Below are 115,343 nucleotides of genomic sequence, written 5' to 3'. Positions count from 1 at the left end.
CATACGCCATTGATTTAAAAGACGGCCCTTTGTTCACCAAAGAATTCACCAACTTAAAAGCCTACGCTACTGTAATTTACAATGTAATTAACAATAAACTTTTTGACCTAGAAAAACACTTTTTTAAGTTTAATAAAGAAAATTTTACCGATTTAGATTTGGCTATTGAATGGGTTAAAAGCTGTGTGAATGAAAACAAGTGTTTACTTATTTAATAAGTAAACACCATCTGTTTTAATATCTATTTGGCGTTGTTTATATAAAGTTCCAATAGCTTTTTTAAAGCTTTTTTTACTCATTTGCAATACGTCTTTAATTGTTTCTGGGTCAGATTTATCGGTTAAATTTAAAAAGCCGCTATTATCTTCTAGCATTTCTAAAACACGCTTAGCATTAGGCTCTATATTTCTATATCCTATTTGGCCTAAAACAATGTCTAATTTATTACCAGGTCGTATTTTTTTAACAATAGCTTTAAACTTATCACCTACGTTTACATCGGTAAATATGGTATCTTTAAAAATTAAGCCTGTGTGTTGCTTATTTACAATAACATTCCAACCAATATCAGACGGATGCGAAACTATAATATCTACTTCATCAAATTGGTTTACTGTTAATGTTTTATTACTTAAAAAATGGTTTGTTTTACTTGAAGCTACAAGTCTTTCGGTTTTTTCATCTAAATAGCAATGTACCAAATACCAACCGCCTGGTTTCATTTTAAAGGCCTGTTCTTTAAATGGGCAAAAGAGTTCTTTTACCAAACCCCAATCTAAAAACGCACCAAAATCATTTACCTGGCTACAGCGCAGTAAAGCAAAATCGCCCAGAGTTATGTAAGGCACATCGGTGGTGGCTACAAGTCTTTCTTCATTATCTAAATACACAAAAACATCAATTTTATCCCAAATTTTAAATGTACTTGGCACATAACGGTTTGGTAATAAAACTTCGTTATTTTCTTCATCTACTAAATAGACGCCGTGGTCTGTTTCGCGTAGTATTTCTAAGGTATTTATTTTTCCTAATTGCATCATGTGGCAAAGGTAGTAATATAAACTAACAAATTGTGTTTTGCGTTAAGGATTGAAGCAAGTTACCGTGTAACGTGGAAAGCCTGACCCCGATTTTTCATCGGGGTAACGCCCAAATATATTTTTAAGTTTACCGCATAAAAAAAGCGCTACTATGTGCAGCGCTTAATATTTTTTTTATAAGAATATCTATTTATGAGTAAATAGCTTCTTTACCAAAATGTTTGGCTAATAAGTAGTATACAACAGCTCTGTATTTTGTTCTGTTTGATTTACCGTATTGCTCAATTACGCTGGCAATTGCACCGTCTAAATCATCAGATTCACTTAAACCTAATTTTTTAATTAAGAAGTTGTTTTTTACGGTGTCTAATTCTTTTTGGTCTGAACCAGATACGGTTGAAGCATCTGCATTATAAATAGATGGCCCACAACCAATTGTTACTTTGGTTAAAAAATCCATGTCTGCATCAACTCCACATTTCTCTTTTAAATCTGCTGCGTATTTTGCAATAAGTTCGTCACGTTTACTCATGATTAATTTAGTGTTTAAGTGTTAGTAAAATATTTTAATTGATAACTTTTTTAAAGATACAATTTTTAGACACAGCTGTAAAAAATAAGTCACATTTTTACTTTATAAATTTAAAATAATTTAAAAGGATTTCATCATTAGTATTTTTTGGGGTAAATATTTCTAATAATTTTGGAGTATCGTCTTCATTAAAAAATGTTTTTAAAACGCTTTTTAATGATGTATCATCATGTGCTTTTTCATAGTTAAACCCATACATGGCGCATAAATGTTTTGCTGTTAAGTGGTGTGTGGTTTCAAAATAGGTGTCAAAATTTTCGGTGTTTTTGTGGCCGGGTAAAATCCTGAAAATACCACCTCCTTGATTGTTTATTACTATAATTCTAAAATTTAAAGGAATATGGTTGTTCCAAAGAGCATTGCTATCGTAAAAAAAGCTTAAATCGCCTGTAATGAGCGTTGTTTGTTTGTTTGAAACTGATGCAAACCCAATAGCTGTAGCTGTACTACCATCTATACCACTTGTACCACGGTTACAATACACCTCTAAAGTATTATTTAATGTAAACAACTGCGCATAACGTATGGTTGAACTGTTGCTTAGTTGTAAAACCGTATGGTTTGGTATGGCTTGTAATAGTGTGTTAAAAGCCTTGAAATCTGAAAATGGAATGGTTTTTAAGTACGCACTATGTTTAGAAACTCTATGCTTTTTTACGTTTTCCCAATACGTTTGATAGTTACTTTTTACGGCATTTATTTTAGGTAAAAATACGTTGAAAAATGTATTTGGTGTGGTTTCTATAATTTTATTTAAACTGAAAAACGTGTTGTTAGCTTTAGTATTACCAATATGCCAATGCTGTTTAGGTTGGTAATGGCGTAAAAATGCTTTTATTTTTTTTGATACTACTAATCCGCCAAAGGTGAGTAATATTTCTGGTTGAAGCTTATTGAAGTCATCTCCATTTAATGGCGCAATTATTTGATCTATACTTGGAAAAAAAGCATTGTTGTGAATGTTTGAAGTCGTTTCTGTAAAAACAATAACGCTTTTATCATTAGCTAATGCATCAAGCCAATGCTGCTCAATGTCGTTGGGTTGATTTACGCCTACTAAAATCATTTTACGTTTTGCGTTATTCCAATCTGCAACACAAGTATTTAAAACATCATCATTAACCGTATCATCTTTTATTTTAGGTAATTGAACTTCTGGCTGTACAGATAAATGTTCAACACGTTCGTATAATGGTTCATTAAAAGGCACATTTAAATGTACAGGTCCTTTTTTTTCTATTGAAACATTAATGGCTTTGTTAATTTCAGTTTCATTATAAGTTTGAATAGATTGTTTTAAACCTAATAATGTTTCAATTTTATTTTCTAAATTTTGAAAAATAGGCACATCTTCGGTTTGATTATCTGCTTCATTTTCATTTAAATCTTGCTTCAAATTGGCCGAATAATGAATGTGATTTTCAAAAACATTGGGCTGATTAATGGTTTGCCCATCACCAATACCAATTAAATGCTTAGGTCTATCTGCCGAAATAACTACTAACGGAATATGGCTGTAAAAGGCCTCGGCAACTGCCGGATAATAATTTAATAGCGCACTACCCGATGTACAAACCACAGCTGTTGGTTCTTGTAATTTTTGTGCAATACCAAGTGCAAAAAATGCCGCACAACGCTCATCTACAACGCTATAGCATTTAAAATAATTGTTATTTGAAAACCCAATGGTTAATGGTGCATTACGGCTACCAGGAGATAAAACTATATGTTTAATACCTTTAGCTTTACAAAGTTGAATAACGGTTTGGGCTAACGGAATTTTAGGATACATCATAGAACTAAAAAATGTAATACAAAATTACAAAATAGTGCTTTAAATATATGCCAAAACCACTGTTAATACTTTTATAAAACCGATTTTATTATTAAAGATTTTGAAACGGTTTCCTCCCACTCTTTTTCGGCATTAGATCCTTTTGTAATACCGCCACCTATATACACTAACGCTTGGTTATTTTTAAGTTGCATGCAACGCAAGTTAACATACAATTGTGTGCTTTTTTTAGTGGTGCTGTATGCCCTATTTTCTATGTTGCGTTTGCTAGATCGTGGTTTTAAAGTAGTTTCATAGTTTAATTCTCCTAAAAAACCTGTATAAAACTCACGATTATAAGGCTCGTGTTTTAAAATAAATTGTTTAGCTTTTTCTTTGGGCACACCACAAACAGCTGGTGTTGGGTGCATGGTTTTTATAACATCGTTTAAATTGGCAGTAGTTTTTAACTGTGCAGATATTATGGTTTTTAAATGTAGTAAACTACCTGCTTTAACTGTGTTTGTTTTTGAAACCTGAATACTTTGGGCGGCAGATTTTAAATTTTTAACTACATAATCTGTTACGTATTGTTGTTCTTGCAATTCTTTATTTTGCCAAACCACATCTAAACTGCCATTATACACTTGTGTACCGGCCAAGGCCATTATAGAAAATCTGCTACCTTCAATTTTCACTAAAGTTTCTGGGGTAGCGCCTAACCACAACCCTACTTTTGGGTGATACCAGCAATACACAAATGCCTTTTGATAGTTTTGAAGTAAGCGTTTGAATATTAAAAACGGATTATCGGTGTTTATTTCTATACTTTCAACCCGTGATAATACTACTTTTTTTAAAGTGTCTTCTTTTAAAACTTCAACAGCTTTTTCAACTAATGCTATATGCTGTTTTTTTGAAACGTCATCAAATTTGGCATTTGTATTACTTGAAAAATTGCTAGTTTCAGTGTAATCATTTAATGCTATGGTTTCACAAGCTTTAAAAGGAAATAAAACTGTTTTTTGAGAATCATCAAAAGGAGAAAACACAAAGCCTTGTTCTGTAAAATTTGATGTTGTATGCAATTCATCAGTTTTTTGTAATAAACCGCTAACTTTTGTTTTATTTGGCTTACGGTATACTACAAATGGTAACTGCTGTTTGTATTGGGTTTCAATATGGTTGAAAAACACTTCCGAAGTCATTATTTATCTATTTTTTGGAAGCGAAATGGTAGTTAATTTACAAACTGATATTAAGTTTTCATCATCATCAGTAATTTTAATATCAATAAGTTGTGTGGTACGGCCTTTATGTAAAAACGTAGCCTTGGCATACACAAAACCAGATTTTACGCTTTTTAAATGGTTTGCAGTAATTTCTAAACCACGCACAAACATGTTTTCTGTATCAATAAAAATATGCGATGCAAAACTACCTACGGTTTCAGCTAAAGCTGCTGTAGCGCCACCGTGTAAAACACCATCGGGTTGATGTACTTTGGGTGTAACAGGCATGCGGGCTATTAAAAAATTGTCACCAAAATCAATCATTTTAATATCTAAGGTTTCCATTAAAGTATTTTTGGTAGCGTTATTTGCTTGTTCTAATACCATTTCTTTAGATAGTTGCATGCTGAATAGTTTTATAATTTTTAGTTTGCAAAAATACAAAACTTAAAGCATTAGTATTTATTTTGTTTTTGTTGGTTTATATTTTTTTGAGTTTACAAACTGCACTATTTTATGTTTTTATCTATTAAAATTCACTTTTAAACTATTATAAACTTTAATATAAAAAAAAGGTTTTAAAATTGAATAATTAAAAGTAAATCAACCAATTATGAAATCTTTTTTGCTATTATTAACATGTATGTTTTGTGCCGTCTCTCATGCACAATATCCTTCAGAAGATGATAAATTGCATATTATTGCAGGTGCAGTTATTTCAACAAGTATTTATACCGTAGTTTATATTAAAACAAAAGATAAGAAAAAAGCCTTTTGGTATAGCTTTGGTATGGCTACAGCCGCTGGTATTACTAAAGAACTTTTAGATAGCGGAAAACCCAATAACAAATTTGATACTGTTGAAGCTGCTAGTAGCGCACTTGGTGGACTAGCCGCTAGTTTTACCTTAAGTATTTTTACAGGCAAAAATAAGGCTAAAAAGCAAAAAAAAGCTTTACAATTAACTAACTAAACCTTTTACAATAGCTTTAACGGGTAAAATAGCTTTGGTGTGCTCTATACTTGGGCCAGCAACCCAAACTGTTTTGTAGGTAGCTTTTGTAGCCGCATTTTTAGTGGCATTCATGCCTATTGAAAAACGTATCATTTTCACCCACTTTTTAAGTTTTCGGTTTTTATTTAATATGTTTTCAATCCACGTAGATTTTGTGCCTATTTTTTTTACATAAGGTGTATTTATAACAGTACACGGTGTACCAGAAATACGTTCTGTCATTACAATATCATCTGCACCATAATCTACACAAGCTTGTTTGTACTCATTGGTTACACCAGCTTCTACAGATGCTATAAACGGACTGCCAACTGATACGCCTGAAGCGCCGTAGCTTAACATTTTATCAACATCTGCCTTACAACCAACACCACCTGCCGAAATAACAGGAATATTACAATTTGCTACCAATTCTGTAATTAAATCTTTTGGTGAAATATTGCCTCGGTGGCCACCTGCTTCATTATTTACAGCAATAATAGCATCGGCACCTAAAGCTTCAACTTTTTTTGCAAATTTTAAATCGGTTACATCGCAAAATACTTTTATACCTGCTTTGTGAGCTTGTTTTATGGTTTCCTCTGGACTACCTAATGAGGTTATAATAAAATCACAACCTTCGTTACACAAAACTTCTAACTGCGCTTTGTATTTTACATTCGATTTATTTACAATTAAATTAAACCCAAATGAACCACCTTCAACTTTTGCCTTTTTAAGAGCTTGTATAGCCTCACGTAATTCTACTAACGTACGGTAATTTAATGCTGGTATACAACCTGCTATACCACTTTTCATAGCCTCGGTTACCATAGCAACGTTAGATACCAAAAACATAGGTGCTTGTATTATAGGGTGTTTTATATTTAAAATATTGGTGATACTTACAGACATACTATTTCAATTTAAACAAATATAATAAATATTATGCATGCATAACAAATTTATATTTAATCTGAACTTAAATTTCTGACAACATGATATTTATCATAAATTTATTATGCGCGCATAGTTAATTTTATAGTTGAAATAAAACAACAATATCATGAAAACTCTCGTTACTAGTATTTTAACCCTATTTGCATTAGGCTTCACTACCGCCCAAACCATTACGTTACCTAACACAGTAATAACTGTTAACACAGATTATACTTCTACTTTTGAAGAAGATAATGCATTGTGCATAAAAAAGTTACAAGAAATAGTTTCTAATTTTGATAATGAAACTATAGCAGAATTGTATGATAGAAAAGATGATGTATATAGCGTAAATTTTAGTACAGAACATGGTGACATTGTAGCGTATTTTACAAAAGAAGGAACTATTGTACGTGCTTATGAAACATTTAATAACGTACGTTTACCTTTAGAAGTTTCGCAAGCCATTTGTAAAAAATATCCAAACTGCTGCTTTGTTGAAGATGTTTACAAACTTAAATACATAGCTAAAAAAGGATTGGCAGTAAAAGAATATCACGTAATATTAAAATATAATAATGACATTATTGAAGTAAAAACAAATGAAAAGGGCCAATTTATTTAATTACTAAACCTGTAATAACCACATTTTAAATAGGCGCCTTCTGGAAATGCCACAGGATGATCTATATCGTGGTATGTGTTTAATATGTTTTTAAAAGGTCTTGTTTGGGCTGTTAATACTTGCAAATTAATGTCAAAAAAAGCTTGTGCTAACACACGCGATGAACATGACGCTAACACTAACAAACCATTTTTAGCGGTTAGTTTTACACCTAATTTAGCTAATTGTGCATATTTTTTTTTAGCCAATACAATTTCAGATTGTTGTTTGGCAAAACTAGGCGGATCAATTACCACCACATCAAAAGTTTTACCATTTTTTATAAGCGTATTTAAAGTTTCAAAAGCGTCTCCAGCCATGGTTAAATGTTTGCCAGTGTAGTTATTTAATTTACCATTTTCAACGGCAATATTTAGCGCTTGTTTACTAATATCTAAACTGGTAACCTCTTTTGCGCCATTGGCTAAGGCATGCACCGAAAAACCGCCAGCATAACTAAATACATCTAAAACAGTTTTATTTTTGCTCAACTGCCCTACTTGTTTTCGGTTGGCTCTATGATCTAAAAAATAGCCCGTTTTATGTCCTTTTATAACGTTAGCTGAAAAGTTTACGTTATGCTCCACGAAATTAACTACCTCATTTTCTAAAGTACCAAACACAACATCGCCATCATTTAAATGATGACTATTAGCTTGTTGCAAACTTCTGCTTAACCGTATTACAATGGTGTTTGCCTGCGTTACAGTTTGCAAACTTTCTAAAACAGTTTCTAAATAAGGTAACCAAATTTCAGAATATAATTTTACAACCAAAACAGACGCATATACATCAGCAATTAAACCCGGAAACCCATCATTTTCACCAAACAGCAATCTGTAACTATTGGTATTAGTTTTTAATAATGGTAAGCGTTTTGAATAGGCTGTTTTTATTTTTTTTAAAAAGAAAGATGCATTGATGGTTTCTGCTGAAAAATGCATCATTTTAATTCTTATGGGTGAATTAGCATCAAATAAACCCAAGCCAATGGGTTTGTTGCTATTTTTACTGAAAACTATAGCTAAATCGCCTGTTTTAGCATTATTATTAATTTTTATTATGCTATTTGAAAACACCCATGGGTGCTGTTTTAAAACAGATTGCTCGCCTTTTGCACTAAGTTTTACCGCTAAACGTTTCGGTTTGTATAAAGATTGTATTTGTTGTGAAAACACTAAAACTAATTTTTTACTGTATCAATTTTAAAGTATTTTCTCTGTGTATTTTACCTGAAAGTGTTTCGGCAAAATTAGGTAAATAATATACCTTTTTAGGTACTTGATATTTATCTAAACCATTAAAAACAGAAGGATCTACACAATTTTCTTCACCTTCAACAATTAAAATTAATTTATCTCCTAAAGTATCATCGGGCATTGAAGTAACAAAAAATTGTTCTTTTATTTTACTTTGCAGTTTTTCTTCAATTTGTTCAGGATATAATTTTATCCCACCAGAATTTATCACATTATCAAAACGCCCTAACCATTCAAACTCGTTTTCAGAATGAATTTTCACAATATCATTGGTAACTACCGTATCATCTGATATGTGAGGTGCTTCAATTACTAAACAATTTCTTTCATCTGTTGAAATTTTAATATCGGGTAGTGTTGTGAAACATATTTTAGAATCTTCATCTGTAAAATGGTTAAGTTTTCTAACGGCAATATGCGTAACAGTTTCTGTCATGCCATAGGTTTCATACACCTGCGTTGGTTTATCTTGAATTAAAGCTTTTATGGGTTCAGATACGCGACCGCCGCCAACTATAGCTGTTTTTAAAGATTTTAGGTGTTTTGCAAAGTTTTTAAGTTGCATGGGTGTAAAAGCACAAAAATCATAGTGCTTTTTTAAATCTATTCTTGGTGAAACAGATGGTTCAACCATATCTAATTCTAAACCTAAAATTATGGCTCTAACAATCATCATTTTACCAGCAATAAAGTTTGATGGCAAACAGTTTAACACCTTTTTTCCTGGAGTTAAACTAAAAAAGTTACCTGTAGCAATGGCAGAATTTACCATAGCCTGTTTTTTTATTTTTAGTTTTTTGGGTTTGCCAGTAGACCCTGAGGTTTGTACTTCTATATAATCTTTATTATCTAACCAATCTAACAGAAATAACCCTAACTCACGCTGGTACGGTATACCTTCTTTGGTAAAACTGTAGGCTACTTCCATGAGGTCTTCAAATGAATAATGATAGTTATTTAACTTAAACCTTAAGTGTACGTTTGTGTAAGTAGGAATCATTGTGTTGTGTATTTATGGTTGAAAATCTATATCTTCTAAAACTTTGTAATCTTCTTTAGGTGGTTCTGTAACTGTGCCTACTAATTTATCTTTCCAGTTGGTCCATTTATATTTTTTTGAAAGTATAAACAGTAGTATTGGAAAAATTACAAAAACAGGCAAAATAAGCTCCGTAAACCCAATTTGCTCGGGGTCTGAAATATCTTTTAAAATAGAGTGCGTTTGAAACGCTGTCCAGTCTGCTGTAAGCAATAAAGCAGCAAATAAATTATTGGCTGCGTGAAAGCCCAAAGCTAATTCCATACCTTCATCCATGAGCGTTATAATACCTAAAAATAAACCAGTACCAATGTAGTAAACCATTATAAGATAGCCTAATTTTTCTACCTCCGGATTTGCAATATGTAGCAAGCCGAAAACTACAGATGTAATTAATAGTGGTAGCCATTTATTTTTAGCAATAACTCCAATACCTTGCATTAAATAACCTCTAAATAAGTACTCTTCAAAACTGGTTTGCAGTGGTACCATTATTATGGCAATTACGCATAAAATTAAAAATGGTACTAACTTAAAATTTAGTTGGTAATTTTCTGGTGCAGCAAAATATTCAACCGCTATTAAAGCACTAGAAATAACGCCCCAAATCACAAAAATAAACCAAAAACGTTTCCAATCTATTCTTTTTCTGCTGGTGGTTAAATGCGTAAATGATTGCTTATGCAAGTATTTTGATACTAAAATAACTACTAATAAACCTGCCGCGAATGATAATAACATTAAAAACAGACTTAAATTAGGCTCTAATAATCCAAGCATTTTAGTTTGGTCTAAATTAGCCATATCTTCACCACTACTAAATGCTTTTGCTATAACGGCTGCTGTAAATGGCAACTGCCCAACTATAACACCAAATACAACTATTACCACGCCAATTACATACCGCCACCAATCATGCAAAACATTAAATGCTTGTGCTATATACATACTATTATTTATTTGTTAAAAATTCTAAATTCCACGTTTTGTTTTTATTGTATTGCAATGTACCATTTTTTACTTGCAATGGACTACTAAAATTGTTTGTAAATAAACTGCCTGTGCCTAATCCTTGAGGCATAATACTTTGTTTATTAAAGGTATATTGTGCAATGGCATTAAGGCCTACATTACTTTCTAAAGCACTGGTAATCCACCAACCAACATTATGATTTTCAGCAATTTGTATCCAAGTATCACTTCCGCTAAAACCACCAATTAAACTGGGTTTTAGTATAATGTATTGCGGTTGTATGGTTTGTATTAAAGTTTCTTTATTTGTTACAGAAAATACACCAATTAATTCTTCATCTAAAGCTATTGGTAACGGCGTTACATCACAAAGTTGTGCCATGTCTTCTATTTGGCCTTGTTTTATGGGTTGTTCAATGGAGTGTAAATTGAAATCTGATAATATTTTTAATTTCTCTAAAGCTTCACCGGGTGAAAAAGCGCCATTGGCATCAACACGTAATTCAATATCATTTGCTGAAAATGATGTTCTTATAGATTTTAGTAGTTTACATTCGGCATCAAAATCTATAGCTCCAATTTTCATTTTTATGCATGTAAAACCTTCCTTAATTTTAGCCTCTATTTGCTGTTTCATATAGGCTTCAGACCCCATCCAAATTAAACCATTAATTGGTATTGGCGCTTCGTTTTTTGTAAATTGTGAAGGAAACAAGGTAAAAGTATCACTTGCTTGTAAAGATTTAAAAGCCATTTCTAAACCAAATTGAATGCTGGGAAATTCGGTTAAAGCTTCTAATAGTTTGGGCAACCCCAAATGTATGTTATTGCAAACCCATTGTAGTTTTTCTTCATAATCTGGCCTATCATCAATAGATAAACCTCTAAATAAACCACATTCGCCAATGCCTTGTTTTCCTTCCGAAGTTAAAAAAATAAACCACGTTTCTTTGGTTTTTAAAATACCTCGTGAAGTTCCGCTGGGGTGTTTAAAATTTAAAATGTATTGTTGGTAACTGGCTTTAATCATTTACAATTCAATAGATTCTCCTATATTCAACAACATTAAATCTTTATCATTATCAAAGAATTTTTTCTTTGCGGCAGCATGATCAATTTCAATATAACCAAAGGTATCATAATGATAGCCTAAAACTTTATTACATTCTAAAAAATTACTTGCAATAATGGCATCATCAACACCCATTGTAAAGTTATCGCCAATTGGTAAAATGGCTAAATCTAAATTGGTTTGCATGGGTATTAATTTCATATCAAAAGTTAAAGCGGTATCACCGGCTATGTAAATATTTTTATGTTCGCCTTCAATTATAAAACCTCCGGGTTGCCCGCCGTAACTACCATCAGGAAAAGATGATGTGTGTATGGCATTTACATATTTTACTTTGCCAAACTCAAAATCCCATGAACCGCCATGATTCATTGGGTGTCCTTCTAGATTTAAAGCGCTATAATGATTCACAATTTCATAATTAGAAATTATTGTGGCCCCTGTATGTCTTGCAATAGCTTCAACATCTAAAATATGATCTTGGTGCGCATGTGTTACTAAAATATAGTTGGCATTTAAGTTTTCTATTTTTATGTGTGACGCTTTAGGGTTTCCTGTAATAAACGGATCGACTAAAATATCAATATCGCCAATTTGAATGGCTAAACTGGCGTGACCCAAAAATGTAATTTTCATGATGTTTGTATTAAAAAATTAACTAGCTAAAATTACAAAAAGTTATGCTTACAATAAATGCCCTACGCCTAAAAGAATGGCTAACAAAACGGTTGTTAATGCTAGTTTTTTTAATTCAGGGTCTAAAATCTTGGGTTCTTTGTTATTTTTAACGGTTTTTAAATGAAGTAATAAAGGCACATAAGCCACCATAAAAATAAGATTTAAAGGTGATGTATAATAAAGCACACCGAATATAGCCGATAATATTATTGCAAATACAACAAGTGTATAATGGTATATTTTTGCTTTTTTTCTTCCTAATTTTACTGCTAAGGTTATTTTATTAGATTTTTCATCAGATATGATGTCGCGCATATTATTTAAATTAAGAACACCCGCACTTAATAACCCCACTGCACATGCTGGCAAAAAAACTACAGCATGTAAAGCTTTGGCGTATAACACATAACAACCACATACACTTACCAAGCCAAAAAATATAAACACAAACACATCACCCAACCCACGGTAACCATAAGCGCTACCACCAACAGTATATTTTATGGCAGCTACAATACTGGCTAAACCTAGAATAAAAAACGTAAGTAATAATAAAACATTTTGTGTACCAAAAGCTGTAAAAATGAGTGTTAAAGCAAGTGCAATGGCTATAAACACGTTTATTTTAATGGCTTTTAGCATTTCTTTAGGTGTTAATTTACCCGATTGAATAGCGCGCTCAGGCCCTATTCTATCATCATTATCTGTGCCTTTTACACCATCACCATAATCATTTGCCAAATTAGATAAAATTTGCAAACTCAACGTGGTTAAAATAGCGAGTGTAAAAATACCCCAACTAAATACACCTTTTTTTGCTGCTAAACACGATGCTATTATAATACCAGAAATTGAAAGCGGTAGCGTACGCAACCGCATTGAAGACACCCAAATAGAAAATTTACTCATATTTTAAGGAATCCATTTTTTCTCAAAATTAGGCGCTCGTTTTTCTAAAAATGCATTACGCCCTTCTTTAGCTTCATCGGTCATGTAAGCTAACCTTGTAGCTTCACCTGCAAATACTTGTTGGCCAACCATACCATCATCAGTTAAATTCATGGCAAACTTTAGCATTTTTATAGATGTGGGCGATTTTGCTAAAATTTCTTGTGCCCATTCATAGGCTGTATCTTCTAGTTCATCATGCGGAATAACGGCATTTACCATACCCATTTCATAAGCCTCTTGTGCCGAATAATTTCTACCTAAAAAGAATATTTCTCTGGCTTTTTTTTGCCCTACCATTTTAGCTAAATACGCTGAGCCATAACCACCATCAAAACTAGTAACATCGGCATCTGTTTGCTTAAAAATAGCGTGTTCTTTACTTGCTAGTGTTAAATCGCACACCACATGCAAACTATGGCCACCACCAACAGCCCATCCTGGTACTACGGCTATAACCGCTTTTGGCATAAAACGTATTAAACGTTGTACTTCTAAAATATTTAATCTGTGGTATCCATCTTCACCAACGTAGCCTTGATGCCCTCTCGCTTTTTGGTCGCCACCACTACAAAACGAATACACGCCATCTTTGGTTGAAGGTCCTTCGGCCGATAGTAAAACGGCACCTATATTAACGTCTTCATTAGCATCATAAAAGGCATCATAAAGCTCACTTGTTGTTTTTGGCCTAAAGGCATTTCTAACATTTGGTCTGTTAAATGCAATACGTGCTACACCGTTACATTTTTTATATGTTATATCTTGATATTCTTTAGCTGTTACCCAATTTGCTTTCTTCATAATTCATATTTTTCTCAAAAATAATTTTTTTAAACAAATAGTGCATCTAGAATTAGATAATTTTCTTGTTAATAAATTAACATATTACATATTATGTTAGAGGTATTTTAAACATTTGTTAATTATAATAGATTAGTATAAGCACGTATTGTTTTGTAGTACTTTATGTATTATGTTTGCAGTATAATTGTAAATTTAATAGTAATTTATGCTTTTTATCAACCAAAAAGCGTATTTTACCGTAAACTTAAAACTCAGTCGCCTATGCTATTAACAATTACCCTAACCATTGCTTCTTTAGTTTTAATTAACTTTTTATTGCTAATTTTTAGTGTTAATAAAGTTAATAAAAGCAATAAAGACAAAAGAATTGTTGTACTAAACGCTAGTAAAGCACATACAACTACAGGCAACCAAGTTTTAGCACCTACAGGAAGCTAAAAACTACCAATTAACAGGTGCTTTATGCACCTTTTTTAATATGCTATTGGTTTTACTAAAATGTGAATTATTAAACCAATACCCTCTATTTGCACTTAATGGCGAAGGATGCCCTGAAGTTAACACATGGTGTTTCTTTACATCTATTAACTTAGCCTTTTTCTTAGCAAAGCCACCCCATAATAAAAACACCACATCATTTGTGTGAGTACTAACGGTTTTTATAACAGCATCAGTAAAGGTTTCCCAACCTTGCTTTTGGTGACTTCCTGCCTCGTGAGCTCTTACTGTAAGTGTTGCATTTAAAAGCAAAACCCCTTGTTGCGCCCAACGCAATAAATTACCACTTTTAGGATACGCCACACCTAAATCAGTTTCTATTTCTTTAAAAATATTTATTAATGATGGAGGATGTGCTACACTGTCATTAACCGAAAAACATAATCCGTTAGCTTGGTTTGGTCCGTGGTAGGGGTCTTGACCAATGATAACGACTTTAACATCATTAAAATGGCAGTAATTAAAAGCATTAAAAATGGCATTCCCTGGCGGATAACACGTGTGTTGCTCATACTCTTGTTTTACAAAGGCTACCAACTCAGAAAAATATGGTTTATTAAATTCGGGTTCTAAAAAAGGTTTCCAACTATGGTGAATATCAACGTTCATTCAAAATAATAGTATGTTAATTTAAAATACCTGCAAGTAATTCTTTTAATAAATCGCCTTGCGGAACAGCATTAGCACCTACCCCTTTTCCTTTTACATCAAACGTTCTTAACAGTGCCACAATAGCACTAACTTTTCGCATAGGATAGTTTTTTGCTGCTGTAATATATTCATTTACAAAATACGGATTGATTTTAAGTGCAGCCGCTACATTTCTGGGTGATTTATCGGTCATGCCATGAAACTGTAATAACTGCGAAAAAAAATTAAACAACAGCGCAACGGTAACCACCATAGGGTTGTCTTTAGGGTTTTCGGCAAAGTAATTTACTATTTTATAAGCTTTAACCGCATTTTTTTCACCAATGGCTTTGCGTAACTCAAAATTATTAAAATCTTTACTTATACCTATGTTTTCTTCAATATGCTCTGGTGTGATTTGGGTGTTTTCAGGTAAAATAATTTGAAGTTTTTCAAGCTCGTTATTAATTTTACTTAAATCAGTTCCTAAAAACTCCACCAACATTTGCGCTGCTTTTGGAGCTATTTGATAGCCTTTTGGCGAAAGCACGCGCCTAATCCAATCAGCTACTTGATTTTCATAAAGTTTTTTGCTTTCATAAATAACCCCTGTTTTTTTTAGGCTTTTGTAAAGGGTTTTGCGCTTATCAATTTTTTTGTATTTATAATTTACAACTAATATGGTGGTTGGCTGCGGATTTTGTGCATAAGCCGCCAATTTTTCAATGGTTCTAGAGAGGTCTTGGGCTTCTTTCACAATAACAACCTGGTATTCGGCCATCATTGGAAATCGTTTGGCATTACTTACAATATCTTCAACACTTACATCTCTACCATACAATACCATTTGGTTAAACCCGCGCTCTTCTTCGGTTAAAACAGTACTTTCAATAAAATCTGATATTTTATCAATGTAATACGGTTCTTCTCCCATTAAAAAGAAAATGGGTTTTAATTGCTTATTTTTTATGGCTGTTACCAGTTGTTTAACCTCGTCCAAAAGTGTAATTATTTTTATTGTATATGTTGCCTTGCTAATATTTAAGCACTATTTATGGTATTATTTTCAAAACTATTTTCTATTAAAAATAATTTAAAGTGCCATTATATAGTTATAAATTTGCAGCGTGCAACAACTTAATTTCCCTTCATATACGTTTCGTTTCAAAAGTAACGAAAATAAAATTTCTATATTCGATAGTATTCGTAAAAAGTTTGTGGTTTTACAGCCCGAAGAATGGGTACGCCAGCATTGTGTGCAGTATTTAATGTTGGAAAAAAAATACCCTAAATCGCTTATAAATGTTGAAAAAGAACTGACTGTAAACGGATTAAAAAAACGCTACGACATTGTAGTTTTTAACCCCAACGGTTCAATTTTTTTAATTGTTGAATGCAAAGCGCCTAAAATTACTATTAATCAAACTACTTTTGATCAAGTTGCACAATACAACCTAGCGCTTAACGCTACCTATTTAATGGTTACAAACGGATTAAATCATTATTATTGCCAAATGGATTTTGATAATGAGCGTTATAATTTTTTAAAAGACATTCCTAATTACAAAGTATGAAAATAGCCGTTGTTATATTAAACTGGAATGGAAAACAATTACTAGAGCAATTTTTACCATCGGTAACAAAACACTCGCCCCAAGCCAGTATTTATTTGGCAGATAATGCCTCAACAGATGCTTCGGTAGCTTATGTAAAGGCACATTTTCCTGCAGTAAAAATTATTCAAAACACAGAAAATGGCGGCTACGCCAAAGGTTATAATGATGCTTTAAAACATGTTGAAGAACCCATTTTTTGCCTTTTAAATAGTGATGTTGAAGTAACAAAACATTGGTTAGAACCCATTATTACTGCTTTTAAAACAGATGCTAACACGGCTATTATTCAGCCCAAAATATTAGATTACAAGCAAAAAGACCATTTTGAATATGCTGGTGCTGCCGGTGGTTTTATTGATGCCTTTGCTTACCCCTATTGCCGTGGTAGAATTTTTAATACCATTGAAAAAGATGTTGGGCAATACAATGATACCGCTTCAATTTTTTGGGCATCGGGGGCCTGTTTATTTATACGCAAAACAGTATTCAACACCTTAAACGGCTTTGATGCTTCCTTTTTTGCGCACATGGAAGAAATTGACTTATGCTGGCGTGCTATAAACTTGGGCTACCAAGTAAAATACGTAGGCGCATCAACCGTGTATCATGTTGGTGGTGCTACGCTAAAAAACACAAACCCCAAAAAAACGTACTTAAATTTTAGAAATAGCTTATTTACACTCACAAAAAACACACATGGCATACTTTTTGGTGTAATTTTGGCTAGGTTATTGCTAGATGGTGTTGCTGCTGTTAAGTTTTTATGCGAATTAAAACCCCAACACACTTTAGCCATACTTAAAGCGCATTTACATTATTATGCGCAATTAAACCAATTATTAAAAAAACGAACAACCATGACACCAAAAAAAACGTATAACCATGTAAAGTCTATAGTATTTCAATATTTTGTTTTAAGAAAAAACACGTATAACCAATTATAAAAAGCACTTAGTAAAAGTTTTGTTAACTAACAACTTTGAACAGTTTTTTTTACATACTTTTGCAACACAACTAGATAAATTAATCCTTATAAATTACTTAATAACTTATGAAAAAATTCTTATTATTTAGCTTATCTTCAGTATTATTGTTAAGCTCATGTGTATCTAAAAAAGAGTACACGGCATTACAAGAAAAACAAAAAGAAACTCAAGATTTGCTTAACTCTGCTACCGTTAAATTAAACTCATGTTTAGAAGAAAAAGCATCGGCATCGGCAAGATCACAAGCCTTAGAAGAGCAAGTAGCAGATTTACGTAAGTATAATGATAACCTTCAAATATTATCTGCTAAAGGTGCTAGCAATGTTGAAAAAACATTAGAAAGCATTAAAGAAAAAGATTTAAAAATTACACGCTTACAAGATGCCCTTACTAAAAAAGACAGTGTAACATTGGCTTTAGTAACTAGCTTAAAACGCGAAGTTGGTATTAACGACCCAGACATTGAAGTAAATGTTGAAAAAGGTGTGGTATTTATTTCTATTGCCGATAAATTATTATTTAAAAGCGGTAGCTACATTGTAACATCAAAAGCTAAAGATGTATTAGCTAAAGTAGCTAAAGTAGTAAATAGCAAGCCTGATTTTGAGTGTATGGTTGAAGGACATACTGATAACGTACCTTACAGAAAAGAGCCATTGTTAGACAACTGGGATTTAAGTGTTAAACGTTCTACATCTATTATTAGAGTATTAGAAGATTTAGGTGTTAACCCAAGCCAGTTAATTGCAGCAGGACGTAGCCACTATGTTCCGTTAGTTGATAACAATACTGCTGAAAACAGAGCAAAAAACAGACGTACGCGTATTGTTGTATTACCTAAAATTGATCAGTTTTACGACATGATTGAAAAAGAAATGAAAAACTTATCTGCTACTAACTAGTAGATAAACAATACATATATTTTAAAAGCCCAACATTGTTGGGCTTTTTTGTTTAAGACATTTTGGTGATACTGCTTTGGTGATGGTAAAATAATTATTTAAAAATTAATGTTAACCTTTTTTAAAAATGGTCATAAATACATAAAACCATAATTAAAAATTATTATCATGAAACAATTACAATTAAAAATGACTTACCTATGCACCCTTTTACTTTTAACACTTACAATAGCTTGCTCCCCTGAAGACGGTGCTGATGGTGAACAAGGCCCTCAAGGTGCTCCTGGTAATGCCAATGTTATAATGAAAACGGTAAACAACGTTAGTTGGACAGAAGGATTCTATTTAGGCGCTCCTGCAAACGTTTTTGAAATAAATGACCCTGATTTAAATGAAGAAACTATTAATAATGTGCTAATACATATGTACTTTAAGCTAAGTTTTGATGATGCTTGGTACCCAATAACCTATTCTTTTCCATATAGTTCTGGAGGGCAACAAGTTATTGCTTTTACCTATAAACCCAATGTAATTACAGTATACGCATTAAAAAATGGTGATGTTGTAAATGCAAGCATATCAGAAATAAGATACTTTATTATAGAAGCATCAAACACGCTTACTTCAAAACAAGACCTTAAGCAATTATCATACAAGCAAGCGTATGCATTGGCAAAAAAATAATTATTTATGGCCTAATAAAAAAGACAAGCTATTTAGGCTTGTCTTTTTTATTATTTAATTATTTATTTTGAAAACATTTCAGCTAAAGCTTCACCTTGGGCTAACACTTTGTCTGCTTCCATTTTTGCTATATCTGGTGGGTAACCATAGCGCATTAGTATTTTCTTTACGGTTAATCTTAATTTTGCTCTTACATCATCTCGTTTACTCCAATCGACTGTGGCATTTTTTCTAATAACATCAACAATGGTGTGAATCAACTCCTTCATTTTATCATCTTCTAAAAAGTTGGTTGATTCGTTTTGTTTTAAGACACTGTAAAATGCATATTCTTCTGGTGTTAAGCCTAAATCTTCTGATTTGGAATCTTCTAATCGCATTTCTTTTGCAATTTCAGATAGTTCTGCTAGTACTTGAGCTGAATCTATTTGATTGTTATGATAGCGTTTTACAACCGATTCTAACATTTCAGAAAACTTCTTTCCTTGTGCTAGATTCTTTGTTTTTCTTATTCTTACCTCATCACTCAATAATTTTTTAAGCAATTCAAAAGCAATATTTTTTTGTTGCATATTTTTTACTTCCAACAAAAACTCATCTGAAAGAATACTTACAGATGGTGTGGCAACTCCTGCTGCTTCAAAAACATCAATCACACCATCACTTGACAACGCATCATCAACAATTTGTTTAATAGCTGTTTCTACCTCATAATCCGACTTTACACCACTTCCTGTAAACTTATTTAATCGTGCTTTTACGGCTTGAAAAAACGCCACTCCGTCTTTCAATACTTCTGCTTCTGGACTTGGAATTGACATTGCAAATAACTTTGATAACAAAGTCACTTCTTTTAAAAATCGGTCTTTTAATTTTTGGTCTGCTAAAATGAAATTTTGAGCACCCAATAACACTTGTAATTTTTGTGCTGTATCAACTTTAAAATATTGCTTAAAATCAAAACCGTTGAACATTTGTTCTACGATTTCAAACTTCTCTTTCATACCTGCAATCGCTTCTTTTATATCTACAACAGGCGAACCTTCGCCACCACTTTGTAAATAGGTAGCCATTGCTTTACGTAAGTCTTGACCAATCCCTATATAATCTACAACTAAACCGCCAGGTTTATCTTTATATACTCTATTTACTCGTGCAATAGCTTGCATTAAATTTGCACCTTGCATTTTTTTATCTACATACAACGTATGCATACTAGGAGCATCAAATCCAGTTAACCACATATCACGAACAATCACCAATTTAAGTTCATCATTGGTGTCTTTCATTCTTGTGGCTAAATCCTTTCTTTGATTTTTAGTGGTGTGGTGCGGTTGAAAATGTTCTGGGTCGTCTGTAGCACTTGCCATAATGACTTTAATGGTTCCTTTGTCTAAATCGTCATTGTGCCATTCTGGTTTTAAAGCAATTATTTCATTGTACAATCGAACACAGATATTTCGTGTCATTCCAACAATCATTGCTTTTCCATCTAGTCCCTTATCTCTTTCTGTAAAATGAAAAACAATATCTTTCGCCACATCTTTTAAACGGTCTGGATGCCCAACTACAGAATCTATAGTTGCCGTTTTCTTTTTCGCTTTTTCTAGTTGTTCCTCAGTAGCGTCTGAAATGTTATTGATTTCATCATCTAATTTTTGGGTTGTTTTTTCATCTAATTTAATTTTTATTAAACGAGATTCGTAACTGATAGGAACGGTTGCACCATCATCTACAGCTTGTTTTATATCGTAAACATCAATATAATTTCCAAAAACCTGTGGTGTTGATTTATCTTCTTTTTCAATTGGTGTTCCTGTAAACCCAATATAAGAGGCGTTCGGTAAGGCATCACGTAAGTACTTGGCATTACCGTATCTTATTTCTGAACCATCATCTGTTTCTACCACACGACCTGAAAAACCATATTGACTACGGTGTGCTTCATCTGCTACTACAACAATATTCGTTCGGTCTGATAAGGTTTCGTATACATTACCTTCTGCTGGTGCAAATTTTTGAATGGTGGTAAATATTACGCCACCACCAGAAACTTTTAATAATTCTTTTATATGCTCTCTACTATCGGCTTGTACTGGTGTTTGCCTTAATAATCCCACGCAATTACCAAACGTACCAAACAACTGGTCGTCTAAATCATTACGGTCTGTTAGTATGACAATAGTTGGGTTTTCCATTTGCGAATGCGTAATAATTTGCCCGCTATAAAACACCATTGATAAGGACTTACCAGAACCTTGTGTATGCCAAACTACACCAACTTTTCTATCTCCACTTCGACTACGCTCAGTGCAGGCATCTAATGTACCAGTAGCTCTTAAAGTTTGAGCAACTGCTTTTTGTACTGCATAATACTGATGATATGCACCAACTTTTTTGATGTTTACTTGAGATATAATTCCTGTTTTCTCGTCTTTCTTTTCTTCTTTTTCAAAAACGGTGCAATATCGAATAAGCTCAACCAATGTTTTCTTGTTGAGCATATATTCGGTTAGTATCTGCAATTCTGTTCTTACTTCATTAGCTACTTCTTTTGGTGCTTTCCAAGATAAGTAACGCGAAAATGGTGCGGATACACTTGATGTGCCAGCATCTATACCGTCTGAAATCACACAAATGGCATTGTAATAAAAAATGCTTGGTACTGCTTTTTTGTAATTTTTTATTTGCTCGTAGGCTTTACGTAAGGTAGCTTTTTCACTTGTGGCACTTTTAAGCTCTATAAACACTAAAGGCAAACCGTTGATATAGATAACAACATCAAAACGTTTTTCGTTGTTGTTTTCTTTAACTACCAATTGATTAACTACCCAAAAGTTGTTGTTGTCTGGATGTTCAACATCTAGCAATTTTAGATTAATCCCTTTGGTTCGGCCTTCTTTAGTGTACTCTACAGTTACACCATTGGTAAGAAGGGTATGGAAACGTTCGTTGTTTTCCATGATATCTTCTGTACCTAAATTGATCACCTTTTGGTAGGCTTCTAAAAGAGCAGATTCTGGTAGTGTAGGGTTTAATTTTTTTAGTGAATCTTTAAAATGATTTTCTAACAATACCGAACTAAAACTCTCCCGTTGTGGACTTGAACCAATAGGTGAAATATCAGTACCATTAAAATACGTGTAACCTTGATTGACTAATTGATCAATCAAAGAGAGTTCTACGGTGTTTTCGTTCAGTTTAGCCATTTTTATAAAATTTATCTTTTTCCCATTTTAGGGGATTGTTGATAATGTAATTTTCTATGTTATTAAAAGCCCTATCGTTCCTTATGATATGTTCGTAATAATTGCGTTGCCATATGGATTTGGATAAATCGATATCTGTTGGGGCGAATCCTTTATCTGTTGGGGCGATTCTCTTATCCGTTGGGGCGAATCCTTTATTCGTTGGGGCGAATCCTTTATTCGTTGGGGCGAATCTCTTATTCGTTGGGGCGAATTGCAATTCGCCCGTACTTGATCGGATAATTTCTTTAATCTTTTTTGTTGTAGCCCCTTTATAGCCTCTTATAATTGCTCCAATTGTTTGAGATGGAGATTTGAAATCGCTCTTATTTTCGGATTGCTTTATGGCATAATCAATAGAAATAATAGCGTGCATATGATTGGGCATAATAATATAAGCGCCTAATGTGCAGTTTTTTCTAATTTCTGCTGTATGTATCCATTCTTGCTGTGCTATTTTTCCCATTGGATTAAGCTGAACTTCTCCATTTATGATTTCTCCAAATAAATGCTTTCTATCTTGTGTGCAAATAGTTATAAAATACAATCCTGCCTGTGCGTAATCGTATCCTTTTAATCGGATAGATTTTCGTTTGTGTATTTTGGGATTGTATTTGTTCATTTTTTTATTGTTTGAGTGAATTCTTCTTCTGTTGAGGCGAATCCTTCATCTGTTAGGGTGAATCCTTCATCCGTTGGGGTGTATCCTTCATCTGTTAGGGCGAATTGCAATTCGCCGTTACGATACTAGATCCGTAAGCCTACCCTTAGGTTATATGTTTACCCGCAATTGCCCACTCATTAATTTTGGTAATACCGTGTCTCTGGTTTGTTTGAGGGTTTGGATTTCTTCTTTATTTAGTGATATTTTATCTGTAGTTGAATTAGCTATCCTTGAAAACTGTTTGACCAAGTCAAAATTAGAAGGTAATGGAATTTCATAATCTGGGATTGCCTTTTTAGATAAATGCAAAACTGTTGTTCCATTAGAATATCCAACGCAATGACCTTTAAAACGTCTATCTTTCATCAAATAATAAAGAAATGAGGAAGAAATGTCCTTATGTATTGAATTTACTTTCACTAAATCCATTGTGATATACATCTTGTTAAAACCACCATTATCGAATATAAAGGCAGGATTCCCTAATACTTCTGCATCTTGTGTCAAATCCGTATGAGCAACTACTAAATCACCAATCTCTACTTCTTGTGATTCCTTTGGTTTTCCTTTGAAAGGTTTAAAACCTCTTGTTTGAAATCCACCATTTCTATCAAAGCTTTTTAAAGTAACTAGTGCTTCATTACTTTCTTGTACTAACTCTTTTCCCTTATAAGAATATCCATTTACTGTTTCAACTAATCCATTCATTCCAAATATTTCCCACCCATCAGGCAATTCATCCCCCACTTGGTATTTACCAAACCATGCTGCAAAAATAGTTTGTGCGGTTTGCTCTAGGGTTTTGTTTTGAGCTTGTAGGTTTTCTATTTTATCATCAAAAGCCGTAAGGATGTTGGCTATGGCTTTTTGTTCTGGTAATGGTGGAAGGTTAATGTTAATTACACCAAAAGTCTTTGTAGTAATCGTATCGAAAACAGCACCATAAGTGTTTCTGTTAATTTGCTTTAAACTATGTTTAGTCAAATAGAATAAAAAATCTTTATCAGAAACATTCTTAATTTCTCTTATGCCATAGCAAGATTGATTGAATGCCATTTCTTTTTTAAGTTGAGCCATTGCTCCAACTGTACCTCTTGCAGAAATAATAATATCTCCAACATTTAATAGCTTTGTAGAACTTTTTTTTAGACCTAACTCTGTGATTGATTTTTCTGTATCAGAAACCCACCTGTTATCGTTGTTAAAATCAACTACTGAAAGCCAAGGTATTTCTCCATCCCAATATTCAGAAACAGTTGTTTTGGGTGTTCCTCCACCAATAATTTTTATAACTTCTCCCAAAGTAGTTTCTTCCCATTCGTTTGGAATAATTTCATTTAGACTACTCATAAATTCATCCCAATTTTAGTCAGTTGTGTAGCAATTTCTTTATTTAACTCTTGCTCCTTATCCATTTGTTCTTTTAACAAAGCAGTCAATGACTGCATTTTTTCTTCAAACGGGATGCCGTCATCTTCTTCATCGGGTATGCCCACATAACGCCCAGGTGTGAGTACGTAACTGTGTTTTTGTATAGCTTTTAGGGTTGCAGATTTGCAGAAACCTTTTATGTCTTTATATAATTGGCTGTCGGCCTCCGACCTCCAGTTGAGATAAGTGTCTCGTATTTTAGCAATATCCTCTTCTGTAAAATCTCTATGCACACGAGATTTCATAAAGCCCATTTCAGAAGCATCAATAAATAAGACTTCTTTACTTGTATTACTTTTTTCTCTACGTAAAAACCAAATACAGGCTGGAATACCTGTGTTGTAAAACAGTTGTTTTGGTAATGCCACAATACACTCTACCAAATCATTATCTACTAAATTTTTACGGATGTCACCTTCGCCAGAAGTATTAGAACTTAAAGAACCGTTAGACAACACCGTTGCCATTACACCATTGGGTGCTAAATGGTACAGCATATGTTGCATCCAACCATAATTGGCATTTCCGTTGGGTGGTGTGCCGTATTTCCAACGGGCATCTTCTTGTAAAATATCAACTCCCCATTCTTTTTGGTTAAATGGTGGGTTGGCAAGTATAAAATCGGCTTTTAAATCTGGATGAGCATTCTTCAAAAATGTACCTTCTGTATTCCAAGCTACAAACTTGCTGTTAATGTTACGTATGGCAAGGTTCATTTTAGAAAGTTTCCAAGTGGTTTGGTTGCTTTCTTGCCCGTAAACGGTAATGTCTTTATTGTTTCCTTTTTTAGATTTTAGAAACTTATCACTCATTACAAACATTCCACCAGAACCACTTGCAGGGTCGTACACACGCCCTTTGTAGGGTTCTATCATTTCTACCATTAATTTTACTATGGCTTTTGGTGTGTAGAATTGTCCGCCTTTTTTACCTTCGGCATTGGCAAATTCGCCCAAGAAATACTCATACACACGACCAAAAAGGTCTTTAGAGTTTTCGTTTTCGGCTTGTAGTTCGGTGTTAGAAATTAAGTCAATCAGTTCACCCAAAGAAGTCTTATCTAAATTGGCTTTTCCATAAACTTGAGGCAATACATTTTTAAGTTCCTTGTTTTCTTTTTCTACTGCTTCCATTGCTTCATCAATGGTTTGTCCAATAGAAGGCAATTTAGCTTGTGCGTGAATATGACTCCAACGCGCTAGTTTAGGAACAAAAAAGGTATTTTCGGCAATGTATTCGTCTCTATCTTCTGGGTCAGACCACTCGTCAGCTTCTAATTTGTGGTACAATTCTGTAAAAGATTCTGAAATGTATTTTAAAAAAATCAAGCCCAATACTACGTGCTTGTATTCGGCAGCATCAATGTTTTTACGCAGTTTATCGGCAGCTTTAAATAGTTTCTTCTCGAAACTGGTGTCTGTTTTTGGCATTTATGATTGGTGTATAATTTAATTTTTAAATGTATAAATATTTTAGCTTTTCTCTGTAAGTAAAACCATAAAAAAAGCCTAAAAAAAAGCACCATCCAAACGAGTGTAAAAATTCATGCGTACGAATCATTTTATTCGTACGCATGAATGCGCAAAACGGTACTGACGAATCAATTTATTCATCAGTACCGTTCTTAGCCCCTTATTTTACTGGGCTTTACAAGGCATTTTTTTGCCTTTAACATAAAAATAAAACTTTTAATAAAAACACTAAAAATAGCAGTTAAAAGCTAAACATTTTTTTACTAACAGTATTATTTTTGTACTTGATAATTTCCTGCTGGAAACTTAAATGTTCTAACTAACCTTGTCCAAGTATTTATTTGAGACACAGCAAACGTTAAGTTACAAATTTCTTCTGTGTTAAAATATTTGGTTAAAGCATTGAAAATATCATCCGATATATCTTTTTCACTTAACTCTGTTAAGGCTTCTGTAAATTTAAGGACTACTCTTTCTTTTTCAGTAAAGAAAGAGGTATGATTCCAAACACTAATAGTTGACAAACGTAATTCCGTCTCCCCTTTATGCCTTAACTCTTTATAATGCATATCAATGCAGTAAGTACACTTGTTAATTTGTGCCACCCTTAAACGCATTAACTCTAAAAGTTGAAAATCTAATGTTGATTCTTTAAGATATTTTTCTATTCCCATTAATGTCTCTACCATTTCTTTGGGAATTTGATTAAATTTAATTCGTTCCATAATTTTTATTATTTTTTGAATGAAGTCTATATATTCTCTTTACCTAATTTGTAAATTTAATTTTCTTTTTTAGTATAATTTTTTGAAGTAATAATGGCAATTGGAAGCCCAACTAAAACCATATGCCAAATTATTCCAACAATTGCTAAATTTATATCAAAAGGACTTTTAGGTATATTTGATTGAGGTAATACAATCAAATTCATCACTAGCCAAATAGCTAAGCCAAATAGCAACCCCATTAATGCTACGTTTTTTCTTAAAAATGAAAGTTTAGGAAATAAGAAAAAATAGACAATAGCACATACGTATGCTATTATAAAATGATAAATAGTACCTGCTAATATCATTAGAAAACCACTATTGATTGCTTCTGGACCGTGTATTCCTGATGCTATAAATTGTAATACTTGCAACGGATTTAAACCAAAGAATATATAATAGACAATTACGCCTGCTATTGCATCTAATATTCCAGCTACTAAACCAGACCAAAGTATGGTTTTTGTAGCGCTAGATGATTTTGTAAAGTCAAAAATCGATGTTGTTTTATTTGCTTTCATTTTTTTTAAATTTTTGGGACTTCAGGGAAGTCGATTTTAATTTGAGTGATATTGTGAAGATAATTTGTGATTGTTTTTTCACCTATTTGTAGGATAACATCAATTAAGTGACCTTGATTATAGCCTTCATTAAAAAATAGCTCCAAATATTTTTGGTTTATTTTTCCACGAGTATTTACAATGTCCTGACTTAATTTTATCAGAGCGTTTAGCTTTCTATCAAAAGAAGCTTGTCCGCTTCTAATTTCTATAGCTTCAGAATCTGTAAAACCATTCATTTTCCCAATTGCAGTATGAGCTGCTCTACAATAGTTACAATCATTTACTTCGCTTACAATAAGATTGATAACTTCTTTTTCCTTATTGGTTAAAGATGAATTGGCATTTTGGAATGAAATATATCTATTCAAGCCATTATCAGACAAGCCAAGAGTTGCAAACAAGTTGGGCATAAAGCCTACAGATTTTACAATAGCATCGTAAACAGGTGCATTGGTTTTAGACATTTGTTCCCGTATAGGAACTTCAAATTTGATTTTAGAATTTGTATTCATAATTCTTTGTGTTTTTATTTATGACACAAAGATTAGAACATAAAGATTATTGTGAATTCAGATATCTGAAGAAATAATGTTCATATAGCTGAACATTTAATTATTTAGTTAATTGATTACGTATTTCACTTAAATATTGCTTAGAAACACCCAAATATGAGGCAACCATATATTGTGGAATTCTTTGTTCAAATTCTGGATATTCCTCTGTGAATAATAGATATTTTTCTTTAGCAGAAAAGCTCAAATTAGTAATTATACGTTTTTCTAAAGTTATTGAAACATTTTGAAAAAGAACACGAAAAAAATGTTCTAACTCAGAAATCTCTAGGTATAGTTTTTCTAAATTTTCACGAGAAATTTGAATAACCATAGTGTCCTTTAAACATTGAATGTTAGTATTTGAAACCTCTTTATTCATAAAACTAGGCAAATCTGCAGCCCACCAGTTTTCTATAGCAAATCTAAATATGTGCTCATTTCCATCGTCATCAATATGGAAAGTTTTAGTTGTTCCTGAAATAATAAAATTTATAAAATTGCACGAATCTCCTTGTTGTAATATGTATTGACCTTTTAAATACTTTCTCGTACTGACTTTAGATAAAACAATTGCTTCTTCTTGTTTTGAAAGGGTAATTGATTTTTCTAAATAGTTAATAAAATATGAAGCAGAATTATTCATTTATATAATATTACTACCAAAAGTTTGTGTAAAGTTTATTTTTTGCTTAAGCGCTAAAGTTAGAAATAAATCACAAATAGAACGTATTTGGATATGGTAAAACAATGTTTTTTCAGGGGTTTTTAGCCTATAAAAAGTTCTTAAAGTGCTACGCGTAATTATTCAAAAAGGCTTCGTATTTCATCAATGGTTTCTGGCACTAAAGGTTTATTAATAAACTTTTTAACCGTACCTAACTTTTCGGCTTTGTCTTTATCATCACCATTAACTGATGATGTTAGCATAACAACAACTATGGTTGCTTTTCTGTTGGCATCTAAAGCCTCATAATGCTCTAAAAACTGCCACCCATTCATTATGGGCATATTAATGTCTAACAAAATTAAATCTACTTTATCATTGCCGTGTTTTAAATATTCTAAAGCTTCTTGTGCGCTTTCAAAAATAACAATGTGGTTTGATAGTTTTTTTTGTTCTAATACAATTTTGTTGTAATAGTTGGTGTTGGGGTCATCATCAACCAACATAATACGCTCTAAAGTTTTCATTTGTTATGTTTTAGCTATTGTAAAATAAAATGTACTGCCTTTTCCTACTTGGGATGTTAACCACATATCACCACCGTGTAATTCTACAACTTTTTTACAGTGCGATAGCCCTATGCCTGTACCCGAGTATTTGTCTCGTGCATGTAATCTTTGGAATACTTCAAATACTTTATCAAATTGGTTTTCTGGAATGCCTATACCATTATCGGTTACCGAGAATTTATACACTTTGGTGTCTTCTTCTACATTTATAACAATAAATGGTTGCTTATTTTCTTTGGTGTACTTTATACCATTTACTACTAAATTTTGAAATACTTTTATTAAATCATGTTCAAAAGCACTTATTTTTAAAGGCTTACCTACATAATTTACACTTGCTTGTTTGCATTTAATTAAATCGTGCAAGTCTATTTTTAGGTTATTAATAATGGTTTCAATATCAACTATTGTTTTTTCTTTCTGTTTTCCTATTCTGGAATATTCAAGCAAAGACACAATAAAATCTTTCATTCTGTATGCCGAACTTTTAATAACTTCAATACTCTTAATACCAACTTCGCCCATGTTGGCTTTTTCGTTTTCTAATAAATTTGAGAATGAAATTATGGAATTAAGAGGCTCTTGCAAATCATGTGAGGTAATGTATGAGAACTGCTCAAGCTCGTTATTTTTACTAGCAAGAAGTTTATTGGTGTCTGCTAATTTTTGGTTTACTTGTTTTTCTAAATTATAGTTTATAGCCGATGTGATGTTGTTATGAGCGCCTAACATTCTTAGGGGTTTTCCGTTATCATCACGAATTACTAAGCCCCGGCAACGTATATACACTATAGAACCATTTTTATGAGCGTATCTCACAATTTGATCATATGGGTGTGACGAGTCTGCACAGTGTTTATTAAAATTATTTATGGCTACAGCTAAATCGTCTTGGTTTATAATCTCTTGCCATGCAGAGGCTTTATGGGGCATGTCTTCAGGATTGTACCCAAGCTCAGTCCAAAATTTTTCGCTCATCCATTCATTTTCAGGATGTTCTAAATCCCAATACCAAATACCATCAAGCGATCCTTTTTCAATAAAATTGAATATGTTACTATCCGTTTTTATTAAATCATAAAGTTCTTGTTTTAAATAATGCTCCATATTCCACAATTATACATTAGAAATTAAAGCACACGCTTAATTACATGAAACGTTGCTTTTTGTTGTGAGAGCACGTTGCCTTATGAATATTAGAAGCTAGCAATAAACAACCTTCAAAAGACATATTAAAAATACGTAATATTTTTTATACAACACTGATTTTTAGTGCTTTTTTATAAGATAAATAGTTGTTTTAAAAACGTTTTATATTCAGAAGAAATTATATGTTAATTGAAACCATTCATAATGCTGATTTTCAAATTAAGAACAGCATTTTTATTTATTAAGTTTGGTTGAAAAGGTTAAAAAATTGATAAATCGCCTTTGCCTTCTCGTACTACTTCGGGCGTATCTTTTGATACATCAATAATGGTTGATGGTACGTTATCACCATAACCACCATCTATAACCAAATCTACTGTAGTATTCCATTTTTCGTGAATAAGTTCAGGGTCTGTGGTATATTCAATAACTTCATCTTCATCATAAATAGAGGTTGAAATTATAGGGTTACCTAATTGCTTTACCAGCTCTAAAGTTATGGCATTATTGGGCACACGTATACCTACGGTTTTACGTTTTTTAAACGGATTGGGTAATGATTTTGCTCCTGGCAACACAAAGGTATATGGCCCTGGTAACGCACGTTTTAGTATTTTAAAAACAGACGTATCTATTTGCTTAACATAATCGCTTAAATTACTTAAATCATGACACACAAATGAAAAGTTAGCCTTTTCTAATTTCACGCCTTTTATTTGTGCAACACGTTCTAAGGCTTTAATATTAGTAATATCGCACCCTAAACTATATACGGTATCGGTTGGGTAAATTATTAAACCACCGCGTTTTAAAACAGCTACTGCTTTTTCAATGTCTTTAGCATTGGGGTTTTCTTCATATATTCTTAATAATACTGCCATAACACCTCATTTTTTTTGTAATTAATAACAATTTAAAACAATTTCTTGTAACATATACATTGTACAGGCGTCTTTTATAGTATATGCAAAAGCTTTTATACATTATTACGTTTATTTTAATAGGCAATAACGCTCTTGCAAATACTGGTATAGTGCCACCTATAAGGTTTTCAAAAGCCGAAAATGTTAACAAATATACTACCAGAATTCCGTTTAAACTAGTAGACCATTTAATGGTGGTTGAAGCTGAACTGCTTAATAAAAAAGGCAATTTTATTATTGATACTGGTTCTGAAAGCCTAATTTTAAACAAAGTACATTTTAAAAACGTATATGCTTTTAATAAAAAACAAAGCAACACTAGTGGCGTATTACACAATATTGAAAACTTACACCAAAAACAAATTAAAAAATTAGCGCTACAAGGCTTTACTTTAGAAAATAAAACATCGGATGTTATTGATTTATCGCATATTGAAAAAACCAAAAAAACCCAAATTTTAGGCATTATTGGCTATAACATACTTAAAGATTATGAAGTGTTTATTGATATGTACTTAAACCAAATAACACTTACAAAAACAGACCACGCAGGTAATACCTTAAACAAACACGTATACCTAGAAAAGATTACTGATAGCCTTAACTTTACTCTTAAAAAACACAGTATTGTTGTTAATGGTTTTATAAATAACCACTTTGTAAAACTTGGTATAGATAGTGCTGCCGAGTTTAACCAAATTAATAAACGCATTAACAAAAAGGCTTTACAATATTTTATTCCTAAAAAAAGACTTATATTAACCGGAGCTAGTAAACACAGGCGCATTGAAGTATTGGCAGGCAAATTACACCGTGTAAAACTAAGTGAGCGCATTTATTTTGGCCCCATGCTTACTATTTTAACAAATTTAAATAACATGAATGCTGCTTTTGGCACAGATTTAGACGGTATTTTAGGGTACGCCTTTTTTGCCCAAAAACGTACTATTATTAATTACAAAAAAGAAATGTTATATTTCATAGATTTTCCGTTACCCCAACATTGAAACTAGTAGTTACACATATTATATTTATTTATATTACCACCTTTTCTTTAGCCATGTTTGCCCAAAAAAACACCTTTAAAGGCTATAAAATTGAAGGTGATACGGTGGTGTTTACTTTTGATGTGCGAGATTACCAAAAATTTACACAAGAACATACAGGACAAATTTTAGAGTTTCAAGATTTTGATATTGAAAATGTGGTGGTTGCTGGCGACTTCAATTTATGGTCTAGAAACCATTGGAAAATGGCAAAAGTTGACCAATACGTGTATCAACTTAAAAAAAGTATTTTAGATTTTTCTGATAATTTTACTTACGAGTTTAAGTTTGTAATAAACAACAACTATTGGGCAGAACCTACAAAACAAGACCCAAATATAGCAAAAGCCCGCAAGCACCATATAAAATTAAAAGGTATTTACAACCTAAAAATGTACACCGCCTACCCAGACGATAATGGTAACGTACATTTTAAATTAGATGGTTATAAAAATGCGAAGCGTGTTATTTTAGCAGGTTCTTTTAATAAATGGCATGAAAGTTTATTTAAAATGAAACCCACACCAACCGGTTGGGAACTTACATTACAAATGAAACCCGATGTGTATCAATACCGCTTTATTGTTGATGGCCACTGGATAGAAGACCCGCACAACCCTAATAAAACACCCAATGAGTATGGTGAATTCAACTCGGTTATAGATATAAAAGCCTACACCGCTTTTAAACTTAGAGGCCATACCAATGCTAAAAAAGTGATACTTTCAGGCTCTTTTAATAACTGGAATACGTATTTATATGAAATGCGCAAAACTGATTATGGTTGGAAATACGTAGTGCCGCTTTCTGGCGGTAAACACCATTACAAATTTATTGTTGATGGGCAATGGATTACAGACCCCAATAACAGCGTTAAAGAATATGATGATTCTGGTAATGTAAATTCTGTTTGTATGGTGAAATAACAGCATTTAAAAACGCGGCCTACCCATACTACCTAACCCTTGTATACTCAAATTTAATACAGTGAGAAATACTACCCTACTACTTCTAACTTAGCAAACCTTAGCAATAGTTTTTTAACACCAACACCAGTAAATTTAATTTCTGCTTTGGTATCTGCTCCAACGCCTTCAATTTTTAAAACTTCGCCTGTTCCAAAACGCTCGTGCTTAACCATATTACCTGCTACTAATTTACCATCAAATAAATTGGTGCTTCCGGCATTACTTGTGGCGCTAGATACGCGTTTTAAATTTTTAGGCGTAGGTGCTTGGTATTTTTCTGGTGCTTGTTTGGTTTGTCCCTTTTTTAAAGTTGGTTGTTTTGCGGGTTTAAAACGTACTTTGTTATACTCTGTTTTGTGTCCGTTAGCATCAACATCACCAAAAATATCGGCACTAAGCATAGGGTTAATACGCTGTTCTTCTATAGGTGTTTGTATATCTAAATACTGCTCGTCTATTTCTTGAATAAATCTACTTGGTTCAGAATCTACTAATTTTCCCCAACGGTAACGTGATAAGGCATAGGTTAAATAGGCTTGCTTTTCGGCTCTGGTTAAAGCTACATAAAACAAACGGCGCTCTTCTTCTAACTCGCTACGGGTATTCATGCTCATTGCACTTGGAAACAAATCTTCCTCTAAACCAACAATATACACATACGGAAACTCTAAACCTTTGGCTAAGTGAATGGTCATAAGTGCTACTTTATTGCCATCATCTTTATCATTATCCATATCGGTAGCTAAGGCAACATCTTCTAAAAACTCTGCTAAAGATCCTCTGGCATCGGCAATTTCTTTTTGGCCTTCCACAAAATCTTTCATACCATTTAAAAGCTCTTCAATATTTTCCATTCTGGTAACACCTTCGGGCGTACCATCTTTATTAAATTCTTTTATTAAACCGCTGCTTTTGGTAACATGTTCAGCTAACTCAAAAACATCGGCAGTTTGGTTTAATACTTGGTAACTTTCTATTAGGGTTACAAAATCTAGCAGCTTATTTTTGGTGCCTGAATTTACTTTAACATTGGTTTTATCAATGTTCTTCATAACCTCAAAGATAGAGCGGTTGTACCCATTGGCTGCCACCATTAATTTATCAATAGTAGTTTGCCCAATACCGCGTGGTGGAAAGTTTATAACACGCTTTAAAGCCTCTTCGTCTTTAGGGTTTATAACAAGCCTTAAGTATGATAGTACATCTTTAATTTCTTTACGCTGATAGAACGACAAGCCACCGTAAATTCTATAAGGAATTTCGCGTTTGCGTAACGCATCTTCAATGGAGCGCGATTGGGCATTGGTTCTATACAAAATAGCAAAATCACTATTAGGTAATTGATTATTCATTTTAGTATCAAAAATAGTACTAGCCACGTAACGCCCTTCATCGGCATCGGTTAAAGAGCGGTGTACTACAATTTTACCACCCTCGTCATTGGCTGTCCAAACTACTTTATCTAGTTTGGTTTGGTTTTTATCAATAACAGAATTAGCGGCATTTACAATGTTTTTGGTAGAGCGGTAATTTTGTTCTAACCTAAACACTTTTACATCATCATAATCTTTTTGAAAATTTAAAATATTATTAATGTTTGCGCCACGGAAGGCATAAATACTTTGCGCATCATCACCCACAACACATATATTTTGAAACTTATCTGATAAGGCTCTAACTATTAAATATTGTGAATGGTTGGTATCTTGGTACTCATCTACCAAAATATATTTAAAACGGTTTTGGTATTTAGCTAACACCTCTGGGAAACGCGTTAAAAGTTCGTTGGTTTTAAGCAATAAATCATCAAAATCCATAGCACCAGCTTTAAAACAGCGCTCTACATAGGTTTTGTAAATATCGCCCATGCGGGGTCTGCGCGCCATGGTATCGGCTTCAATAAGTTCCGGGTTTTGAAAATAAGCACGTACCGTAATTAAACTGTTTTTGTATGATGAAATTCTAGAGCGTATTTGTTTGTATTTATAAATATCTTTATCTAGCTGTAATTCTTTAATTATATCGCGTATTAACCTATCTGAATCTTGCGTATCATAAATAGTAAAATTACTTGGGTAGCCTAACTTATCGGCCTCACTACGTAAAATTCTAGCAAATACCGAGTGAAATGTACCCATCCATAAATTTTTGGCTTCGGTAGTTCCCACAATACTAGCAATACGCTCTTTCATTTCGCGCGCTGCTTTATTGGTAAATGTTAAGGCTAAAATATTAAAGGCATCAATACCTTTACTCATCATATATGCAATTCTATACGTAAGCACTCTGGTTTTACCAGAACCTGCTCCTGCAATAACAATCATAGGCCCATCAACTTGTATGGTAGGCTCTAATTGTGCGTCATTTAGTTGGCTTAAATACTTTTCCAAATCATCATCATTTTTAATCATGTGAAAATAACTATTGTTTCGGTTTTAATTATAGCTATTTATTAATAATTATAAACAATATTATTAAAACCTCAGCATTTCATAAAAGCAATACTTAAGGTTGTGTTAACATTATAAGTTTTAAATTTTAAATATCTTTAACTTTACAAAATACTTATCAATTTAATTTACATGGATACTGTTTTTAATACCCTCTCAAATATACCTTGGTGGTTATGGATTTTTATTGTTTTAGCCTTAGTGGCAATTCGTGATATTTTTATACAAAAAAAACACACTATAAGCCACAACTACCCTATTGTTGGGCATTTACGCTATTGGCTAGAAAGTATAGGCCCCGAAATGCGCCAATATTTTGTGGCCAATAACCGCGAAGAATTACCATTTAACCGTATTGAACGTGGTTGGATTTACGCCTCGGCTAAAAACGAAAATAACTACGAAGGTTTTGGTACAGATAGAGATATTTTTGAACATCAGCATATTTTTATAAATAATGCTATGATGCCTTATAAAATTGATAAAAACCACCCTAATAGCATTGATAAAAGTTTTTTACCATGCGCCAAAGTTATGGGTGCTTACAACAAACGCAAAAAACCTTACAGACCAGCGTCTATAATTAATGTTTCTGCTATGAGTTTTGGCTCATTATCTGCCAAAGCTGTAGAGTCTTTAAACAAAGGTGTTAAAATTGCCAATGCTTACCATAATACAGGCGAAGGTGGCCTATCGCCCTACCACAGAAACGGTGGCGATGTTATTTTTCATTTTGGTACGGGTTATTTTGGTGTGCGTGATAATGATGGTAATTTTTCTATGGAAAAAATGAAGCAACTGGTTAAAGATAATCCGTTTATTAAAGCCATAGAAATTAAACTTTCACAGGGTGCAAAACCAGGAAAAGGTGGTGTATTACCAGGCGCAAAAATAACCAAACAAATTGCAGATATTCGTGGTGTTGAAATTGGTAAAGACGTATTATCACCACCAAATCATTCGGCGTTTTCTAATGTTAAAGAGATGGTAGATTTTATTGAAGCCATTGCCGAAGCAACCGGCTTACCTGTTGGTATTAAAGCCGCTATTGGTAAATTAAATCAATGGCAAGAATTAGCCGACATTATGCTTAAAACAGGAAAAGGCCCCGATTTTATTGCTGTTGACGGTGGCGAAGGCGGTACAGGAGCTGCACCTCCTAGTTTTGCAGACCACGTATCATTACCTTGGGTATATGGTTTTAGTGATTTATACAAACTTTTTAAAAATAAAGGCTTAACAGACCGTATTGTGTTTATTGGTAGTGGAAAATTAGGTTTTCCTGCCAAAGCTGCTATGGCCTTTGCTATGGGGGCAGATTGTATTAATGTAGCCCGTGAAGCTATGATGAGTATTGGCTGCATACAAGCGCAAGTTTGCCATACAAACCGTTGTCCTGCTGGTATAGCTACCCAAAATAAATGGCTACAAAATGGTATTAATATTCCTTTAAAATCTGAACGTTTAGCACAGTATTTTAAAACCTTTAAAAAAGAATTAATTGAAATAACACATGCTGCCGGTTATGAGCACCCTTGCCAGTTTAAAATGACTGATATTGAAGTAAATGTTGATGATCACAACTTGAGTAAAGAATTAAGCCGCACGTACATGTACGAAAAAGACCCAGTGCCATTTTCTGGCATGCAACATTTAAAAGATTGTTTATATTTGGGTGGTAAACAAAACGCTTAAAACATCATGGAATTAACCAGAATTTTTGATTTATTTCTTTTTGCTATACCAACATTAATTACTGGTATAATTGCCTATAAATTTTTTAAAGCGCATACTAAAAATGAAGATGGCCGTAGGCGCTTTTTATTGAAAAAAGATTTACAAGTAAGCGCACTACCCTCTAGATTACAAGCCTATGAGCGTATGGCACTTTTTTTAGAACGTATTACGCCTTCTAAATTACTGCTAAGAGTTGCACCAAACAGTGACGATAAAAACATGTATGAAGCACTTTTAATACAGAGTATTGAACAGGAATTTGAACATAACTTATCACAACAAATTTACGTTACAGATAAATGCTGGAGTATTATTGTAGCGGCTAAAAACGCTACTATTCAATTAATTAGAAAAGCAAACCTTTCTGAAAAAACAGATACGGCAAGTAAATTACGTGAGATTATTTTAACTGAAATGATGGAGCGAAAAGCACCTAGTGACACGGCGCTTATGTTTATTAAAGATGAAGTTTCTAGCCTTTGGTAACCTCTTAATCTTCTTCTAAACGAAGTTCATTATTTTTAGCTTCTGCGCATTTATTTTTAGCATACTCAAAACCTTGCTGCCACCAAATACGCATTAGTTTTTTATCAAAAATCAATGAGTTTTCTGTAAGGTTTGATGGTGTGTAATATAAATTAAGGTCTACATTTTTAGCTATAGCAGCTAATTTACCTATGGTAACATCGTTACGTTCCATTCTGTCTAATAAATGTCCAAACAAACTAATCATTAGTGAAAACGGATTTTTACCCAACACTTTATTACCTTGCATAGATTCTGCTTTTAAAACAATGGCATCAACCTGTGTTGCACCCCTTAAAATAGCTTCGCGTATAGGCACAATGCACCCTAAACCGCCATCGGCATATTCAAAATCATTCTTTTTAACTAAAGACATAAATGGTATGTAATTACATGAAATCCAAATCCATTCACAAAATTCTTCGTATGAATAATCGTTAATAGATTTATACTCAACACTGTTTTTTGTAAGGTTAGATACCGTTATAACCACATCATCTTTGGTTTGTTTAATTAAGTTAAACTCTTCTTCAGTAAATTTACGCTTAATTAGTTTTTTTAGGTTTTTACTTTCACCAAAGGTGCGTTTCATTTTTATAAACTGCCAAATGGTATTTATAAAATCTATAGATACAAAGTTTCTATCGCCCTTTTTCCTTATAACAAAAGGGTTTACACTAAAAATGCTATCTTGATTTACATTGGTGTAAACATCAAATAATTTATCAATTCTACCCGCTGCTAAATGTGGCACTAACAAGCTTCCGGTTGAAGTACCCAAAAACATATCATAATCGTTTTTTTCTTCTTCAATTAAATATTGAGCAACACCGCCCGCAAAAGCGCCTTTACTACCACCGCCAGAAATTACTAATGCTTTCATAAAGTAAAATAAGGTTTAAATATAATGATTATGGCATCACATTTATACAAGCCTTCTGTTTTTTTTAAATAGGTTGGTAGTTTATAGAATAAAAAGGTTATACCTCTAATTTAATTTAGCAGGCCAAAAAAGAATATCTATTTTAGTATCAGCTATTAACTAAAATCTTAACCCTGCGTATGCTTAAGAAATTCTTTCTTCTTGCAGTGTTTTCTGTTGTAATTATTGCATCATTATCTGCTCTAAAATCTAACGAAAACCTGTTAGCGTCATCGTTTTTAAATAGTTCATCACATGCTTTACCACCACCTGTAATAGATTTTACGTTTAATAATAGTGGGGCTTGTTCTGGTACTCAAGTTAATTTTACTTCATCGGTTTCTGGAGATGGTCCTTTTACCTATTTATGGAATTTTAGTGATGACGGCAGCACTAGCACTAGTAACAACCCTTCACATAGGTTTAATGTAGTGGGTTGCGGTACTAGAAACGTAAATGTTACACTTACAGTAACAGACTCCAATGGCGAAAGTGCTTCTGTAACCAAAGCTGTTCCGGTACTTGAAACACCCAATTTAAATTTTTATGATATTGATGCCGAAGCTAATTTTACACCTCAATTTGATAATTGTGGAAATAATACATCAGACCCTTCATACACTGTAAATGTAGGAAACAGATCAACCGGAAGTTGTATAACATCTTATGATATTGATTGGGGTGATGGCAACACTGAAACAAACGTAAGTTTTCCTTTAACGCACACCTACACACAACTAGGGTCTTACAATATGCGCATTACAGGTAATGGCACAAATTGTAACAATACCGTAACCTATTTAATAAAAAATTCAAGTAACCCTACAGGCGCTATTGTAAACCCTGGTAATACAGTTAATTTATGTACACCCATTGCGCCTATTGAATTTGCCATTGGTTCATGGGGTACAAATCCGCCAGATACCAATTACCAAGTTGATTTTGGTGATGGTACTATTGAAACTTACACCCAACAACAACTAGAAAGCTCAACATATTACAATAGCGGAGACCCAGTGAATTCTCAAGATTTCCCTATTCCTCATGAATATACAGAATCTAACTGCCCAAACTTTAGTTATACGGTGTTTTTGTACATAACAACCTCATGTGGAGCTACTAATTTAACAGCAGGCCCCATAATTATATTAAAAAAACCTGATGTGGCTTTTGAAAATCCGGCAACAGGCTGTGTTAATACGGCTGTACAGTTTACTAATACATCACAAACAGGCTATAACCAAAACTGTGATACTACTGCAGGGTATTTTTGGGATTTTGGTGATGGTAATACATCAAATTTAAGAGACCCTTTGCATACGTACACTACACCGGGTACTTACACCGTATCATTATATGCTCAAAACTTTTGCGGCACAACAAATACCATAACAAACACTATTTGCATAGAACCTGAAATAGTACCTGCCTTTACTTTAGATACAAACAATGGTTGTGCGCCTTTAACTGTTCAAACAACAAATAATACCAATTTAACCAATAGTTGTGGCGGTGAGCAATACCTTTGGGAAGTGAGTTATACTTCAGGATTTTGTAATACAGGTATTGCCCAATGGCAATTTACTAATGGCACAGACGAAAATTCACAATCACCAACCTTAGAGTTCACAACAGATGGTACATACACGCTTACTTTAACCACAACCAATAGCTGCGGAAGCAATACTACATCACAAACCATAGAAGTTAAACAGCCACCAACCGTTACTATTAATGCCATAAATGATTTCTGCGGAACTGCCACATTAAACCCTTCAGCAATTATAAATACCTGTGCGCCCGCTACAGAAACCATTAGTTACAATTGGAGTTTCCCCGACGGAACACCAGCTACTGCAACTACCGAAAACCCCGGAACTATAAGCTATAGCAGCCCAGGAAACTATCAAATTAGCTTGAGTGTAAGCTCTAGTTGTGGCACTACAACTACTACCGAAGATTTCACTATTAATGAAGTGCCAACGCTTACCAATACCAATTTAGCACAAACCATTTGCTCTGGCACACAAACCACCGAGGTTAATTTAACATCTAATATTGCTGGCACTACTTATACATGGTCTGCCACAGCTCCAACAGGGGTTACAGGATACACAACTAGTGGCACTACCAATGCTATTCCGGTACAAACAATTACAAACACCAATACCACTTCAGAAAACGTGGTTTACACCATAACACCATTTAATGGAAGTTGTGATGGTGCACCTGTAAACCTAGTTATTACTGTAGATCCTGCTCCAGCATTTACCAATCAGCCACAAGATGAAACCATTTGCTTAAACGGTAGCTCTACACCCCTATCAGTATCAGTTAACGGTCCGGGTACACCAACCTATCAATGGTATGAAAACACTACAAATAACACTACTACAGGTACTGCTATTACCGGTGAAACCAGTGATAGCTTTACACCACCAAACAATACAATAGGCTTTACATATTATTATGTAATTGCATCATTCACATCGGGTGCTGGTTGTGATGAAATTACTTCAAATACAGCACGCGTTGAAGTTGTTGAAGGCCTACAAATAACCACCCAACCAACCCCAACAGAAAGCTTGTGTGTTGGAGGTGCTCTATCATCCAGCTTATCGGTTACGCATACAGGCGGCACAGGCACTTTAAGTTATCAATGGTATTCTAACACCACAAATAGCAATACTGGTGGAACAGCTATAGCAGGTGCTACAAGTTCTAGCTATAATCTGCCAACATTCAATACAGCTGGTAATTACTATTTTTACGTCATTATTACCGCAACTGGTAGTGGTTGTAATCCTGTAACCAGCAATGTTTCTGAAGTTATAGTGGTTACAGACCCCGTTATAGACAACCAACCCTTACCAACCCAAACTATTTGTGAAGGCACTGCAGTTACAAATTTAAGCGTTAGTGTTTCAGGTGGTTTAGGGAATAGCTACAACTACCAATGGTACACCAATAGTTCCAATACAAATATTGGAGGTACAGCTATAACAGATGCTACAAACGCCACTTTTACACCACCAAATTCTGCTGTTGGAACCGTTTATTATTATGTTGAAGTAACTCAAGCCGGTATTGATTGTGCTGTTACTAGCAACACATCTGAAGTTATTATCAATCAAGCTGCTACCATTACCAATCAGCCAATTTCTGAAACCATTTGCTTTGGTGACAGTTTTAACACCTTATCTGTTAACTATACAAATGGTGTTGGCATACCTAGTTATCAGTGGTATTCTAATACCATAAACAACAATACTTCGGGTACACAAATTAGTGGTGAAACGAGCTCTAACTTCACACCTAGTTCAACAACTATTGGCACTGTGTATTACTATGTAGTATTAACTTTTGCTACGGGTGGATGTACAGAAATTGCATCGGTGCCTTCAGAACAAACGGTTAATGAAACCCCCAATATCAGTAATAAAACAGCTATTATTTGTAGCGGTAACAGTTTTACAATAACACCTACGATGAGTGACATAGCTCCCAACGGAACAACTTATACATGGAGCAACCCTGTTATTAATCCTTCAGGATCTATTACTGGTGCTTCCGAAGAAAACACACCGCAATCTTCTATAAGTCAAACCTTAACTAACACAACACCCAACCCCGCTACAGTTACGTATACCATAACGCCAACCTTAGGTAATTGTGTGGGTGCAAGTTTTGAGGCAGAAATAACTGTAAATCCATCAATAAGTATTACTTCATCACAAATAAATAGTAATTGTTTTAGTGCTAATGCGGGCGCATTAAACATCACTATTACTGGAGGTGTGCCATTTTCAACAGGAAATCCGTATCAAATTACTTGGACAGGTCCTAACGGATTTACAAGCAATAATGAAGACATATCAAACTTAGCACCCGGTAACTACACCGTGTCTATTTTAGATGATGGTGGTTGCCCTTTTTCAGAAACATTTATTATTACCGAGCCTGATGAACTGGTGTTTAGTAATATTGATTTTGATCCTGATACCATTAGTTGTTTTCAAGCTAATAATGGTGAAATTGCAATTGATGTAAGCGGCGGCACACAACCTTATACCTATAACTGGACTAGAAATGGTATGGCCTACAGCACCGATGAAGATTTAACAAATCTTTCACCAGGCAATTACGAAATTACTGTTACAGATGCTAATAACTGCCCCTCTATTATACAAAATTTTACTGTGGTTGAACCTGCAAAACTTATTGCATCCTTAAATAATAAAGCAGATGTTATTTGTTTTGGTGATGCTACAGGTGAAATTTATATTGATGCTACTGGCGGACGACAAATTGAAACAAGTCCTGGTGTTTTTAATTATACGTACACATGGACAGGGCCAAATAGTTTTACAAGCACAAACCAAAACATATCAAACCTATCTGCTGGCACTTATACAGTTACTGTAACCGATGCTTCTAATTGTACCACTACCCTAGACGTTGTAATCAATCAATCTGATGAAATTATCATTGATTATACTGCCACCGAAATTGCCTGCTATGGCGATAATGATGCTTCAATTACCATTAACTCTATAACTGGTGGCAATGCACCTTATACTGTTGCTTGGAGCAATTTAGGCACTGGTAATTCGCAAACAAACTTATCTGCTGGCACTTATGTTATTACGGTAACCGATGCTACTAATTGCCAAAAGCAAGCTACTATTATTATTGATGAAGCCCCTCTTTTTAGAATAACACCACAAGTGGAACATATCTCTTGTTTTGGTGAAAACGACGGACGCATTGTTTTAAATTTTGAAGGCGGCATAGCACCTGTTTATTTAGTTTGGGATGATGACCCTAGCGCAGGTGTTGAGCGTAACAACTTAGGGCCAGGAACCTATAGCGTAACTATTACTGATGGTAAACCCTGTACCATAAACGAAACATTTACCATTATAGAACCTGATGAGCTTTCCATTTCGGGTACTAAAACAGATGCCTTAGATTGTGATAATGCCAACTCTGGAGCAATAAACGCAATTGTTACAGGTGGTACTTTACCATTAACCTATAGTTGGTCTCACGGCGCAACTACCGAAGATATAACTAACTTACCGCCTGGAAATTACACCCTTACAGTTACAGATGCTAATAATTGTAACGTTTCTGAAACCTTTACCATAAACAGGTTTGAACCTCTAACAGTTGAGGTTGTTACTGAAACCACCCATAATTGCGAAACCAAAGAAATTAATCAGCAATTTATAGCACAACCCTCTGGAGGTGTTCCTCCGTATCAAATATCATGGTCTAGCGGTACGGTAAGTGGTAGCAATAATAACACAATGCAAACTACACAAAACGGCCTTGTAATTATTGATGTTACAGATGCTGCGGGTTGCACCATTTCATATTCATACAATGTTGACATTCCTGTGTTGGGTGATGCCGATTTCACAATAAACGCTGAAGCTTTTAACACCTTTGGTTTTTATTCTATAGAATCTCCCATAACATTTACAAATACCTCTACAGGAAGTTTTGTTGGAGTTTCATGGGATTTTGGAGACGGCAATTTTTCTAGCAATGAAAATTCTATACACACCTACAAAACCGAAGGCATTTACACCATAACACAAACAGTAACGTATCCTTTTAATTGCGTTTATACAAAAAGTATTACCATTCACATAAAAAAAGGCTACAGTTTAATTGTACCAAATGCTTTTACACCCAATAAAGATGCTTTAAACGATTTCTTTTTGCCTTCACAAATTGCGCTTTCAAACATGAAATTTGAAATTTACAATACTTGGGGCAATATGATTTATTCTGAAGAAGGCGAAAGCATACGTGGTTGGGACGGCAAAATAAACGATGCCGAAGCTGAAAATGGCAATTATTACTACACCTTTTCAGGTGATACGTTTTACGGGAAAACCATTACTAGCAAAGGTGTTGTTGTACTAATTAGATAAAACTCATGAAAATAAAATTATATGTTATTGTAATAACCGCATGTTATTGTTTTAAAGCACATGCGCAAGACCCCATTTTTAGTCAGTATTTCATGGTGTCTGAAACTATAAACCCTGCATTTTCAGGTTTTGAACAAGCTACCTATTTTGGAGTTTTACACCGTACACAATGGCCTTATTTAGACTTACAAGTAGACACTAATTATGCCTTTTTTAACACGTGGTTAGAAACTGCTAGTAATGGCATTGGTGTTGGTGCTAGTGTTTTAAATCAGCGAGAAAGCAGCACTAGTTACAACCATTTTCAGTTTAATGCTAACTTTACCTATATTGTTGGTTTGCATAACGATTGGTTTTTTAGGCCTGCCATTGAAATTGGTTACGGCATGAAATCGTTTAACTTCAGAAATTTATTGTTATCAGATCAAATTAATATAAATGCTGGTACTGTAAACGCAAATTCTAGTGATCCGTTTGCTGCTAATGCCAATGATAATATTGGATTTGTAGATTTTACAGCTGGTTTTGTGTTCGATAAGAAAAACAGAAGTAATGATACCGATTTATGGCTTGGTGCCGCCGTAAAACACTTAAATAGACCCAATATTTCGTTTTTAAACAATGGTAATGTTCCATTAGATATTCTGTACACTATACACGCCAATTATAAGTTTCCGTATTTTGATTATAATGACATGATACTTTCTGCAAATTATATGCAACAAGGCGAGTTTAACAGGTTTGATTTAGCCGCCACAGCCAAACTAAACAAACTATTTTTAGGCGCTATGGCTGTTACAAATCCTGCTAAAAACAGTGGTAACAGTCATTTACTAACATCAATAAATGCATTGGTTGGTGTAGAATTTGAACGTTTACGCTTTGGTTTTTCTTATGATTTTAACACTTCAAATATTGGAAGAACCGATGGTGTTTACGAACTTTCTATAACCTACTTAGCAACTTGTTTAGTCTGTAGAAATCCTGCAAATAAAGAACGTAGAAAATAATTATTCTGCTTTTAACGCTTTAAGTAAAGTAGTTGCAAAACTTTTAAAACGCCAGTTATGATGTTTAGTAGCTTGTTTTAAGTTTTCTTTACATTGGGCTGCACAAGCTTGAATTTCACTTAAATATTGAAAGGCATTTTGCCTAACTTCAAAACCATATTTGGCACTTGTATAAGCTGTTAACTCTTCAAAATATTGTTTTTTATGTTCGGTTTCAAAACCATTAGTAATTAAGGCTAATGTTAACCAAAGCGTTCTTATATTTTTATTTTGAAAGCCAATTATTCCCTTTGTTGCTTTTAAATATTTTGATTGACTTTCAGGAAAATTTCGCCATAAATTAAACAACGCCGTTTCAATAGTTACATATGATTTATCATTTAAAAGCGACTCATAATCTTCTTTTAATTCTAAAGGAATTTCTATTAAATTTTGAGCAATGGCTTGCCTTACTTTTATAGAATTTTTAAATGTATTTTTAGTTATTAGCTGTGGGTTTTCTGTAATTATTTTCACTTTTACCTCATCTGAACTATTAGTATTTAACAACTGTTTACATTTCAAATCATTAGTTTCACAGTCAACTTCTAAATAATTGCTTATAAATGTTGATGTTTTTAAAAGTTGTATAGCCTCATCAAAATTAAAAACCTCACGCTTTAACCAAGTTTCAACAAACCCCTTTAAGTTTTGCTTGCTTATTTTTTCTACTTCACTTATAAAATCATTAGTTTCAACATTTTTATATTGATGTTTTTGCAAATAGTTTTTAACGGCCTTTTTAAAAGCGGTATCTCCAATTTTATTTCGTAGCGCATGTAACACCCATGCGCCTCTTTTGTAAAATGTTGTGCTACTTGCCTTAGGGTTTAAAACCGCTGTACCTGCTTTTGCTTTATCTTGTTGTTGTAATTCTTTTGCGTATTTATATAGTTGCCAATAATAGTAATTTTCTCCAAACACTTCTTTTTCAGCTAATAAGGCGTAATATGTAGCAAAACCTTCTTGTAACCAATGGTGCGTACCATTGGTTTCTGTTACCAAATTACCAAACCATTGGTGTGCCAACTCATGGGCATTTACATTTACATAATTTTTATCTGTAAATGCAATAGAATCTGTTACAAAACTATCAGCAAAAATAGTTGCGCTTGTGTTTTCCATACCGGCATATAAAAAGTCTTTTACTGGTATTTGCTTGTAATTTTGCCATGGATACGGTACTTCAATGTCTTCTTCTAAAAAATCGAATATTTGTTTCGTGTAGCGATAGGTTGGTTCAACTTTTAAAGAATCTTCAGGGTAGTAATACATTTCTAAAGGAATGCCGCTTTTAGAATATTCTACCTTTTTATCATATTTACCAATAACTAGAGCTACCAAATAGCTAGACATGGGTTTTTGCATACTATAGTGCCATGTAGTTATAGATTGGTTTGCATGTTTGTTTATTAAATTACCGTTGGCTATAACTGCGTAATTTTTATTAAAAGTAACAGCTAAGTTAAACACTATTTTATCATTCATATCATCAATACTTGGCAACCAATTACTTGTATACTTCCCTTGTCCTTGTGTCCAAATTTGAGGTTCATTATCTCTTTCAATAAAGTATAATGCTTTTTTTGGAGTAGCATTATAATTAAACGTTACAGTGTATTGTTTCCCTTTTTTAAATGTATGATGAAGTATGAGTTTACTTTTAGAATTTACGATATTTAAAAATTGTTGCTTATTATTTATAAACAAACTAACATTTTTAAACTGCATGTTTTGTGCATCTAAAAAAACCGAATCTGTTTTTTTTAATATACTAAAAGTATAAGCCACCTTGCCTATTACTTCATTTTTAGCAACATTAAAACTAATACTTGCTTTACAAGTTTTAAAATCAACACTATCAGTTTGTTGCCCATAACAGACTAGCGTTAAAAAAAACAGAAATAATATGAATATATTTTTCATACAGTGAATATAGCAAACTTTAGTCCAAAATACCATTTGTAATTCGTTTCAAAAGAATTAATTTAGTTCTATGAATACCGCTTTTTTACAAACACCCATAGATTACCTTAAAGGCGTTGGCCCCAACAGAGCCGATTTGTTTCGTAAAGAACTTGGTATCCACACATTTCAAGATTTACTCAACCTATTCCCAAACCGTTACATAGACCGAACGCGGTATTACAAAATAAACCAAATACAGCAAAGTAATGCCGAAATACAAGTGGTTGGTGTTATTAAAAGCTTTAAAGAGGTGGCACAAAAACGAGGCAAGCGTTTGGTGGCAACTTTTCAAGATGAAACTGGCACTATGGAACTCGTTTGGTTTAGAGGTCATAAATGGATAAAAGACAGCTTAAAATTAAATACCCCTTATGTTATTTTTGGTAAAACCAATTGGTTTAACGGCAAATTTAGCATGCCACACCCCGATATTGAAACGACTGAAGAGCACAAAAAAGGACTTAACGCGGGTATCCAACCTATTTATCCATCAACCGAAAAACTTACAAATAAAGGCATTAGTAATAGGGTTGTTAGTAAAATTGTGCAGCAATTATTTTTAGAAACAAAAGGACGTTTTACCGAGACACTTTCTTCTGAACTCATTTCAGAATTACACCTTTTAAATAAAAGTGAAGCGCTTTTAAATATTCATTTTCCAAAAAGCCAAGAACTATTAGCAAAAGCACAATTACGCTTAAAATTTGAAGAATTATTTTTTATTCAGCTACAACTAATAATTAAAAACCTCATTCACAAAACAAAAATTAAAGGGTTTACTTTTGATAAAGTTGGCACCTATTTTAACACCTTTTTCAACAACCATTTACCTTTTGAATTAACCAATGCTCAAAAGCGAGTTTTAAAAGAAATAAGAGCCGACTTAGGAAGCAATGCCCAAATGAACAGACTACTACAAGGTGATGTTGGTTCTGGTAAAACCATTGTGGCATTTATGTGTATGCTCATGGCTTTAGATAATGGTTTTCAAGCCTGCCTAATGGCGCCTACTGAAATTTTGTCAGTTCAACACTATAACGGATTATTAGAATGGTGTAATAAACTGAATATCAATATAGAAATATTGACAGGTTCAACTAAAACTTCAAACAGAAAAACAATACATCAAGCGCTTGAAAGCGGTAATTTGCAAATATTAGTAGGCACTCATGCCTTACTTGAAGACAAAGTGAAATTTAAAAATTTAGGACTCGCTATTATTGATGAGCAACACCGTTTTGGAGTAGCACAAAGAAAAAAACTTTGGGATAAAGGCACCTCAAATCCGCCCCATATTTTGGTAATGACCGCGACTCCAATTCCGCGCACCTTAGCCATGTCTGTTTACGGTGATTTAGATATTTCTGTTATAGATGAATTACCTCCAGGGAGACAAGCCATTAAAACCGTACACAGGTTTGATAAAAACCGCCTTAATGTTTTTAAGTTTATTAAAGATGAAATAAAAAAAGGGCGTCAAGTTTACGTGGTATATCCGTTAATTCAAGAAAGTGAAAAAATGGATTATAAAGATTTAATGGATGGCTATGAAAGCATTTCGAGAGATTTTCCTATGCCAGATTACCAAATTTCTATTGTTCACGGCAAAATGAAACCCGCCGATAAAGACTATGAAATGCAACGCTTTGCCAAAGGCGAAACACAAATTATGGTTGCTACAACTGTAATTGAAGTAGGCGTTAATGTGCCTAATGCCTCGGTAATGATTATAGAAAGCGCCGAACGTTTTGGCTTATCACAACTACACCAATTACGTGGACGCGTTGGTAGAGGTGCAGAACAAAGCTACTGCATACTTATGACAGGGCATAAATTATCTGACGACAGTAAAACCCGATTAGACACCATGGTTAAAACCAATGACGGTTTTGAAATTGCCGAAGTTGACTTAAAACTAAGAGGTCCTGGTGATGTTATGGGAACCCAACAAAGTGGTGTTTTAAACCTAAGAATTGCCGATATTGTAAAAGATAAAGATGTATTGCAACATGCACGCTACTACGCTAAAAAAGTACTTAAAGAAGACCCCTCATTATTACATCCAAGTAATATTAATATTTTAAATACTTACAAAGCTTTATCTAAATACAAAAACATTTGGAATTACATAAGCTAAAAACCCAACTGCTTCCAATTGGGTTTTTCACTTAACTGTTCGATGTTTGATTAATGTTTGCTTTGGATAATTAATTAACTTTAACAAGTGCAAAGTACACACAAAATCAACAGGTTAACGTTATAACTGTGTTAAAAAACAACACCGCATTGTTAATTAACAGTAATTAACCTAAACAAAACCACACAAACCTTTAAACATAATGCTTAAATTTGTAGCCTTATTTAGCATTTAAGAATGATAAACATTCACAAAAAAACATTAGAAGATTTAGAGTTTTACACGGTTTTACAACAAGTAAGCACACACTGTATTACGCCACTTGGTACAGCACGTGTTTTAAAATCAAATCCGCTAAAAACCAAAGAAGCTGTTCTATTCTCATTAGCATTAACCAATGAGTATGTATCATCATTTTATAACGACAACCGGATACCAAATCATAGTTTTGAAGACATAAACAAAGAGTTAAAGTTACTAAACATAGAAAACACATACTTAGAGGTTTACAGTTTTAAAAAAATAGCATCACTATCTGCAACTACCAATGACATTGTACTGTTTTTAGAAAAGTTTAAAGAGTACTATTTACAACTAAATAATTTAAGTTCACGCATTGAAGTTACCAAAATAATTATTGAAAAAACCGAAAGTGTTATTGATAAATTTGGTGAAATTAAAAACAATGCATCGCCATTGCTTTATAATTTAAGGCAATCTATAAACATTATTAAAGGGAAAATAAACCAAAGTTTTACATCGGCTTTAAACCAATACAGTAGTCAGGATTATTTAGATGATATTAGAGAAACCGTAATAGAAAACAAGCGCGTTTTAGCAGTAAAAGCCATGTACAGGCGCAAAGTACGTGGTTCTATAATGGGCAGCAGTAAAACCGGTAGTATTGTTTACATTGAACCCGAAACAACTTTACAACATACCCGAGAACTTAATAATTTAGAATACGAAGAGCAAGAAGAAGTTATAAGAATTTTAAAGGAACTTACTAACTTTATTAGGCCATTTGCAAACCATTTAAAAGACTCTCAAGCGTTTTTAGTAACCATGGATGTAATTGCAGCTAAAGCTAAATATGCGCGCTCTATGAATGCTATTTTACCTGAAATAACCGAAGAACGCCACCTATTTTTACGAGACGCCTACCACCCGCTGCTATATTTAAATAATTTAGCGAAAAATGAAGAAACCTTTCCGCAAACTATTGAACTAAAACAAGATAGTAGAATTATTGTTATCTCTGGGCCAAATGCTGGCGGAAAAAGTATTACATTAAAAACCATTGGTTTACTGCAAGTTATGCTGCAAAGTGGTATATTAATTCCGGTGCATGAGCGCAGTAGAGTTTGTATTTTTGATAGGGTTTTAAGTGATATTGGCGATAACCAATCTATAGAAAATCACTTGAGTACCTACAGTTACAGGCTAAAACAAATGAATTACTTTTTAAGAAAGTGTAATAAAAACACGCTTTTTTTAATTGATGAATTTGGTACAGGTAGTGACCCAGAGCTTGGTGGCGCTTTAGCCGAAACGTTTTTAGAAGAGTTTTACCACCGTGAAGCCTTTGGTATTATAACCACCCACTACTCTAACCTAAAAATATTAGCTACCGAATTGCCTTTTATGGAAAACGCTAATATGCTGTTTAATGAGCGCACATTAGAGCCCATGTTTAAACTAGTAATTGGGCAAGCTGGTAGTAGTTTTACGTTTGAAGTTGCCCAGAAAAACGGTATACCGTACAGTTTAATTAACCGTGCCAAAAAGAAAATTGAACGTAGTAAAGTGCGTTTTGATGCTACTATTGCCAAACTACAAAAAGAACGCTCTAAGCTTGAAAAAACAGGGCAATCGCTTAAACAAAATGAAAAGAAAAAAGGTGAAGAAGCTGATAAGTTAGAAGAGATTAATGCCAAAATACAGAAAAAGCTTGAAAGCTACCAAGAACTATACGATAGCAACCAACGCTTAATTTATTTAGGACAAAAAGTTGATGATTTAGCTGAAAAATATTTTAACAACAAACAAAAGCGCGATTTAATGAGCGAACTTTTTAAGTTGGTGCAAATTGAAAACTCGAAACGTAAGCGCATATCGGCTAAACAGAAAAAGGCAGAAAAAGCCAAAGAAAAACAGGTAAAGCAAGAGGTTGAAAAAAAGGTAAACGTTATAAGAAAAAAGAAAAAGGTTGAAAAAGAACTAAAAGCCAAACAACCACCTAAACCAAAACCTATTTTAAAACTTGGAGACCGCGTTAGAATGGAAGATGGCAGAGCTATTGGTACTATTGACAAAATTGAAAAAAACAAAGCTGTTGTTAACTACGGTATTTTTACTACCAATGTGAGCTTAGAACAATTGGAATTGGTTGAAGCTGTGAAGAAATAAGGCATTAGGCATTGGCTGGCAGTAATTTTTTTTGTGTGTTTAACTGTTATTGCTGGTAGTTGTGTTAGGGATTGAGGTATTTGTTGGAGCTCCTCGACGCAGGAGAGAGCGACTACCGAAAGCCCGACCCGACCTAAGAAGGGTAACACCATAAAAAATTATAGTTTAAAAGTTTTAAGGAATTAATTAACAGCCAACACCAAGTTGTTGAATCTACAACTTTAAGGTGCCGACTGCTTTTAATAAATAAATTAGTAAACTCGCCACGCATAAAAGTAGGTACGCATATCAATATCTTTATCTTCTGTTAGAAGTAATCTGACATAATCGTCTTTGTCGCTGCCATCATTATCATCATCTTTACCATTTTGCACATCTTTTAGTAAAATTTTCATTTCTGTTTTTCCTAAATAGTCATCGCCTCCAATGGCATCATCTTCGGTAAACTCTGCAGAAAGTAATATATAATCATTCTCTAAATCTGGCATATACAATTCAATTTCTTGAGTTTTATCTATTGGTATGGGCCAAAACTTACCTTCCTCGGGTATAATGTAATTATTTCTAGTACGTGTGTAAGACTCTGACGCCATAACATTATTATTTTGAAAAACTTGTGCTTTCATATTACCGTGTAAACGTATACTGCCTCCGTTATTTTTAACTAAGTTTATACCGTAAAGCTGAATACCAAATTTATGATAGGCTTCATAACATGTTCTAATATTATATTCACTAGATAACACCACATTTGCAACCGGAAAGCCTTTTCTAATATAACGCAATGTATAACCCAAAGGAGCACCAGGAGAATTTGCTGAATACTCGCCACCTTCAGTAATATAACTATATACACCTTGCGGACCGCTTACAACCTGTGCCGCATCACCAGATGAGCCACCAATTACTAGCGCTTTTACGGTAGAGCTATTCCAAAATGCTTGGTGCTCTCCATTACCACCAGCAGATCCACCTTTAAATGCCGCATTAAATGCCGCTTGAGTATCTGTAAATTTTGAGTTGGTTTCTACAGTATAAATTAACATTCGTCCGTATTTTACAGAAGATACTATTACAGGACTTGTACTGTTTAAATTAGGTGTTGAAGCGAAAAGTTTTCCGGGGTTTTCACTGTCTTCTATGGTTAAATCTATGGTATAATACACTTGCAAATATTTAATAACGTATTTGTATTTTTTTTCTGAACTATTGAAATTGAAAGACCCCGAAATACTATTTTTTCCTTTAGAATAACTAGCGCCTAATGCAACCCCTAAGTGCTCTTCTGAATATACTTCTTCTGTAGTAAAATTTACTTTTGCTGATGCTGACCCCGTTACACCTTGTTGCAGCATATTTTTTACACCTGTTCTTACAGTGTTTACATTAGGGTTTTCTATATACGCTGATGGTTTTCCGTTTAAATTTTCTAAAGAAACCGATAAAGTTATGGGCGCTCTGTTACCTGTAATACCAATATATTCTCCTGTGGGAATAGATTCTCCTTTTAGCATAGCGCCAGGGTAAATAACATCGCTTGTAGGGTCTAGTAAAATCATTTCACTAAAACCGGGTGATAACTTGTATTTGTTTACTACGCACTCGTTTTTTTGGCCTTCGCGCTCTTTACTTACTTCTTCAACAAATTTTTGGTTGGCGTCTTCATCTGGTTGTTCAAAATTACTTAAACTTGCTAGAAGATTGTTTACTTCTAAAAGTGCTTCGCCCGATACTTGATTGTTTGGATTTGTTTCTACACTTTCTGAACTGCATGCGTTGCATGAAAGTATAATGGTTGTTAATACCAATAAAATTGGCTTGATTGTTAATAGCTGTGTTTTCATGATTTCTAATTTTTGTGATTCAACAGTTCAAACTTATACACCAATGGAAGTGAAAACTAATTTTTAGCATGGACAAACCATGGACAGCATTACCAAAAACAGCTAAAAACACACATGGACAAAGCCGTAACATATAATTTTTAAAAGCACCACAAAAAACTGATTATCAGCAAATTAATTTTCAATAAAAATATAAAACCCAAACCAGAAACATAGATTTATTGTGAACAAGACTATTTTTAAGAAAACTTCTTATATAGAAACCAAAAGGTTTATTAACTATCTTAGTTGTGTAATTAACAATCCTAATAATGAAAAAGTTAACCACTTTATTTCTTCTTTTATTTAGCACTTCTTTCTGTTTTTCACAATATGATGCTACACCAAAACAAATTGATAGCCTTATAAATATTTTAAACAACACACCAGAAACCACAGAAAGAACACCCATTTTAACAAATTTATGGAGAGCCCATATAAATAGAAATAGCGGTAAAGCATTTGCATATGCACAACAACTTATAGATTTAGGCAAAAAACTAAACGATGTGCCTACCACCTATACTGGTTACCAAAGAATGGCTATTGCATATTCTTATACAGACGACTTAGAAAACTCTAATAAATATTACAGAAAAGGCCTAAAATTAAGTATTGAACATGCAGAACATAGCTGTATTGCTGCAATGCACTTAAATTTATCCTTAAACCATGCTCTTATAAATCAACATGATAGCACTTTATTTCATGCAAGTAAGGCTGAAAAACACTTTTTAATTGCCAATGATACTACAGGTTATGCAGGAGCACTTGAAAAGAAAGCTATTGTTTATAATGATTTAGGACAGTTTAAATTGGCGTTAGAAAACAACTTAAAAGCCATGAGAATTTATGAACAATATTCAGATGATAGAGCCATAAGAAGTACCATTAGTGCTATAAATGCTATTGGTTATAACTACTTAAAAATGAAGGACACTTCAATGGCAATCAAGTACTATGAAAAAGCACTCAACAAATACAAAGAAAGAGATGATAAGCTTGGGGTTATTTTTGGACTCACACAATTAGGTGTTCTTAATCTTAGCAACAAAGAACATTACAATACATCTAAAACAATGCTACTAAAAGCCAAAAATCTTGCCATTGAAATGAAAAGCCCCGGTAGACTATCTATGGTTTATTACGGTTTAGGCCTTTACCATAAAAAAGGAAAAACATATAAAGAAGCGAACAAATACTTTAACAAATCTTTAAAAATCGCAGATTCTCTTCAAGAAACAGCTAGAGTTACCGATAATCAAATTCAAATGGCTAAAATTGCCTTTATAGAAAGCAACTACAACAAAAGCATTAGTCTTTCAGAAAAAGCTTTAAAGCTTGCAAAACATAAAGACTTATTAGAAACACAGCTAAACACTTACAACTTACTTTATAAAAATTATGAAAAATTAAACCAAACCGATAACGCATATTTTTATCATAAGCTCTATAAAAAAATAAGCGATAGTATTTACAATATTGAAAACGGACAAAAATTATCTGAACTACAAACCATTTATGAAACCGAAAAAAAAGAAGCTGAAATTGCTTTTCAACAAAAAGAAATAGAAACTCTAAACCAAAAAGTTGAAATTAGCAATCTTAAAAAAGGGCTTTATGCCGGTGGTATGTTTACATTTCTTGCAGTTTCTGGTTTGTTATATTTCGGGTTTAAACAACGCATAAAAAAAAATAAAATTGAGCGAAAAAAACAAGAAGAAATCTACAAACAGGAGATTGCTTTTAAAAAGAAAGAACTTGCTTCACAAACGCTACATTTGGTTCAAAAAAACACCTTTATACAAGAGTTAAAAGAGAATTTAGAGAAGATAAAAAAATCTCCAGAACTTTTTAAAGTTGAATTCCGCCGTTTAGTTATGCTACTTAAAAAAGAAAGTGCTGAAGATAAAGATTGGGAGATATTTAAAAGCTACTTTACCGAAGTACACAATAATTTTGATAACAAATTGAAAGCCATTTATGCTGATATTACCGAAAAGGAAATTAGGCTAGCATCCTTTTTACGCATGAACTTATCCACTAAAGAGATTGCCTCAATGCTTAATGTATTACCCGAAAGTGTTTTAAAAAGTAAATACCGCCTAAAAAAGAAACTAAAACTAGATAAAGAAACCGATTTAAATACCTTTTTAAATACCCTTTAAAAGCCGTATTTTTGTAGTGTGAAAACCCCAATACCACATAACAAACAACTTATTTTATTTGATGGTGTTTGCAACCTTTGCAACAATGCTGTGCAGTATGTTATAAAACATGATAAAAATAACGTGTTTTTATTTGCTCCATTACAAAGTAACATTGGGCAGGCGCTTATTAATACGCATAATTTAGACACTAAGGTTATTGATTCTGTTTTACTCTATACTCCAGAAAAAGGTATTGTTTATAAGTCAACTGCTGCATTAGCTATTGCTAAACATTTGGGTTTTCCTAGAAACTTACTGGCTGTTTTTTATATAATTCCGGCGTTTATTAGAAATATTGTTTATGATTTTATTGCCAAAAACCGCTATAAATGGTATGGCAAAAAAGAGGCTTGCATGATTCCTACACCTGAGTTAAAAAGTAAGTTTTTAAGCTAACACCTGTTGATAACTTTTCTTTCAATACACGTTGTAAATATTGGCTTTTCATTTTTTAAATAATAACTTCGTTTATTAGTAGATGTAAATTAATAAAACGGATTTATATCTTAATCGTTGTGCAACATACTGAACCAGCACTATGAATGAAAAGAAAATAATATTTGTCGGAGGAATACACGCAGTTGGAAAAGGAACTGTTTGCAAAGAATTGGCAGAAAAATTCAATTTTGAACATTTGTCAGCAAGTCAGGTACTTAAATGGAATGAAATAAGTGATTCTAAGAATAAAAAAGTTCAAAATTTCTCGACTACTCAGGAAAGATTATTGACCAACCTAAATAGAATTATTAATCCGAATAAAAAGTATTTACTCGACGGACACTTTACTTTGCTAAATTCAAACGGAGAACCTGAAAAAATAGATGAATCTACATATATTGGAATACAACCAGAATCTATAATATTATTGACTTGTGAACCCAAAATAATCTTTGAAAGATTAAAACAAAGAGATGATACGAGATACAAGTTAAGCATTCTCGAAAAAATGCAAAAAATGGAAATCGAGAACGCTAACTACATTTCAAAAAAGTTACAAATACCTTTGTTTACTGTTATCGATGGAAATACGAGTTCAATAATGGAGCATTTAAAAAAATATGAGAATACTAATTGACACCAACATAATTATTCATCGAGAAGCTAATCGAGTTGTAAACGAAGATATTGGTTTACTTTTCAACTGGCTCGATAGATTAAAATTTGAAAAATGTGTTCATCCTCTTTCCATTGAAGAAATTTCTGGTTATCAAGACAAGAATGTAGTCAAGACAATGAAAATTAAAATTGCTAACTACAATTTATTAAAAACAGAATCGGCAGATGACCAACTAATAGCTCAAATACGACAAACCGACAATTCATGTAATGATTTTATTGATACGAGTATAGTAAAAGAAGTTTACAATAATCGTGTTGATTATCTTATAACAGAAGACAGAGGAATCCATAGAAAAGCCAACTATTTGGGTTGCGCAGAAAAGGTTTTCAAAATCGACGCCTTTTTGGAGAAATGCATCGCTGAAAATCCTGATTTAAAAAGCTATCAGGTATTAGCAGTAAAGAAAGAATACTTTGGTAATATCAACATAAATGATACATTTTTTGACTCTTTTAAACAAGACTACGATGAATTTGCAGACTGGTTCAATAAGAAAGCTGACAACATCTCTTATGTATGTATTACAGATGGAGATGTAAAAGCATTTCTATACTTGAAACAAGAAAACACCGATGAAATTTATAGTGACATCGAACCTTCATTTCCTCAAAAGAAAAGACTTAAAATTGGAACGTTTAAAGTAACTTCTACAGGATATAAATTAGGAGAAAGATTTCTTAAGGTAATATTTGACAATGCACTACAATACGATGTAGAAGAAATTTATGTTACAATTTTTGATAAAAGAGATGAGCAACTGCGACTTATTTATTTGCTTGAAGATTGGGGATTTAAACATTGGGGAACAAAAACAACTGATAATGGTATTGAACAAGTCTATGTTAGAGAATGTAAACCAACACCTAATCTTCAACAACCTAAATTATCATTTCCTGCTGTATCGAAGAATACGACAAAATGGATTGTTCCAATTTATCCAGCATATCATACGGAATTATTTCCCGATTCAATTCTAAACAACGAATCACCACAGGATTTCACCGAAAATAAGCCTTATAGAAACGCTATTAAAAAAGTTTATATCTCACGTTCTATTAATAGAAATTTGAATGGGGGTGATTTAGTCCTTTTTTATAGAACCAAGTATAACGGTCCAGCTCATCACACGTCAGTTATTTCGACTATTGGAGTGATAGAAAATGTCATAACTGATATTAGAGATGAAAACCATTTTATCGAACTCTGTCGAAAAAGAAGTGTTTTTGACAATAATGAACTGAAAAAGCATTGGAATTGGAATAAATATAGTAGGCCATTTATTGTAAATTTTTTATATATTGAGTCATTCCCAATGCCAAAAGTTAACTTAAAGAAATTGAGAGATTTAAACATTTTACAAGATGCACCACGAGGTTTTGAACCAATAAGTGATGCTAAATTTGAACAAATACTAAAAGCAGCAAGAGCTAATGAAAGTTATATTATCGATTAAACCAGAATTTGCAGATAAAATATTTAATGGCACCAAGAAATTTGAATTTCGCCGAACATTGTTTAAAAATAAAGAGGTTAAAAAGATTGTTGTTTATGCATCTGCACCAATTAGCAAAGTAATAGGCGAATTTGAGATTGATAGAATCTTTCACGACGAATTAGACCAATTATGGAATCAAACATCAAAATTCTCAGGAATTTCAGAAGATTATTATATGCAGTACTTTAATGGAAAACAAAGTGGTTATGCTATAGAAGTTAAAAATCCGAAAAAATATAAAAACGGACTTTGTATCAAGCAAAATTTCGGGTTAAACCCGCCACAGTCATTTGCTTATTTGAGATAAAGTAAGTTGCACAACAACGTATATAAACACCCCTCAAAAATTCACTTCAAACTCTTTAAGTTAAATCAAATTAGTAACTACAATATAAAGTATGGTGCAATATTTACTAATTAAACATAAAACTTAGTGAGCATCACTTTAAATTCCGTAAAATAAAATCTACCGTTTTATTGGTATTATTATTAACCGCGTAAGCATCGGTAATATGTTTTGCAGGTGTAGCTAAACCTAAATTTATAAGTGTTTGTATTTGATTTGCATACTCTAAAGTTACTTTACCTGTTAGCAACAAACTTAAATCTTTGCCTTGGTTATAGTAGTCATAAACTTTTTTTAAACCTGTTAAATATAAATAATCTTTAGTAAAACCACCACCACGATGTACTCTAAGCGTTATAAAAAATGCCTTTTCTCTATCTAAATCATATTGATTATGCAATAGCCTAAAGGTTTTTGAAAACGAATACCCTTTTGCTAAACTATCAACAGCAATAACCCTGTAAGCCAACTCTTTTAAGCGTTTTATTGTAAGGTTATTGCTCATATATTCTGAAAAAACAGCTAATCCTTCTTGTGTTTCTTCATTATTTGGAAACCCATGCGAAAATATTTTTAGTGTATGCAATTGCGCATTCATGGTGGTTACCATGTGTACACCAATTTCATGATTAGTTAACACTGCTATTTCATTATCAGAATAGGTGTAATTACTATTTAAAACTAATGTTTGTACATTATTTAATACCATTGCAATGGCTGATATTTTGTTGGAATGTGCAATTTTATAATCAAAATCATATCGTTTTGAGTAGTCTCTAAAAAACGTTTCAGAAGCTTGTGCACTATACTTTGGTTCAAACATACCAACATCAGCAGGTTCTTCTTCAAAATGTAAAATAAACTTAGCGTTTTCAACATCTTGCTCTGTAGGTGTACAAAAACAACGTAAACAATCATAATAAAACTTTTTACCACTACCAATGTTTTCAATACACTGAATTAAACCTGAATATTGGTAAATAATATCTTCATATAATTTTCTAATGGCATTATTTTCAATAGCTTCTAAATTATTCTCAAATAATTTCCTATGAAGTTTGTACCTGTCAAAATTTATGTTTGGGTATTTAAAAACAGGATCGGTTAAATATTTTGAAGCAAAAAAACGTTGTTTTTCTTCTTCAATATTAACAGGATTAACAAAGCTTAAAAGTTCTATTTGTTTTACTAATTTATCAATATTAGCATCAATTGTTATAAGTGCTTTGTTATCTATATTACTATCTATATTCATGATGTTTTTTTGAAAATAATTTAAAGTGTTGCAAAGTTTATTTTTAAATGTAAGCCACTTTAACACTTTATAGTTTTAACACATTACATTGTAAACATGGTTGGCATGTGTTTCAATATGTGTTTTTAATTGGTTTTCAACGGCAGTAACTACCTCTGGATATATAATTTGATTTGTTTCATCACAATATACTTTGGCTATTTCGGTGGCTAAAACTAAGGTGTTATTAAAGTGATTGGTTATGTATTTTAAAAAATAACCATTACCAAAAAACGTGTCGTTTATTTTAGCAGTTTGTGCTATTCCGTTTGGTAGTTTTATGCTTTCAAGATTTTGTCTCCATAACTCAATAACCTCTCCAAATCGTTTATTATCTAGGTTTGTTGTACCTAAATTCCATGTGGGCACTTCCCTATCCCAACGCATCCAATTATAGCTATGGATATCATAAACCGTACAGAAACCAAAAGTTTTTTCTAAAGTTTCAATAAGTGTGTGTATTACTTTGTAAAAATTGGTGTGTTTATTTAGGCTTTGTTTTTTAGCAGCTTCAGTTAATGGTGTTTTCCAGAGTTGTTTACCCCAAGCCGTTGTAAAAATGGCTTCTTCTGGTGTACGGTTTAAATCGTATTCAAACCTAGAATCGCACCCAGCAATAACAATTGGGTGACTTTGTATCATGGTTTTTGTTTCGGGGTCTTCTTCATACCAACGTTCATAAGCAGTATGTAAACAATTACTCCAAAGGTCTTTTCTAAATTGATGTCCGTTATGAATAGCTGCACAAGCATAAGGCACATAGCTTTCAATTTTTATAGTAAAACTATAATCTGAAGCCACGGCATGAAATGTTTTTTTATTGGCAATATTGGTAATTATATTTTCAACACTAAGCTTATTCATGCTTCAAAATATGCTGTAATTGATTATAAACTACTTGTTCCATGGTGTTAAAATCTCCATCGGCAAATGCCATGAGTTTAATATCGGCAAATAAATCGGCCAAATCATTTCTAAAATATTCATGTGCTTTTACTGCTTCAATAATATTTTCAATGCTTTGGTAATCGTTATCTTTTTCAAAACGATCATGCACCAATTTGTACACATTTTTATCAACTCTATTTAAAATATAGTCTTTTTCTTTGTTGCTTTCATTTAAATCTGAATGCGCAACATAAAGTAAAATATAAGCTAATAATTGTTGCTTTGTCCATGTGCTTGGGTGCTCCATACTTGCCGGTACTAATGTGCCCCACTCTGTCCAAGAACCATCATAAACAGCTACATTTTTATATCCTGAAATTTCAGCACCTAAAGCCAATACACAAGCTGTAATACCAGACCCACATGAAAAAATAACAGGCTCGTTTTTACTTTTAATTACGTTTGAAAATGCTTTAGCAATTGTTTCTTCATCTTTTAAAACACCATTTTTTAACAGATTAGTAAACGGTAAATTAACAGAATTTGGAATGGTACCCGAACGCAAACCTGCTCTAGGTTCTGGTTCTTTTCCTGAAAACCTGCCTTCAGAACGAGCATCAATAATTGTATGTGTTTTATTGTTTGAAGCTTGTTTTACATCATTAAAAAACATCATATATTCTGGTTGAAGATTAGCTATAAAATCACCTTTTTCACCAGTATAAGGCATTGCTTTTTCTGTTTGAAGATTACTTTTTAACCAAGCAGGAAAACCGCCATTTAAAATTGCTACATTATTGTAACCAAATGCTTTAAACAACCACCATACGCGGGCACTAGAATAAATACCTTTATCATCATAAACCACAATGGCACTATTATTATTGATGCCTAAATTTTGAGCTTCGGTTTGAAATTGTTTTTCCGAAGGAAATGTACTAGGGAACGCGCCACTAATATCACTAAACGTTTCTTTTATATTAAAAAACCGGGCTTTAGGAATTTGTATAGAATCTGCGTTTAATGTTTTTGCTATGGTGCCATCTAACACCACTAAATTTGAGGCGTTAATATTATTATTTAGCCATGTTACCGATACAACCGGATGTAATAGTGTTAGTTGATTATTCATAATTATTAATAAAATGCTTTATATGTTTCTGGTATAAAAATCCATTTATTGTTAACTTTAAAAAAGGCATCTCTTCCTTTTATTAATTTACCTTCATTATTAATAAATTGAATGCCGTAAACAACAACATCATTATTAATAAACTCATGTAACATGCTATAATTTTGTGGGACACCTCCTAAATGACGCCACTCTACCAACTGCATTTTATTTGATGACACAATGGCTATTTTGTCGGTTTTATTATCTAATAGCATTAGGTTTTTTGGCATCTCATCAACCACAGCCCACCTACTTTTTGAGTATTTAAATAATTGTTCTGTTACTAAACTATCTTTTGCTATAAATTTTATATCTGCTTTTGTGGGTTCAAATGTTTTAAAAAAAGAATAATCAGTATCTTTTTGCAATTTTGTCATGATACTTAAAAGCTCTTTTTTTGGTGTTTTTTCTTTTTTACATGAAATTAAAAACACCCCCAAGCAAGCAATAGCTATTATTAATTTTCTGTACATTGGTATTTAAAATTTTAAGCGTCTTGTACGGCTTTACGTAAGCGTTGTCTTCTATCAAAAGCTTGTAATTTATCTAGCACTTTCATTTCTAGAAAATCTACTACTTTTTCTTCAATTTTAGTTTTTAATTTATATACTTTATTTATGTATGTAATACCTCCGGGAGACATTACATTAACCTCTACCAGTTTACCACCAATAACATCAATACCCACAAAATAGAGCCCGTCATTTACTAATTTAGGTCCAATTTGTTTGCACAATGCTTTTTCTTCTTTACTTAGTGTGTGCCTTTGTACGCTGCCTCCTGCGGTAATATTAGATCTGTGATCTTCATTACCAGGAACACGTTTCATAGCGCCAATGGGTTCTCCGTTTAAAAGTAGAATACGAACATCGCCTTTATCGGCTCCTTCAATATAATCTTGTAATATCACGTAGTTTTTAGTACCATCTCTATTGGTTATGTAAAAATCTAACAGCGAATTAATATTACTCATTGCCGATTTTTCAATAAGAATAACGCCAGATCCGCCATAGCCATTTAAAGGTTTCAGTATCATTTTATCTGCCTTAGACTCTTTAATTTGCCTAATCAAATAATTTTTACTTTTTGAAACATGCGTGGCAGGTATTATATTGCTGTGCGCATCACCAAAGGCTGCAGTATAGAGTTTATTATTTGCTTCGCGAAGTCCTTCTAAAGAATTCATTACAAAAACATCATCTTTAACAGAATCTAGAAAATTAAGCATTAACGGATCTAGCGGCGGATTTGCTCTAAAAAATATAACATCAAACCCCGCTAACGGTAACATTTCTTTTCTAAATTCAACCTTATTATAAAACGATTTTAGCGCTGCTGGTGTTTTTTCCATACGCTTAATAACCGAACAATTTGCTGTTGTAACACTGTTTCGTATGGTTAAATCTGCTGGAACACACATGGCTACACCGTGGTTACGTTTTACACATTCTTTAATTAATGCTAATGTTGAATCTTTTTCTGGGTCTATTTCTTCCCAAGGGTACATTAAAAAGCAAACATTCATGTTTGTTATATTTTAGGGTGTTTAATTTTATTGATAGCTAAAGTTAACCATTTTTTTTAGTTACATAAAGCCAAAGCACTTTTTTAACCTGCTTTTAATAACATGCTAAATTTGCCTACTTTTAATAGTTATTTAATAAGAAACACAGCAAATTAACCTCTTAAATTATTAATGCATCATTTTAAGAGTGATGCAATAACAAAGATGTTAAGCTTTATGCTAAACAAAAAAGAATTTTGATTTTACTACAATGCAAAAAGCTATTAAGAATGCATTTTGTTTATTAGGTAGTAATCTGCTAAAACTAAAGCTGCCATAGCCTCTACAATAGGTACGGCGCGTGGTACAACACATGGGTCATGACGCCCTTTACCTTGCATTTCAACGGTTTTACCATGTTTATCAATAGTTTCATACTTTTGAATTAATGTGGCTACCGGTTTAAATGCTACATTAAAGTAAATATCCATACCATTGCTTATACCGCCTTGTACACCACCTGAATAATTTGATTTTGTACTACCATCATTATTAAATGCATCATTGTGTTCACTGCCATACATGGTACTACCGTGAAAGCCACTACCGTATTCAAAACCTTTAACAGCGTTTATTGATAACATTGCTTTACCTAATTCGGCATGTAATTTATCAAAAACAGGCTCGCCTAAACCAACAGGTACATTTTTAATAACACAGCTTACAATACCGCCAACGGTATCTCCTTTACTGCGCACTTCTTTAATATAATTTTCCATTTGAGTTGCCATTTCAGGGTCTGGGCAACGTACAATATTTTCTTCGGCTTTAGCCAAATTTAAATCTGTATAAGGCTTATTAAGTTTCATGGTTCCTACACCAGACACATAGGCTGTTATTTCAATACCTTTAAGTAATTGTTTGGCAATGGCACCTGCTACTACTCTACAAGCGGTTTCTCTTGCAGAACTACGTCCGCCACCACGGTAATCTCTAAAACCGTATTTTTTATCGTACACATAATCGGCATGACTTGGCCTGTAGCTATCTTTTATATGCGAATAGTCATGAGATTTTTGGTTGGTATTTTCAATTACAAAACCAATTGGTGTTCCTGTAGTTTTTCCTTCAAAGATGCCTGAGTGAAATTTAACTGTATCGGGCTCTTTACGTTGTGTTACTATGGCAGATTGCCCTGGTTTACGCCTATTTAACTCGTGTTGAATTGCATCTAAATCTAAAGCCACACCAGATGGACAACCATCAATTACGCCGCCTAAAGCGGACCCGTGAGACTCTCCGTAAGTGGTTAAATTAAATAGTTTTCCAAAGGAATTTCCTGCCATAACAAAAATTTTGTGCTAATGTAAATGTTATATCACAAAAACAAAAATGAAATTGCCTGAAACAAACTATATAAACACAAAAAATGGTAACAATAGCTTAACAATATTCTCATATATAAATAATTATGTGGTAATGATTACATAATAGTAAAAACTGTTATTTGTATAAACCATTAACTCCCTAATATTGAAAGTAAAAAGAAAAATAGAAATTGCCGTTATATCTGATGTTCACCTAGGAACATACGGATGCCATGCTAAACATTTGTTAACATACCTTAATAGTATTGAACCTAAAAAATTAATATTGAATGGTGATATTATTGATGTTTGGCAATTTAGTAAACGTTATTTTCCAAAATCACACTTAAAGGTGATTAAAAAAATAATGGATATGGCTTCTGATGGCGTTGAAATTTTCTACATCACGGGAAATCATGATGAAATGCTTCGTAAATTTAGTGGTACAAGTATTGGTAATATTGCTATTGTTGATAAGCTTGTTTTAAATTTAGATGGAAAAAAAGGGTGGTTTTTTCATGGTGATGTTTTTGATGTCTCTATACAGCAAGCAAAATGGGTAGCTAAACTAGGTGGTTACGGGTACGATTTACTTATTTTAATAAACAGACTTGTAAATTGGTATTTAGAAAAACGTGGTAAAGAGCGCTATTCTTTCTCAAAAAAAATAAAAAACAGTGTAAAAAAAGCGGTTAAATTTATTAATGATTTTGAAACCGTAATATCTGATTTAGCCATTGAAAACGGTTATGATTATGTGGTTTGCGGCCATATACATCAACCTAAAATGGAATACAAAGAAAATAAACACGGAAAAACCATGTACTTAAATTCTGGTGATTGGGTAGAAAACTTTACCGCTTTAGAGTATCAATTTAAACGCTGGAAAATTTACAACTACAACAAAGACAAACTGGCGCCTTTTTATATTGATGATTCTATGGAAGACTTAGAAGTTAAAGATTTAATTGCTGCCATTACCATTGTAGACAAACACGAAAAAAACTAAATCACAACAACTACTTAAAAAACAAACACTTACCTATTATATTGTTTTTTTAAGCACAAAAAATAAATATTACATAGTTTTTGGCGTTATTTTTGACAAAAATCTAAACAAGGTATTTTAACGTACTTTATTTTAGAACATCAATTAAAACAAAAAATTAATTTTTATGAAAAAACTATGTATTGCTGTAATAGCACTAGTATCATTTGTATTTACAACAAACGCGCAAAGTATATCTGAAAATGCTTTAGGTTTACGCTTAGGTGATAGCGACGGCTTTGGTGCCGAAATTTCATACCAAAGAGCTCTTGGTGATAGCAATCGCTTAGAGTTTGATTTAGGCTGGAGAGATGGAAACAACTACGATGGTTTTAAACTAGCTGGTTTATACCAATGGGTTATGCCTTTAGATGGTAACTTTAACTGGTACGTTGGTGCTGGTGGTGGTATTGGCTCTTTTAGTATTGATACACCAGGTAATGATGTAACAGACACGTTTATTTTTGCTGCTGGTGATATTGGTATTGAATATGATTTTGACATTCCGCTGCAGTTATCATTAGACTTCAGACCAGAAATTGGTTTTGGTGATGATGTTTATGATAACAACGATTTAGATTTTGATATTGCTCTTGGCATCCGTTATCAATTCTAACAAAACACAAAAAAATATCATAAAGCGCCTTATAATGGCGCTTTTTTTATTGTATAAATTTTTACGGTGAAATATTTTGAACCATTACTTAAACTCAATTAATTATCTTTAAAAATCAATTACACTAAATATTACACCATGAATATTAAACACATTTGCTATTTTTTTATGTTTTCAATGTTGCTTTTCAACTGTAAAAACAACACTAAAAAACAACCTGAAACACCACAAAAGCAAAAATTAAAAGCGCTCATTTTAGATGGCGAAAACAACCACGGTGTCTGGCCAAAAACAACCTTTATGATGAAAAGTTATTTAGAAGAAACTGGCCTTTTTGAAGTAGATATTACCAGAAAAACATACACTTGGATTGGGCCACATTACAATGAAATTGAAGGCGTTACAGATATTAATAAACTACTAACGCTCTACCCTTTAAATGATGGTGTAAAAAGAACAGCTGTTGAAGAACCTAGGGAAGACCCCAATTTTAATCCAGATTTTGAAAACTATGATGTTGTTATAAATAATTTAGGTTGGAAATCTTCAAATTGGCCAGAAGCCACTAAAACAAAATTTGAAAACTATATGAAAAATGGTGGTGGTTTGGTGGTTGTGCACGCAGCTAATAATGCTTGGGGGCAATGGGATGCATACAACAAAATGATTGGCTTAGGTGCTTGGGGCGATAGAAATGCACAAACAGGCCCGTACATTTTTTATAATGATGCTAATGAAGTTGAACATGACCCATCTGAAGGTATCTGCGCTTCGCATGGGGCTCAATATGAATTTCAAATTCAAACCAGAGCTGAAAATCATCCTATAATGAAAGGATTACCAAAACTATGGCTACACACAAAAGACGAACTTTATGATAGAATGCGTGGTCCTGGTAACAACATGACTATTTTAGCTACAGCCTATTCTGATGTTAAAAAAAATGCACCACCTTGGAAAAAAGACGTAACTGGAACTGGAAGGCATGAGCCTATGTTAATGGCTATAAATTACGGTAAAGGCAGAATATTTCACTCTGCTCTTGGGCACATGGATTATTCGTTTGAATGTGCTGGTTTTATAACCACATTTCAACGCGGTGCTGAGTGGGCTGCTACAGGAAAAGTAACTCAAGAGATACCTAAAGATTTCCCAACGGCAGACAGTACAAGTGTAAGAAAGTGGGTTTATAAACCTTAATTTATTTGTAGAATGAAGCTAATTACTAACAAAAATGTTAGCATTGTTTTTAATAACTACCCAGAACATGTAAAACCTAAAATGGATGCTTTAAGAACATTTATAATTGATGTTGCAAAAAATATTGAAGATATAGATACCTTAGAAGAAACCTTAAAATGGGGAGAACCTAGCTATATAGCCAAACACGGAAGCACCTTAAGAATAGACTGGAAAGCCAAAACCCCCAACACATATTGTATTTATTTTCAATGCAATAGCAAATTAGTAACCACATTTAGGTTATTGTACAAAAATATGCTAAGTTTTAACGGTAACCGAGCCATAGTTTTAAATTTAAATGAATCACTACCCAAAAACCTTTTACAACCTTGTATTGTAGCTGCTTTAACATATCATAACGTAAAACATTTGCCCTTTCTTGGTATTTAATAGTATCTTTATAAAAAAACACATTGCTACATAAAATTCCTCAAAGCATAACAAAAGAAGTAAAAACAGCGCTAAGTTTTTTTCCTGAATTAGCTAAAACACCTATTGAATTTAAATTCAAAAAAAATATAAAAAAATCTACTATGCAGGCACAACCTAAATTGGGTAGTTTTTTTAAACCAAAACACAAAAGACATTATATTATTTTAATTAGTGAATCTTTTAAAATAGCTGATAAAAAGTTTTTAACAAAGCACATACCTTCTGATATATTCATAGGTTGGATTGGTCATGAATTAGGTCATATTATGGATTATAAAACACGCAGTAACTTCAACTTAATTCAATTTGGTATTAAATATTTACTGTTTGAAAAACATATTGTAGAAGCTGAAAGAACCGCTGATACTTTTGCTGTAAACAACGGTATGGATAAGTATATTTTAAAAACGAAAAACTTTATTTTAAACCATGCTGATATTACTGAAAGCTATAAAAAACGTATAAAACGTTATTACTTATCACCCGAAGAAATCATGGAATTGGTTAATAATCGAAATAATTTAAAAAGTTAAAATGTTATTGTGATTTTACAAAAGTTTCCCAAGCTGTAAAGGTGTCTTCACCCATTACACGTTCCATTTTAACTTGCCCACCTTTTTTCTTGTTTTTTGCGTTCCATTCGTAAAACATTTCAGGGCTTACCAATGTAACTTTTACGCCTTTTAATGCTTTACTTCTGGCTACTTTATAGTTTTTATTAGCTGTTTTTAATGCTTCATCTAAAGCATTTGCAACATCTGTTTTATCTAAATTTGTATTGTCTGCTCCTATATACCAAAAATGATAAAACTCATCATCATCACCACGTTTTGCACAAATGGTGTATTCTGTAATTTTAGTAGAAAACGTATCTTCTAAACTCTTCATTGCAGCATCCATTTTATTAACAGATAATTGAGAACCGACCGTATTTAAAAAAAATTTTGTACGGCCTGTAATTTTAATTTCAGCACCTTCAATGTTAGTAAACTCAATGGTATCGCCAATTAAATAACGCCATGCCCCACTAACGGTGCTTATAATTAACACATAATCTTGCTCTAATTCAACATTTTCAAGCGTTACAACGGGTGCGTTTTGAGCTAAAGAACCATCTTGATTAATAAATTCTGGTTTAAAAGGCACAAATTCAAAATAAATACCGTGGTTAGTATTTAATTCCATAGCCGTAGTTTCTGGTCTGGTTTGTGTTGCTATATAACCTTCGGAAGCCAAATAAGTATCTATAACTGTAACTGGTTTTCCCATTAAGGCATGAAAACTTTTTTCATAAGGCCCAAAAGCTACACCACCAGATGTATAAACCATCAAATTTGGCCAAATATCATGAATATTGTTCAAATTATGATATTCTATTACTTTTTGAAGCATTAACTCTATCCAAGACGGAATACCGCTTAATGCACCAATATCCCAATCTTTAGCACGTTTAGCAATTTGTAAAACACGTGCATCCCAATCGTCAATTTTAGCAATATTTTCACCCGGTTTATAGTAGCTTTTAAACCAAAATGGAATATTACTAGCGCTTATGCCGCTAATTTCGCCTTCAAGAAAATCGTTATGTTCATTTAAATCGGTTGAGCTTCCTAACATCATGATTTCTTTTTCAAAAAAATCTGCTGGAAAGTCAAAGTTTTTAAGTGCTAAAACCTGCTTAATTCCAGATTGCCTAATGGCAGCTATCATAGCATTGGTTACTGGAATTCGTTTGCTAGTTTTACCTGTTGTGCCAGAGCTTAAGGCAAAATAGTTTAAATCTCCCGGCCATGTTACATTGGTTTCACCTTCATGTAATTTGTGCCACCATGCTTGGTGCATGTTATGATAATCAAAATAAGGAACTGTTTTTGAAAATGCCTTTTGAACATCTTCTGAAGCTAAAATATCCTCAAAATTGTAATGTTTACCAAATGCTGTGTTTTTGGCTGTTTCTAAAAGTTCTTTTAATACATTTTTTTGAGATTCTACATGATTTGTTTCCGAAGAAAACGTATCAGACAACTCAATAAAACCTTTAATTAAACTTCCTAAAACGGCCATGTATGTGTTTTTTAAATTATTAAAGTACCAAACATTTACTTAAAGTATCTTGATAAATAGCTTCGTATTGCGGTACTATTTTATGTAAATCGAATTTTAACGATTCTTTTCTGGCATTATCTTTAAATGTTTTCAATCTTTCATTGTCACTTAAAATATGAAGTGCATTTTTAGTCATATCATCAATATCTCCAACATCACTTAAAAATCCTGAATAACCATGTACATTTACTTCGGGTATGCCGCCTGTATTACTTGAAATTACAGGAACACCCGATGCCATAGCCTCTAAAGCCGCCAACCCAAAACTTTCGGTTAATGAGGGCAGTAAAAACAAATCACTAAAGCACAATATTTTGTCTATTTCATTACTTCTTCCAAAGAAAATAACCCTATCTAAAATACCTAAATCTGCACATTGTTTTTCAATGTTTTCTTTTTCAGGGCCTTCTCCAATAAACATTAATTTAGCCGGAATTTGCTTTTGAATATTATAAAACACACTAATAACATCATGCGCACGTTTTACAGGGCGTAAATTACTAATATGAGTAATTATTTTCTCGTCTTCATTTGCCATAATATGGCGTTGGCAATCTGTAAAACCTTGGTTACTATATTTTTCTAAATCAATAAAATTTGGTACTACATTTATACTTCTTTTTATATCAAATAACCTTAATGTATCATCTTTTAAACTTTTAGAAACGGCTGTTACCGCATCAGATTTGTTGATGCTAAAAGTAACCGCTGGTTTGTAAAACGGATGACTACCTACAAGTGTAATATCTGTACCGTGTAAAGTAGTTACAATAGGCACATGAATACCTTCTTCTTTTAACATTTTTTTTGCCATGTATGCAGCATAAGCATGCGGTATTGCATAGTGTACGTGTAAAATTTCAATATTGTGAAGCTTTACCATATCTACCAATTTACTTGACAAAGCCAACTCATAAGGTTGGTAATGAAATAATGGATATTCTGGTACTGTAACTTCATGATAATGCACGTTATTACTTATTAACTCTAACCTAACGGGCTGATTGTATGTTATGAAGTGAATTTCATGCCCGCGTTTAGAAAGTTCTAACCCTAACTCTGTTGCAACTACGCCACTACCACCAAATGTTGGGTAACAAACTATGCCTATTTTCATTGGTTTTATTTTATGCTTTATTAATTTTCAATGGCTTCATAAATAAAGCGTTGAATTTCTGTTCTTATATTTTCTCTTAGCAGCAAATTTTTACCTGCGTTTGGATACGTTCTGTTAGCTAAAAACACGTATACTAAATCGGCTTCAGGATCTGCCCAAGCGTAGGTTCCTGTAAAACCAGAATGCCCAAAACTTGACATAGATACACAACCGCATGTTGGCCCTTCTTCGTCTAATTGCGGTTTATCAAAACCAACACCGCGTCTGTTTTTATTTTCACAAAAATAGCAGGTGTTAAACTTATCTATTGTTTCTGGTTTAAAATAACGCTTACCGCCATAAAACCCTTTTTGTAAAAACATTTGCATAATTTTAGCAACATCATTAGCATTACTAAAAATACCTGCATGCCCGCCAACACCATTTTGCATTGCAGCACCCATATCATGTACAAAACCATGCACTTTTTGATGGCGGTAATAGTCATCAATTTCTGTAGGTACAATTTTTTTACTGCTTATTTTGTAATATGGATTGTACAGCGTGTTATTTGCCCCTAAAGACTGATAAATATGATCTTGCACTAACTCGTCTAGAGGTTTGTCGTAATGTGTTTCAATAAATTTCTTTAAAATGTAATAAGGAAAATCACTGTAGCGGTAACGTAATCTATCTAATAGTTCTGAATCTTTTATAATTTTCTGAATAGAATCCTGATAATCAGACCTTAAATACATGTTTTTTGTAACTTCAATATTAAACTGATCACTCTTTTCTGATCGATAATATTTTTTACTTGGTTTTTTTGTTATGGTGTCTAGCGTATGATAATAAAAAGGTTCCCAAGGGCGTAATCTTGCATAATGTGATAGCATTTGCTTTATTGTAATATTGGCTTTATTACTGGTTTTATATGCTGGTAAAATTTCTGATAGCTTGGTATCTAAAGACACAATACCTTGCTCTTCAAGTTCCATTAACAAGGGCAATGTAGCTAATATTTTTGTTAGTGAAGCTACATCATAAATAGCATCAAAAGTTACTTTTTGGTTGCCTTCATAGGTGTGTTTTCCAAAGTTTTTATTGTAAATAACTTTACCTTTTCTGGCAATTAATAGTTGTATACCTGGTGTCATTTTACCTTTAACAGCTAGGTTTGCCATAGAATCTACTTTTTTTAATTTTTCTGAACTCATTCCCACACGCTCTGGAACGGTATAACCTAAACGACTAATTTGATTGTAATGAATACCTTCATTTACACTAAAATGCCCTACTGAAACCGGTAAATTTCCTTTAGCGGCCAAAGCACCGAAAATTATTTGAGCCGATTTTTGTTGAGCTATTTTACTGTTTTGATAGCTCACAATAATACTTTCAATATTTTCAATACTTTTAATGTTTGATAGTGCATAGGGGCGCACAAAAACATCTAAAATAACATTGTGATTTCTTGCTATTTCTTGTAACCAAACAATTTCTTGATTTGTAAATTTATAGGCTTTCCAAGGGTTAGCATTGGAACGATGAAAACCAACCACTACCGTATTATACGATTTTAGCTTTTGTATTAAGTCATCTAAATTATTAGATTTTATTTGATGTATTTTATTATATTTTTTTAGTTCATTATAAAAAACACTTCCATCATCATCACCCAAATGCACATAAGCCATCGTTTTAGTTTCTAACTGCATTAAAGGCAATAAATTATTGCTATTTTTTACAACGGTAACTGCATTTTCAGTAAGTTCTTCATATAATATGTCGTCTTGTTGCCTGTTTAAATCTTCAACTAAATTGTGAATACCAATAGGTTTATAATTATTTAAACCTACTTTATACTTAGCTTGAAGTATTTTTTTAACAGAATGTGCTAATCTATCTTCAGAAATTATTTTATTATTATAAGCATAAACAAATCTGTTAATAGCTTGTTCTGGATTTTCAGACATTAACATGACATCATTACCTGCTAAAAAAGCAAGCAAATCTACCTCACCGCCTTTAGGTAAGGTTTTAGGAGCAATACCATCAACCGCTTTTTCGGCATAATTTGCAGCGCCTTTCATGGTTAAAGCATCTGTGAAAATAAGACCTTTAAATCCTAACTTTTCTTTTAAAATATTAGTAACTATATGTTTTGATAGAGATGAAGGGTAATTTGTACGAGGCTCTAAACTTGGCACACTCAAATGAGCCACCATAACACTTGATAAGCCTTCTTTTATTAACTTTCGGTATGGATAAAGCTCTATAGAATCTATACGTTTTTCATCAAAATTAATACTTGGTAAGGTTTTATGAGAATCTGTTTCAGTATCTCCATGTCCTGGAAAATGTTTTGCATTTGCTAAAACACCGGCGTCTTGCATACCTTTCATAAAGGCTAATGCTTTTTCCGTAACATTATCTCTATCTTCACCAAAAGAACGATTTCCAATTATTGGGTTGTTGGGGTTTGTGTTAATATCTACAACAGGCGCAAAATTAAAATGCACCCCTAACCTTTTATTGTGCTCACCTATGTGCTTGCCTGCGCGTTCAACAAGTTTTGTGTCTTTAATAGCACCTAAAGTCATATTCCACGGAAAAGCATATGTAGAATCTAATCGCATGCTTAAACCCCATTCTGCATCCATACCAATTAATAATGGTACTTTGGCTGCAAATTGTAGCTCGTTATTAAGTTTTGCTTGCCTTACAGGACCGCCAGTTGAATAAATAACACCTCCAATATGCGATTTTTGAATAAGCTGTACTACCTTGTTTTTTTCAGCTAAACTTTGGTTAGACATTACCTGCACCATAAACAACTGCCCTACTTTTTCTTTTAAAGACATGTTGTTGTAAATGCTATCTACCCATTTTTTTTGAGATTCAGCATCATCTGTTAATAACGGATTTGGTGTATTTTGTGCATATAAGGCACTGAATATAAATAAGAAAAAACTATATATAAAGATTTGACGCATAGGTGTATTTTTTGGCTTATTAGCTTTGTTTTATTTACACTAATAATCATGCCAAAATACTACTTTTAGCAACAAGATAAAAAGACTTTAAGATAGTTTTATAAATAAGAAATTAACCACGTTTTAGGTTACTCTATTAAATCGATATGCCTATCGTGGTAACCTAAAAGATACAGTACGCCATCTAACCCAATACTAGATATTGAGCTTTGTGCATTGTCTTTTACTTTTGGCTTTGCATGAAATGCAATACCTAAACCGGCAAGATTTAGCATTGGTAAATCATTAGCGCCATCACCAACAGCAATGGTTTGGCTAATATCAATACCTTCTTGTTCGGCTATTTGTTTTAAATATTCAGCTTTCTTTTCGCCATTTACAATTTCACCTAAATAGTTACCTGTTAAAGCACCATTTTTTATTTCTAATTGGTTAGCATACACATAATCTATACCCAATTCTTTTTGTAGATAATGCCCAAAATATGTAAAACCACCAGATAAAATAGCGGTTTTAAAACCGTAGTTTTTTAGGGTATCTATTAATCGTCTGGCTCCTTTTGTAATAGGCAAATTAACAGCAACATTTTGCAATACATCTTCACTTAAACCTTCTAAGAGTTTCATGCGTCTTTTAAAGCTTTCGTTAAAATCAATTTCGCCTTGCATTGCTGCTTCGGTAATGGCTTTAACCTGTTCACCAACACCTGCTAATTCTGCTAATTCATCAATAACTTCGGTTTGAATTAAGGTAGAATCCATATCAAAACACACTAAACGTCTGTTTCTTCTAAAAATGTTATCTTCTTGAAAAGCAATATCAACATCTAATTCTTGCGATATTTGCATGAATTTCTCTGTAAATTCAGCTTTATTATCAATTCTTCCTCTAATAGATAATTGAATTGATGCCCTTGGATAATCGTCTTTTTTAACCAGAGATAAACGCCCAGTTAAACGCTTAATAGCATCAATATTTAGGTTTTTTTCAGAAATTATTTCTGTAACCCTAGATATTTGTTCGGCTTTTAGTTTTTCTCCTAAAATGGTAACTATGTACCTGTTTTTTCCTTGTTGGTTTACCCAATCTTCATAATCTTCAAGAGAAATTGGTGTAAATTTGCAGTTAATACCTAACTCATAGGCTTTAAAAAGTAAATCTTTTAATACGGCTGCCGATTTTTTTTTAGATTTCACTTCAAACATCATTCCTAAAGAAAGTGTATCATGTATGTTTGCTTGCCCAATATCTAAAACTTTGGCATTGTATTGCGCTAAAACAGCTGTTAATGCCGATGTTAAACCAGGTTTATCTTGTCCGGAAATATTTAGTAAAAAAATTTCTTTAGCCATAATTTAGTTGTTTCACTTTTACGGTTGTAAAAATGAATATTCTAATTGAAATATGAAAGTGATTTTATGCAGAATTAATTATTTAATAAATCTGTTGTGCCAACTTTCACTTGCAGGCACTTCCCAATTTTCTTCAAACTCTGCTTTATTTGCTACAAGGTTATTAAAAACAATGGTGTTTTTAGACACGGCCTTGTCTTTTGCCATTTGTTTAAAATCTGTTAATGATTTATAGGCTATAAATTCACCTTGTTTGTAAGACACATTCATTTTATCCATTAAATCAACATTATAGGTTTTTTCTAACTGCTGAATAAAATGTACTGAAGCATCAATTGAACAGCCTGTAGCTGCATTTAAATTTTGATTTAACCCCAGTATTATGAATCGTTTGTATTTAATTTGATAGCCCGCCTGTAAATTTGAACCATGTGCAGTCCAGTTTTCTATAAACGTGTTTAGTTTTGATGAAATTTGAGCAATTTCATCTTCGGTAAACGAACGGTTTGCTTGATATATCCAGACTCTTGAGGATTCTGGTAATGTATTAAAATCTACTAACATTGTATAAATTGTGAATTTACCTAAATTATAATTCTTCAGAATTTGCTATAAGTTCAGCAATATCTAAAACGCTTATTTCGGCTTCTTTTTCTTTAGCTTTTACACCATCAGTCATCATTGTATTACAGTACGGGCAGCCCGTTGCTATGATATTTGGTTTGGTTTCAAGCGCATCTTCGGTTCTTAACACATTAATATCTTTATCTCCTTTTTCAGGTTCTTTAAACATTTGTGCACCACCAGCTCCACAACACAAAGCTGTTTGTTTGTGGCGTTTCATTTCTATTATTTCAGCATTCGTATTTTTTAATACATTTCTAGGTGCATCAAACTCATTGTTTGCTCTACCCAAATAACACGGGTCATGAAATGTAATGCGTTTGCCTTTATACAAGTTACCTTGTAGCGTTAAACGGCCTTCTTGTATTAGTTGTTGAATAAATTGCGTATGGTGCAATACTTGATAATTACCACCTAAACTTGGATACTCATTTTTTAAACAGTTGTATGAATGCGGATCGCAAGTTACAATTTTTTTAACCTGGTAAGCGTTTAAAACTTCAATATTCATTACTGCTTGCATTTGAAACAAAAACTCGTTTCCGGCGCGTTTTGCAACATCGCCCGTGTTACTTTCTTCGGTGCCTAAAACTGCAAAATCTACATTGGCTTTATTAAGAATTTTAACAAATGCTTTTGTTATTTTTTTTGCTCTATCATCATAGCTTCCTGCAGAACCAACCCAAAATAAAATTTCTGGTTGTTTGCCTTCGGCCATAAATTCTGCCATTGTTTTAACTATCATACTCAATGGTTTTTATTAGTTCTCTGTTTTCTTTTTACTTTCAAGCATTAAATCTTGCTTGTAAGTTTTAGCTGCTTCTAGCAAATCAGACGATAATACTTGATAAAATAAAGGTGAATTAGCATCATAATTTACAACAACCCATTCATTATTTGTAGCATCTTCTTTTAAGAAAATGGTTATTCTATCGCGCATTAAAACATTCATGCTATTACTTGATGTAAACTCTACATCCATGCCTTGAGCTTTCATTATTGGAATCATCATTTTTTTTGATTCTTCGTCAAACTCTTGTTTTTTAAAGGTCATATTCATAGCCATATCATAGGTTACAAAAGCGTAAACTAAATTGTTGTTTTCGCCTTTAAACACTTCAGATATTTTATATGAAGGAGTTTCTTTTGGTAGTTCTATTGAAAACTCATCATTACCTTCAAACGTGCCTTTTATAATTGGTAGCATTTGTTCTTTTGGTACTAAATCAAACACTTTGGGGTGTGTCATGTTTAACAAAGATTCAAAATCTTTGTTTAAAACATCGGTAAACATTTTGTCTGCCATTGCTTTAACTTCGGCCTGTTGCGCGTGCATTAACAATGGGAAAAATGCTATTAAAAATGCTACGGTTTTAAAAAAGGTTTTCATGTATGTATTGGGGTTGTTTGTTTATTCGTCTTTCCAGTTTAATCTGTCCATTTGGTTATATGGCCAAGGGGCGCCGTTGTTTTCAATGTTAGTCATCATATTATTTAATTCAACGGGCGCTGCACTTTGTTCCATTACTAGGTAACGGCGCATTTCTAAAATAATTGATAATGGATTGATGCTTACAGGACATTCTTCTACACAGGCATTACAAGTGGTACATGCCCAAAGTTCTTCGTTTGTAATATAATCACCTAAAAGTTGTTTTCCGTCATCTTTAAATTCGCCATTGTTAGCGTCAATATTTTTACCAACTTCTTCAAGACGGTCTCTGGTATCCATCATAATTTTTCGTGGCGATAACTTTTTACCTGTTAGGTTAGCAGGACACGCCGATGTACACCTACCACACTCTGTACAAGTGTAGGCACTTAAAAGTTGTACCCAATTTAAATCTTGCACATCACTTGCTCCAAATTTAGCTGGCATTGCTGGTTCAGCGCCTTCTGGTGGTGGTGCAAAAGGGTCTACGTTAGGGTCCATCATCATTTTAACCTCTTTTGTAACCGCCTCTAAATTATTAAACGCTCCTTTAGGTTTTAAGCTACCATAATAGGTGTTTGGAAATGCTAAAATTATATGAAGGTGTTTTGAGAAATATAAATAGTTTAAAAATATTAAAATACCCACTATGTGTAACCACCAAGCGGCTCTTTCAATTATGTGTAATGTGGTTTCTGGCATGCCATTAAATAATGGTGCTATAAATTGACTAATTACGTTACCGTTATTCATGTTTTGGAAGGTAACATCGGTAGCATTCATTACTAAAAATAGTGTCATTAATACCATTTCAAAATAGAGAATGAAGTTACCGTCATTTTTAGGCCATGTGGTCATTTCACTTTTCCAAAAACGACTTAGTTTCATAACATTTCGTCTTATCCAGAAAATAACAACTGCAACAAAAACTAAAAAGGCTAAAATTTCAAAAATGCCAATTAATACGCCATAAATGGGGCCAATACCCGAAAACGCTCTGTGTGTACCAAAAAGCCCATCAATTATAATTTCTAAAACTTCAATATTAATTATTATAAAGCCTACATAAACAATAATATGTAAAACACCAGCTATGGGCCGTTTTACCATTTTACTTTGCCCTAAGGCAATCATTGCCATATTTTTTAAACGTTCCTTTTTATTGTTTGAAACGTCTACATCTTGCCCCAGTTTTATGTTTCTTATTAGTTTTTTAACGTTTTTTGCAAAATATCCTATGGCTACAATTAGCAGGATAGCAAAAATGATATTTGGTAGGTATTGCATACTATTACTATTAATTTTCTTTAGAATAAGGAATTTCTTTTTTAGAAAGAATTCTAAAATAACGTTTTGGATGTAGTTTAATGTCTCTTAAAAGTTCTTCTAGCTCGCCAGTGGCACCTTCAATATTATTATACAAACCATCGTCTTTTAAAAGTTTGCCCATTGAGCCTTTTCCGCTTTCAACACTTGCTAAAATATTGTTGAAGTTTTTTAAAGTAGCTTCTAAATTTGCAACGGTAGCACCTATATTGGCGTTTGCTAAAGAATCTGACACTTTTGAAAAGTTTGCCGAAATATTATCTACATTACTAAGTGTGTTATCTAATTTGGTTTTGTTTTCTGTAACTATGTTATTTAATGTGCCAGATGTTTGCTTGAAATTAGCAAGCACCGCATTTAAATTAGCCAAACTGCTTTTTAAATTGTTTTTTGTTTGGGCATCAAACACTTCGTTTATATTTTTTAAAAGTTCTTCGGCTCGAATTAAAGTACCGCCAAGGCTTTCTTGCAATGGTGTTAATTTTTGGTTTACAAGCTCGCTTAATCCGGCTTTTACAGTGCCTTGTAAATCGTCTCCATTTTTAGCAATTTCAGCATTATCAAAAGCAGGTACAATAGCCACGGCTTTACCTCCAATTAAGCCAGCTTCATACAACTCAGCTTTACTATTTTTTGAAAATTGATAATCACTATCAACCAACAATGTTACTTTTAATTTTGCAGACCCATCTCCTTTAAAACTTATATTGGTTACTTTACCAACTATTAATCCATTTATTGTAACCGGCATTGAAGGTGTTAAACCTTCAACATTATTGTATTCTGTATAAAATGTTCTGGAATTATCTAATAAATTTTGACCTTTTAAATAATTAAAACCAAAAATTAACAGTACAATACCTGATATTACTAATAAAGCTGTTTTTACTTCTCTAGATATTTTCATTGGGTTGGTTTAGTTTTATTGATTTTGGGCTATTATTTAAGCCATAAATATAAAGGAAACTATATTGCAATTAAATACAATTTACCGTTTATAGCAAATTTAGAATAATTTTGAATAGGAAATTTTTAATTGGCTGTTGTTTTTAAAGCTTCGGCTAAACTTATTTTTTTGCCGTTTTTAAAAGCCACTATAAAACTAGATTTGTACCCTTTACTTTTGGCCTCTTCTTCAAGTTTTTTTGTAGTATCATAATTATGCGTACTACCGTAATAATATTTGTAGAGATTGCCTTCTTTAATACGCGAAATCTCACTTAAACCCTTAAAATTATAGGGTTTAGTTTCTAAAGCTTTTGAACTAGCTGCTATTTGAATTTTATATTCAATTGAAGTATTGGTAGTTGTTTCTGTAGTTTCAATTTCAGGTAAATTGGCACTTACAGAAACACTTTTTTTATTTAAATTGAAGTATTTAATATAGTTTTCAACAGCGTTGTATAAAGATTTTGTCATTAAAGCTTTTCCTTTTTTAGAATTCAAAAAATCTTCTTCTTTTTTATGTGTTAAAAACCCAAGTTCAACTAAAACACTAGGCATATATGTGTATGCTAATACATAAAATATATTTTGCTTTACACCTCTACTGCGGCGTTTAGCAGTTGTTTGAAACTCATCTTCAATATATCTGGCTAACTTTATACTACGGTCTAAATATTCTTCTTGCGCAATCATTAAACCTAAAACAGATTCTGGTGAATTTGGGTTGAAATCTTTATAAACCTCTGTATCATCTTCTAAAGCAATAACACTATTTTCACGCTTGGCAACCTCTAAATTTTGTTTATTTTTTGTTAAACCTAAAACATAGGTTTCAGAGCCGTAAGCACTACCTGTTTTTCCTGGTTGCGCATTACAGTGAATAGAAATAAATAAATCTACATCCTTTTTATTTGCTAAAACGGTTCTACCATTTAACGTTGGGTACGTATCATTTTTTCTTGTGTATAATACTTTAACGTTATCTAGGTTTTTTTCTATCATTTCACCCAAATCTAATGATACATCTAAAGCAATATCTTTCTCAGTGGCTTTATATCTTCCAGTTCCTGGTGTACCAGAATCTTTACCACCATGCCCAGGATCTATCATTATTACAAATGAATTTGAAGCAGCTTGCCCCTGTACATTATTAAAAGAAAATGTTAATACTGAAATTATAAATACGAAAAAGGATATTCTGTACGTTTGCATAAATGTTTAAACAACTAAAAAATTGAATTATTGCTTTGGTTTTTTACTGTGCAGATTTTTATTTTAAATTTTAATAAATCACACAAAAAATATATGTAATTTTGGCAATTCAAAAACCGAGCCATACTTTTACAAAAATACATTAAAAGCGTTGCATACAAACAACTTTAAAATACTTTTTGTGCTAAGTTTTACAGTGTTTATTAACACGTTAAGCTACAGCCAAGATATTCCAAACAAAGGTAAATCTATTGGCGCAACAGTGAAAGATTCTGTGGTGGTTAATATTGATAAACCTACTGAACCCGAAGCTTTAAACTCTGAAAAAATTGCAGACACCACTGTTACAGATAGTGTTAAACCTAAAGAATTACTTGAACATATTGTAAAATACAGCGCTACAGATTACACCAAATTCAACAATAAAAAACAACAATTGTACTTGTATAACAATGCTAAAATTGATTATGGTGATATGAATATTTCCGCAGGTAGTATTACTGTAGATTATGGTACAAATACAGTTTATGCTCGCGGAATTACAGATACTATTGATGGCTACATACAAAAACCAGTGTTTACTCAAGGTAGTAATGTTGTTGAGCCAGATTCTATTGTTTTTAACACTAAATCTCAAAAAGCATTAATTTACAACTCTGTTACAGAACAAGGCGAAGGCAACGTTATTGCAAGAATTACTAAAAAGGAAAACGACTCTGTTTACTTTATTAAAAACGCCAAATACACCACTGCAGAAAATCTTGAAGACCCAGATTATTACATCAGACTTTTAAAGGCCAAAATTGTACCTGGTAAAAAAATAGTTACAGGGCCTGCAGGTATTTATATTTATGATGTACCAACACCTGTTTGGTTGCCTTTTAGTTTTTTTCCGCAAAGCGAAAAACATACATCTGGTATTATAATACCAACTTTTGGCGAACAAAATGATAGAGGTTACTTTTTACAAAACGGTGGTTACTATTTTGCTATAAGTGATTATATGGATTTAGCCGTTTTAGGAGATTATTACACCAATGGTAGTTTTGGTTTACGCTTAGAAAACACCTATGCCAAACGCTACAGATTTAGAGGTAATTTAGCCTTTAGGTATGAAAACCTTATTACTAGTGAACGTGGTTTTCCAGATTATGCCCGAAACACTATTTATAACCTGCGTTGGTCTCATAGTCAAGACTCTAAAGCCAACCCAAGTTCACGCTTTTCAGCATCGGTAAATTTAGGTAGTAGCACCTATTACAGAAATTCTATAAACCAAATAAATTCTGGTAGTAATTACTTAACAAACACGTTATCATCTTCGGTTTCATACTCAAAAACATTTCAAGGTGAACCTCAAGTTAGTTACAGTTTAACCGCAACACATTCTCAAAACACCAATACTCAAACCATAAACATGACTTTACCAACATTTCAAGGTAGTGTTGGTAGAATGTATCCGTTTTCATCAAAATCGGGTTCTAAAAAAGGGATTATTCAAAATATAAATCTTCAATACAACGTGCGTGGTGAAAACAGAATTGCCACTGTAGATTCGCTTTTCTTTAAAAAAGAAATGTTTGATGATGCCCGCGCTGGGTTTCAGCATACAATACCAATTAGTACAAACTTCAAAATATTTAAATATTTTAGTGTAAGTGCTGGTGCCAATTACAATGAGGTTTGGACGTTTAAAACCATTGATAAACGTTTTAACTCTATTTTAGGTGAAGAAGAAGTTGAAACCATTAATGGCTTTGATGCTTACAGAACTTACAATTTTAGTACCAGTATTGGTACCACCGTTTATGGTATGTTTAATTTTGAAAAAGAAGGTAAAGATACCAAGCTTAAAGCCATAAGGCATGTTATGCGGCCTTCTATTAGCTATAATATTAATCCGGCTTTTGATAAGTATTACAATACATACGAAGAAGAAGTTATTACTGCCGATGGTTTAACAACCAGAGACGTTGAGTTTTCAAGGTTTGAAGATGCTATTTTTGGTGCACCAAACAAAAATTTTTCAAGTTCAATGGGTATATCTTTAGCTAATAATTTTGAAGCTAAAGTAAAAGACCGTGACAGTACAGCAACCGAGCCTAAAAAAATTAAGTTACTAAACAGTTTAAACTTTTCATCGGCCTATAATTTTGCCGCAGATTCTTTACAATGGAGTCCGGTTAGAATGAGTGGTAGCACGCAACTTTTTCAAAACCAAATGAGTATAAATTTCGGTGCAACTTTAGATCCTTATGCGCTAGACAACAATAATACACGTATTAACAAATTTAATATTGATAATGGCGGTAGTTTATTTAGGCTAACAAGCGCTAACTTAACGGCTAGTTGGTCTTTATCAAACAAAAATAAGGGTAAAGACAAAGGCAATACTACGGCCAGTGATAATCCTGAAGATTTTTTACCCAAAAACATGGATTTCTCTAATGACCAAATAAACGAATACCAAAATAATAAAGACACCAAAAAGGGTAATAATGATGAAGATGATGCACCATCAAAATTCTTCAATCATAAAATACCTTGGAATGTGCGTTTAGCCTATGCCGTAAATTATGCCAATTCACGAAGGCAAAATGAAATTTCATCGCACTCACTCATGTTTTCTGGCGATATTGAGTTAACTAGTAAATGGTCTATTGGTGCTTCATCTGGTTACGATATTAAAAACCAAGGCTTTACTTACACTCAGTTTAGGTTTCAAAGAGATTTAGAAAGTTGGAATATGAACTTTAGTTGGATACCTTTTAGCGATAGAACTTCTTGGAATTTCTTTATTGGTATAAAATCTAGTATTTTGAAAGACCTGAAATACGAAAAACGAAGACAACCAGACCAACAATTATAGCACATGAAAACTATTATAACTACACAAAATGCCCCTGCTCCTCTTGGACCCTACAACCAAGCTATTTTAAGTGGCAACACCCTTTATATTTCTGGCCAAATAGCTATTAATACGCAAACTAACGCACTTGTTTTAGAAGATATAAATGCTGAAACTACACAAGTTATGAAAAACTTAGAAGCTGTATTAAAAGCTGCTAATATGACTTTTGAAAATGTTGTTAAATCATCAATTTTTATAAGTAACATGGACGATTTTAATGCTATTAATACCGTTTATGGCAGTTATTTTAATGAAGCTACCGCTCCTGCAAGAGAAACTGTGCAAGTAGCTAAATTACCCAAAAATGTAAATGTTGAAATTAGCATGATTGCTGTTAAATAAACAACTAATGCAGCTTACTTTTTAGCATATTCAATAAGTAATTCTTTTAACTCATCAACGTCAATAGGTTTTGCTAAAAACGCATCAATTCCTGCTAGTTTAGCTTTATTAATATCGGCTTCAAAAGCACTTGCTGATACACCAATTATTGGTGTTTTGGTTTTGGAATACTTATCTGTTTTTTGAATTAATTGTGTAGCTTCGTAACCATCCATATCTGGCATATAAATATCCATAAACACCATATCAAAATCTAAAATTTTATAAAGCTCCAAAGCTTCTAAACCGTTCTTCACAAAAGTACAATCGGCACCCAAACGTTCTAATAAAAATTTAATAACCTTTTGGTTCATGCGGTTATCTTCAGCAACTAAAACATTAAATTTATTAGTTAGTATAGGCTTAAAATTAGTAGCCTCGTTTTTAATGTTTAGTGTTTTTTTAAGTTGTAAACTAAAATAAAATGTTGAGCCTTCATTCTCTTTGGTTTCTAATTTAAGTTCGCCACCCATAGCGTGTACCAATTGGTGTGAAATTGCCAAACCAATACCTCCACCTCTATAATCTGTGGCTAAAATATTTCCTTGAGATGCTTCAGCATTTTTAAAAACACGTCGTACCTCTTGTGGGCGCATTCCAACACCTGTATCTTTAATATAAAATGTTATTATTTGTTCATTATCTATACCCACAGTTTGATCTACAATAACTGATATTTTACCTGAATTAGTAAACTTAATGGCATTATTAATTAGGTTTATTAATACTTGTTGTATACGCGTAGAATCTGCCATTACCAAAAACTTATCTGTTTCTTTTGATAAAAATTTAAATTCAAATTCTAAACCTTTTTCCCACGCTTGATATTCAAAAACTTTAAACAAGCGTGTTAGGTCTAATTTTAAATCTATTGCCGTTTCATTTAATTGTAAATTTCCTGTATCAACATTTGCATTATTGGTAACCATATCTACCAATTGTAATAAGTATTTTGATGAATATAAAGCAATTTCAGCCTGCGCACGCTGGTCTGTATTTAATTCTGTTTGCATTAGCATATTTAGCATGCCCATAACAGTGCTTAAAGGTGTTCTAACCTCGTAACTCATGTTTTCTAAGTAAATAGACTTATGGTCGGCTAATTTTTCGCTTTCATTAAGCGCTGCTTTTAATTCCTTAATACGAGTTAATAAGTTTCCGCGAGTAAAATTATTTTTTAGTTGATTTTTAAAAAAGTATTGCAGTGTAAAAACTTGTATGATGGCTAAAACAAAAAGTGTTATTATTATAATTTTTAAACCTAGAAAACCATTTATAAAAGCAAACCCTAAAAAAAGGATTAAAACTATAGAGGCAAAGATTAAAAGCGACAATACCTTTTTGGTATTAGATCTCATAAATTTTAGGAGAATATTCATTTAATGTATGGGTTAAGCAAACATATTTATAAATATAGCAAATATCAAACTAATAGTACTATTAGGCTTTGTAAAGATGCTATAATTATATAAATTATTGTACTTTTATTTTAACAAAATTTAAGTAGGATGCGCATAGAATATGAAATTAAATTAGGGTTTAAAGATGTGATGATTCGCCCTAAACGATCTACCTTAAAAAGCAGGTCGGAAGTAAATTTAGAAAGAACATTTAAATTTTTACACAGTCCTTTAGTTTGGTCAGGCATACCTATTATAGCTGCAAATATGGATACAGTTGGTACTTTTGAAATGGCTAATGCTTTAGCAAATAAACAATTATTTACCGCAATACATAAACATTACACTGTAGCCGATTGGAACGCTTTTTCTGCTAATTTACCACAAAATTACACCAATTATGTAGCTGTTAGTACAGGTATTAGCGAACAAGATTCTAATAAACTTGCACAAATAATTAAGTATAATCCGCAATTAAAATTTATATGTATTGACGTTGCCAATGGCTACTCAGAATATTTTGCAGATTTTGTAAAGCAAACCCGTGAAAAATATCCTGATAAAGTAATAATTGCAGGTAATGTTGTTACTGGCGAAATGGTTGAAGAATTATTATTATCTGGTGCCGATATTGTAAAAGTTGGTATTGGTCCTGGTTCTGTTTGCACTACCAGAGTTAAAACCGGCGTTGGATACCCACAACTTTCTGCCATTATAGAATGTGCCGATGCTGCACATGGTTTGGGCGGACAAATAATTAGTGATGGTGGTTGTGCCATACCTGGTGATGTTGCTAAAGCTTTTGGTGCTGGTGCAGATTTTGTAATGCTTGGTGGTATGCTTGCTGGCCATGATGAAAGTGGCGGACAAACCATTGAAAAAAATGGCAAAACCTACAAGCAATTTTATGGTATGAGTTCTGCTACAGCTATGGAAAAACACGTTGGTGGCGTTGCCGAATACAGAGCCAGTGAAGGCAAAACTGTTGAAGTACCGTACCGTGGTGCAGTAGAATCTACTTTACAAGATATTCTTGGTGGTTTAAGAAGCACTTGTACTTACGTTGGTGCCCAACGTTTAAAAGAACTTACAAAGCGCACAACGTTTATTAGAGTTGCTGAACAAGAAAACACAGTATACTCTAAGTAATTTGTTTACCCGTTGAACCTGTTTTATCTGGTGATAATTGGTAAATAAAATTTGGTTTTAAACCCACTTCATCTCTATGAGATACGTATATAATAGCCGTGTTAGTTTCATTGGCTATTTTATTAATTAAGCTTGTGAAAATTAATGCGTCTGCATCATCTAAACCATTTGTGGGCTCATCTAAAATTAACAAAGGAGGATGTTTTACCATTGCTCTGGCTATTAAAACCAAACGCTTATGACCCGATGATAATGTTTGAAAACTTTTACTTTTAATTGTTTCTAAGCCTAAAAGCGCTAACCATTGTTGTGCTAAAGTAATTTCAGATTCATTGGGGTGTTTATACAAACCTACAGAATCATAAAACCCAGATAGAATCATATTTTCAATGCTTTCGTGTTTTTTAAAACCTCTTAGCATATCAAAGCCAAAGAACCCAATTTGCTTTTTAATATCCCAAACACTTTCACCACTACCCTTTTTATTTCCGAAGAGATAAATATTTTGATTATACGCTTTAGGGTTATCACCTGAAATTAATGATAAAATGGTGCTTTTACCTGAACCATTAGCGCCTTTTAATTGCCAAAATTCACCTTGTTTTACTTCCCAATTTATATTTTTAATTATCATTCTATCAAAATATGCTACTGATACATTTTCAAACTTAACAAGTGTTTTAGTTTTTAATCTTATTGGCTTGTGTGGTTTTGGCAAGGTGTTTATAAAGTAATTTTGGGTGTTTTTTATATCTTCAGTATGTATTAAAGGTTTTAATGTGTTTTCTGAAAAGTAAAAAACAGTATTTATAAAGCTTAAAACATCTTGTTTTCGGTTAGTAATTTGAATAATTGGTATGCTATTGCTTAATTTTTTGAATTGTGTTTTAATATTTTGTTGGGCTTCAACATCTAAATTACCAAAAATATTATCGGCTATTATATATTCAGGCTTTTTTGAAATTATGTGTTTTAATAGTGCTTTTTTACGCTCACCTTCGGATGCTTTAGCTAAACTATTTTTATTGGCTGCCGTAATAAACACTTGTCCGTATTGTCTTTCTAAATCAATATGTTCGTTAATAATAGTTTCAGAAAAAATGGCGCCTTTTAATACTTTCAAACTTGGTAATAATTTACCAGAAATTATACTATTTACTAGTAATTGTTTATCGTGTTTGCTTGATATATATATGGCTACGTGTGTTTTCAAATTACTTAATAATTAGTTATAAAAAACCTTTAAACAATAGTGTTACTGCTTAAAGGTTATAAATTTTATTGTATGGTTTTACTATAAATTTTTAGTGTGAAATGGTACTAAACCATCAATGGGTCTGCGTTCAAAATTACCAACTTTAAAACCCATTTCTTCAGCTACTTCTTTAATTTCTTTTTGAGCAAAAAAGGCTATAGAACCTGCAAAATGAACAGGAACTGTTTTAAGTTCTTCCTTGTATTGAAAAATCATATTTCTAGCAAACTCTCTTACTCCATTTTTAATTAAATTAATGGTGTAGTTTGAGTCTTTGTGCAAAAACATAAACTCTGCAAAATTTGCCAAATATGCGTTAGGGCTTGGTTGCTTGTATAAATTATATTTAATAAAATCGGCATCTAAATTATACTTAGCGCCAAAAGCTATTTTTACATTTTCTGGCATGTGGTTAAAGTAATAATCTTTAATTAACTGTTTGCCATAATAATTACCTGAGGCGTCATCCATTAATGTATAACCTAAAGATTTAACGCGTTGGTGCAACACCTCTCCATCATAATAACTACAATTTGAACCAGTACCCATAATACAAACAACAGCAGCTTCTTTTGGATGATTAATTGTTGCGTAAACAGCTGCTAAAGTATCTTCATTAACTTCAACATGAGCCTTAGGGAAAATTTGGGTTAAAACAGAAGTTAATAACTCTTTAGCGTTTTCTGTACCACAACCTGCGCCATAAAAAAACACATGTGTTACTTGTTCTATATTTTCTTTTAATTCTTTACTTTTTAAAATTGTTTTGTGAAGTTTTTTTTCACTTAAAATAGCTGGATTAAGTCCTTTAGTTCGTACTTTATCCATTAGTTTATTTCCTTGTTTATCTACTGCTAACCAATCTGATTTTGTAGAACCACTATCAACAATTAAAATCATAAGTTTAAGAATAAAAAAGCTCCGCAACCAAAAAATTGCGGAGCTTTAAAGTTATTTAAATATTATAAAGAACCAATGTGTTGTGCTAAATCAACAAGTTTAGTTGAGTAACCAAACTCATTATCATACCAAGAAATTAATTTAATGAAACCATCATTTAAACCAATACTTGCACCAGCATCAAAAACACTTGTTCTTGGTTCTGAAACAAAATCTTGAGATACTACACCTTCTTCAGTATAACCTAAAATTCCTTTTAACTCATTTTCTGAAGCTTCTTTTAAAGCAGCTTTAACATCATCAAAAGAAGCTGGATTTTCTAAACGACACGTTAAATCTACAACAGAAACATCTGGCGTTGGTACTCTAAAAGCCATACCTGTTAATTTTCCGTTTAATTCAGGAATTACTTTACCTACAGCTTTAGCTGCACCAGTTGAAGATGGTATAATGTTTGAAATGGCTGCACGACCTAATCTGTAATTTTTTCTTGAAGGCGCATCTACAACAAACTGTGTAGAAGTTGAAGCGTGAACAGTTGTCATTAAACCTTCAGCAATACCAAATTTATCGTTAATTACTTTAGCTAAAGGCGCTAAACAGTTAGTTGTACAAGAAGCATTTGATACAATTGTATCTGCATTTGTAATTTTATCGTGGTTTACACCCATTACAAACATAGGAGCATCAGCAGAAGGCGCTGAAATTGCTACTTTTTTAGCACCTGCTTTAATGTGCGCTTGCGCTTTATCTAAAGTTGTGAAAATACCTGTACAATCTAAAACTACTTCAACACCAACAGCATCCCATTTTAAATCTTCTGGGTTACGCTCTGCAGTAATTCTAATTTCGTTACCGTTAACTACTAAGTTACCGTTTTTAACGTCTACTGTTCCGTTAAATCTTCCGTGAACAGAATCGTATTTTAATAAATATGCTAAGTGTTCAACGTCTAATAAATCGTTAATCGCTACTATTTCAACATCTGGTCTTGAAGCTGCAACTCTAAATGCAATTCTACCAATTCTACCAAATCCGTTAATTCCTAATTTTAATTTTGACATAATCTCTTATTTAATAAGTGTTTTAAGTAGTCATTATATCTGACACTCGTAATAATTCTAAATTTATTTTTGTTTTTCCTTTTATGGCTTTTTCTAATGGTGTAAGTTCCATTTTACTATTTAACAAACCAACCATATAATTGGTTTTGCCTTCTAGTAAAGATTCTACTGCTTTTACACCCATACGGCTTGCTAAAACTCTATCAAAACATGAAGGTGCACCACCACGTTGCATGTGCCCTAAAACAGATACGCGTACATCATACCCTTCCATATTTTGATCAACATATTCTTTTAATTCAAATATGTTTTTACCAATTTTATCGCCTTCGGCAACTACAACAATGCTTGATGATTTTCCAGATTTTCTACTTTTGTTAAGCGAATCTACTAATCTATCTAATCCTAAATCTTCTTCAGGAATTAAAATTTCTTCGGCACCACCTGCAATACCTGTGTTAAGTGCAATATGGCCAACATCACGCCCCATAACTTCAATAAAAAACAACCTGTTATGTGAGCTTGCTGTATCTCTAATTTTATCAATAGCATCAACAACGGTATTTAAAGCGGTATCAAACCCTAAGGTATGTGTTGTACCGTAAATATCATTATCAATAGTACCTGGAATGCCTATTACTGGAAACCCAAATTCTTGATTAAACACTAAACCTCCTGTAAAAGAGCCATCACCACCAATAACTACCAAGGCATCAATATTATGCTTTAATAAGTTTTTATGTGCTTTTTCTCGGCCTTCTTTGGTGCGAAACTCTTGTGAGCGTGCAGATTTTAAAAACGTACCACCTTTGTTAATTATACCTTTAACGCTACGTGCATCTAAAGGGGTAAACTCATCATCTATCATTCCTTGATATCCTTGGTAGATACCAATACATTCTACATTATGGTAGGCACATGTTCTAACCACAGAGCGTATAGCTGCGTTCATTCCGGGTGAATCTCCTCCAGAAGTTAAAACTGCTATTCTTGTAATTTTATTTGACATATACTTTATTTGTATTTGCTTGTAAAATTATAAACAAAAACCTAAAAAACATAGCATTTAGCGCTTTTTAATACATTGTTAATACTATAACGTTTTAGTTAATAATTGTTTTATAATTACCTAAAAAACAACTAAAAAGAAGATACTTTAATTTTGTGAAGTTTGCTTGTGAGTAATAAAATCTGGCGAGGTATTTTCTTCTATAATTTCTTCTGTTGGCTTTTCTTCTTTTTTACTTTTAAATAAATTTTGAAGTAGTTCTTTAAAGGTATCAAAATCTACATTATACGATAAACCAACACCCTGTGTGTATCCAATTTGTTCTCCAAAATTTTGAATGCTATTTTCTCTATTAAATACTTTTGCTACTAGTGTACCTTCTTCATTTAATAAAAATTCTATTTGCACATCGCCAGCAACAACTGTGTTAGTCGCATTACTATCGCCAATAGGTACACCTACTTTACCGTTTATAAGTACTCTGTCACTAATTTGGGTTTGTAACGTAAGGCCTACTCTATCATTTGTTTGATAATCTGGTCTGTTTTGGCCAGCTTCATAATTTAAACCTAAGTTAATTTTACCATCTCCGTTTGAAAAAATACCGTTTATAATACCGTTAAGCCTTTCGGCAATGGTACCAGAGAAATTAAGTTCATTTAAACCTCGTGAAAACGAACCTGTAGATATTAAGTACAGTGCTTGGTTTTGCATATCTTCTGGGGAATCTAACCTGTATTGCAGCTCAGATTTTACTGCTGAATTTACATTTGGAAACTCAAAACTAAACTCTGGGTCTGGTTGTTCAAGCTCACCTGTTAACGCTATATTTAGTTCTACGGGAATGCTGCGGTTTATAGGATTATCAAGTAACGGCGATGGATTTGCTTGTGTTTTGTATATGGCTAGCATATCTATTCTTGCTTTTAACGGGTCTCCTTCCCAGTTAATAGAACCACCTGGTTGCACTATAAATTGTTTTTGTACTAAACCTCCGTAAGCAAAATTGTAAACACCTTTAAATACCGAAAAATCTCCCCACATATCAAACTTACCGTTAGTATTTATTTCAACTAAAATACCACCACGACCATTTCCTTTTAATGAGTGGCCTGTGCTTTTATCTATTATAATTTCTAGGTCTGCATCTTCTGTAATATCAACATCAAAATCTAATTCTAACCCTTTTATATCATCAAAAACATAAGCTTTATTTTTATTTTTGGCTTCTTTTTCTTCTTTTGAAACTAGCCTTATAAAGGTATTATCACCAAATGATTCGGTATCATTTAAAGGAATTTTAAATACGGTACCTGGTTTTGTTTGCGCTACAACACTTATGGTTAATTGATCTGTAGGACCAAAAATTTTAGCTTCACCACCAATAAAACCACGTCCGTAATACAAGGCATCTTCAGTTTCTTGCGTGTTTAGAACTAATAACCGTTTGGTATTAATATCTAAATCTAAATCCCATTTTGATAAATTATTATGGCTTAAAGTGCCGTTTAAAGTGCCGCCAGAATTAAACTGCGTATCGGTTAATTCAATATTATTAAAAATAAAACTTTGTGCTTTTAAGGTTACTTTTTCTTCGTTTTTAAAAGCATAATCAACATTTAAATAAGGTATTGTAAAACCGGCATTTGCTAAGGTTAAATTGCCATTTATATTGGGCTTTCTTGCATCACCAATAAGTTTTACTTTACCTGATACTTCGCCTCTAATATTAGATAAAACATCATAAAGTAAAGGGTTTAATGGCGCTAGTTTAAAATCATCAAACGTTAAATCTACATTAAGGTTAGATTGCCGCCTGTTTACAACAATATCACCCTTTGCTGTAAACGATTTTGATATGTTGTTTTTTATAGTGGCATCAACCAAATAATGCGTTAAATTATCGTTTCCGGTAATTTGTGCATTAAAATCTCCTAAGGGGAAATTATTCACTGCAAAATCATTAATTACTATGGTTGAATTAGGTAAATAACTGCCGTTTTTTTGAAGAATATCTAACTTTCCGTTTACGTTTCCTCCTAAAGATAAACTATCAATATCTGGTGTTATTTTTGCAAGATTTACGTTTTTAAAATTAAGTTTTATGTCTTTTTGAGTAGAATCTTTTAAAAACCCGGAAAGTTTAATTTCTTCGTTTTTATGATTGATTTTAAAATTATCTACATTGAATTTTGATAATGATTTATCAAACGAAATTTTATTAAACCTATCGCCTGCTTCATTTATAAACCATTTACGATTTTTTACGGTGAAATCTGATTTTTTAAATCCTAAAACAGATTCTTTATTTTCATTTATAGTGTGATAAAAACTTAGGTTAAAATTATCATCATTTCGTTTACCGCCGTTAAATTCTGAACGCATAAACAGCGTATCATTTACGGTAACATTAATTAGATTAAATTTTGAAACGTTATAAAACTTGGTATTTAAACTATCAATTTCAACATATGTATTGAATAGCGGGTTGCTGTTATCTACCTGAAGCTCAATATTATCAGCAAAATAATTATACACTTTTATTTGTGGCGATTTAAACGTGAGTTTAAACTTGGTTTCATCACTCTCAACACGGCCTCTAATAAAAGTATTTTTACCCAATTCTATTTCAGGAAAAATAACTTCGGCTATTTTATTATAAATTTTAAAGTTAAAATCTATACTTTGATTTATGTTTACTTTATGAGGCTGATAATTGGTGTAAATATGCCCAATTGAATTTTCAAAAAGCTTTTTTAAATCTTTAAATACAAAGGTGCCTTTTAAGTTACCTTCAACAATATCGGGTGATTTAAACTCAATATAACGCGTGGTATTTTCAAAACGTGATGAAATATCAAATTTCTTAAAATAATACGTATCGTGTTCGTTTTTGTAAGTAGTATTACTAAATGATATTACTCCCTTTGCATCATCTAAATTACTACTATTCATATTCATTTTAACCCTACTTTTAAAAATTGAAATACTATCTTTTTTTACAAAGTTTAGGGTGTTTAGGTTGGCGTAATCTACTTTAGCCTCAAAATCATATTTTTTTACGTCTTCAGAAAAATCTACTAAACCATTAAAGTTTAATTGTAAATTTCTGTCGTTCACAATTAAATTACCATCAAAAATTTTATTAATTACTTTACCTGCTACTTTTATTTTGTTGTATTTGTAATTGTTATAAACTACATTAAAAACATCACCACTTAGTTGGGTGTTTAAATTTTCGGTAATAAAACCGTTGCCATTCACATCAAAATTAAGCGAACCTATGCCAATTTTGGGTTCGTCTAAAAAAGTACCAAAATCAAAATCTGTTAATGCAATGTTGCCTTTGTATGTGGCGTTATCAATATCGTTTACTTTATTTATTTCAAGGTTAGAATCTATTAAACCAATATCGGTATCAATTTGTACATCGGCATTTATAAGTGTTGATGTTATTTGCGTATTTCCTACTATTGTAAAACGCCCCAACCTGTCAAATGTTGATGGTATGGCATCACCAATTACGTTGGGTAACAAAGCGGTTAAATCTTGATATGTAGAGGTTAGGTTTGAAAAACGCCCATTCATGTAAAAGTTGTTTTCTTCACTATTAAATAGGTTTTCAAAAGCTATATTACCGCGTATTTTGGTGCTTTGGCTTGTACTTAAATCTAAATTTGTGGCTTTTAAGTTGTTTAAAGTTCCTGAAACATTTGTACTAAACAAGGCTCTTTGAGTTTTTCCAAATTCGTTGTAAAGAATATTTAATTCATTTAGTAGAATATTTGAGTTTGTAAAGTTGGCATTTATTTGAACTTTATCTGTAAAGTATTGTAAATCTTGGCGGTTGTAGGTAAATTTAATGTTACCGTTTAAAACAGATTCTGGTGTTTTTAGCAATAAATCATCAAAAGTCATGCTGGTTAAAGTATACTCAAAATTAGTCATCATATCTTTAACCACTAATCCTCGGCTATCAACAAACGATAGTTTATTTATTCTGGTACTAACATCACTTCCTTTTATTAAAAAATTGGTGCCGTTAATATTTAAGTTTGAAAAATCTAACCGTTTTGGTGTTTCGCGGTTTTCATCAATAAGTCTAAAAATACTGTTATAAATTGATACATCACTTGAGGACAAAAGAAAAGTGCCATCGCCTTTTTTAGGATTATCGCCTTCTAATTTGGCTATGAAAACATCCAAATTAGTATCTGTTTCGCCTTTGTAGGTTTTAATATTTAATATTAAATCTATTATATCAATATCACCAAAGGTCATTTTATTGTTAACTAAATTTCTAAAACTCAAAATAGAAGTGTTTAGTTCTGCAATACTAATTAGGGTATCTTTTTTATAATCTTCAACATAAATATTTTTAAATTCTACATCGCCATTAAACTGTAAACCAACTTTTTCAATATTTATTTTTGTGCCAAACTCTTTATTGAGTTCTTTAGTAGCGTAATTACCTAAGCTTGTTTGAATTGAAGGAATAGAAAACACCAACACCAAAATGATGAACAAAAGCAGGAAAATACCCGCTATTTTTAATGCTATTTTAAGTGCTTTTTTGATACGCTATAAAATTATTGATATTATTAAGAATAAACTATTTTTGTGCTTACGTTTATTAAAATAGTTTTAAACGTTTATTAATGCCAAAATTAACAATTATTGTGCCTAATATTTATTAATGGATTCACAAAATATTTACATTCTAGGAATTGAGTCATCATGCGATGATACCGCTGCTGCAGTAATACATAACGGAAAAATTTTAAGCAATGTTATTGCTAACCAAAAAATACACGAAGCTTACGGTGGTGTTGTGCCAGAATTAGCCTCTAGAGCACACCAACAAAACATTGTGCCCGTGGTGCACCAAGCGCTTAAAAAAGCAGGAATTACAAAAAAAGATTTAAACGCTGTAGCCTTTACGCGTGGCCCAGGTTTAATGGGTAGTTTGCTTGTGGGTACATCTTTTGCTAAATCTTTGGCCTATGGATTAAATATTCCGTTAATTGATGTTAACCACATGCAAGGGCATATTTTAGCGCATTATATTGATGAAGAAGGCTTTGAAAAACCGCCTTTTCCGTTTTTAGCCATGACAATTTCTGGCGGCCATACTCAAATTGTAAAAGTGAACCATTATTTTGATATGGAAGTTATTGGTGAAACCATTGATGATGCTGTTGGTGAAGCTTTTGATAAAAGCGGAAAAATTTTAGGTCTTGGCTATCCTGCGGGTCCAGAAATTGATAAACGTGCTAAACTTGGCAACCCAAAAGCCTTTAAATTTACTAAACCAAAGGTTGATGGTTTAAACTTTAGTTTTTCTGGTTTAAAAACAGGTATTATGTATTTTATTCAACGTGAAACAAAAGAAAACCCTAATTTTATTACAGAAAATTTAAATGATATTTGCGCATCTATTCAATACACTATTATTGGTATTTTAATTGATAAACTGAAAAAAGCATCAAAGGAAACCGGTATAAAACATATTGCTATTGGTGGTGGTGTTTCGGCTAATTCAGGAATTCGTCAGGCTTTAAAAGATGGCGAACAAAAATTTGGATGGTCTACCTACATACCTAAATTTGAATACACCACAGATAACGCTGCAATGATTGCTATTGTTGGGTATTTAAAATATTTAGAGGGCTACTCAACACAACAAAACATTATGGCTTCTGCCCGATTAAAAATATAAAACACTTAATTTTAAAAACCCCAAATTACATTATGAAAAAAACATTACTTATTTTACTATCAATTATTATTTCACAAACGCAACTATTTGCACAAAGTACTACCGAAAAAGAGCTTGATAGTATTGAAACACCCCAGCAAATTGAACGTTATTTAGCTACTAAAAACTCTAAAAAAAATAAACTTATTACGTTTAACCAAGAAAAACACAAAACCATATTAGCTAAAGAACTTTTTAAATTAGGAACAGGTAGAACAAAAACAGTTGAAAACGAATTTGAAAAAACGTTTTACAAAGTAGTTGCTAAAAAAAGTAAAACGTATTACCGTGCTTCATATATTTATTTAGATGGTTCAAAATACACCCTTAAAAGTATAAATGATTTAAGAAAAAATATCATTGGGCGCTACAATGCCGGGGCAACTTTTAATTTTTTAGCCAAACAATATTCTATGGATGATAATGCTAAAAAAGGTGGCGATTTAGGTTGGTTTACAAAAGGCGATTTACACCCAGATTTTGAACAAGAAATTTTAAAAACCAACCATACTATTGGTGAAGCTTTCACACTAGATATTCCATCACAAAACTGGTTTTATGTAGTTCTTTTAACTGAAGAACCTAAAGAAATTCCAGAAATTGACGTATTAAAAATTGTAGAGCCTAAAGCTTAAATATTTTTTTTGAAAAAGCGTAATATAAAATTAAACTTTAAATAACGCTTAATATTTAAAATAGCTTCAATTTTATACAAATAAATTGATACTATGAACAAACATAACAGCCGAAGACATTTTCTTCAAAAAGCACTATTTGCAACAGGTGGCATTATTTTAGCTCCTAATTTTATTAGTTGTAAAAGTGATGACGATTTAGGTTTTAATTTTGACACCACTAACTTTACCACTACAAATTTTAAAGAAGGTGTTGCTAGTTTTGATCCATCAGATTCTAAAGTAATTATTTGGACACGCTACAGTGGGCCAACGCAAGAAATTGTTTGGGAAATAGCTTCTGATGTTAACTTTAAAAATAAAATTAGAGATGGTAAAGTTACAACAGATGCCTCTAGAGATTTTACTGTTGCTATTGAAGTTACACAACTAGACGAAAACCAAAAATTATACTACCGTTTTGTTAATATTGAAGATGAAGAAGTATCTGTTATAGGTGAAACCATAACATTACCCAAAGATGCTTCTAGTACAAAATTAGCTGTGTGTTCTTGTTCAAATTATCAAGCTGGGTTATTTAATGTTTATGATGCCATGGCTAATTCTGAAGCAGATATCATTATTCATTTAGGCGATTATTTTTATGAATATGCCGCTGGCGGATATGGCGCTACAGCAGAAAATGCCAGTTTAAACAGGTTTCATGAACCAGATAAAGAAGTTATTGCTTTAGAAGATTACAGAACACGTTTTAAACAATATAGATCTGATGTTTCATTGCAATTAGCGCATCAAAAAAAACCTTTTATTTGTGTTTGGGATGATCATGAAATAGCCAACGACACCTATAAAAATGGTGCCGAAAACCATGACGAAGCTACTGAAGGTAGTTTCGAGGTTAGAAAACAAAATGCTTTACAAGCATATAGTGAATTTTTACCTTTTTCTAGATTACAACAAGATGATAATAGTTTAATTTACAGAAACATAAATATTGGAAATCTTGTTAACCTCATAATGCTAGATACCCGATTAATTGGTAGAGACAAACAACTTGATATTTTTAGTTACTTTGGCACTTCTGGTTTTGATGCTGCTTCATTTCAAACAGATATAAGCAACCCTAACCGAAGTATTTTAGGCGCAACGCAACGCAACTGGTTACTAAACCAAATAAGTACTAGCAACGCTAAATGGCAAGTTTTAGGGCAACAAGTTCTAATGGGAAAAATGTATGTTCCTGCAGAAATGCTTACTGCCTTTGGCGCTTCAAATTTTGTTGAAGTGCTAACAGAACTGGTTACTATAAAAACCAGACTTTTACAAGGAGACCCAACATTAACTGAGCAAGAAAAAGCAAGAGTAACCACTGTTTTACCTTATAATTTAGATGCTTGGGATGGTTACCCTGCAGAACGCGAAATTATTTACAATGCCCTTAATGGTAAAAAAATAATTACACTTGCAGGTGATACACACAATGCTTGGAGCAACACGTTAACAACCGCAACTAACACTGAAGTTGGTATAGAATTAGCAACTGCCGGCGTAAGTTCTCCTGGTTTTGAAAGTTTTATTGGTACAGACCCAACTACAGTGGCTAGTTTTGAGCAAGCTTTAACTGTTTTAATTGATGGTTTAAACTATTTTGATGCCTCAAGGCGCGGGTTTTTAATGGCCACATTTACTAGTACCGAAGTAAAATCTGAATGGATTTTTGTTGATACTATTTTATCTTCAAACTACAGAACCCAAATTGGTAAAACCATTACATATTCATAATATAACATTTTCAAATAGTTAAAAAGCTGCGTTTAGTTTAACGCAGCTTTTTTGTTTTTCTACTTTTATAAAAAACTTATCATTTTTAAATACCTTTGCGTAAAACAAGGCGTTTTAAATGCAACTATTTTACAATCCTGATATTACCGAAACTACCGCACAAATCATTTTTCCAAAAGATGAAAGCAAACATATTGTTAAAGTTTTAAGAAAAAGCAGCGGCGATGTTTTAAACATTACAAATGGTAATGGTTGGTTGTTTAAAGCCGAAATAACAATGCCCAATACAAACAAATGTATTGCTAATATTATTTACAAAGAAAAACAAGATAAGCGCCCTTATAGCTTGCACTTAGCGGTAGCACCAACCAAAATGAACGACCGCTATGAGTGGTTTTTAGAAAAAGCTACAGAAATTGGTATTGATAGCATCACGCCTATTATTTGTGAACATAGTGAGCGTAAAATAATAAAGCCCGAGCGTTTTGAGCGTATTTTACAAGCAGCCATGAAACAATCTTTACACTGTTACATGCCTAAGCTTAATAACGCTGTAACGTTTAAAGATTTTATTACTCAAAATTTTGAAGGCAAAACATACATTGCTCATTGTGAAGAAACCGATAAAAAATCACTTAAAAGTGAACTAAAACCAAATGAAAATATTACTATTTTAATTGGTCCTGAAGGCGATTTTAGCTCAAAAGAAATTGAAATGGCTTTAGCAAATAAATGTATTCCAGTAACTTTAGGAAACACAAGATTAAGAACAGAAACCGCTGCTATTGTTGCATGCCATTCTGTTGCTTTTGTTAATGAATAACTATGAAAAACCTACTACTACTTTTAACAATATCATTTTCAATTTTACAAGTAAACGCGCAAGAACTTGCCGTTTTAAAATATAGTGGTGGTGGAGATTGGTACAGTAACCCAACCGCACTGCCAAACCTTATAAACTATTGCAACGCTCATATAAACACCCAACTAGAAACCAACGTACAAAATGTTGAAGTTGGTAGTACCGATATTTTTCAGTACCCGTTTGTACATATGACGGGTCACGGACATGTTTTTTTTAGTGATGATGATGCCCAAAACTTAAGGAATTACTTAACATCGGGCGGTTTTTTGCATATTGATGATAACTACGGTATGCAACCATTTATAACTAAAGAATTGAAAAAGGTATTTCCAGATAAAGAGTTAGTAGAATTACCTGCTAATCATAAAATCTTTAATAATGTTTATAATTTCCCAAATGGTTTACCTAAAATACATGAACATGATGGTAAACGCCCACAAGCTTTTGGTATTTTTGAAAAAGATAGACTTGTATTATTATTTACTTTTGAAAGCGATTTAGGTGATGGTTGGGAAGACGAAGCCGTACACAATGACCCCATTAATGTTAGAGAAAAAGCTCTTAAAATGGGCGCAAATATTATTAAATATGCTTTTGAAAACTAACATTAAAAGTAAACTTAAAACCCAAAAACCTCTTGCAACTCACCCACTACAATACCAACTTTACAAAACATACATTTCCGGTTACAGTAGTTTGTAACAATGTAACCAATGCGCCTAATATTGGAAGTTTATTTAGAATTTGTGATGCTTTTGGTGTTGAAAAACTCATACTTTGTGGTGAAAACATTCCGTTTGGGCGTAAAATGACAAAAACATCCAGAGCTACCGAAAAATCAGTGCATTTTGAAATACAATCAAATGCCACTAACACCATTTCAACATTAAAAAAAGAAGGTTATCATATAATATCTTTAGAAATAACTAACAGTAGCCAACCATTGCATACGTTTAATTTTTCCGAAGTAAAAAAACCAATTGCTTTAATTATTGGCGATGAAAATTTTGGTGTATCAAATGAAATTTTAGCCATGTCTAACACCACCATTCATATTAACATGTTTGGGCAAAACAGTAGTATGAATGTTGTACAAGCCACAAACATAGCGCTTTATGAAATTACCAAGCAGTTATTGTAACATTTTTTGTGCTTAAAAGTCTTATTATTATATATTTACTAAATGAACTCTAAATTAATTGCCAACGGTATTTTACGTGCTATAGCCATAATTTGCGGTGTGGTTTTGGTACTTTTGTTTTTGTACAAAATTCAATCGGTTATAGGTTATGTTGCCATTGCTGCAGTAATATCATTAATTGGCAGGCCTATTGTTTTATTTTTAGAAAATCGGCTGAAGTTTAAAAACACCATTGCTGTAGTAGTTACTATGGCGCTGCTTTTAAGTATTTTTGCGGGTTTAATTAGCTTGTTTATTCCGTTAATAATAAAACAAGGTCAAAACTTATCGCTTTTAAACATCAATGAATTACAAGGTGATATTGAAACGCTTTACGCTGAAATTATTACGTATTTTGATTTACATCAAATTGATGTTGAGCAATCATTAAAAGATTCTAACCTATTTTCAAAGTTAGATTTCTCGGTAATTCCTAACTTTTTAAACTCGGTAATTAGTGGTTTAGGCAGCTTTAGTATTGGGCTTTTTTCGGTATTATTCATTTCGTTTTTCTTTTTAAAAGACAGTCGTTTGTTTGAAAACAGCATACTTACACTAATACCAGATAACAAAGAAAACCGCTGGAAAGCATCTTCAGAAAAAATAAAAGATTTACTATCTCGTTACTTTGTTGGGCTTATTTTTCAAATACTTATTTTGTTTATTATTTACATGATTGGGCTACTAATTATTGGTGTTGAAAACGCTGTTGTTATTGCTTTTTTGTGTGCGTTACTAAACTTAATACCCTATGTTGGCCCATTAATTGGCGGACTTTTAATGGTAACCTTAACCATGACAAGCTCACTAGGGCAAAGTTTTAGTGACGTTATATTACCTAAAACACTTTGGGTATTACTTGTAATTGCCATTGGCCAATTGGTTGATAATTTTGGTAGCCAACCAATAATTTTTTCAAAAAGTGTAAAATCGCACCCATTAGAAATATTTTTGATTATTTTAATTGCTGGTATTTTATTTGGTGTTTTAGGTCTCATAATTGCGGTACCTGCTTATACTGCTATTAAAGTAATTTTAAAAGCCTTTTTATCTGAAAATAAAATAGTTAAAAAACTTACAAAAGATTTATAATTACTATTGAATTTAGCCATTTTAAATACTGTAGTTCAAGAATTCATTTCAGAAAATCTTCAAACAGATATTAACACAATACTACTAAAAGGTACAAATTTTGAAGCTGTAAATACTAAAGAAATTGTTGAGCAAATTGAAGCTAAAACGCGTTGCAAAACCAAACTTAGTACGTGGTTTAATACCGCTAGTATTTTTTACCCAAATAAGTTAAATATTGAGCAAACATCATCAGAAGCCACAGCTAAATATAAAGCTGAATTAATTTCGGGCAATTCTATAATTGATATAACCGGTGGTTTTGGGGTAGATTGTTACTACTTTTCTAAACACTTTGAAACCGTTACGCACTGCGAAATAAATGAAAATTTATCAAAAATAGTAGCGCATAACTTTAAGCAACTGCAAATAAAAAATATAATTACGGTTAAAACCGATGGTATTGCGTTTTTAAAAACTGAGCAAAAAACTTATGATTGGATTTATATTGATCCGTCTCGCAGGCATGACAGTAAAGGCAAAGTCTTTTTTTTAAAAGATTGTTTACCTAATGTACCAGAACATTTAGAGTTACTTTTTAAAACAGCAAAACGCATTCTTATAAAAACATCGCCTTTGCTAGATATTTCAATTGGTATTAACGAGTTAAACCATGTTAAAACCATACATGTAGTTGCTGTAAATAATGAGGTAAAAGAACTGCTCTGGGTTTTACAACATAATTATAATGAAGCTATTACTATTGAAACGGTAAACATAAAAAAAGACAAAAACGAACATTTTAATTTCAAAATAAACACATTACCAACTGCTAAATTTAGTAAACCACTTTCTTTTTTATATGAACCTAATGCCGCTATTTTAAAATCTGGTGCTTTTAATGAAATTACCCAACAATTACCTGTTTTTAAATTACACAAACATTCACATTTATATACTAATGAAACCGTTTTAAAAACCTTTCCCGGGCGCATTTTTAAAATAGAAAATAAAATAGCTTACAACAAAAAGGTTTTTAAAAAACTAGGCATATCAAAAGCGAATATTACCACCAGAAATTTCCCTGAAACAGTACAACAAATACGTAAAAAACTTAATATAAAAGATGGAGGTGGTACCTATATTTTCTTCACAACAGATATTGATAATAATAAAATAGCATTACTTTGCAGCAAAGTATAAAAGCAGAATGACGGTTAACGATTTAGAAGGCACATACAACATTATTGGAACTAACCAAAATGAAACGAATATACAATACAAAGGCACACTAACGCTTACTACCGATGACTATAACAGAGTTATCGCTAAGTGGCTTATTAATAACCAACAAAAACAAACAGGATATGGCTTTTTTAAAGACCATATTTTAGTTATTAATTTTGAATATTTAGGAGTTGATAATGATACGTTTAAAGGTGTAGTAGTTTATAAGTGCTTAACCAAAGATATTTTAGAAGGATTTTGGTCTGAAACCTATGGAGATCCAAACTATTTAGGAACCGAGCGTTGTTTTAGAATACAAACAGAGCTTAATATTAATTAGCTACGGGGTTTTCTTAATTGCCTATCATACATAACAATACTGCCAGCTACGGAAACATTTAAGCTTAAAGTTGATTTAAATTTTACTAAAAAATGAGATTTTTCAATAGCTTCTTTGGTTAAACCATGATCTTCTGCTCCTAATAAATACACACATCGTCTTGGGTGATTAAAAGTCTCTAAATCTTTGGCACTCTCATCTAATTCTACCCCTACAATGCGTGTGCCTTTGGGTAAATTATTAAAAAAGTCTTCAAAAGTATTGTAGTGAAAATATGGCATTGATTTAACAGCATTGTGCGTATCGCACGCTTGTTTTGCATAGCGGTTACCAATTGTGAATACAAAACTAGCGCCCATATTTTGTGCCGAACGCCATAAAACACCCAAGTTTTCTGGTGTTTTACCGTTTAAAATACCAATTCCAAAAAACTCATTAACAAAGTTATCATTCATAGCACAAAAATATCAAACAATAACAAACTTAGCTTCATTAATTACACAAAACTATATATGCATTTAAGCTAGTTGCAATAGTCATCCAAATTAAGTAAGGTAAAATAAATAACGTATTATAGTTAAGGTCTTTTTTAAACTTAAACGTAAAATATCCTATTAATAACCAAAGCAGTGTTATGATTACTAAACCAATAGTTGTAAGGTGTTTGTTAAAAAAGAATAAGTTCCAACTTACATTTAAAACCCATTGTAAAGAATATAGAAGAATTAGTTTTTTATCAAAAAGATAAAATTGAAAGCTTAGTTTGGTCATATAAAGCGCAAATAAAACCATTATGGTAGTCCATGCTGCACCAAAAACCCAACCGGGTGGCGTCCACGGAGCTTTATTTAAATTTTGATACCAAGAAGTTTGTGGTCCGTCATTCATCAATAAAGTACCAATGTACAATGCCAAAAAATTAGCAATTAAAAAAATAATAAAACGTACTAATGGCTTATTCATAACAGATTATTTTATTAAGATTGTATCTATAATAAGTTTAAAACTTTCATCTTTTTTATTTCCTATTAAAAATGCCATTTCTTCAATTTTATTAAATGAAAAGTTAGGAAAACTAAGCTTTTTACCTCTTAACGATGGATAAAAATCATTGAGAGACAAGGTTATTTCTTCCCATTTGTTTGAGGTTTGAAAAGTATGAATATACCAATAATTTTGTTGCGCGTTAGATTTTATTCTAAACTGATATTTTTTTCCGTCACCTTTAACTTTTAAAACTATTTTAGAATGACTTTTATCAAAATTGATGGATTCTGTATGTCTTGTCATAGCAAAACCTCCATTATTTTTGGTAGAAACATCTCCAGAAAATAAAGCATGACCATCACTAGTTAAACTCATAGAAGAATTTGATAGCCCTCCCATAACAACATCATTAGTAATATTCCATGATTCTATAGGGTATGAATTTGAAAAATCTGCTATCATAACATGTGTTTGTATAATTAATAAATTTAAAAGATAAAGGAACATCATATTATTATAACTTTAAACTAACAATACCTGCGTCTATTGGGAAAACTTGTCCTGAGATAGCTGCAGATGCATCTGATAACAAATAGTCTGCTAAACTCGCAACATCAGTAGGTTGTAAAAAGGTTTTTAATGGATGTCTATTCTCCATGTTTTCTTTTTGTTTGTCGTTTCTTAATAGTTTGTCTGCTAATGATGTTTCTGTAACAGTAGGTGCAATACAATTAAAACGTACCTTGGTAGCAAATTCTCCTGCCAGTGATTTTGTTAAACCTTCTACGGCAGATTTACTTGCTGCAACACTTGCATGAAAAGGCATTCCTAACTTAGTAGCCACCGTACTAAACAATACTACACTACCGTTGTTATTCTTTAAATTATTAACATATTTTTGAATAACCTTAACAGCTCCTAAAACATTAATCTCAAAATCAGCTCTAAAATCATCTAAACTTAATCGGTTAATAGGTTTTAAATTAATACTACCTGGACAATACACTAATCCATTAATTGTCGATTCTATTTCTGGCAGCTCATCCTCTAAAACATTTACGTTGTAATTGGTAACATTAGCATGTGATATTGCTGCTGTTCTACTAATGTTAATAACCTTATGAGTATCTTTTAAGCTATTTATAATGGCAGCCCCAATACCTTTACTTCCTCCTACTACTATAATTGTTTTCATATTTTATCTTTTAGATATTTTATTATTAGATATATTTCTTTGTCTTGAACATTTAAAACGACCTTTTATAAATGCTCTTTTAGCTTCATGTTTTGTAGCTCTACCTTGAACTCTTTTGCGCCACATTCTAAAACTAGAGGGCTTCATTTCTCTTCGCATTAAGTTAATAACCTCCTGCTCTTTTAAACCAAATTGAAACTGAATAGCATCAAAAGTGGTTCTATCTTCCCAAGCCATTTCAATAATTCTATCAATTTGTCTATCCGTCATAATAATCTAGATTTAAATATTCATTTTTATAATCAATCATTTTTGAAATGAATTTTTTATTCTCTGAATAATTCTTGTTTTTTAAAAATTTTATGAAACTTCCTTCGGCATGAATGCTGAAAAACGAAGCATTGTAAACTACTAATTTGTGGTAAGGAATACACCAAGAAAAACGCTCTAGCCTGTTAGTAAAATGAACTAAAATACCTTTTGGACGCATTTCTATATTTCCGTAATTTAATTCTGAAAATTGAACTTTATTTGATTTTAATTTCTGACTTACTTCAGCAATAATAAAACGACTAGAACCTACACCATTCAGTTTAACTTTATTTAGTAATGAGAATGGTTTACCTAGAAATTCTCTACTGTAAACTAGAAAATCTTCGTTTGTATATGTAGTATTAAATATCATTATTCATCTCTTAACATTCTACTTCTATTATCAATCGTATGTTTTTTTAAAATTCTATAGCTTTCTCTTCGTACTTCAGGATCTTTTTTCATATTCCATAAAATATCACTAGCACGTTTTCTATTCTCTTTAATATCTACAATTGGAGCTGGATAATCTTCCCCTATAATGCAATTATTAAATTGTTGCTCTAAAGGAGTCAATAAATAGGGTTCATGAATAAACGGAACTGGTAAATGAGCTAATTCAGGCACCCATTTTTTTATGAAAACAGCATCAGGATCATGCTCTTGTCCATTTTTAACAGGATTGTAAATTCGTAAATTATTAATACCTGTTTCACCTGCTTGCATCTGCAATTGTGGAAAATGAATACCAGGTTCAAAATCAAGAAATAAACGTGATAAATGATGGGTTGCCTCTTGCCATGGTTGCCATAAAATATGTGTAAAAAAAGATACTAACATAGCGCGCATTCTAAAATTTATATAACCTGTTTGTGCTAAACAACGCATAGAAGCATCTACTAAAGGAAAACCTGTATATCCTGTTTCCCAAGCAGTTTTATATGTTTCTGATATAGATTTTTTTAGCTTATGATATCCCTTATTAACACTTGCATTTTCCATAGTACACTCCATTTCGAACTTTTGAATGAAGTGCGCTTGCCATCGTAATCGAGATATAAAAGCGCTTAAGTGTCTTTTATTTTTTGATTGACCTTTAACTTCTTTGGCTTTTTGAAATACGGTTCTAATAGATACATTTCCCCAAGCTATATATGGTGATAATCTACTACAACTACTTCTAGACGCTTCTGGTTTAGATATATGAAACATATATTTTTCATATCGTTCATTAAAAAAAGAATCTGCATACTTCCAAGCCATTTTTGTTCCGCCATATTGAAAATTTACGTCTTTTTCTGTTGATAAATCTGTAATATGAAAATACTTACTTATGTTTTGGATTTCATCAATACTGATAAAGTTTTCTGAAGAAGCTTCAAAAGGGATTTGTGGTAAATACATGTAACTCTCCCACTTATCAAACCAATCTTCTCTATTTAATAAACCTCTTAATACACCATTATTTATATTTTCTATCCATTCAATAGAATTGTTTCTACAATATCTAGCGAATTCTTTATCTCTATTAAAAGTAACTTGTAATCCTGTTTCTTGATGAGAAAATACTTGTGTTACATCAAAATTGGTAAGCAACTGATTAAAAATGGCAAAAATTTCCCCAGTTGCACAAAAAACTTGCGTGTTATAGTGTTTTAAATCTTCGTTTAAATCTTGAATAGATTGTTTTATAAAGTTCCAATGACGCTCACTGTAATGTGCATCTTGGAGTAGTAAGTTTTCGAAAACAAACATAAAAAGCACTCTGTTTCCTGACTGTAAAGCATTATATATTGCTTCATTATCATGTAAACGCAAATCTCGTTTTAACCAAACAACAGATATGTTTTCTTTTTTACTCATTTATAATAAATTAAGCTGTGTTTCTTTTGTAGGATTTTCTAATTGTTCAAAAAACATAGCAGCGTTTTTAAAATGAGTTTCTCTTTTAGAATTATCCATTTTATCTAAATTGGACAATAACATATTTAAACGTGGATTTTTACTCAAAAAACTTCTGTTTTTATCCATAAAATTCCAAAATAAACCATCCCAAATTTGCTGCCATTCTCCGTTAGGATAGTCACTCATTTTTTTTATATAATTACTACTACTTATATAGGGTTTTGTAGACATTAAACCACCGTCTGCAAACAAAGTCATACCATATACATTGGGTACCATAACCCAATCATACGCATCAATAAACAACTCCATAAACCATTTGTAAACCTCATCAGGGTCAAACTCACACAACAACATAAAGTTTCCTAAAATCATTAAACGTTCTATGTGATGCGCATATCCTGTTTTTAATAGTTTTTTAATTGTAGTATCTATAGGATCAATACCCGTTGTTCCGGTATAAAATGAAGCTGGTATTTTTCTAGTATGATTCCAAAAATTCTTTGTACGTTCTTCGGTACCCTTTACTTCATAAACACCTCTTATAAATTCTCTCCACCCCAAAATTTGTCTAACAAAACCTTCTAAAGAATTAATAGGAATGTCATTTTTAGCAGCAAAATCTATAGCCTCTTCAATTACATATAAAGGCGATAATAATCCAACATTAATTAAAGGAGATAGAATACTGTGATTTAAAAAATGTTCTTTTTTTACAATAGCATCTTCATAAGCACCAAAATCATGAAAACGTACCTTAAAAAAATCTTGTAACCAATCTTCGGATTCTTTGAAAGTTGTAGGATAGTACTGGATTAAATCTACCTCACCTATATTATTTTTAAAGTTGGCATTTACATAATCTACTGCTTCTTTAAAATGTTTATTAACCTTCGGATACGTAATAGTTGGAGGTGTTTTATCTTTTGGATATTTTTTTCTGTTATCTGCATCAAAAGTCCATTTACCACCAACGGGTTCACCGTTTGTGACTAAAATATTTCTATCTGTACGTTGATTTTTATAAAATGACGTTTGAAAAAATTTCTTTTTGTTGGGTTTGAAAAATGAACTTAATTCTTCTTTAGAATTTATAAATAACGGATTTTCATAATACTGAATTGATATTTGCTCTGAAAAAGTATTTATTCTTTTCTCCAGCCAATTATCAGTAGGGTTTATTATATGAACTGTTGTTATCTCTTCATCAATAAAAAAAGAAAATAACTTTCTAACATCACTTCTTTTGTCTGAAGCTTTTACATAGGTAACTTTGAAACCTTTGTCTGCTAAAAAGCTTTCATAAAATTTCATACTTGCTCTATGGAAAGCTACTTTTTGTTTATGAAAATTATATTGACTAAAAAACAAGTATTCTTCTACTAAAAACACAGGTGTTTTTGAAGGTAAAAACTCAGTATTTTTAAATAATTGATGCGGAAATATAACAGTAACTTCATTCATAACTAAAAAAGTGTTGGTTGTAACCACATACGTTGAAAAGCACCTTTGGCATCATACCTTTCTGCCTGTAGCTGAACATTAAACTTTCTATCTCTTGGATCATTCCCTACACCTGCTACATATTGCCAATTTCCGTAGTTACTGTGTACATCATAATCTATTAACATACTCTCAAAATATGCAGCTCCAATTCGCCAATCTAAAAGCAATTCTTTAGCAAAATAAGATGCTACATTTTGCCTTCCTCTATTACTCATCCAGCCAGTTAATTTTAACTCTATCATATTAGCGTTTACAAATGGCTCTTGAGTTTCTCCGTTAATCCAACGATCTATTTGAGCTTGACTTTCTTTCCAATCATAGTGTATGTTTTTTAAACCACTAAATTTAAACAGCTTATTTTGGTGTTTTAAAGCAATAAACTTGAAATAATCTCTCCAAATAAGCTCAAAAATCATCCAGTAAGTAGATTGATTTCCTCCAAATTCATTTTCAAACTCTCTAACTTTCCAGTAAATGGTTTTTGCTGAGATGCTTCCGTTTGCTAGCCATGATGAAAATTTAGAACTATAATCTGTTCCAATAAGTCCGTTTCTTGTTTTCTTATAAAAAGCTAGCTTTTTAGTATTAAAAAAATAATCATTTAACCTTTGTAACGCGGCTGTTTCTCCTCCTTTAAAAGGAAAAGCAGTATTTACAGGAAGTTCAAATGAATCAAAGCCTAATGTTTTTAAAGATGGTACTTTAGATTCAGGAACTGATACTTTTGTTTCTTTTTTAGGGAGAAGTGAGAACCTTGATCTTACTTCTGATAATTTTTCAACCTTTTTTCTAAATATTGTAAAAACCTCTGGTAGTTTTCTGATAGAAAATGGCACATCATCTGGATGAAATAAAAACTGATCATAAAAACTATGAGTTGTTACATTTTTTGGCAAGTTTTTTAATACAGCATCTATTTGTTTGTTTTCTTCACTAGTAAACTCTTTCTGAAAAAAGAGGGCGCTTGCGTTGTATTCTAAACATACACTTGTAACCACCTGTTGCGGACACCCATAGTAAATAGAAAAAGGAACATTTAAAGATTGTAAGTTTTTTTGAAGATCTATAACCGATTCTCTTAAAAACTGTGCTCTATATTTTTCAATTTTTTTAAATCCAAACTGTGTTTTTGTAAATAATTCCTCATCAAAACAATACACTGCAATTACTTGCTCGTAATTAGCACAAGCCTGATATAAAGCTTCATTATCTTGAACACGTAAATTAGTGGTAAACCATACTATGGCTGTTTTGTTTTGCTGCATTTTTTACTACAATATTTTACATTTTCCCAGTCTCGCTCCCATTTTTTTCGCCATGTAAATGGTCGTTCGCAAACAGGACATATTTTACTGGGTAAATGTTGTTTTTTTCTACTTGTCATTGGTTACTAAAGCCTTTATCATACCATTAAAAACAAAAGCATGAAACGGCAACACCGAGAACCAATACAGGCGCCCCCAAATACCTTTGGGTCTAAAAACGGCACGTTGAAATAATTGGTTTTTAACTATTTTGAATTCTAACCAAGCCTCACCAGGCAGTTTCATTTCGGCAAATAACAATAGGCGTTTTTCTTCTTTGTCGGCTAATAAAACACGCCAAAAATCTACTGGATCACCAGGTTCTAAATAAGTATTATGCGTTCTGCCACGTCTTAAACCAACACCACCAAACAATTTATCTATATACCCTCTTATACGCCAAAGCCAATTGAAACTGTACCAACCGTTTTCTCCGCCAATAGACCAGATTTTGTTTAATGTAAAAGTTTCATCGTTAACGGGTACAGAACGTAAATCTTTAAAACATCCGTATTGCGGTATTTGTATATGTTTACTTAATTGTGAATTAAAAACACCACTACTCATGGCGTCTTTCCAACTTGAAATTACAGCATTTTGTTCTATTTTTTGAAATGCTAAAGACACTGCTTTTTTATAAGTAATAGGAAAAACACCTAAAATTTGGTTGATATTGCTTGGTTTTGCAACTACTTCAACTTTCATACTATCTACCAACGCTTTTGCCAAATTAAACGATGTTGACGTTACAAAATACAACCAGTAAGACGACATTTTGGGTGATAAAACAGGCAACGTTATTATATAGCGTTTAAAACCTCTAACGCTTGCAAACTGCAATAGCATTTGTTTATAAGTTAAAATTTCTGGTCCGCAAATATCAAAAGACTTGTTAAGCACTTTAGGGTTTAACAACGCACGCTCTAAAAACAATAATACATCTCTAACAGCAAGTGGTTGTGTTTTTGTGTTAAGCCACTTAGGTGTTATCATTATTGGTAATTTTTCAACGATGTCTCTTATAATTTCAAATGAAGCACTACCACTACCCACAATTATACCTGCTCTAAACGTGGTTAAAGCATAATTATTAGAATGTAGAGTATTTTCAACTTGTAATCTAGATTTTAAGTGTGTTGATAAGCTTTTATCATTAACAATACCGCTTAAATAAATAACCTGCTTACAATGCGTTTTATTAACTAGAGCCTTAAAATTTTGAGCACATTTATGTTCTAGATTTTCAAAATTACTGGCAGTTGTTGCCATAGAATGTATGAGGTAATATGCGGCATCAATATCTTTTGGTAAATCTGGTAAATTATCGTTTAAGAAATCTACTTTTATAAATTCAACTTGGTCTTTAAATTCAATTTCATCGGGTATTCTATTTAAATCACGCACACAACATACCAACTCATGCCCGCTTTCAATTAATTTTAAAGCAAGCCTTTTGGCAATGTAACCGGTTGTTCCTGTGATTAAAATTTTCATTTATAACTTATTTTCTAAACTTTTGGGTCTTTGGTATTCAAAACGGGTTTTTAATTCTGGAATAGCATATGCATCTAAACCATTAATTGTTGCCGTTTTTGCTTTTGAAAGATTTAAAAAACCATCAGCTTCAAGCATATCATCATTCACATAAAAACACTGTATTTCACCAACCACCAAAATGGTGTTGTTAGCTTTAATATGATATTCTTCAACATACTTTAAGCCAATTTGTACAGATGATTCATTTACAAAAGGTGCTTTAAATTCATTTTTATAAACGGGTGTTAAACCAGTAATTTCAAACTCAGACACATCTTTAGGATACTTTGCCGATGTATGATGAGCACTTTCAATAAAGGCTTCATTTATGTGATTTATAGTATAAAAACCCGTTTCTTTAATGTTTTCATAGGTATTTCTTGGCACGGTGTTAGGGCGTAAAATAAACCCCAATAGTGGCGGATTAGAGCCCAAATGAATTACAGAACTAAATACTGCCACGTTTTCTTTACAACTGTTTGAAATGCTTCCTATTAAATTTGCAGATTTGTAACCCGATAAACTATTCATTAGGTTAATTCTGTAAATTTTATCAAAACCCTTTATATCTTCGGTATTAAAAAAAATCATGCGTATGTTTTGAAATTATTTATAATTACGTTGGTTGCTTTTAAATCGTGCATTAAATTATACAAGCCAAAAAATGTTCTATTTATATAAATGAAATGCTTTGAACCGCGGTTGCCATTCATATTTCTTAGCTCTGTGTTTTTAGAATATTTAGTACCTAATTCTGTTATTTTTCCGAAGAATGTTTCATCTGAAAAATCAAATACCTCATTATTAAAAGGTTCAGTAAATAAGCTTAACATTTCATGAAACATTTCTTTGAAAAATGTGAGCTCTTCTTTGCTGTCATCTGTTCTTAAAATTTCTAACTCGTAAAGCTTTTGTTCAAAAAGGTCTGGGTTTGAAATATTTTCTTTTTTAGCCAACTCAAAATATGGCACATAAAACTCTTCTGGTACCTCTTTCATACAGCCAAAATCTAAAACTATTAATTGATTGTCTTTAGAAATCATGAAATTTCCTGGATGCGGATCTGCGTGTACTTTTTTGAGTACGTGCATTTGGTACATGTAAAAATCCCATAAGGCTTGCCCAAGTTTATTGGCTACTTCTTTGTTGGTATTTTGTTTTGTGAATTCTGATAGATGAATGCCATTCATCCAATCCATTGTAATAATTCTATCAGAAGACAAATCTTCATAATAATTTGGAAACTGTAAATTTGGTATATGCTTGCATGCATCAACAATAGCCTGACTTTGTGCCACCTCTAACACATAATTTGTTTCTTCAATTAATTTATTTTCAACTTCTTTAAAGTACTTATCGCTGTCTTTACCACGAATATTAAACATTTTAATAGCTATGGGTTTAACCAAAGCCAAATCTGTAGAAATACTTTCTGCAACACCAGGATATTGAATTTTAACTGCATATTTTTTACCAT

The 115,343-nt window shown here is 32.5% G+C and carries 103 protein-coding genes (2 of these 103 cut by a window edge); 38 read left to right on the top strand and 65 right to left on the bottom strand.

What is annotated here, in order from left to right:
* Window positions 1–215, top strand: the 3' portion of a protein-coding gene (locus ACXAG4_RS11325; protein ID WP_475296203.1) for a hypothetical protein. The gene continues 208 nt to the left of window position 1, outside the view; the window shows 215 of its 423 coding nt (coding positions 209–423); its start codon lies beyond the left edge, outside the window; it ends in the stop codon at window positions 213–215.
* On the opposite strand, the gene ACXAG4_RS11320 is transcribed toward ACXAG4_RS11325, so the two are convergent.
* The 5 genes from ACXAG4_RS11320 to ACXAG4_RS11300 form a co-directional block, all read right to left on the bottom strand.
* On the bottom strand, window positions 204–1,040 hold the full coding sequence (locus tag ACXAG4_RS11320; protein ID WP_475296202.1) for a CvfB family protein: 837 nt from the start codon (window positions 1,038–1,040) through the stop codon (window positions 204–206). The genes ACXAG4_RS11325 and ACXAG4_RS11320 overlap by 12 nt on opposite strands.
* A gap of 190 nt (window positions 1,041–1,230) precedes the next feature.
* A complete protein-coding gene (locus tag ACXAG4_RS11315) occupies window positions 1,231–1,572 on the bottom strand; it encodes a DUF2853 family protein (RefSeq protein ID WP_475296201.1) in 342 nt (113 codons plus the stop codon).
* A 97-nt stretch (window positions 1,573–1,669) separates the two neighbouring features.
* Window positions 1,670–3,427, bottom strand: a complete 1,758-nt coding sequence (menD, locus tag ACXAG4_RS11310) for a 2-succinyl-5-enolpyruvyl-6-hydroxy-3-cyclohexene-1-carboxylate synthase (protein WP_475296200.1) — start codon at window positions 3,425–3,427, stop codon at window positions 1,670–1,672.
* A 71-nt stretch (window positions 3,428–3,498) separates the two neighbouring features.
* Complete coding sequence (locus ACXAG4_RS11305; RefSeq protein WP_475296199.1) at window positions 3,499–4,614, bottom strand: chorismate-binding protein; 1,116 nt, start codon at window positions 4,612–4,614, stop codon at window positions 3,499–3,501.
* A 3-nt stretch (window positions 4,615–4,617) separates the two neighbouring features.
* Window positions 4,618–5,043, bottom strand: coding sequence for a PaaI family thioesterase (locus ACXAG4_RS11300; RefSeq protein WP_475296198.1), 426 nt, complete (start codon window positions 5,041–5,043; stop codon window positions 4,618–4,620).
* Between the two features lie 208 nt (window positions 5,044–5,251).
* Here ACXAG4_RS11300 and ACXAG4_RS11295 point away from each other — a divergent pair, with 208 nt between their 5' ends.
* Entirely contained in the window at window positions 5,252–5,611 is a 360-nt protein-coding gene (locus tag ACXAG4_RS11295) for a hypothetical protein (RefSeq protein WP_475296197.1), read from the top strand.
* Here ACXAG4_RS11295 and ACXAG4_RS11290 read toward each other — a convergent pair.
* Complete coding sequence (locus tag ACXAG4_RS11290; protein ID WP_475296196.1) at window positions 5,600–6,547, bottom strand: NAD(P)H-dependent flavin oxidoreductase; 948 nt, start codon at window positions 6,545–6,547, stop codon at window positions 5,600–5,602. The two genes, ACXAG4_RS11295 and ACXAG4_RS11290, sit on opposite strands and share 12 nt — an antisense overlap.
* Window positions 6,548–6,698: 151 nt before the next feature.
* On the opposite strand from ACXAG4_RS11290, the gene ACXAG4_RS11285 reads away from it, so the two are divergent.
* On the top strand, window positions 6,699–7,196 hold the full coding sequence (locus ACXAG4_RS11285) for a hypothetical protein (RefSeq protein ID WP_475296195.1): 498 nt from the start codon (window positions 6,699–6,701) through the stop codon (window positions 7,194–7,196).
* On the opposite strand, the gene ACXAG4_RS11280 is transcribed toward ACXAG4_RS11285, so the two are convergent.
* From ACXAG4_RS11280 to ACXAG4_RS11250, 7 genes are read right to left on the bottom strand one after another with little or no spacing between them, the layout of a single operon-like run.
* Window positions 7,193–8,413 carry a class I SAM-dependent rRNA methyltransferase gene (locus ACXAG4_RS11280; RefSeq protein WP_475296194.1) on the bottom strand — a complete coding sequence of 407 codons (1,221 nt, stop codon included), beginning with the start codon at window positions 8,411–8,413 and terminating at the stop codon, window positions 7,193–7,195. The genes ACXAG4_RS11285 and ACXAG4_RS11280 overlap by 4 nt on opposite strands.
* A gap of 13 nt (window positions 8,414–8,426) precedes the next feature.
* Entirely contained in the window at window positions 8,427–9,494 is a 1,068-nt protein-coding gene (locus ACXAG4_RS11275) for an AMP-binding protein (protein WP_475296193.1), read from the bottom strand.
* Between the two features lie 12 nt (window positions 9,495–9,506).
* Window positions 9,507–10,481, bottom strand: a complete 975-nt coding sequence (locus ACXAG4_RS11270; protein ID WP_475296192.1) for a lysostaphin resistance A-like protein — start codon at window positions 10,479–10,481, stop codon at window positions 9,507–9,509.
* A 4-nt stretch (window positions 10,482–10,485) separates the two neighbouring features.
* The gene (locus ACXAG4_RS11265) at window positions 10,486–11,532 is read right to left on the bottom strand and encodes an o-succinylbenzoate synthase (RefSeq protein ID WP_475296441.1); all 1,047 of its coding nucleotides are present in this window, start codon (window positions 11,530–11,532) and stop codon (window positions 10,486–10,488) included.
* A gap of 3 nt (window positions 11,533–11,535) precedes the next feature.
* On the bottom strand, window positions 11,536–12,213 hold the full coding sequence (locus ACXAG4_RS11260) for a metal-dependent hydrolase (protein ID WP_475296191.1): 678 nt from the start codon (window positions 12,211–12,213) through the stop codon (window positions 11,536–11,538).
* A gap of 48 nt (window positions 12,214–12,261) precedes the next feature.
* Complete coding sequence (gene menA / locus ACXAG4_RS11255) at window positions 12,262–13,164, bottom strand: 1,4-dihydroxy-2-naphthoate octaprenyltransferase (protein ID WP_475296190.1); 903 nt, start codon at window positions 13,162–13,164, stop codon at window positions 12,262–12,264.
* Window positions 13,165–13,167: 3 nt separating this feature from the next.
* Complete coding sequence (locus tag ACXAG4_RS11250) at window positions 13,168–14,007, bottom strand: 1,4-dihydroxy-2-naphthoyl-CoA synthase (RefSeq protein ID WP_475296189.1); 840 nt, start codon at window positions 14,005–14,007, stop codon at window positions 13,168–13,170.
* 264 nt (window positions 14,008–14,271) lie between these two features.
* Here ACXAG4_RS11250 and ACXAG4_RS11245 point away from each other — a divergent pair, with 264 nt between their 5' ends.
* Window positions 14,272–14,448: a hypothetical protein gene (locus ACXAG4_RS11245; RefSeq protein WP_475296188.1), complete on the top strand. Its 177-nt coding sequence runs from the start codon at window positions 14,272–14,274 to the stop codon at window positions 14,446–14,448.
* Between the two features lie 3 nt (window positions 14,449–14,451).
* Here the strand turns inward: ACXAG4_RS11245 and ACXAG4_RS11240 are convergent, their stop codons facing one another.
* Together ACXAG4_RS11240 and holA are read right to left on the bottom strand one after the other, a co-directional pair.
* The gene (locus ACXAG4_RS11240) at window positions 14,452–15,117 is read right to left on the bottom strand and encodes a uracil-DNA glycosylase (protein WP_475296187.1); all 666 of its coding nucleotides are present in this window, start codon (window positions 15,115–15,117) and stop codon (window positions 14,452–14,454) included.
* A gap of 16 nt (window positions 15,118–15,133) precedes the next feature.
* The gene (gene holA / locus ACXAG4_RS11235) at window positions 15,134–16,138 is read right to left on the bottom strand and encodes a DNA polymerase III subunit delta (RefSeq protein ID WP_475296186.1); all 1,005 of its coding nucleotides are present in this window, start codon (window positions 16,136–16,138) and stop codon (window positions 15,134–15,136) included.
* A 127-nt stretch (window positions 16,139–16,265) separates the two neighbouring features.
* Between holA and ACXAG4_RS11230 the strand changes: the two genes are divergently transcribed.
* The 4 genes from ACXAG4_RS11230 to ACXAG4_RS11215 all read left to right on the top strand — a co-directional run bounded on the left by ACXAG4_RS11230 (window position 16,266) and on the right by ACXAG4_RS11215 (window position 19,326).
* The gene (locus ACXAG4_RS11230; RefSeq protein ID WP_475296185.1) at window positions 16,266–16,712 is read left to right on the top strand and encodes a type I restriction enzyme HsdR N-terminal domain-containing protein; all 447 of its coding nucleotides are present in this window, start codon (window positions 16,266–16,268) and stop codon (window positions 16,710–16,712) included.
* On the top strand, window positions 16,709–17,698 hold the full coding sequence (locus ACXAG4_RS11225; protein ID WP_475296184.1) for a glycosyltransferase family 2 protein: 990 nt from the start codon (window positions 16,709–16,711) through the stop codon (window positions 17,696–17,698). Before ACXAG4_RS11230 ends, ACXAG4_RS11225 begins: the two co-directional genes overlap by 4 nt.
* Before the next feature lie 107 nt (window positions 17,699–17,805).
* Window positions 17,806–18,642 (top strand): OmpA/MotB family protein, encoded by an 837-nt coding sequence (locus tag ACXAG4_RS11220; protein ID WP_475296183.1) that lies wholly within the window; start codon window positions 17,806–17,808, stop codon window positions 18,640–18,642.
* 168 nt (window positions 18,643–18,810) lie between these two features.
* On the top strand, window positions 18,811–19,326 hold the full coding sequence (locus tag ACXAG4_RS11215; protein ID WP_475296182.1) for a hypothetical protein: 516 nt from the start codon (window positions 18,811–18,813) through the stop codon (window positions 19,324–19,326).
* A 62-nt stretch (window positions 19,327–19,388) separates the two neighbouring features.
* Here the strand turns inward: ACXAG4_RS11215 and ACXAG4_RS11210 are convergent, their stop codons facing one another.
* From ACXAG4_RS11210 to ACXAG4_RS11160, 11 genes are all read right to left on the bottom strand, one after another.
* Window positions 19,389–22,535, bottom strand: coding sequence for a type I restriction endonuclease subunit R (locus tag ACXAG4_RS11210; RefSeq protein ID WP_475296181.1), 3,147 nt, complete (start codon window positions 22,533–22,535; stop codon window positions 19,389–19,391).
* On the bottom strand, window positions 22,528–23,196 hold the full coding sequence (locus tag ACXAG4_RS11205; protein WP_475296180.1) for a transposase: 669 nt from the start codon (window positions 23,194–23,196) through the stop codon (window positions 22,528–22,530). Before ACXAG4_RS11205 ends, ACXAG4_RS11210 begins: the two co-directional genes overlap by 8 nt.
* Before the next feature lie 150 nt (window positions 23,197–23,346).
* Entirely contained in the window at window positions 23,347–24,588 is a 1,242-nt protein-coding gene (locus tag ACXAG4_RS11200) for a restriction endonuclease subunit S (protein ID WP_475296179.1), read from the bottom strand.
* Complete coding sequence (locus tag ACXAG4_RS11195; RefSeq protein WP_475296178.1) at window positions 24,585–26,099, bottom strand: class I SAM-dependent DNA methyltransferase; 1,515 nt, start codon at window positions 26,097–26,099, stop codon at window positions 24,585–24,587. Before ACXAG4_RS11195 ends, ACXAG4_RS11200 begins: the two co-directional genes overlap by 4 nt.
* 314 nt (window positions 26,100–26,413) lie before the next feature.
* A complete protein-coding gene (locus ACXAG4_RS11190; protein WP_475296177.1) occupies window positions 26,414–26,866 on the bottom strand; it encodes a carboxymuconolactone decarboxylase family protein in 453 nt (150 codons plus the stop codon).
* Between the two features lie 56 nt (window positions 26,867–26,922).
* Window positions 26,923–27,429, bottom strand: a complete 507-nt coding sequence (locus ACXAG4_RS11185) for a DUF1440 domain-containing protein (RefSeq protein ID WP_475296176.1) — start codon at window positions 27,427–27,429, stop codon at window positions 26,923–26,925.
* Between the two features lie 5 nt (window positions 27,430–27,434).
* On the bottom strand, window positions 27,435–27,983 hold the full coding sequence (locus tag ACXAG4_RS11180) for a carboxymuconolactone decarboxylase family protein (protein WP_475296175.1): 549 nt from the start codon (window positions 27,981–27,983) through the stop codon (window positions 27,435–27,437).
* 100 nt (window positions 27,984–28,083) lie between these two features.
* Window positions 28,084–28,668, bottom strand: a complete 585-nt coding sequence (locus tag ACXAG4_RS11175) for a Crp/Fnr family transcriptional regulator (protein WP_475296174.1) — start codon at window positions 28,666–28,668, stop codon at window positions 28,084–28,086.
* A gap of 158 nt (window positions 28,669–28,826) precedes the next feature.
* A complete protein-coding gene (locus ACXAG4_RS11170; protein WP_475296173.1) occupies window positions 28,827–29,216 on the bottom strand; it encodes a response regulator in 390 nt (129 codons plus the stop codon).
* 3 nt (window positions 29,217–29,219) lie between these two features.
* On the bottom strand, window positions 29,220–30,365 hold the full coding sequence (locus ACXAG4_RS11165; RefSeq protein WP_475296172.1) for a sensor histidine kinase: 1,146 nt from the start codon (window positions 30,363–30,365) through the stop codon (window positions 29,220–29,222).
* Window positions 30,366–30,667: 302 nt separating this feature from the next.
* Entirely contained in the window at window positions 30,668–31,288 is a 621-nt protein-coding gene (locus ACXAG4_RS11160) for an L-threonylcarbamoyladenylate synthase (RefSeq protein WP_475296171.1), read from the bottom strand.
* Window positions 31,289–31,371: 83 nt separating this feature from the next.
* On the opposite strand from ACXAG4_RS11160, the gene ACXAG4_RS11155 reads away from it, so the two are divergent.
* On the top strand, window positions 31,372–32,337 hold the full coding sequence (locus ACXAG4_RS11155) for a hypothetical protein (protein WP_475296170.1): 966 nt from the start codon (window positions 31,372–31,374) through the stop codon (window positions 32,335–32,337).
* Entirely contained in the window at window positions 32,334–33,302 is a 969-nt protein-coding gene (locus ACXAG4_RS11150; RefSeq protein WP_475296169.1) for a hypothetical protein, read from the top strand. Before ACXAG4_RS11155 ends, ACXAG4_RS11150 begins: the two co-directional genes overlap by 4 nt.
* Before the next feature lie 71 nt (window positions 33,303–33,373).
* Here ACXAG4_RS11150 and ACXAG4_RS11145 read toward each other — a convergent pair whose 3' ends face one another.
* The gene (locus ACXAG4_RS11145) at window positions 33,374–35,734 is read right to left on the bottom strand and encodes an ATP-dependent helicase (RefSeq protein ID WP_475296440.1); all 2,361 of its coding nucleotides are present in this window, start codon (window positions 35,732–35,734) and stop codon (window positions 33,374–33,376) included.
* Window positions 35,735–35,926: 192 nt separating this feature from the next.
* On the opposite strand from ACXAG4_RS11145, the gene ACXAG4_RS11140 reads away from it, so the two are divergent.
* Together ACXAG4_RS11140 and ACXAG4_RS11135 are read left to right on the top strand one after the other, a co-directional pair.
* Window positions 35,927–37,489, top strand: a complete 1,563-nt coding sequence (locus ACXAG4_RS11140) for an FMN-binding glutamate synthase family protein (RefSeq protein ID WP_475296168.1) — start codon at window positions 35,927–35,929, stop codon at window positions 37,487–37,489.
* A gap of 6 nt (window positions 37,490–37,495) precedes the next feature.
* Entirely contained in the window at window positions 37,496–38,017 is a 522-nt protein-coding gene (locus ACXAG4_RS11135; protein WP_475296167.1) for a DUF7935 family protein, read from the top strand.
* 4 nt (window positions 38,018–38,021) lie between these two features.
* Here ACXAG4_RS11135 and ACXAG4_RS11130 read toward each other — a convergent pair whose 3' ends face one another.
* A complete protein-coding gene (locus ACXAG4_RS11130) occupies window positions 38,022–38,939 on the bottom strand; it encodes a patatin-like phospholipase family protein (protein ID WP_475296166.1) in 918 nt (305 codons plus the stop codon).
* A 179-nt stretch (window positions 38,940–39,118) separates the two neighbouring features.
* On the opposite strand from ACXAG4_RS11130, the gene ACXAG4_RS11125 reads away from it, so the two are divergent.
* Together ACXAG4_RS11125 and ACXAG4_RS11120 are read left to right on the top strand one after the other, a co-directional pair.
* Entirely contained in the window at window positions 39,119–44,923 is a 5,805-nt protein-coding gene (locus tag ACXAG4_RS11125) for a PKD domain-containing protein (RefSeq protein WP_475296165.1), read from the top strand.
* A gap of 5 nt (window positions 44,924–44,928) precedes the next feature.
* On the top strand, window positions 44,929–45,933 hold the full coding sequence (locus ACXAG4_RS11120) for a PorP/SprF family type IX secretion system membrane protein (RefSeq protein WP_475296164.1): 1,005 nt from the start codon (window positions 44,929–44,931) through the stop codon (window positions 45,931–45,933).
* On the opposite strand, the gene ACXAG4_RS11115 is transcribed toward ACXAG4_RS11120, so the two are convergent.
* On the bottom strand, window positions 45,934–47,898 hold the full coding sequence (locus ACXAG4_RS11115) for a M1 family metallopeptidase (protein ID WP_475296163.1): 1,965 nt from the start codon (window positions 47,896–47,898) through the stop codon (window positions 45,934–45,936).
* A gap of 70 nt (window positions 47,899–47,968) precedes the next feature.
* On the opposite strand from ACXAG4_RS11115, the gene recG reads away from it, so the two are divergent.
* The gene (gene recG / locus ACXAG4_RS11110) at window positions 47,969–50,077 is read left to right on the top strand and encodes an ATP-dependent DNA helicase RecG (RefSeq protein WP_475296162.1); all 2,109 of its coding nucleotides are present in this window, start codon (window positions 47,969–47,971) and stop codon (window positions 50,075–50,077) included.
* 237 nt (window positions 50,078–50,314) lie between these two features.
* Window positions 50,315–52,486, top strand: a complete 2,172-nt coding sequence (locus tag ACXAG4_RS11105) for an endonuclease MutS2 (RefSeq protein WP_475296161.1) — start codon at window positions 50,315–50,317, stop codon at window positions 52,484–52,486.
* 251 nt (window positions 52,487–52,737) lie between these two features.
* Here ACXAG4_RS11105 and ACXAG4_RS11100 read toward each other — a convergent pair whose 3' ends face one another.
* Window positions 52,738–54,330 (bottom strand): thiol-activated cytolysin family protein, encoded by a 1,593-nt coding sequence (locus ACXAG4_RS11100; RefSeq protein WP_475296160.1) that lies wholly within the window; start codon window positions 54,328–54,330, stop codon window positions 52,738–52,740.
* 311 nt (window positions 54,331–54,641) lie between these two features.
* On the opposite strand from ACXAG4_RS11100, the gene ACXAG4_RS11095 reads away from it, so the two are divergent.
* The 5 genes from ACXAG4_RS11095 to ACXAG4_RS11075 all read left to right on the top strand — a co-directional run bounded on the left by ACXAG4_RS11095 (window position 54,642) and on the right by ACXAG4_RS11075 (window position 59,501).
* Window positions 54,642–56,537 carry a tetratricopeptide repeat protein gene (locus tag ACXAG4_RS11095; protein WP_475296159.1) on the top strand — a complete coding sequence of 632 codons (1,896 nt, stop codon included), beginning with the start codon at window positions 54,642–54,644 and terminating at the stop codon, window positions 56,535–56,537.
* Window positions 56,538–56,555: 18 nt separating this feature from the next.
* Window positions 56,556–56,975 carry a thiol-disulfide oxidoreductase DCC family protein gene (locus ACXAG4_RS11090; RefSeq protein WP_475296158.1) on the top strand — a complete coding sequence of 140 codons (420 nt, stop codon included), beginning with the start codon at window positions 56,556–56,558 and terminating at the stop codon, window positions 56,973–56,975.
* 142 nt (window positions 56,976–57,117) lie between these two features.
* The gene (locus ACXAG4_RS11085) at window positions 57,118–57,654 is read left to right on the top strand and encodes an ATP-binding protein (RefSeq protein WP_475296157.1); all 537 of its coding nucleotides are present in this window, start codon (window positions 57,118–57,120) and stop codon (window positions 57,652–57,654) included.
* Window positions 57,638–59,152 (top strand): PIN domain-containing protein, encoded by a 1,515-nt coding sequence (locus ACXAG4_RS11080; protein WP_475296156.1) that lies wholly within the window; start codon window positions 57,638–57,640, stop codon window positions 59,150–59,152. The genes ACXAG4_RS11085 and ACXAG4_RS11080 overlap by 17 nt, the downstream gene beginning before the upstream one ends.
* Window positions 59,130–59,501, top strand: a complete 372-nt coding sequence (locus tag ACXAG4_RS11075) for an ASCH domain-containing protein (RefSeq protein ID WP_475296155.1) — start codon at window positions 59,130–59,132, stop codon at window positions 59,499–59,501. Before ACXAG4_RS11080 ends, ACXAG4_RS11075 begins: the two co-directional genes overlap by 23 nt.
* Before the next feature lie 133 nt (window positions 59,502–59,634).
* Here ACXAG4_RS11075 and ACXAG4_RS11070 read toward each other — a convergent pair whose 3' ends face one another.
* From ACXAG4_RS11070 to aroC, 6 genes are all read right to left on the bottom strand, one after another.
* Window positions 59,635–60,795 carry a flavohemoglobin expression-modulating QEGLA motif protein gene (locus ACXAG4_RS11070; protein WP_475296154.1) on the bottom strand — a complete coding sequence of 387 codons (1,161 nt, stop codon included), beginning with the start codon at window positions 60,793–60,795 and terminating at the stop codon, window positions 59,635–59,637.
* A gap of 75 nt (window positions 60,796–60,870) precedes the next feature.
* A complete protein-coding gene (locus ACXAG4_RS11065) occupies window positions 60,871–61,698 on the bottom strand; it encodes an N-formylglutamate amidohydrolase (protein WP_475296153.1) in 828 nt (275 codons plus the stop codon).
* Window positions 61,691–62,854 carry a sulfurtransferase gene (locus ACXAG4_RS11060; protein WP_475296152.1) on the bottom strand — a complete coding sequence of 388 codons (1,164 nt, stop codon included), beginning with the start codon at window positions 62,852–62,854 and terminating at the stop codon, window positions 61,691–61,693. Before ACXAG4_RS11060 ends, ACXAG4_RS11065 begins: the two co-directional genes overlap by 8 nt.
* Window positions 62,855–62,859: 5 nt before the next feature.
* Window positions 62,860–63,369 carry a hypothetical protein gene (locus ACXAG4_RS11055; RefSeq protein ID WP_475296151.1) on the bottom strand — a complete coding sequence of 170 codons (510 nt, stop codon included), beginning with the start codon at window positions 63,367–63,369 and terminating at the stop codon, window positions 62,860–62,862.
* Between the two features lie 14 nt (window positions 63,370–63,383).
* Window positions 63,384–64,421, bottom strand: a complete 1,038-nt coding sequence (gshB, locus tag ACXAG4_RS11050) for a glutathione synthase (RefSeq protein WP_475296150.1) — start codon at window positions 64,419–64,421, stop codon at window positions 63,384–63,386.
* A 263-nt stretch (window positions 64,422–64,684) separates the two neighbouring features.
* Window positions 64,685–65,746: a chorismate synthase gene (aroC, locus tag ACXAG4_RS11045; RefSeq protein ID WP_475296149.1), complete on the bottom strand. Its 1,062-nt coding sequence runs from the start codon at window positions 65,744–65,746 to the stop codon at window positions 64,685–64,687.
* Between the two features lie 187 nt (window positions 65,747–65,933).
* Here aroC and ACXAG4_RS11040 point away from each other — a divergent pair, with 187 nt between their 5' ends.
* The 5 genes from ACXAG4_RS11040 (at window position 65,934) to ACXAG4_RS11020 (ending at window position 69,638) form a co-directional block, all read left to right on the top strand.
* Window positions 65,934–66,776, top strand: coding sequence for a UDP-2,3-diacylglucosamine diphosphatase (locus tag ACXAG4_RS11040; protein ID WP_475296148.1), 843 nt, complete (start codon window positions 65,934–65,936; stop codon window positions 66,774–66,776).
* 166 nt (window positions 66,777–66,942) lie between these two features.
* A complete protein-coding gene (locus ACXAG4_RS11035) occupies window positions 66,943–67,431 on the top strand; it encodes a hypothetical protein (RefSeq protein ID WP_475296147.1) in 489 nt (162 codons plus the stop codon).
* A 138-nt stretch (window positions 67,432–67,569) separates the two neighbouring features.
* The gene (locus ACXAG4_RS11030) at window positions 67,570–68,631 is read left to right on the top strand and encodes a ThuA domain-containing protein (RefSeq protein ID WP_475296146.1); all 1,062 of its coding nucleotides are present in this window, start codon (window positions 67,570–67,572) and stop codon (window positions 68,629–68,631) included.
* Window positions 68,632–68,643: 12 nt separating this feature from the next.
* A complete protein-coding gene (locus ACXAG4_RS11025) occupies window positions 68,644–69,063 on the top strand; it encodes a DUF1801 domain-containing protein (protein ID WP_475296145.1) in 420 nt (139 codons plus the stop codon).
* Window positions 69,064–69,086: 23 nt separating this feature from the next.
* Complete coding sequence (locus ACXAG4_RS11020) at window positions 69,087–69,638, top strand: hypothetical protein (RefSeq protein WP_475296144.1); 552 nt, start codon at window positions 69,087–69,089, stop codon at window positions 69,636–69,638.
* Window positions 69,639–69,642: 4 nt separating this feature from the next.
* Here ACXAG4_RS11020 and ACXAG4_RS11015 read toward each other — a convergent pair whose 3' ends face one another.
* The 10 genes from ACXAG4_RS11015 to ACXAG4_RS10970 form a co-directional block, all read right to left on the bottom strand.
* Complete coding sequence (locus ACXAG4_RS11015) at window positions 69,643–71,169, bottom strand: GH3 family acyl-acid amido synthetase (protein ID WP_475296143.1); 1,527 nt, start codon at window positions 71,167–71,169, stop codon at window positions 69,643–69,645.
* Between the two features lie 19 nt (window positions 71,170–71,188).
* On the bottom strand, window positions 71,189–72,328 hold the full coding sequence (bshA, locus tag ACXAG4_RS11010) for an N-acetyl-alpha-D-glucosaminyl L-malate synthase BshA (protein WP_475296142.1): 1,140 nt from the start codon (window positions 72,326–72,328) through the stop codon (window positions 71,189–71,191).
* A 20-nt stretch (window positions 72,329–72,348) separates the two neighbouring features.
* Entirely contained in the window at window positions 72,349–75,303 is a 2,955-nt protein-coding gene (locus ACXAG4_RS11005; protein ID WP_475296141.1) for a glycoside hydrolase family 3 N-terminal domain-containing protein, read from the bottom strand.
* A 128-nt stretch (window positions 75,304–75,431) separates the two neighbouring features.
* Window positions 75,432–76,655 (bottom strand): phosphoserine phosphatase SerB, encoded by a 1,224-nt coding sequence (gene serB, locus ACXAG4_RS11000; RefSeq protein ID WP_475296140.1) that lies wholly within the window; start codon window positions 76,653–76,655, stop codon window positions 75,432–75,434.
* A gap of 78 nt (window positions 76,656–76,733) precedes the next feature.
* Window positions 76,734–77,219 (bottom strand): ABC transporter ATPase, encoded by a 486-nt coding sequence (locus tag ACXAG4_RS10995; protein ID WP_475296139.1) that lies wholly within the window; start codon window positions 77,217–77,219, stop codon window positions 76,734–76,736.
* A 25-nt stretch (window positions 77,220–77,244) separates the two neighbouring features.
* Window positions 77,245–78,024, bottom strand: coding sequence for a (Fe-S)-binding protein (locus ACXAG4_RS10990; protein WP_475296138.1), 780 nt, complete (start codon window positions 78,022–78,024; stop codon window positions 77,245–77,247).
* A gap of 15 nt (window positions 78,025–78,039) precedes the next feature.
* The gene (locus tag ACXAG4_RS10985) at window positions 78,040–78,669 is read right to left on the bottom strand and encodes a hypothetical protein (RefSeq protein WP_475296137.1); all 630 of its coding nucleotides are present in this window, start codon (window positions 78,667–78,669) and stop codon (window positions 78,040–78,042) included.
* Window positions 78,670–78,690: 21 nt separating this feature from the next.
* Window positions 78,691–79,998 carry a 4Fe-4S dicluster domain-containing protein gene (locus ACXAG4_RS10980; protein WP_475296136.1) on the bottom strand — a complete coding sequence of 436 codons (1,308 nt, stop codon included), beginning with the start codon at window positions 79,996–79,998 and terminating at the stop codon, window positions 78,691–78,693.
* Between the two features lie 10 nt (window positions 79,999–80,008).
* On the bottom strand, window positions 80,009–80,944 hold the full coding sequence (locus tag ACXAG4_RS10975) for an MlaD family protein (protein ID WP_475296135.1): 936 nt from the start codon (window positions 80,942–80,944) through the stop codon (window positions 80,009–80,011).
* Window positions 80,945–81,069: 125 nt separating this feature from the next.
* Window positions 81,070–82,194 carry an N-acetylmuramoyl-L-alanine amidase family protein gene (locus ACXAG4_RS10970; RefSeq protein WP_475296134.1) on the bottom strand — a complete coding sequence of 375 codons (1,125 nt, stop codon included), beginning with the start codon at window positions 82,192–82,194 and terminating at the stop codon, window positions 81,070–81,072.
* Between the two features lie 181 nt (window positions 82,195–82,375).
* Between ACXAG4_RS10970 and ACXAG4_RS10965 the strand changes: the two genes are divergently transcribed.
* Together ACXAG4_RS10965 and ACXAG4_RS10960 are read left to right on the top strand one after the other, a co-directional pair.
* Window positions 82,376–85,063, top strand: a complete 2,688-nt coding sequence (locus tag ACXAG4_RS10965) for a putative LPS assembly protein LptD (protein ID WP_475296133.1) — start codon at window positions 82,376–82,378, stop codon at window positions 85,061–85,063.
* 3 nt (window positions 85,064–85,066) lie between these two features.
* Window positions 85,067–85,447 carry a Rid family detoxifying hydrolase gene (locus tag ACXAG4_RS10960; RefSeq protein ID WP_475296132.1) on the top strand — a complete coding sequence of 127 codons (381 nt, stop codon included), beginning with the start codon at window positions 85,067–85,069 and terminating at the stop codon, window positions 85,445–85,447.
* Window positions 85,448–85,461: 14 nt separating this feature from the next.
* Here the strand turns inward: ACXAG4_RS10960 and ACXAG4_RS10955 are convergent, their stop codons facing one another.
* The gene (locus ACXAG4_RS10955) at window positions 85,462–86,844 is read right to left on the bottom strand and encodes a response regulator (RefSeq protein WP_475296131.1); all 1,383 of its coding nucleotides are present in this window, start codon (window positions 86,842–86,844) and stop codon (window positions 85,462–85,464) included.
* A 150-nt stretch (window positions 86,845–86,994) separates the two neighbouring features.
* Between ACXAG4_RS10955 and ACXAG4_RS10950 the strand changes: the two genes are divergently transcribed.
* Window positions 86,995–88,035, top strand: coding sequence for a GMP reductase (locus ACXAG4_RS10950; RefSeq protein ID WP_475296130.1), 1,041 nt, complete (start codon window positions 86,995–86,997; stop codon window positions 88,033–88,035).
* Here the strand turns inward: ACXAG4_RS10950 and ACXAG4_RS10945 are convergent.
* From ACXAG4_RS10945 to ACXAG4_RS10925, 5 genes are all read right to left on the bottom strand, one after another.
* The gene (locus ACXAG4_RS10945; protein WP_475296129.1) at window positions 88,028–89,248 is read right to left on the bottom strand and encodes an ABC transporter ATP-binding protein; all 1,221 of its coding nucleotides are present in this window, start codon (window positions 89,246–89,248) and stop codon (window positions 88,028–88,030) included. The genes ACXAG4_RS10950 and ACXAG4_RS10945 overlap by 8 nt on opposite strands.
* 81 nt (window positions 89,249–89,329) lie before the next feature.
* Window positions 89,330–90,190: an N-acetylglucosamine kinase gene (locus tag ACXAG4_RS10940; protein ID WP_475296128.1), complete on the bottom strand. Its 861-nt coding sequence runs from the start codon at window positions 90,188–90,190 to the stop codon at window positions 89,330–89,332.
* Window positions 90,191–90,252: 62 nt separating this feature from the next.
* Entirely contained in the window at window positions 90,253–91,254 is a 1,002-nt protein-coding gene (gene gap / locus ACXAG4_RS10935; protein WP_475296127.1) for a type I glyceraldehyde-3-phosphate dehydrogenase, read from the bottom strand.
* Window positions 91,255–91,276: 22 nt separating this feature from the next.
* The gene (pfkA, locus tag ACXAG4_RS10930) at window positions 91,277–92,263 is read right to left on the bottom strand and encodes a 6-phosphofructokinase (RefSeq protein WP_475296126.1); all 987 of its coding nucleotides are present in this window, start codon (window positions 92,261–92,263) and stop codon (window positions 91,277–91,279) included.
* 147 nt (window positions 92,264–92,410) lie between these two features.
* Window positions 92,411–96,790: a translocation/assembly module TamB domain-containing protein gene (locus ACXAG4_RS10925; RefSeq protein ID WP_475296125.1), complete on the bottom strand. Its 4,380-nt coding sequence runs from the start codon at window positions 96,788–96,790 to the stop codon at window positions 92,411–92,413.
* A gap of 169 nt (window positions 96,791–96,959) precedes the next feature.
* On the opposite strand from ACXAG4_RS10925, the gene tsaD reads away from it, so the two are divergent.
* From tsaD to ACXAG4_RS10880, 9 genes are all read left to right on the top strand, one after another.
* Window positions 96,960–97,982, top strand: coding sequence for a tRNA (adenosine(37)-N6)-threonylcarbamoyltransferase complex transferase subunit TsaD (gene tsaD / locus ACXAG4_RS10920; protein ID WP_475296124.1), 1,023 nt, complete (start codon window positions 96,960–96,962; stop codon window positions 97,980–97,982).
* A gap of 32 nt (window positions 97,983–98,014) precedes the next feature.
* Window positions 98,015–98,656, top strand: a complete 642-nt coding sequence (locus ACXAG4_RS10915; protein ID WP_475296123.1) for a peptidylprolyl isomerase — start codon at window positions 98,015–98,017, stop codon at window positions 98,654–98,656.
* A 93-nt stretch (window positions 98,657–98,749) separates the two neighbouring features.
* Entirely contained in the window at window positions 98,750–100,438 is a 1,689-nt protein-coding gene (locus ACXAG4_RS10910) for an alkaline phosphatase D family protein (protein WP_475296122.1), read from the top strand.
* 118 nt (window positions 100,439–100,556) lie between these two features.
* Window positions 100,557–101,261, top strand: a complete 705-nt coding sequence (locus ACXAG4_RS10905) for a 16S rRNA (uracil(1498)-N(3))-methyltransferase (protein ID WP_475296121.1) — start codon at window positions 100,557–100,559, stop codon at window positions 101,259–101,261.
* Between the two features lie 2 nt (window positions 101,262–101,263).
* Window positions 101,264–101,908, top strand: coding sequence for a DUF4159 domain-containing protein (locus tag ACXAG4_RS10900; protein ID WP_475296120.1), 645 nt, complete (start codon window positions 101,264–101,266; stop codon window positions 101,906–101,908).
* Between the two features lie 32 nt (window positions 101,909–101,940).
* Entirely contained in the window at window positions 101,941–102,444 is a 504-nt protein-coding gene (locus tag ACXAG4_RS10895) for a TrmH family RNA methyltransferase (protein ID WP_475296119.1), read from the top strand.
* Window positions 102,445–102,486: 42 nt separating this feature from the next.
* Window positions 102,487–103,575, top strand: a complete 1,089-nt coding sequence (locus ACXAG4_RS10890; protein WP_475296118.1) for an AI-2E family transporter — start codon at window positions 102,487–102,489, stop codon at window positions 103,573–103,575.
* A gap of 6 nt (window positions 103,576–103,581) precedes the next feature.
* On the top strand, window positions 103,582–104,757 hold the full coding sequence (locus ACXAG4_RS10885; RefSeq protein ID WP_475296117.1) for a THUMP-like domain-containing protein: 1,176 nt from the start codon (window positions 103,582–103,584) through the stop codon (window positions 104,755–104,757).
* Between the two features lie 7 nt (window positions 104,758–104,764).
* Window positions 104,765–105,121: a hypothetical protein gene (locus ACXAG4_RS10880; protein WP_475296116.1), complete on the top strand. Its 357-nt coding sequence runs from the start codon at window positions 104,765–104,767 to the stop codon at window positions 105,119–105,121.
* Here ACXAG4_RS10880 and ACXAG4_RS10875 read toward each other — a convergent pair.
* The 13 genes in view from ACXAG4_RS10875 to ACXAG4_RS10815 are tightly spaced (at most 52 nt apart) and all read right to left on the bottom strand, a layout consistent with a single transcriptional unit that may run on beyond the window.
* Window positions 105,118–105,576 (bottom strand): RNA methyltransferase, encoded by a 459-nt coding sequence (locus ACXAG4_RS10875; protein ID WP_475296115.1) that lies wholly within the window; start codon window positions 105,574–105,576, stop codon window positions 105,118–105,120. The two genes, ACXAG4_RS10880 and ACXAG4_RS10875, sit on opposite strands and share 4 nt — an antisense overlap.
* Before the next feature lie 37 nt (window positions 105,577–105,613).
* Window positions 105,614–106,084, bottom strand: coding sequence for a TspO/MBR family protein (locus ACXAG4_RS10870; RefSeq protein ID WP_475296114.1), 471 nt, complete (start codon window positions 106,082–106,084; stop codon window positions 105,614–105,616).
* A 6-nt stretch (window positions 106,085–106,090) separates the two neighbouring features.
* Window positions 106,091–106,570, bottom strand: coding sequence for a CIA30 family protein (locus ACXAG4_RS10865; protein ID WP_475296113.1), 480 nt, complete (start codon window positions 106,568–106,570; stop codon window positions 106,091–106,093).
* A gap of 52 nt (window positions 106,571–106,622) precedes the next feature.
* Window positions 106,623–107,303, bottom strand: coding sequence for an SDR family NAD(P)-dependent oxidoreductase (locus tag ACXAG4_RS10860; RefSeq protein ID WP_475296112.1), 681 nt, complete (start codon window positions 107,301–107,303; stop codon window positions 106,623–106,625).
* A 3-nt stretch (window positions 107,304–107,306) separates the two neighbouring features.
* Complete coding sequence (locus tag ACXAG4_RS10855; protein WP_475296111.1) at window positions 107,307–107,573, bottom strand: TIGR03643 family protein; 267 nt, start codon at window positions 107,571–107,573, stop codon at window positions 107,307–107,309.
* Entirely contained in the window at window positions 107,563–107,988 is a 426-nt protein-coding gene (locus ACXAG4_RS10850; protein WP_475296110.1) for a hypothetical protein, read from the bottom strand. The genes ACXAG4_RS10855 and ACXAG4_RS10850 overlap by 11 nt, the downstream gene beginning before the upstream one ends.
* Complete coding sequence (locus ACXAG4_RS10845; RefSeq protein WP_475296109.1) at window positions 107,988–109,478, bottom strand: cryptochrome/deoxyribodipyrimidine photo-lyase family protein; 1,491 nt, start codon at window positions 109,476–109,478, stop codon at window positions 107,988–107,990. Before ACXAG4_RS10845 ends, ACXAG4_RS10850 begins: the two co-directional genes overlap by 1 nt.
* The gene (locus tag ACXAG4_RS10840; protein ID WP_475296108.1) at window positions 109,479–110,984 is read right to left on the bottom strand and encodes a cryptochrome/photolyase family protein; all 1,506 of its coding nucleotides are present in this window, start codon (window positions 110,982–110,984) and stop codon (window positions 109,479–109,481) included. It abuts the gene before it with no gap.
* Between the two features lie 2 nt (window positions 110,985–110,986).
* Window positions 110,987–112,291 (bottom strand): DASH family cryptochrome, encoded by a 1,305-nt coding sequence (locus ACXAG4_RS10835; protein WP_475296107.1) that lies wholly within the window; start codon window positions 112,289–112,291, stop codon window positions 110,987–110,989.
* The gene (locus ACXAG4_RS10830) at window positions 112,267–112,410 is read right to left on the bottom strand and encodes a DUF2256 domain-containing protein (RefSeq protein WP_147130484.1); all 144 of its coding nucleotides are present in this window, start codon (window positions 112,408–112,410) and stop codon (window positions 112,267–112,269) included. Before ACXAG4_RS10830 ends, ACXAG4_RS10835 begins: the two co-directional genes overlap by 25 nt.
* Window positions 112,400–113,824: an SDR family oxidoreductase gene (locus ACXAG4_RS10825; protein WP_475296106.1), complete on the bottom strand. Its 1,425-nt coding sequence runs from the start codon at window positions 113,822–113,824 to the stop codon at window positions 112,400–112,402. Before ACXAG4_RS10825 ends, ACXAG4_RS10830 begins: the two co-directional genes overlap by 11 nt.
* Window positions 113,825–114,457, bottom strand: a complete 633-nt coding sequence (locus ACXAG4_RS10820; RefSeq protein WP_475296105.1) for a flavin reductase family protein — start codon at window positions 114,455–114,457, stop codon at window positions 113,825–113,827. It abuts the gene before it with no gap.
* Window positions 114,454–115,343, bottom strand: the 3' portion of a protein-coding gene (locus ACXAG4_RS10815; protein ID WP_475296104.1) for an ABC1 kinase family protein. It continues 424 nt past the right edge of the window; 890 of the gene's 1,314 nt are visible here — the last part of the coding sequence; its start codon lies beyond the right edge, outside the window; its stop codon occupies window positions 114,454–114,456. Before ACXAG4_RS10815 ends, ACXAG4_RS10820 begins: the two co-directional genes overlap by 4 nt.

The organism is Seonamhaeicola sp. ABD4_175, assembly GCF_056160885.1.
Note: the sequence above shows the minus strand (reverse complement) of the source record. Positions and strands in the feature narration are given on the sequence as shown.

Excerpts from the sequence above, each read along its gene's own strand:
- ACXAG4_RS11135 (WP_475296167.1), top strand. The coding sequence starts at position 37,496 with ATGGAATTAACCAGAATTTTTGATTTATTTCTTTTTGCTATACCAACA.
- ACXAG4_RS11200 (WP_475296179.1), bottom strand. The coding sequence starts at position 24,588 with ATGAGTAGTCTAAATGAAATTATTCCAAACGAATGGGAAGAAACTACT.
- ACXAG4_RS11285 (WP_475296195.1), top strand. The coding sequence starts at position 6,699 with ATGAAAACTCTCGTTACTAGTATTTTAACCCTATTTGCATTAGGCTTC.
- ACXAG4_RS11100 (WP_475296160.1), bottom strand. The coding sequence starts at position 54,330 with ATGAAAACACAGCTATTAACAATCAAGCCAATTTTATTGGTATTAACA.
- ACXAG4_RS11015 (WP_475296143.1), bottom strand. The coding sequence starts at position 71,169 with ATGGCCGTTTTAGGAAGTTTAATTAAAGGTTTTATTGAGTTGTCTGAT.
- ACXAG4_RS11170 (WP_475296173.1), bottom strand. The coding sequence starts at position 29,216 with ATGAAAACTTTAGAGCGTATTATGTTGGTTGATGATGACCCCAACACC.
- ACXAG4_RS11070 (WP_475296154.1), bottom strand. The coding sequence starts at position 60,795 with ATGAATATAGATAGTAATATAGATAACAAAGCACTTATAACAATTGAT.
- ACXAG4_RS11180 (WP_475296175.1), bottom strand. The coding sequence starts at position 27,983 with ATGAATACAAATTCTAAAATCAAATTTGAAGTTCCTATACGGGAACAA.
- ACXAG4_RS10840 (WP_475296108.1), bottom strand. The coding sequence starts at position 110,984 with ATGAATGAAGTTACTGTTATATTTCCGCATCAATTATTTAAAAATACT.
- ACXAG4_RS11140 (WP_475296168.1), top strand. The coding sequence starts at position 35,927 with ATGGATACTGTTTTTAATACCCTCTCAAATATACCTTGGTGGTTATGG.
- ACXAG4_RS11195 (WP_475296178.1), bottom strand. The coding sequence starts at position 26,099 with ATGCCAAAAACAGACACCAGTTTCGAGAAGAAACTATTTAAAGCTGCC.
- pfkA (WP_475296126.1), bottom strand. The coding sequence starts at position 92,263 with ATGTCAAATAAAATTACAAGAATAGCAGTTTTAACTTCTGGAGGAGAT.
- ACXAG4_RS10880 (WP_475296116.1), top strand. The coding sequence starts at position 104,765 with ATGACGGTTAACGATTTAGAAGGCACATACAACATTATTGGAACTAAC.
- ACXAG4_RS10835 (WP_475296107.1), bottom strand. The coding sequence starts at position 112,291 with ATGCAGCAAAACAAAACAGCCATAGTATGGTTTACCACTAATTTACGT.
- ACXAG4_RS11190 (WP_475296177.1), bottom strand. The coding sequence starts at position 26,866 with ATGGAACGAATTAAATTTAATCAAATTCCCAAAGAAATGGTAGAGACA.
- ACXAG4_RS11095 (WP_475296159.1), top strand. The coding sequence starts at position 54,642 with ATGAAAAAGTTAACCACTTTATTTCTTCTTTTATTTAGCACTTCTTTC.
- ACXAG4_RS10900 (WP_475296120.1), top strand. The coding sequence starts at position 101,264 with ATGAAAAACCTACTACTACTTTTAACAATATCATTTTCAATTTTACAA.
- ACXAG4_RS10825 (WP_475296106.1), bottom strand. The coding sequence starts at position 113,824 with ATGAAAATTTTAATCACAGGAACAACCGGTTACATTGCCAAAAGGCTT.
- ACXAG4_RS11080 (WP_475296156.1), top strand. The coding sequence starts at position 57,638 with ATGAGAATACTAATTGACACCAACATAATTATTCATCGAGAAGCTAAT.
- ACXAG4_RS11060 (WP_475296152.1), bottom strand. The coding sequence starts at position 62,854 with ATGAATAATCAACTAACACTATTACATCCGGTTGTATCGGTAACATGG.
- ACXAG4_RS10830 (WP_147130484.1), bottom strand. The coding sequence starts at position 112,410 with ATGACAAGTAGAAAAAAACAACATTTACCCAGTAAAATATGTCCTGTT.
- ACXAG4_RS11105 (WP_475296161.1), top strand. The coding sequence starts at position 50,315 with ATGATAAACATTCACAAAAAAACATTAGAAGATTTAGAGTTTTACACG.
- ACXAG4_RS10915 (WP_475296123.1), top strand. The coding sequence starts at position 98,015 with ATGAAAAAAACATTACTTATTTTACTATCAATTATTATTTCACAAACG.
- ACXAG4_RS10950 (WP_475296130.1), top strand. The coding sequence starts at position 86,995 with ATGCGCATAGAATATGAAATTAAATTAGGGTTTAAAGATGTGATGATT.
- ACXAG4_RS11165 (WP_475296172.1), bottom strand. The coding sequence starts at position 30,365 with ATGGAGCATTATTTAAAACAAGAACTTTATGATTTAATAAAAACGGAT.
- ACXAG4_RS11025 (WP_475296145.1), top strand. The coding sequence starts at position 68,644 with ATGAAGCTAATTACTAACAAAAATGTTAGCATTGTTTTTAATAACTAC.
- ACXAG4_RS11160 (WP_475296171.1), bottom strand. The coding sequence starts at position 31,288 with ATGGCAGTATTATTAAGAATATATGAAGAAAACCCCAATGCTAAAGAC.
- ACXAG4_RS11290 (WP_475296196.1), bottom strand. The coding sequence starts at position 6,547 with ATGTCTGTAAGTATCACCAATATTTTAAATATAAAACACCCTATAATA.
- gap (WP_475296127.1), bottom strand. The coding sequence starts at position 91,254 with ATGTCAAAATTAAAATTAGGAATTAACGGATTTGGTAGAATTGGTAGA.
- ACXAG4_RS11185 (WP_475296176.1), bottom strand. The coding sequence starts at position 27,429 with ATGAAAGCAAATAAAACAACATCGATTTTTGACTTTACAAAATCATCT.
- ACXAG4_RS11120 (WP_475296164.1), top strand. The coding sequence starts at position 44,929 with ATGAAAATAAAATTATATGTTATTGTAATAACCGCATGTTATTGTTTT.
- ACXAG4_RS10955 (WP_475296131.1), bottom strand. The coding sequence starts at position 86,844 with ATGAGATCTAATACCAAAAAGGTATTGTCGCTTTTAATCTTTGCCTCT.
- ACXAG4_RS11155 (WP_475296170.1), top strand. The coding sequence starts at position 31,372 with ATGCAAAAGCTTTTATACATTATTACGTTTATTTTAATAGGCAATAAC.
- menD (WP_475296200.1), bottom strand. The coding sequence starts at position 3,427 with ATGATGTATCCTAAAATTCCGTTAGCCCAAACCGTTATTCAACTTTGT.
- menA (WP_475296190.1), bottom strand. The coding sequence starts at position 13,164 with ATGAGTAAATTTTCTATTTGGGTGTCTTCAATGCGGTTGCGTACGCTA.
- ACXAG4_RS11240 (WP_475296187.1), bottom strand. The coding sequence starts at position 15,117 with ATGAACGTTGATATTCACCATAGTTGGAAACCTTTTTTAGAACCCGAA.
- ACXAG4_RS10970 (WP_475296134.1), bottom strand. The coding sequence starts at position 82,194 with ATGCAAACGTACAGAATATCCTTTTTCGTATTTATAATTTCAGTATTA.
- ACXAG4_RS11270 (WP_475296192.1), bottom strand. The coding sequence starts at position 10,481 with ATGTATATAGCACAAGCATTTAATGTTTTGCATGATTGGTGGCGGTAT.
- ACXAG4_RS11075 (WP_475296155.1), top strand. The coding sequence starts at position 59,130 with ATGAAAGTTATATTATCGATTAAACCAGAATTTGCAGATAAAATATTT.
- ACXAG4_RS11320 (WP_475296202.1), bottom strand. The coding sequence starts at position 1,040 with ATGATGCAATTAGGAAAAATAAATACCTTAGAAATACTACGCGAAACA.
- ACXAG4_RS11125 (WP_475296165.1), top strand. The coding sequence starts at position 39,119 with ATGCTTAAGAAATTCTTTCTTCTTGCAGTGTTTTCTGTTGTAATTATT.
- ACXAG4_RS11205 (WP_475296180.1), bottom strand. The coding sequence starts at position 23,196 with ATGAACAAATACAATCCCAAAATACACAAACGAAAATCTATCCGATTA.
- ACXAG4_RS11210 (WP_475296181.1), bottom strand. The coding sequence starts at position 22,535 with ATGGCTAAACTGAACGAAAACACCGTAGAACTCTCTTTGATTGATCAA.
- ACXAG4_RS11115 (WP_475296163.1), bottom strand. The coding sequence starts at position 47,898 with ATGAAAAATATATTCATATTATTTCTGTTTTTTTTAACGCTAGTCTGT.
- recG (WP_475296162.1), top strand. The coding sequence starts at position 47,969 with ATGAATACCGCTTTTTTACAAACACCCATAGATTACCTTAAAGGCGTT.
- ACXAG4_RS11225 (WP_475296184.1), top strand. The coding sequence starts at position 16,709 with ATGAAAATAGCCGTTGTTATATTAAACTGGAATGGAAAACAATTACTA.
- ACXAG4_RS10875 (WP_475296115.1), bottom strand. The coding sequence starts at position 105,576 with ATGAATGATAACTTTGTTAATGAGTTTTTTGGAATTGGTATTTTAAAC.
- ACXAG4_RS11305 (WP_475296199.1), bottom strand. The coding sequence starts at position 4,614 with ATGACTTCGGAAGTGTTTTTCAACCATATTGAAACCCAATACAAACAG.
- ACXAG4_RS10865 (WP_475296113.1), bottom strand. The coding sequence starts at position 106,570 with ATGATAGCAGATTTTTCAAATTCATACCCTATAGAATCATGGAATATT.
- ACXAG4_RS10905 (WP_475296121.1), top strand. The coding sequence starts at position 100,557 with ATGCAACTATTTTACAATCCTGATATTACCGAAACTACCGCACAAATC.
- serB (WP_475296140.1), bottom strand. The coding sequence starts at position 76,655 with ATGGCTAAAGAAATTTTTTTACTAAATATTTCCGGACAAGATAAACCT.
- ACXAG4_RS11005 (WP_475296141.1), bottom strand. The coding sequence starts at position 75,303 with ATGCGTCAAATCTTTATATATAGTTTTTTCTTATTTATATTCAGTGCC.
- tsaD (WP_475296124.1), top strand. The coding sequence starts at position 96,960 with ATGGATTCACAAAATATTTACATTCTAGGAATTGAGTCATCATGCGAT.
- ACXAG4_RS10960 (WP_475296132.1), top strand. The coding sequence starts at position 85,067 with ATGAAAACTATTATAACTACACAAAATGCCCCTGCTCCTCTTGGACCC.
- ACXAG4_RS10910 (WP_475296122.1), top strand. The coding sequence starts at position 98,750 with ATGAACAAACATAACAGCCGAAGACATTTTCTTCAAAAAGCACTATTT.
- ACXAG4_RS10940 (WP_475296128.1), bottom strand. The coding sequence starts at position 90,190 with ATGATTTTAATTGTTGATAGTGGTTCTACAAAATCAGATTGGTTAGCA.
- ACXAG4_RS11055 (WP_475296151.1), bottom strand. The coding sequence starts at position 63,369 with ATGTACAGAAAATTAATAATAGCTATTGCTTGCTTGGGGGTGTTTTTA.
- ACXAG4_RS10850 (WP_475296110.1), bottom strand. The coding sequence starts at position 107,988 with ATGATATTTAATACTACATATACAAACGAAGATTTTCTAGTTTACAGT.
- ACXAG4_RS10860 (WP_475296112.1), bottom strand. The coding sequence starts at position 107,303 with ATGAAAACAATTATAGTAGTAGGAGGAAGTAAAGGTATTGGGGCTGCC.
- ACXAG4_RS11245 (WP_475296188.1), top strand. The coding sequence starts at position 14,272 with ATGCTATTAACAATTACCCTAACCATTGCTTCTTTAGTTTTAATTAAC.
- ACXAG4_RS11275 (WP_475296193.1), bottom strand. The coding sequence starts at position 9,494 with ATGATTCCTACTTACACAAACGTACACTTAAGGTTTAAGTTAAATAAC.
- ACXAG4_RS11130 (WP_475296166.1), bottom strand. The coding sequence starts at position 38,939 with ATGAAAGCATTAGTAATTTCTGGCGGTGGTAGTAAAGGCGCTTTTGCG.
- ACXAG4_RS10820 (WP_475296105.1), bottom strand. The coding sequence starts at position 114,457 with ATGATTTTTTTTAATACCGAAGATATAAAGGGTTTTGATAAAATTTAC.
- ACXAG4_RS10985 (WP_475296137.1), bottom strand. The coding sequence starts at position 78,669 with ATGAAAACCTTTTTTAAAACCGTAGCATTTTTAATAGCATTTTTCCCA.
- ACXAG4_RS11035 (WP_475296147.1), top strand. The coding sequence starts at position 66,943 with ATGAAAAAACTATGTATTGCTGTAATAGCACTAGTATCATTTGTATTT.
- ACXAG4_RS11250 (WP_475296189.1), bottom strand. The coding sequence starts at position 14,007 with ATGAAGAAAGCAAATTGGGTAACAGCTAAAGAATATCAAGATATAACA.
- ACXAG4_RS11215 (WP_475296182.1), top strand. The coding sequence starts at position 18,811 with ATGAAACAATTACAATTAAAAATGACTTACCTATGCACCCTTTTACTT.
- aroC (WP_475296149.1), bottom strand. The coding sequence starts at position 65,746 with ATGGCAGGAAATTCCTTTGGAAAACTATTTAATTTAACCACTTACGGA.
- ACXAG4_RS11300 (WP_475296198.1), bottom strand. The coding sequence starts at position 5,043 with ATGCAACTATCTAAAGAAATGGTATTAGAACAAGCAAATAACGCTACC.
- ACXAG4_RS11085 (WP_475296157.1), top strand. The coding sequence starts at position 57,118 with ATGAATGAAAAGAAAATAATATTTGTCGGAGGAATACACGCAGTTGGA.
- ACXAG4_RS10975 (WP_475296135.1), bottom strand. The coding sequence starts at position 80,944 with ATGAAAATATCTAGAGAAGTAAAAACAGCTTTATTAGTAATATCAGGT.
- ACXAG4_RS11175 (WP_475296174.1), bottom strand. The coding sequence starts at position 28,668 with ATGAATAATTCTGCTTCATATTTTATTAACTATTTAGAAAAATCAATT.
- ACXAG4_RS11315 (WP_475296201.1), bottom strand. The coding sequence starts at position 1,572 with ATGAGTAAACGTGACGAACTTATTGCAAAATACGCAGCAGATTTAAAA.
- ACXAG4_RS10845 (WP_475296109.1), bottom strand. The coding sequence starts at position 109,478 with ATGAGTAAAAAAGAAAACATATCTGTTGTTTGGTTAAAACGAGATTTG.
- ACXAG4_RS10890 (WP_475296118.1), top strand. The coding sequence starts at position 102,487 with ATGAACTCTAAATTAATTGCCAACGGTATTTTACGTGCTATAGCCATA.
- bshA (WP_475296142.1), bottom strand. The coding sequence starts at position 72,328 with ATGAAAATAGGCATAGTTTGTTACCCAACATTTGGTGGTAGTGGCGTA.
- ACXAG4_RS11260 (WP_475296191.1), bottom strand. The coding sequence starts at position 12,213 with ATGAAAATTACATTTTTGGGTCACGCCAGTTTAGCCATTCAAATTGGC.
- ACXAG4_RS10870 (WP_475296114.1), bottom strand. The coding sequence starts at position 106,084 with ATGAATAAGCCATTAGTACGTTTTATTATTTTTTTAATTGCTAATTTT.
- ACXAG4_RS11295 (WP_475296197.1), top strand. The coding sequence starts at position 5,252 with ATGAAATCTTTTTTGCTATTATTAACATGTATGTTTTGTGCCGTCTCT.
- ACXAG4_RS10990 (WP_475296138.1), bottom strand. The coding sequence starts at position 78,024 with ATGATAGTTAAAACAATGGCAGAATTTATGGCCGAAGGCAAACAACCA.
- ACXAG4_RS10995 (WP_475296139.1), bottom strand. The coding sequence starts at position 77,219 with ATGTTAGTAGATTTTAATACATTACCAGAATCCTCAAGAGTCTGGATA.
- ACXAG4_RS10980 (WP_475296136.1), bottom strand. The coding sequence starts at position 79,998 with ATGCAATACCTACCAAATATCATTTTTGCTATCCTGCTAATTGTAGCC.
- ACXAG4_RS11030 (WP_475296146.1), top strand. The coding sequence starts at position 67,570 with ATGAATATTAAACACATTTGCTATTTTTTTATGTTTTCAATGTTGCTT.
- gshB (WP_475296150.1), bottom strand. The coding sequence starts at position 64,421 with ATGAATGTTTGCTTTTTAATGTACCCTTGGGAAGAAATAGACCCAGAA.
- ACXAG4_RS10855 (WP_475296111.1), bottom strand. The coding sequence starts at position 107,573 with ATGACGGATAGACAAATTGATAGAATTATTGAAATGGCTTGGGAAGAT.
- ACXAG4_RS11065 (WP_475296153.1), bottom strand. The coding sequence starts at position 61,698 with ATGAATAAGCTTAGTGTTGAAAATATAATTACCAATATTGCCAATAAA.
- ACXAG4_RS11220 (WP_475296183.1), top strand. The coding sequence starts at position 17,806 with ATGAAAAAATTCTTATTATTTAGCTTATCTTCAGTATTATTGTTAAGC.